The sequence below is a fragment of the Brucella sp. genome (assembly GCF_032066345.1).
In the GTDB taxonomy this organism is placed as follows: domain Bacteria; phylum Pseudomonadota; class Alphaproteobacteria; order Rhizobiales; family Rhizobiaceae; genus Brucella; species Brucella pseudogrignonensis.
In genome coordinates this window covers 17,154-132,496 of record NZ_DAMBKZ010000005.1, presented here as the reverse complement: position 1 = coordinate 132,496, position 115,343 = coordinate 17,154, and the positions used below count along the sequence as shown (strand labels likewise).

Genomic DNA, 115,343 nt, shown 5'->3' with positions numbered 1-115,343 from the left:
TGGTCTTTCTTCCAAGAATCACTACATTCGGTGCAAATGTCCGATTTCCCCGACGATATGCCGTTTTTCGGCGATGACGTACCGGCTGACCGCGCGCCTGCGGCAGGCTCAATTGCCGCACGCGCCATGGCAGCGCGCAACCAACAACGTGGCGAACCCGATTATCTACAAGGGCTGAACCCAGAACAGCGCCAGGCCGTTCTGACCACAGAAGGTCCGGTTCTGGTTCTCGCGGGTGCAGGCACGGGTAAGACTCGCGTTCTCACCACACGTATTGCGCATATTCTAACAACCGGCCGCGCCTATCCAAGCCAGATTCTCGCCGTGACCTTTACCAACAAGGCCGCGCGCGAAATGAAGGAACGTATCGGCCATCTGGTTGGCGGTGCGGTTGAAGGTATGCCCTGGCTTGGCACGTTCCACTCCATCGGGGTGAAATTGCTGCGTAAACACGCTGAGCTGGTAAACCTCACTTCTGACTTCACCATTCTGGATACGGATGATGTGATCCGGCTGATCAAGCAGCTTATTCAGGCCGAAGGTCTGGATGACAAGCGCTGGCCTGCCCGTACTTTCGCCAACATGATTGATGGCTGGAAGAACAAAGCCTTTGGTCCTGCCGATATCCCCGAAGGAGATGCACGTTCGTTTGGCAACGGCAAAGGCCGTGAACTTTATCACGCCTATCAGGAACGCTTGCGCACGCTGAACGCCTGTGACTTTGGCGATCTGCTGCTGCATCCGATTCGCATTTTTCGCAATCATCCGGATATCCTGCGCGAGTATCACGCCAAGTTCCGATACATTCTGGTGGACGAGTATCAGGACACCAACACCGCGCAATATATGTGGCTACGTCTTCTGGCTCAGAGGCCTAAATCAAAATCAACAGCGCCCGTCGCCACAGAAAACACGCCGATACAGCCCGCTAGGGCGTCCGAGCCAATGCGAGGCCCCCGCGGAGCCGGTGAGCATAGCGAACTCGGCGTGAGCGAAAACAAAGTCAATCTCTGTTGCGTGGGCGACGACGATCAGTCGATTTATGGCTGGCGCGGCGCAGAAGTGGATAACATCCTCCGCTTTGAGAAGGATTTTCCGGGCGCAGTCGTCATCAAGCTTGAGCGCAACTATCGCTCGACGGCGCATATTCTCGGTACTGCAGCGCATCTGATTGCACATAATGAAGGTCGTCTCGGCAAAACGCTTTTCACTGAAGCGCCAAACCCTGATGATCCAAAAGTCAAAATCCACGCCGCATGGGATTCAGAAGAAGAAGCCCGTGCAGTTGGAGAAGCGATTGAACAGGCGCAGCGTCAGGGCCATCTGCTCAACAATATGGCGATCCTCGTGCGTGCATCCTTCCAGATGCGTGAGTTCGAAGATCGCTTCGTGACGCTCGGCCTCAATTACCGGGTCATCGGTGGTCCGCGCTTCTATGAACGCCTCGAAATTCGGGATGCCATGGCCTATATGCGCGTTGTTGCGCAACCGGCCGACGATCTGGCACTTGAGCGCATCATCAACACGCCGAAGCGTGGGCTTGGTGAAGCGGCCATTCGTCAGGTTCATGATTATGCCCGCGCACGCGATATTTCGATGTTTGCTGCGGCCTGCGATCTGGTTGAAACCGAAGAGCTGAAGCCAAAGCCGCGTTCGGCACTGCGTGAAGTGGTCGATAATTTCCGTCGCTGGCAGTCACTTCTCGACAATACCCCACACACAGAACTCGCCGAAACCATTCTCGACGAGTCTGGCTACACAGCCATGTGGCAGAATGACAAATCGGCAGAGGCGCCAGGCCGTCTAGAAAACCTCAAGGAACTTATCCGTTCCATGGAGGAATATGAGAGCCTGCGCGGCTTCCTTGAGCATGTTGCGCTCGTCATGGATGCCGAGAAGAACGAGGATATGGATGCCGTCAACATCATGACGCTCCATTCCGCAAAGGGTCTCGAATTTGAAACCGTCTTCCTGCCCGGCTGGGAAGAAGGCCTGTTTCCACATCAGCGTGCGCTCGATGAAGGCGGACGCTCTGGTCTGGAAGAAGAACGTCGCCTCGCCTATGTCGGCGTGACGCGCGCCAAAAAGAACCTGCATATCTGGTTCGTTTCCAATCGCCGCATTCATGGCATGTGGCAATCGACCATTCCGTCTCGCTTTCTGGAAGAACTTCCTGAAACGCATGTCGAAGTAGCGGAAATGGAAGGCAATTACGGCGGTTACGGCAATAGCGGCTATGGACAATCGCGCTTCGACAAGGCTGATCCTTTCCAGAACTCCTATTCGACGCCCGGCTGGCAGCGCGCGCAGCAGAACCGCTCGGATGCTACTCGCAACAATTGGGGTTCACGCTCCGGTGCCAATGTCGAACGCATTGGCTATGGCGAAACGGATTCAGGCTTTGGTGCTGGTCGTGGTTCCATTAAGGGGCGCACGATTGACGGTGAACTGGTTGCAAAATCGGTTGCTGACAAACCATCAGACTTCTTCGTCGGCGACCGCGTGTTCCATATCAAGTTTGGCAATGGAACAATCGCGACGATTGATGGAAACAAGCTGACCATCGACTTCGATAAAGCCGGACAAAAACGCGTTCTCGACAGCTTCGTCCAGCGTGCATAGATCATGAAAACTAAATAAGCCGGAAATTATTCCGGCTTTCCTTTCTCCCACGTCACATCGCCTTTAAAGAGTGGAACGGTCGACAGCGATGTCTTGGCTGAACCATCCTGAACCTGTGTCACATGAGCGAGATAGAGCAGCGTATTGTTCTTCTGGTCATAGATGCGCGTGATGACCAACTTCTTCCAGATCAGGCTTGTGCGTTCTGAGAAGACCCGCTCTCCGCCTTTGCCAAGCTTGATGTCTCCAATGGTAATCGGACCAGACTGCTCACAGGAAATCGAAGCGTTGGACGGGTTTTCGAACCAGTTGCCTTTTTGCAACCGGTCAATCATGCCACGAGAAAACGACGCCAGATAACAGGTAACGCCCTGCACCTTCGGGTCCTGCACAGCATCAACCACAATATCATTGCCCAGCCAGTCCACACCGACCTGACCGACTTCCTCAGCCGATACGGCAGCCGATGCGCCGATCAGCAACATTGGGGCAACAAGCAATCCAGCGAGCTTATTCAATTTGGACATTGGAAATCTCCAGTAACTGTGATGGAAAAATGGAGAAGCAAATCGGGCTTTGCAAGATTGGGATGCTTAAACACCCCATTTTTCCAGAAAGGCTTCGATTTCAAGCACCTGAATGTCGGGAACAGCTTCATAAAGCTTTTCCACTGGCCAGTCCCACCAGTTGAGTGCGAGCAGTCTTTCAATGATTTTGTCGTCAAAGCGCTTGCGAATGATCCGTGCCGGAACGCCGCCCACGACATGATAAGGCGCTACGTCTTTCGTCACCACCGCATTGGCACCGATCACCGCGCCATGGCCGATGGTCACGCCGGGTGTAATCACCGCACCATGGCCGATCCACACATCATTGCCAATGGTGACACGCTTTGCCTGACGTCGCGCGCGGAACTCGCCGTCCACACCTAAATAACGGAAATATTCATTGGGCCGGTAGCTCACCTTATGGGTCGTCAACCGTTCCATCGGATGCTCAAGCGCGTTTATGCGCACATTAGCAGCAATAGAGCAGAATTTTCCGATCTCAGCATAAATGCCTTCGCCATTACGCTCAAAATAGGTGAAGTCGCCCACCGTGACTTCACGCAGGATTACGCGCTCACCAATGTCGACATACCGGCCCAGCTTGCTGGATTTGAGCTGCGCGGTCGAATGGATCCGCGGTTCGCTATTCTGGAAACGAAGGTCTTCACCCTGCGTCATTTCAAAACTTTCTGAAATCTTTGCACTCTGCTAGACTGACATTGCAGTTCCAACATCGCCTGCGGCAGTTAGTCAGCGCTTGCATATAAGCGCTTTCCTGTCGCAGATCGATGTAAATTCAGAATAGCGTGCTTATGTGCGATAAATACAAAACAAAATTCAAGGCTGACTGGACATGAAAAAATTCCTGCCCATCTTCATCTTCGCTTTCATCATCGTGATTGTCGGTGCTGCTGGCTTTAATCTGATCCGTGACCGCAATTCAGCTGACCAGCCATTCGGCGGTTCGTTCAATCTGGTGTCGATGGATGGGAAACCATTTACCGAGAAAGACCTGCGCGAAACACCTTCCCTTGTCTTCTTCGGCTTCACCCATTGTCCTGATGTTTGCCCGACCACGCTTTATGAACTGGACGGTTATCTGAAACAGCTCGGCCCTGAAGCTGCTGATATTAAAGCTTATTTCATTTCTGTTGATCCTGAGCGCGATACGCAGGACATCATGAAAACCTATGTCAGCAACGTATCCGACCGCATTATTGGTGTCACCGGCACACCTGAAAGTGTAGCTGACGTGGTAAAGTCCTATCACATTTATGCCAAGAAAGTTCCAACTGAAGACGGCGAGTACACAGTCGACCACACGGCTTCTGTTTTCCTTCTCGATAAGGGCGGTCGCTTCCGCGGAACAATCGCCTACCAGGAGAACCCAGATACTGCTCTGGAAAAGTTGAAGAATCTGGCCAAAGGTCGCGCAAACGGGTAAACAAAGCTTCCAATTCGATTTGAGAGCTTTTTATCCATGCCCCAATCACGACTCTTCTTTTCGGCTGACAAGACGGAAGCCGAACGAATCTATGACATCATCGAACAAGCATTCGAGGATGAAGCCTTCCCGATTGCGATTACCGAAATCGATGAAGACCGTCAGATTTTCGAAGTTTCCGTCTATACCGAAGATGGAGCCGAGGAACTTGCAGCGCGCATAGACGCGCTGGTGGGTGCAGGCAAGTTTGAAACAGAGGAACTGCCAGATATTGACTGGGTCACGCACTCGCTTTCAGTCCTGAAGCCAGTTCGAGCCGGACGTTTCTTCGTGCATGGCTCGCATGATAGCGACAAGCTTCAAGCTGACGACATTCCGATTTTGATCGATGCGGGCCTTGCTTTCGGCACCGGTCATCATGGCACCACATCAGGTTGCCTTGAAATGATCGAAGAAGTGGTTGAGCGCGAACATCCAACCAACGCGCTCGATCTCGGCACCGGCTCCGCAGTTCTGGCAATCGCCATTGCCAAGCTTGCACCGATTCCAGTCCTAGCCACCGATATCGACCCGATTGCTGTCACTGTTGCCGCTGAAAATACCGTTCTCAACGGCGTGAGTGAGCATGTCATCACAGCGACTGCCGAAGGCTTTGACCATCCTATCTTCCGTTCCTATACGCCGTTTGATCTGATCGTCGCCAATATTCTCGCCAATCCGCTGATGGAGCTCGCACCTGCGCTCAAATCGCATCTGGCTCCAAGCGGCTCAATCATCCTGTCCGGTATTCTCGACAGCCAGCATGATATGGTACTTGCTGCCTATCAGGCGCAGGGTTTGACGCATATCAAAACGCTGCACCGCGAAGGCTGGGTCACGATTCATCTGAAATAACGCGGTTTTCCTTATTTATTGCGAGTTACGCTCATGGCTTTTCAGACTTTTGATGTAACCACCGATCCGGCCAATGGCGCGCCTCGTGTAGCTTTGCTGCGAGAGAAGCTTGCCGAACAGGGGCTGGACGGCTTTCTCGTTCCGCGTGCCGATGAGCATCAGGGTGAATATGTGCCGCCCCGTGCCCAGCGCCTCGGCTGGCTCACAGGCTTTACGGGATCGGCTGGCGCAGCCCTTATCCTAAAGAAGCAGGCCTATATTTTCATCGATGGCCGTTATGAATTGCAGGTCCGCAATCAAACCGATGGCAACGTGTTTTCTTATGAAAGCCTTGTTACCAATCCGCCTGCGAGCTGGCTTGCAGAAAACGGCAAGGGCCTGACGATTGGCTTCGATCCATGGCTGCACACGATTTCAGAAGCCAACGCATTGCGAGAAGCTCTGGAAAATCAGGGCGGCAAGCTGGTGCCGGTTGCACATAATCTTGTTGATCTCGTATGGGACGATCAGCCAGAAGCACCTCTTGCGCCGGTCACTATTCAGCCTGCCCGTTTCTCGGGCCACGAGGCTGAAGACAAGATCAAGGAAATGCAAAAGGCAGTGGCAGTAGCGGGCGCAAGCGCAACCGTTCTGACCGACCCTTCATCGGTTGCCTGGGTGTTTAACATTCGCGGCAAAGACGTCTCAAATACGCCGCTGCCATTGAGCTTTGCAATCATTCCCGCTGAAGGTGAACCGGAACTCTTCATTGACGAGCGTAAGCTTGCCATTGAACCACGCGCCTATCTCACACAGCTTTCCAAACTGTGTGAACCAACCAAACTTGAAGGCCATTTGAGCGCTCGCGCAGCAAAAGGTGAAGCCATTCTGCTCGATCCGGCACTCGCTGCCGAAAAGCTTCGTCTTGCGGTGGAAGCTGCTGGTGGTCACGTCATTCATGGCAAAGACCCCGCCCGCCTGCCCCGCGCCATCAAAAACAAGGCAGAGCTTGACGGCTCACGCGCAGCACATGAACGTGACGGCGTGGCTATGGTCAATTTCCTGTCCTGGCTCGACGTTCAAAAGCCCGGAACGGTAGATGAAATCTCAGCTGCGCAAAAATTGGAAGAGAGCCGTGACAAGGCTGGTCGCGATTTCCAGATGCCGCTCGAAGACATCTCGTTTGATTCAATTTCCGGCGCAGGTCCGGATGGTGCGATCATCCACTACCGCGTGAACACCGATACAAACCGCAAACTCAACGACGGCGAGCTTTACCTGATTGATTCCGGCGCTCAATATCGCGATGGCACGACGGATATCACGCGTACGGTTGCTGTCGGTACAATTACGCCAGAAACAATCCGCTCTTTCACGCTCGTTCTGAAAGGCATGATTGCCATCACCACCGCACGCTTCCCAAAAGGCACACGCGGACAGGACATCGATGTGCTGGCACGCATCGCGTTGTGGAAACAAGGTTTCGACTATGCGCATGGCACCGGCCATGGCGTCGGCAGCTATCTTTCGGTCCATGAAGGCCCGCAGAGCATTTCCAAGAAAGGCGTGCAGGAGCTTTTGCCCGGCATGATTCTTTCCAACGAACCGGGCTATTACAAGCCAGGCGCTTACGGCATCCGCATTGAAAACCTGATCATCGTCAGGGAAGCGGAAGTGCCAGCAGGCGGCGAGTTGCCGATGATGAGCTTTGAAACGCTTACCTTCTGCCCGATCGACCGGCGCCTGATCGATAAATCACTTCTCACGCAGGAAGAGCTTGATTGGCTCAATGCCTATCATGACCGAGTGCGTGATAAGCTTATCGGCCATCTTGATGGCACACAGGCTGAATGGCTCACAACAGCCACCACGCCACTCTGAAATCAGGCCGGAAAGAAATGGCGCAGCGCGATTAACAGTGCTGCGCCCGCAAAAAACATCGTCATCATGCCCACGCGCAGCGAGAGCAGCACGCAGAAGACGAGCACAAGCAGTTCGCGCCAGCCGTGATCCGAAGCAGGTGCAGCAACAATTGCGGTAAGAACAGCCGCAGGCACAGCGTTTAGCGCTGCTTCAACACGATAATGCACGCGCTCAAATCGCGACAAAATAAGATGTCCGCCGACACGGGTGAGATAAGTGCAAACAGCGCCCGCTATGATGATCCAGATCGTTGTGGTCATGTGCTTATGCCTCTCCTGTTTGCGGCTTGGCTAGGATGGCTGCAAGCACAACGCCACCTATGGCACCCAGCGTCACATGCCACGGCGAGCCGACCAGCTTATAGGCAACGACTGCGCAGATCGCGCTTACGATCACCACCGGCCACCAATGCTCGCGATGGCGAAAGCTCATCACCATGCCAAGAAAATAGATCGGCAGCAGGAAGTCGATACCAAGCGCATAGGGATCGGAAATCAGGTTGCCGAACAGCGCTCCGATAAGCGTCTCGAGGAGCCAGCAGATATAGATTGTGAGACCCACACCCATATACCAGGCAAAGCTGATTTTCCGGCCGGCCTCAGCACGAATTTCAACTTCCGCATATTGTGGATCAACGAGCAGAAAAAAGGAGGCAGCCTTCTGCATGAAGGTGAAATGGCGGATGCGTCGGCCAACGGTCGCCGAATAAAGCACATGGCGGAAATTGACTGCGAAAATCGACAGAACAATCATCCATGGCGCGATGTTCTGGCCGAAAAGATCAAGCCCGACCATCTGGCTCGCTCCTGCATAGAGCATTGCACTCATAAAGACGGCTTCACTGATCGACAGGCCGTTATCGAGTGCCACAGCACCAAATAGCAGCCCGAACGGCGCGCCAGCCGCAACAATGGGAACGCCGCGTTTGACGCCCGCCCAGAAATCGTTCCGCGCTGAAACCGGTGCTGGTCGAAAACCCTGATCCACGAAAATCACTCCTCAGTCAGGGAGTGCTTAAGAAATTTTGGGCCAAGTTGAAATCAGTTTTCGATAAAAATCATACTATTAGAAAGCACGCGCAGCATTTCAGCATCACCTATCATAATGTGTGATGCATCAATGCATTATTCTGATGTTTGAGGAACAGTGCCTTCGATCTTCTTGATCCAATCGATCAACGGGCGCGCCTGTTCAGTAAACTTCACCAGCCGATCTGCGAGGTCGGCGCGGGTTATGGTCTCTGGATCAATTTCCAGACGAACAGCAAAATGGCGATTGCGAATGGCTTCCAGAAGGTCGGCATCGGTTACGGTTTCAAAACCACGCGGCGTGCGCTTCAAACGATCATTATCGCTGATCTTCAAACCACTTTTCTTGAGCTTTGCCACAACGGCACGATACTCATCCGGCTTTTCAACAATCGATTCGCGTATGGCCTGCAGAAGCTCTTTCCTTGGTCCCCACCAAGCCACACCTGCATAGCAATCACGCACACCCGGCAAACCAATACAGACATAAAAGCAACCACTTTCGTCCCATTTGGTGCCGGAGTTGGACAAAAGCGCGGACAGATGCCGGTTATAAGGCGCTTTGTCGTGCGAAAACCGCGTGTCGCGCTTGATGCGGAACTGCGACTTCACTCGATCACCCTTGAAAGGCAATCCGGCTTTCTCAAAGCGCGCAGTCAGCTCTTCAACCAGATCACCAAGCGGTTCTTTCAAGTGCTCTTCAAACAAGTCCTTGTTTTCAACAAACCACTCGCGGTTCTGATGAAAATCAAGTGCCTTCAGGAACGGAATAGCCTTGTCGCCAAAACCTTTGAACGAAGCCATCAGCCTTCCCCAACAAGTGCAAGCCACGCATCTTCGTCGATCACTTCGATGCCGAGTTCCGATGCTTTCGCAAGCTTTGACCCTGCCCCCGGACCAGCCACCACAAGGTCAGTTTTCTTGGAAACAGAACCCGCAGTCTTGGCACCATGACGCTCGGCCATAGCCTTGGCTTCATCGCGCGACATGCGTTCGAGACTTCCCGTGAACACCACCGTCTTGCCTTCAACTGGCGACCCAGTTGCCACGCGTGCAACTTCATCGAGCGGTGTCACCTCATCAAGCAGTTCTTTCAGAACTTCCTGATTATGCGGTTCGGCATAAAAATCGACCACAGCTTCGGCAACAATCCCGCCAATGCCTTCAACCGCAATCAGATCCTGCCAGGCTTCGTTGCCCTTGTCGCTACGGTCGCCCTCTTTTGGTGGGATAGCCGTTGTTGCTGCTTCGGCAAACTTGTCGTAGGTGAGATAAGCCTTGGCAAATCGCTTGGCGTTCACTTCACCAACATGGCGGATACCAAGACCGAACAGGAAGCGATGCAAAGCAATCTCGCGCCGGTCATTGATTGCGTCATAGAGCTTCTTCACGGAAGTCGCACCAAAGCCCTCGATATTCTCGAGCTTCTTGAGCGGCGAATTCGCCTGTCTCTTCTGCAACGTGAAAATATCCGCAGGTGATTTGATTTTCAGGTTTTCATCTTCCGCATGGAAGAAAAACTCGACCTGCTTTTCGCCGAGACCTTCAATGTCGAACGCGTTGCGCGATACGAAATGACGGATGCGCTCGACCGCCTGTGCGGCACAGGTCAAACCACCTGTGCAACGATAGACCGCCTCGCCTTCTTCGCGCACGGCATGACTGCCACAAACCGGGCATTCATGCGGGAAATGGAACGGCGCAGCATCAGCAGGGCGCTTTTCCAACACCACATCTACAATCTGCGGAATGACATCGCCTGCACGCTGCACGATCACTGTATCGCCAATACGAATGTCGTGATCGTCCTCACGGATACGTTCGCCCTTGAGGCCGATGCCCTTGATGTAATCTTCATTGTGCAGCGTGGCATTGGTGACAACCACGCCGCCAACAGTAATCGGCTCAAGGCGTGCAACCGGTGTTAGCGCGCCCGTACGCCCAACCTGAATGTCTATGCCGCGCAGGATAGTCGTTGCCTGCTCTGCCGGGAACTTGTGTGCGATAGCCCAGCGCGGGCTACGCGAGCGGAATCCAAGCCGTGTTTGCAGATCCAGCCGATCCACTTTGTAGACAACGCCGTCAATATCGTAATCGAGCTTGGCGCGCTCAAGCCCAATCGCCCGATAATGCGCAATAAGCTCATCTGCGCTCTTCAATCGTTTCGTCAGCGGGTTGACCGGGAAGCCCCATTCGCGGAACACCTCGACCATGCCATGCTGTGTATCAGACGGCATTTCAGACATCTCACCCCAGGCATAGGCAAAGAACCTGAGCTTGCGGCTGGCCGTCACTTTCGCATCAAGCTGTCTCAGCGAGCCTGCTGCGGTGTTGCGCGGGTTGACATATGTTTGCTTGCCTTCTGCCGCCATCTGCTCGTTGAGCGCGAGGAAGTCGCTCTTGGCCATATAGACCTCGCCACGCACTTCGACGACCGCTGGAACACCTGCTGGAAGCGTATTTGGAATCTCACTGATGGTTCGGATATTGGCGGTTACATTTTCGCCGGTCGTGCCATCACCACGCGTAGCGGCACTAACGAGAACGCCGTTTTCATAACGGATCGACATCGATAGCCCGTCGATCTTCGGTTCAGCTGTGAAAGCAATGGAATTATCCGGCAATTGCCCGAGAAAGCGATATACGCCGCCGACGAAATCCTGCACGTCTTCATCCGAAAATGCGTTGTCGAGCGAAAGCATCGGGCGGGCATGAACAATTTGAGTGAATGCAGGTAAAGGTGCGCCACCGACACTCTTCTCAAGATCACTAATAAAATTCTTATAAGCCTTATTTTTTTTAAGTATCTCTACATAAAGACGCTTAATATCATCAAATGCGGAATCCGAAATAATGGGTTTATCATAGACATGATACATGTCGTCCGCATGTTTTACGAAATCTCTAAAAGCATTTAAATTCTTATTATTAAAATCATTCTTAGTGGAAAGAAATTTATTAAGTTCATCCACTTTCTTCCGAGGAGGAAGGTTGCTTATCCTATGATGGAACCCATACAATTCTTCAATTTCAGCTTTCCCGCCTTCTTTATAAAACGTATACAAAGCTTCCGAGAGTGAGCTTTTATGAAGGGTAGGGACTAGCAGAAGATAATCATCTGCAATATCATTAATTTTCTTATTTATATCAGACATCTTTATCTTTCCCCAGCGAGCTGGCGGGAACTCGCATTGAAGATTATCGCTCACTGAACGACATAAGGCATTAACGATTAAAATTTCGCTTTTTTAATGAATAATCCTGACGGAACGTGTCAGGAGACAAACGCACTGTTCTCAGCCAGCAAACGCTCAGCTGCTGCACGCGCTTCATCGGTGATGCTGGCACCGGCCAACATACGCGCAATTTCTTCCTGCCGCTCATCGACACCAATCGAACGGATCGACGTAGACATGCGGTCTTCATTGGTTGCAGACTTCGCAATAAGAAAATGAGTGGATGCGCGTGCTGCAACCTGCGGCGCATGGGTCACAGAAAGTACCTGTACGCGAGATGAGAGACGCGCCAGACGCTGACCAATGGCATCAGCAACCGCACCGCCAACACCTGTATCAATCTCGTCGAAAACAAGCGTCGGCGCCGAACCGCGGTCGGCAAGCGCCACTTTGAGTGCCAGCAGGAAACGCGAAAGCTCGCCACCAGAAGCAACCTTCATCATTGGGCCAGCACGCGTGCCCGGATTGGTGCGAACCCAATATTCGACCGTATCAATACCTTCAGCAGCGCGCGCGTTGGTATCCGTCGTCATTTCAACGATAAACTCGGCGCGCTCCAGCTTCAGTGCTGGCAGCTCCGCCATAACCGCAGCCTTCAGATGCTCGGCAGTGTCCCTACGGCGCTCTGACAAGGCCTTTGCAGCAGCATCGTAAGCTGTACGCGTTTCGGTTGCCTGCGCTTCCAGCCGGATAAGCTTTTCTGCACCGGCATCCAGATCGGCAAGATCGGCGTCCATTTTGTCACGCAGTGCAGGCAAGCCTTCAACTGCAACAGAATATTTGCGGGCAGCAGCTCTAAGCGCGAACAGCCGCTCTTCAACCTGTTCCAGCACACGCGGATCAAAATCGATCTCTCGCATGGCGTGGTCGATGCCATCCTGCGCCAGTGCCAAACTATTGAGTGCTTCGTCAATCGCCTTGCAGACAGGCTCGAGCAGATGCGGCGCTTCCGGAATTTTACGCTCCAGACGACGCACGAGGCTTGCAAGTGTCGGCACTGGTGAACCATTGCCCGACAGAAGCTCACCTGCTTCGTTCACGTCACCCGCAATCTTCTCCGACTTCATCATGACAGCGCGGCGTTCAGCGAGCTCGTCTTCCTCGCCCGACTGCGGATCAAGCTTGGTTAGTTCTTCCACCGAAGAGCGCAGATAATCGCCTTCACGCTCAGCCTGTTCAACCCGTGCCCGATGCTTCGACAATGCACTTTCAGCATCACGCCACGCTTTATAGCGCTCGCGAACAGTCGTGGCCTCAGCATCGAGACCGCCAAATGCATCCAGCAATGTACGATGAAGGTCTGTATCGATCAGCGCGCGGTCGTCATGCTGACCATGGATTTCGACCAGCCGTTTCCCCAGTTCGCGCAGCAGCGCAACGCTTGCCGCCTGATCATTGATGAACACGCGCGTGCGCCCGTCACCCATCTGGAGACGGCGCAGGATGACGTCACCGTCATCGTCAAAACCATTTTCGCTTAGGAATTTACGGGCAGGGTGTCCACCCGGCACATCAAAAACTGCAGTCACCTGCCCCTGATCCGCCCCATGGCGAACCAGTGAAGCGTCGCCGCGCGCACCAAGCGCCAGAGACAACGAATCAAGCAGGATGGATTTACCGGCACCGGTCTCGCCCGTAAGCACGGACAAGCCGGTCTTGAACTCGATGTCGAGCCGTTCAATCAGGACAATATCGCGGATCGACAGGTGCGACAGCATGCGGGTATCGGCTTAAGCGCCGCCACCCGTGATCATTGCCGAAGCCTTGGCCAGCCACGAACCGCCATTTTCACGCGGCTCAAGACCACCGCTCTGCAAGAGCTTGTAGCTATCCTTGTACCAGCGGCTGTCCGGGAAGTTCTTACCGAGCACCGAAGCTGCCATCTGAGCTTCGGAAGTCAGACCAAGCGCATAATAGGCTTCGACCAGACGGGCAAGTGCTTCTTCAACCTGGCGGGTGTTTGAATATTCTTCAACCACACCACGGAAGCGCTTGATCGCAGCCAGATATTCCTTGCGCTCAAGATAATAACGACCGACCTGCATTTCCTTGCCAGCGAGCTGATCGCGGGCGACGCGGATCTTGGTCTTGGCGTCGTCGGTATATTCTGAATCCGGGAAGCGATCGACCACTTCCTGCATCGCAGCGATTGCACGGCGGCTGGCCGCCTGATCGCGGGTCACGTCAGGAATCTGGCGGAAGTAGCTCAGACCGATGATGTAATAGGCATAAGCCGATTCAGGCGATGTCGGATAAAGCGTGTTATAACGCTTTGCCATGCTGACCGCTTCTTCGTAATTGCCTTGACGGTAATTCGTGAAAGCAGCCATGACGAGCGACTTGCGTGCCCATTCGGTGTAAGGGTGCTGACGGTCAACCGCTGCAAACTTCTTGGCAGCTTCACCGAGGCGGCCTGCATCAAGATTCGCGAGGCCTTCGTTGTAAAGCTTGTCCGCCGGATCGATCGTCTCAACATATTTGGTCAGATCGATATCGTCGTTTTTGCTGGCACATCCCGCAAGCGGAACAAAAACGGCAAGAGCGCTGGCAATCAACGCGGTTTTCGTCTTCACCGGGAATTTCGAACTCGTCATGCGGTCTCCGGCCATTTGGCAACGTCTTTTCTGTCTGGAGTAAAATGAACCCTGTAGTTCACTCTTTCCCCATTCTTCCCAATACATCAGCATCAGCACTTAGGTAAACATAGCCGAGGCTGTTTTGGCCGTCCATAAACCACATGCTGGCGAAATCGGCAATCGTCTAGCTGATCAATCGTCCGAATTTGGCACGCATAAGGCATCAATGGCTCGGCCTGAAGCTATATCTATGCAAACCAATGGCTTTTTCCTCACCAAATGCGGAGGCTTGGCTCTCAGTCCACAATGAATACGCCGACTCATGCGAAGAAGACCCGGCGATCACGGCCCAATTATGGCCATAAACACCGGACTTCCAATAGAAAGTTCAAAGCGCCCAGGGCGCCGAGATATTTGGACGGACTGTAACAAAGTCCAAATTGTCTGCATTCCGGCGCACGCCACTTGCTTCGACGATGTCGTAATTCGACTTATCAGCCAAAAGCGCCTTCACCGTTTCAGCATTCAGCCGGTGGCCACCGCGATAGGAACGGAAACAACCGATGAAAGGCAGCCCGGCCAGAGCTATATCGCCAACAGCGTCAAGCGTCTTGTGACGCACGAATTCATCCTTGAAGCGCAGACCGCCGGGATTGATCACCGAATTATCGTCACCGATGACAAGCGAATTGTCGAGTGATGAACCGAGCGCCAAACCCGCGGCCCACAGGCGTTCAACGTCTTTCATGAAGCCGAAAGTTCGCGCAGTTGATAGTTCTTTGCGGAAAGTATCCTCGGACATATCGGAGCCAAACTTCTGCCGACCGATGAGCGGGCACTCGAAGTCGATTTCCACTTCAAAGCGCGTACCCGAATAAGGCTGAAACTCGCCCCAGGAACCACCCGCTTCTACACGCACTGTCTTCAAAATACGGATGAAACGGCGCTTCGACTCCTGAACAACGATTCCAGCATCATCAAATACATCAATAAAGCGCGCAGATGTCCCGTCGAGAATAGGAACTTCCGGTCCTTCCACTTCGACAACCAAGTTGTCTATAGCCAATGCGGAAATCGCCGCCATCAAATGCTCGACCGTGTTGATACGCGAATCCTGCGGACCGAGCGCGGTACAAAGGTCTGTTGCACCAATCTGCGAAACATGGGCACGAATATCGGCGTTGGTACTGAGGTCTGAGCGCTTGAATACAATTCCCGTATCCGCATCGGCTGGCAGAAACGTCACCGAGGCTGCAGCGCCACCGTGGACGCCGACGCCGGAAAGAGTAACCGCACGCCCGATTGTTTTTTGGTAAGCGCTCAAAATCAGTCCAATCTATCGTATGGGGCAAGATGCAGCTGCATCCCGCAAGAGATTTGCCAAGCATATAATGCCCGCAACTGACAATCGCCAGTTTCCATCGTATTCTTCTATAATAAGACAGTTATGTCGAAAATAGTGATGAGCGGCAGCTGTTCAAAATCACGCTTTCTTACAAACCATAACGACAATTATCAAAGCAAAATGCCGTGGAGCGTAAACTCCACGGCATCTGTATTTTCAATGTCGTATCAGATGATTAGTTCGACTGACGGCGCAGGAATGCCGGAATTTCGAGCTGATCTTCTTCCGAAGCAGCGCGCGGCTGCGGACGGCCCTGATCATCAAGCTGGCCACGACGTGGAGCATAGATCGAGCTGTCCTGCTGCATTGGGCGACGCTGTTCTGGCTGACGCATGGCAGGTTCACGATGCGCTGGTTCCAGACGAGCAGCTGGCTGCTCTTCTTCACGGCGCGTCAGACCACGGGTCAGGCGAGAAAGCAGACCCATTGGACCACGTTCTTCCTGAGCAGGCTGCTGAGGCGCTGCACGACGTGCATTGATTTCAGCCTGTGCAACAGGTGGGAAATCCGAAACAGCTGGCATACGCGGAGCAGGACGTGGCTGAGGAGCTGGTTCTGCATGCATCTGCTGTGGCTGCTGGTAAGCCTGTGGCTGCATGGCCTGAGCGGTTGCCTGATTGTTGATCATCTGCGGCTGTGGAGCGGCTGGACGTGCAACTGGTGCGCGTTCAAAGCTATCAGCGGCAGGAGCCTGGAAAATGCGGCTCTGTGGACGAAATTCAGGAGCAGCCGAAGCTGCTGGAGCAGCGGTTGCTGCAGCGATTTCGTTTTCGATCGACTGGGCAACTGGAGCAGGCTGTTCGACCTGACGTGGCTGTTCAACAACCGGAGGACGCAGAGCGCCATGCGGAGCCATCGGCTTGGTCTGTGCAGCAGGCTTTACCGGCTGGCGAAATTCCAGCGGCGCAGGCGCCGCGTCTCCGATCTGCTTGTCGATGCCGGTCGCAACAACGGATACACGGATGACGCCTTCGAGGCCTTCGTCGAAGGTAGCACCGAGGATGATGTTGGCTTCCGGATCAACTTCTTCACGGATACGAGTTGCAGCTTCATCGACTTCGAACAGGGTCATATCGCGACCACCGGTGATCGAAATCAGGAGACCCTTGGCACCGCGCATCGAGGTTTCGTCGAGGAGCGGATTAGCAATCGCAGCTTCAGCAGCAGCCATTGCACGGCCTTCACCCGAAGCTTCGCCAGTGCCCATCATGGCCTTGCCCATTTCGCGCATAACCGAGCGAACGTCAGCAAAGTCGAGGTTGATGAGGCCTTCCTTGACCATCAGATCGGTGATGCAGGCAACACCCGAATAAAGCACCTGGTCAGCCATTGCGAATGCATCGGCGAAGGTGGTCTTGTCGTTGGCAATGCGGAAGAGGTTCTGGTTTGGAATGACGATAAGCGTATCGACGTTCTTCTGCAGTTCTTCTATGCCAAGCTCAGCCGTCTTCATGCGGCGAGCACCTTCGAAGTGGAAAGGCTTGGTTACGACGCCAACGGTGAGGATACCGCGTTCGCGTGCAGCGCGTGCCACAACAGGAGCAGCACCAGTACCGGTACCACCGCCCATGCCGGCAGTGACGAAGCACATATGCGTGCCATTGAGGTGATCGACGATTTCGTCGATGCATTCTTCAGCTGCTGCGCGGCCAACTTCTGGCTGCGAGCCAGCGCCGAGACCTTCGGTGACAGCAGCACCAAGCTGGATCATGCGTTCAGACTTCGACATGGTCAGAGCCTGAGCGTCAGTGTTTGCAACGACAAAATCCACGCCGCGCAGACCGGCATTGATCATATTGTTTACCGCATTGCCGCCGCCGCCGCCGACACCGAATACGGTGATGCGAGGCTTCAGCTCGGTGATGTCCGGCTTTTGCAGATTAATGGTCATGGTTCTCGTTCCTCTTAAGCCTCTCACCGCTTCGCCGCCGCGGTGCTAATTGGTTATTACGCTGATGGTTACGCCCACATCACGCAATCAAATCACTCAATGTGTACTCAAAAACTCTCTCTCAGCCACTGGCTGACACGTTGAATTCGCCCGCCCGTACCAGTCATAAGACCGGAGGAGGCTGCCTTCACGGACCGTTCTTCAATACCTGCCACCTGAGGGTAGATCAGAAGACCAACGGTCGCGGAGAAAGCCGCACCCTTAGCCGCCTCAGGCAGTCCTGCTATTCCTAGAGGACGCCCGATTCGCACATTTCTTGCAAGAATCCGTCTGGCAGCTTCTGGCATTCCCGGCAGCTGGCTTGCGCCACCCGTCAGAACAACGCGCTTGCCAACGATATGTCCGAGGCCCGACTGGTTCAGCCTGTCGCGAACCAGTTCCAATGTCTCTTCCACGCGTGCACGGATGATCCGCGTCAATACTGAGCGCGGATATTGATTGGGTACATCACGCTCGTCATCGCCAATTGGCGGAACCGAGATCAGATCACGATCGTCAGCTGCACTTGGCAGCGCCGAACCGTACATGACCTTCAGACGCTCAGCATCTTCCATACGGGTGGAGAAGCCGCGCGCCACATCCATCGTGACATGTGTTCCACCGATAGCAACAGCATCAGCGTGAATGAACTTGCCTTCGGAGAAGACAGAAATCGTTGTCGTGCCGCCGCCCATATCGATGCAGGCCGCACCCATTTCGGCTTCATCACCAACGAGAGCTGCGAGACCGCTCGCATAAGGGGTCGCGACGATTGCTTCGACCGACAGATGACAACGATTGATGCAAAGCTCGAGATTGCGCAGTGGAGCCGCATCAGCTGTCAGCACATGCATATCAACGCCGAGACTGTCGCCCAGCATACCAAGCGGATCGCGGATACCGCGCTCACCGTCAAGCGTGTAGCCAACCGGCAGCGAGTGAACGAGGTGACGTTCAGCAGCAAGCGCCTGCTTGGCGCCTGCAGCCAGTACGCGGCGAATATCTGTCTGCTCAACTTCATGACCGCCGAGGTTGACGCTCGCGGTAAAGGTTTCGCTCTTGAGGCGACCAGCAGAAATATTAACAATCAGGCTGTCGACAGTCAGGCCAGCCATGCGCTCTGCAGCATCAACCGCAAGACGGATGGACTGTTCAGCCGCATCGAGATCAATGATGACGCCAGACTTCACACCACGCGAACGCTGATGGCCAATGCCCAGCACTTCCATGCGGTGCGTGCGACCTGGCAGCAAGACGCCGCTTTCATGAGGACGCAGACGTGCGATCACGCAGGAGACCTTGCTTGAACCGACGTCCAGAACTGTGAGCAGGCGCACCTTGCGCCCTGCAGTTCCAACCTGTGATGAACCTTTTCCGCCCAGAATACTCATACGCGCTTCCCCGTGCGGGCTAATTCTTTTTTACGATCAGCCAAGAACTTCTGGCGCTGCTCCATGCCGCTTGCCGTCAGCTGGACCGTGACGCGATCATCAAGACGCATATCGACCGCAGCAATATCGCGGGACAGAAGATGCTTTTCGCTATCCAGACGCTCGACTTCGGCGAGAGCCTTCATAGGCTCATCTTCCGGCAGCATAATACGAACGCCATTCTCCAGCAGAATGTCCCAGCGGCGGTCAGCAACGCGGATATAGGCACGAACCTTGCCAGCAAGCGCCGGATAGGCCGCAACCTCGTCCACGAAGCCCTTAACGCGCTTTTCAGCACCCTCACCCACAACAAGCGGGAGAGCATTGTAACGGCCCGGACGGAATGGGACGATGGTGTCGCCTGCAGAATCAATCAAAGAGAGCTCCTGGCCATTCTGCCAGACGGCAAATGCCTTGCGCTCTTCCAGAGAAACCAGCAGCGTACCAGGATAAACCTTACGCACTTCAGCACTTTCAACCCAAGGCAGCTTGGCGATAGCCTGACGCGCACCTTCAGCACTCATGCCGACCAGTGACGTCTCGCCGTCCAGCTCAAGCTGACCGAGAATATCGATATCTGACGTTTCGTTGTTGCCAACGACCTTCACGTCTTCAATCGCAAAACCAAAAGTGGAAGCGGTTGCCTTGATCATATTTTCGGAATGACCACCGAGCACCATGCCGTAGATGCCGGTTGCACCGAGAAATCCGAGCATACCAATCGTGCCAGCATAGCGCGGAACATTGATATTGCCCTGAAACATACGGACAGCAAAGCGGAAAGGCTTCCGCAGAAGGCGCGGCAGAACAAAGGCTGCACCCGATGCATCCCGCATCGTGCCCGAACGCCTATATTCCTGAGATCTGCCGTTCAACGCAAACAAGACGCGTCCTCCACCATCCAACTCAACAATTCACCAAAAGAGATACCTGCCGCCTTCGCGATATCAGGTACGAGCGAGGTAGGAGTCATTCCCGGCTGGGTGTTAACTTCCAGCCAAATAACTTCGCCTTCTTCGGAAAAACGATCGTCGAAACGGAAGTCTGATCTGCTTACGCCCCGACACCCGATTGCCCGATGCGCCGTAAGGGCCATTGTTTGTATTTTTTGGTAAATATTTGGTAAAATTTTTGCCGGACACACGTGAGTTGATGCGCCTGCAACATATTTTGAATCATAATCGTAGAACTGATGCCCCACCGGAATGATCTCGCAGACGTCCATCGCGCGATCACCCATCACGGCGCAGGTCAATTCGCGGCCAGCGATGTATTTTTCGACCAGAACCTCGGCACCATAATTCCATTCAGCAGAGCTGATGATTTGCGGCGGGTGAGTCTGATCTTCTTTGACGATTACAACACCGAAGCTCGAACCTTCACGGACCGGCTTGACGACGTAAGGCGGCTTCATCGGATGCTCAGAGCCGATTTCGAAACGGTTGAGCAGAAGCGACGGCGCAACAGCTACACCAGCCGCAGCCGCGACCTTCTTGGCGCGATCCTTGTCCATGGCAAGCGCTGAAGCCAGCACGCCGGAATGCGTGTATGGGATCTGGAGATATTCGAGCACACCTTGAATGGCGCCATCTTCGCCGAACGGGCCGTGCAGCGCATTGAACGCCACATCAGGCTTCAGCTCAGCTAGAACGCTCGCGACATTGCGATCAACATCAATGCGCGTCACGCGATAGCCGCACTCTTCAAGGGTTTGCGCACAGGCAGTTCCGGACGAGAGACTAACTGGACGCTCCGATGAGAAGCCACCCATCAAAACGGCAACATGCTTTCCAGCCTTCTGTCCAGCCATGTCAGTCATCCCCTCTGCGCATCCCCTGCGCTCGAATCAAAAATAGAATCTGGATAGTCCGGCGACACAAGCCGCAGACACCCAAGTCAGGAAAACCCTGACGAATCAAATCACTGTACGGTTAACCATAAAGAATCAGAGAGTTGATTCCGTGGCAAGCCCCTATCAAAAGGGGAGCAACTTACGGAGCGCTCAACAAGCGCAAAAAAGCCCGGAATTTCAGTAGGAAATCCGGGCTTCTTAAAATTAGACTTTTTGCAAGAATTCTTTCACTTCTTCCCCTTCGCGGAACAAGCCAAGCCGCTTGATCTCCCAATGAAGGCGAATACCTGAATTCTCATAAACTTTAGCGCGAACAGTTTCGCCGAGCGTTTCAAGGTCATGGCCGGTCGCATTTCCGGTATTGATCATGAAATTGCAGTGCATCTCAGACATCTGCGCGCCACCAACACGCAGGCCGCGACAGCCCGCCTTGTCGATTTCTTTCCACGCAGATGTGCCTTCAGGATTCTTGAAGGTTGAGCCGCCGGTTTTTTCGCGCACAGGCTGAACAGTTTCACGGTGATTCTGCACCTCGTCCATGGCTTTCTGAATTTCTTCACGGTCGCCCGGAGTACCTTCGAACAGAGCCGAGGTAAAAATCAGATCAGGCGACGCTGAGGAATGCCGATATGCATAACCCATATCCGCATTGGACAGGACATGCAGTTCACCCTTGCGATCAAGCGCACGCACTTCCACAACACGCTCACGCGTCTCAACGCCGTTGGCACCGGCATTCATGCGCAGAGCGCCGCCAATGCCCCCGGGAATGCCGTGGTAGAAATGAAAGCCACTCAGACCCGCTTCAAGTGCTGCCGCTGCCACACGCTTATCCGGCGTCGCAGTCCCTGCCCTGAGCTGGGTTTCCGAAACACGTTCGACTTCGCCGAAACCCTTGGCCGATAGCCTGACAACAAAACCTGGAATGCCACCGTCACGCACCAGAAGATTGGAGCCGATACCTACAACCAGAAGCGGAATCTCTTCCGGCACAGCTTTCAGAAATTCCGACAGATCTTCTTCGTCAGCAGGCTGAAACAAAACCTGCGCAGGACCACCGGCACGGAACCACGTAATCTTGTCCATGCCGGTATCCGGCATCATCCGGCCGCGAAGACCGGAAAGCCTGCCATCAAGCTTCTTAAGAAGCGTTTCGCCGCTTTCCATTACTTTGCACCCTGTTCAGCCAATTCTTTCGGCAATGCATAAGCCCACTGCGTAATGTTGCCTGCACCGAGACAAACCACGAAATCACCAGGCTCTGCGATAGAAGCCACCAACGGCGCCAATGCTTCAGGACCGCTTGCATAACGTGCATCGCGATGACCAGCAGTCTTGATGCGCGACACGAGCGTTTCCGAGTTCACACCTTCAATCGGGTCTTCGCCAGCTGTGTAAACCGGTGTTACGATAACCGTGTCGGCATCATTAAAGCACGCTGCAAACTCATCAAACAGGCTGTGAAGGCGTGTATAGCGGTGCGGCTGAACAATGCCGATTACTCGACCTTTGGTTGCTTCGCGTGCTGCTTTCAGAACAGCTCGAATTTCAACCGGATGGTGGCCGTAGTCATCGAAAATTTCGACACCATTCCAGGAGCCGGTATGGGTGAAGCGACGCTTGACCCCACCGAACGCACCCAAACCACGACGGATATCGTCGGCTGTTATGCCAAGTTCATTTGCGACTGCAATCGCTGCCGTTGCGTTTGAAACATTGTGCATACCCGGCATCGGCAAGCGGAGATCCTTGATCTCAACCGTATCGCCCTTGCGTGAGCGGATCAGCACGTCAAACAGGCTCGTTGCGCCATCCATGCGATGATTAACAAAGCGGACATCCGCCTGCGGGTTCTGACCATAGGTGATGATGCGACGATCTTCGATGCGGCTTACCAGAGCCTGCACTTCAGGGTGGTCAAGACACATGACGCCAAAGCCATAGAACGGCACGTTCTCGACAAACTGCGCAAAAGCTGCACGTACATTGTCGAAATTGCCGTAGTGATCCAGATGTTCAGGATCGATGTTGGTAACAACCGCAATATCGGCTGGCAGTTTCAGGAAGGTGCCATCGCTTTCATCGGCTTCAACAACCATCCAGTCACCATCACCCATACGAGCATTGGTGCCATAGGCATTGATAATGCCGCCATTGATAACGGTGGGATCGAGATGACCTGCATCGAGCAAAGCTGCAACCATCGATGTGGTCGTGGTTTTGCCATGTGTGCCGCCGATAGCAACCGCACGACGGAAGCGCATCAGCTCGGCCAGCATTTCAGCGCGGCGAACAATCGGCAGAAGCTTTTCGCGGGCAGCAGCCAATTCCGGATTGGTTTTCTTGATGGCAGTCGAAACGACGATGACTTCCGCGTCGCCAAGGTTCTCGGCCTTATGACCGACAAAGACCTCAATGCCCTTCTCGCGTAGACGCTGCACATTGGCGCTGTCCGACTGATCAGAACCCTGAACCTTATAGCCAAGATTGTGCAGCACTTCCGCGATACCGCTCATGCCAATGCCGCCGATCCCGATAAAATGGACAAGCCCGATGTTGAGCGGCATTTTCATGGCCGAGTTCCTTCTTTCAATTCCTGAACTGATTTTCCTGCTGCAATAGCCTCTGCAAGATCGGCAAGCAACTGCGCGGCATCAGGCTTCCCAACGCTTTTCGCAGCTTTTGCCTGTTGCTCAAGCCTTTCTGGCTCATTAATCGCTGCACTAATGATGCTGGCCAGCCGTTCCGGCGTAAGTTCAGCCTGCCGAACCACATCACAACCGCCTGCCGCAGCAAGAGCCGCCGCATTCGCCGCCTGATCATGATCAAGCGCATGTGGAAACGGCACCAGCATGGCCGGACGGCCAATCGCCGCAATTTCTGAAACGGTAGAAGCTCCCGAACGCGAAATCACAAAATGCGCGTCGGCAATACGGGCTGGCATATCGTTGAAGAACGGCGCGACATCAGCCGGAACGCGCAGATTCTGATATGCAGCACGGACAGCGGCCTCATCCTCTTTACGCGCCTGCTGTGTAATCAGCAGCCTTGCGCGTTCGTTCTCAGGCAAAAGCGCAATCGCTTCTGGGATCGCATTTGAGAAAAACTGTGCGCCCTGACTGCCACCAAATACCAGAAGGCGAAAACGCTGACCCTCTTTGGCCGGCCTATAAGGCGTGTTGGCAGCAGCAAGCACTGGCGGGCGAACCGGATTGCCGGTCGCAACAATCTTGTCAGCGAACGCACCGCTTGTTTCTGGCAGGAACCCGCCAGCAATCGCTTTCACGCGTCCGGCCAGCCCCTTATTGGCACGGCCCATGACAGCGTTCTGCTCATGCACCATTGTCGGGATACCCATATTGCTCGCAGCATAAAGCGGCGGCAATGTTGGGTAGCCACCAAAACCAGCGACGAGCTTGGGCTTCAAGCGACGAAACAGTTTGCGGCTGTCGAGATTACCCTGCCAGAGTGACCACAATGTGCGTGCCAGCGCAATCGGATTGCGCCCTGCAATAGTGGCTGAGCGGATCACATGCACACGGTCTTCTGCAAAGGCACCGGCAAAACGCTGCGCGCGTGCATCTGTTGCCAGATGCACATCCCAGCCGCGAGACTTCAATTCGTGCGCCAGTGCTTCAGCTGGAAACAGATGGCCGCCTGTTCCCCCGGCGGCCAATACGATTACGCCTTTTCCCATAGTCCCCTCACAAAGCCGGAATGCGCTCGCCCATGCTGACCGTATGCGTCATGCGCGCTTCCGGACGACGGCGTGTTAAAGCCAGCAAGATGCCCATGGTGATCGCAATAGCAACAAGCGAAGAGCCGCCATAGGAGATAAACGGCAGGGTCATGCCCTTGGCAGGCATCAGATGCAGATTAACCGCCATATTGATGATCGACTGGAAGCCGAACAGAATCACGATGCCGGAAACTGCGAGACGTGTGAAAGCATCGCGCTCACGCAGCGCAATCGAAAGTCCGCGGATCACGATAAACGCGAACAGCGCCATGATTATCATGCACAGAATGATGCCGTATTCTTCTGCGGCAACCGAGAAAATAAAGTCGGTGTGGCTATCCGGGATGATACGCTTGACGGTGCCTTCACCCGGTCCCTGCCCGAACCAGCCGCCACGCAGAATGGCTTCGCGCCCTGCATCCACCTGGAATGTATCACCTTCACCGGTCATGAAGCGGTTAACACGGCCCGCAACGTGATCGAGCGTCATGTATGCACCAAACGCACCGACAACCGCGATCCCGCCAAGGACCAGAATCCAGAACATCGGCAGACCGGCGAGGAAGAACATCGCGCCCCATGTGCCGGTGGTGAGCATTGTCTGACCAAAGTCAGGCTGCAGCATCAACAGACCAGCAGTCACAAAGAACAGCATCATCGCCAGAAAATAGCCCGGCATCTCGCCGCCGCGTTCGCGCTCGGAGAAAAGCCATGCACAGATGACCACAAAAGCGGGCTTCATGAACTCGGAAGGCTGAATGGAAATGCCTGCAAGACTGACCCAGCGGCGCGCACCCTTGATCTCGATACCGACGAAAAGTGCTGCTGCCATCAGAAACAGCGAGGCGCAGAGCAGGATCAGCGCAAAACGCCTGATCTGGCGTGGCGACAGGAACGAGACACCGATCATCACGGCAACAGCCGGAATCATGAAGAAGGTCTGTCGTTCCACGAAATGGAAGCTATCAAGGCCAATGCGCTGCGCAACGGCAGGGCTTGCAGCAAAGGACAACAGCACACCAAGCCCCATCAGGGCCAGACATGCAGCCAGAAAGTAACGGTCGATTGTCCACCACCAATTGGCGACAGCACCACGGTCAACACGACTTACCATCAGCTTTCCCCTCTCATTGGCTCAATACCCGGGAGCGCAAGCACGGCGTTGCGGAATGCATCGCCGCGTTTCTCAAAATTCTGGAACTGGTCAAAGCTCGCACAAGCTGGCGAAAGCAGAACCACTGGTTCTGCTGCTGCATCATTACCTGCATCGCGTGCAGCGTGTTCAACTGCAACAGCCAGCGTGTCGGAAATCTCAAATGTCACCGCATCGCCCAGCGTCGCAGCAAACTGCGCCGCAGCTTCACCAATCAGATAGGCTTTGGTAATGCGCGGGAAGAATTCCGATAAAGCGCTGATACCACCAGCCTTGGGCACGCCGCCAGCGATCCAGTAAATGTGGTTCGCAAAAGACGACAGCGCAGGCGCGGTAGCTTCGGCATTGGTTGCCTTGGAATCATTGACGAACAGAACCTTGCCGCGATGACCAACCTGTTCCATGCGATGCGCAAGACCTGGGAAGCTTTTCAAACCTGCACGAATTTCTTCAATCGAAAGGCCGACCGACAAACAGGCCACGATTGCAGCCAACGCGTTCTGCGCATTGTGCGCGCCGCGCAGCGAACCAATTCCGTCCAGTGAAGCGAGTTCTTCAACCTTGCCGCCCAATGTCGAATAGAGCTTTGCACCTTCAGCAAATGCACCGTTCTCAAGGCGCTTATCTTTGGAAAGACGTGCGACTTTTACGCCCTTGCTTTCAAGACGATCCGCAATGCTCCCGCAATATTCATCGTCCACACCAACGATTGCCACACCGCTTTTCTCAACAAGCCGCTGCTTAATGGCAGCATAGTTTTCCATGGAGCCATGGCGGTCGAGATGATCAGGCGTAAGATTGAGAAGAATACCAGCAGTAGGATTGAGCGACGGTGCCAGATCAATCTGGTAGGACGAGCACTCGACCACATAGAAACGATCCGGTGTGGGCGCTTCCAATGTGAGGATCGCCGTTCCGATATTGCCGCCGAGCTGCATGTCGCGGCCCGAAGCCTTGATGATATGCGCAATCAGCGCGGTCGTGGTGGATTTGCCGTTCGTGCCGGTGATGGCGATAAACGGACAATCCGGCGCAATATGATTGCGTTCACGCACGAAAAGCTCAACGTCACCGATAATCTCGACACCGGCAGCATGAGCGAGATCAACTGTCCAGTGTGGCTTGGGATGGGTCAGCGGTACGCCGGGCGAAAGCACAAAGGCAGCGAACTGCGACCAGTCCGCCTGCCTCAAATCGCCAGTCGCTATACCCGCGCTCTGTGCGCGGGCAACACTGTCGGGATTATCATCCCAGGCAATGATCTTCGCTCCACCCGCCACAATGGCCTTGGCGGTAGCGATGCCCGACCCACCCAGTCCGAAGAGGGCTACAGTCTTATCTTTAAGGGCGGTGATCGGGATCATTCTGCTTGCCTGTTATCTGAGCTTCAATGTGGAAAGGCCGATCATGGCGAGGATAATTGCCACGATCCAGAAACGGATCACGACCTGGCTCTCTGTCCAGCCCTTCTTTTCAAAATGATGATGAATTGGTGCCATCAGGAAGACGCGCTTGCCGGTGAGTTTGAACGAACCAACCTGAATGATGACCGAGAGTGCTTCAACCACAAACAAACCACCGATGATGGCAAGAACGATTTCGTGCTTGGTTGCAACCGCAACCGTGCCGAGCATCCCGCCGAGCGCCAGCGAACCCGTGTCACCCATGAAGATTGCAGCAGGCGGTGCATTGAACCAGAGGAAGCCAAGACCTGCGCCGATAACAGCGCCCAGTACAACGGCCAGTTCACCAGTGCCTGGAACAAAATGAATTTGCAGGTAATCGGCAAAGATCGCATTACCCGAAAGGTAGGCGATGAAGCCGAAAGAGGCCGCAGCAACCATCACAGGCACAATCGCAAGACCATCAAGACCGTCAGTAAGGTTTACCGCATTGCCGGCGCCAACCATGACGAAGGCTGCCAATGGAATGAAGAACCAGCCGAGGTTCAGAACAAACTGCTTTACGAACGGGAACGTCAGCGATGAGGAGAACGGCTCCTGTCCTGCCCGCATGATGATGAAGGCTGCAATGGCTGCAATCAGAAACTCGATGCCCAGACGCGATTTACCGGAAAAGCCTTTGTCCGACTGTTTAGTGACCTTGAGATAGTCGTCGTAAAAGCCGATTGCACCAAAACCAACTGTGACCATCAGCACGACCCAGACATAGACGCTGGCGAGATTGGCCCAGAAGAAGCAGGAGACCAGAATACCGGTCATAATCATCAGGCCGCCCATGGTGGGCGTACCAGCTTTCTTGAAGTGGGTCTGAGGGCCATCAGCACGGATCGGCTGACCTTTTCCCTGTCGCGCACGCAGCGAATTGATGATCGCAGGGCCGAACAAGAACACGATCAACGCCGAGGTAATCATCGCCCCGCCAGTGCGGAACGTGATGTAGCGGAACACGTTAAACGGTGTCACATGCTCGGCGAAGATTGAAAGAAGCATCAACATGCTGAGAAAAATCCCTCAAAAACTGCTACTCGGCAGGCACCACTGGCGGAAACTGATTGGTAAGCGCCTTGACGATCTTGGAAAAGCCAATCCCCTTGGATGACTTCACCATGACAACATCGCCGGGACGCACAGCCTTCGTCACCAGCGGCAACAATTCATCGGTGCTCTGCCTGTATTCGACGCTAATTTCAACCGGCAAGGCATTTTTGAGCACCGACATTTCGCGTCCGCCGATATAAAGCACGTTCACTTCCGCATCGACGATGGGGCGTGCAAGATCGGCATGAAGCTTTCCAGACTGACGGCCAAGCTCCAGCATATCGCCCAGAATTGCGATGCGACGACCACGCGCGCCTTCAGGCGGTGTTGCATGAAGCAGCGACAGCGATGCACGCATCGAGGTCGGGTTTGCATTGTAGCTTTCATCGATCAGCGTGAAGGAACCGCCATCCGGATGCTCCAGAACATGACGCGCGCCGCGTCCGCCTTCAGCAGTCAAAGTTGCCATCGCAATGGCAACCTTTGCCATATCTGCACCAACGAGATGGGCCGCGCCAAGTACAGCAAGCATATTCTGCACGATATGGCGTCCCGGCATGCCGACTTTTACAACAGCTTCTTCGTTACCGATCTTCACCGTCATGCATGAGCAGGTCGGATGCATCTTCACTTCACGCAGGCGATATTCAGAACGCGCATTTTCGCCGAAGGTGACGATATGCTCGACGCCTGCCTTTTCGGCAAGCTCTTCAAGCTGCTTGAAACGCTTGTCGTCGCGATTGAGAAGCGCATAACCACCCGGCACAACGCCTTCAAAAATCTCGGCTTTTGCAACTGCGATTTCTTCGAGATTTGAAAAGTGACCAAGATGTGCCGGTGCGATCAATGTGATGAGCGCCACATGCGGGCGAACCATCTTAACCAGCGGTCGGATTTCGTCGTGGTGGTTCATGCCAATTTCAAACACACCATAATCGGTATCGGCTGGCATACGGGCGAGCGTCAGCGGCACGCCCCAATGATTGTTAAAAGACGCGACCGACGCATGGACCTTGCCTGAATCGGCCAGCACATGACGCAGCGCTTCCTTGGTCGTCGTTTTACCGACAGAACCGGTAACAGCAATGATCTGGGCTTTGGAGCGATCACGCGAGGCAATACCGAGCTTGATCAAGGCTTCAAGCACGTCTTCAACCACGATCATCGGAACCTTGAGATTACCGAGAGCCGGAAGACGGGATTCGTTGACGACCAGAAGACCAGCACCAGCTGCCATGGCAGCCGTTGCAAAATCATGTCCATCGAACAATTCGCCTTTGATTGCAAAGAAAGCTTCGCCCTCTTTCAGCGTACGGCTATCGATAGAAATACCGGTGATACCCGCAGGCAATGTACCGAAAGGCCGGCCTTCCATGGCCTCCACCATATCGGCAGATGTCCAAAGCCAGTCACTCATCCCTTATGCTCCTCAAGGCGTGCTGCCAGTGCAGCCGCCACTTCCGTATGATCCGAGAACGGCAGCGTGATGTCGCCGACGATCTGGCCTTCTTCGTGTCCCTTACCCGCAACCACCAGTGTGTCACCGGGCATCATCATGGAAACTGCAGTGAAAATTGCCTCGCGACGGTCGCCGATTTCGGTGGCACCCGGGGCTGCAGCCATGATTTCCGAACGGATCTGCGCAGGAACCTCCGAACGTGGATTGTCGTCGGTGACAATGGCAACATCGGCCAGACGTGCAGCAATTTCACCCATGATCGGGCGCTTGCCCTTGTCACGGTCGCCGCCACAGCCAAACACCACGATCACGCGTCCGGTTGTAAATGGGCGCACGGAAGTAAGAACGTTTTCAAGTGCTTCCGGCTTATGTGCGTAGTCCACATAGGCCGGAGCGCCCTCTTCCGTGGCTCCAACCAGATCAAGACGGCCCGGCGCACCCTTGAGGCGCTCAAGCGCACGCATGGCAGCCGCAGCCGGAACACCCGTAACCATCGCAAGACCTGCCGACACAAGCGCATTGGCAACCTGAAAGTCACCGGCCAGCGGCAGTTCGATTTCAAAAATTTCGTCAGCAATGCGCACTTCAATGTGCTGGCGGAAACGTTCATGCTCAACGCGTTTGATGGTGATGAAATCACCTTTGCGACCAACAGTCTTCACATCGCAACCAGCGGCTTTTGCAGCTTCAATCGCCTGTGGCGAGAACTGGTCATCCGCAAAAATGATTGCAGGTGCACCTTTTGGAAGCAGCGTATCGAACAGGCGCATCTTGGCGTGCAGATATTCTTCGATCGTCGCATGATAATCCATGTGATCGCGACCGAGATTGGTGAACGCGCCAGCAGCAAGCTTCACACCATCGAGACGACGCTGATCAAGACCATGGGACGAGGCTTCCATCGCGGCATGGGTCACACCTTCATCGGCAAGCTCTGCGAGCACGCGATGCAGTTCAACCGGATCAGGTGTTGTCAGCGAATTATAATCACTGCGGGTTGGCGAGAAAACGCCTGTCGTTCCGATATTGGCCGCAGGAAAACCGGCATAAGCCCAAATCTGTCGGGTAAACGAAGCAACAGAAGTCTTGCCGCTGGTGCCCGTCACGGCAACCATGACTTCAGGCTGCTTGCCATAAAATTGAGCGCTCGCAACGGCCAGTGCATGACGTGGATCTTCAACATGCAGAACAGGCACACCGAGGTTTTCAATGGCTGCATTCTTGCCAGCGATAACGGCAACAGCACCACGCTTGACGGCATCGACTGCATAGGCGGAGCCATCCGCTTTTACACCTTTGAGAGCCGCAAAAAGGAAGCCGCGCTCGACTTTACGAGAATCTGAGGTGACACCAACAATGTCCACTTCGCCCGCAGCGCCGGAGGCCAGTTCCTTAAAGAGTGTAATTTCCTTCAGCTTCATGGTCATACCAAATCCAGGTTCAGTGGTGCAGTTTCCGCTTCCCGCTACAACTACACAAATCAGTCGTTTATCGAATCAGCAGAAGCGATCTCTGATGCTGCTGGCGCAAATTCCTGTTTAAAATCGGGCTTAACCCCCAAAAATGAGGCTGAGCGCCTAATAATATCGGCAACCATTGGCGCAGCATTAAGACCAGCGGTCGCGCTGTACTTGCCTTCTTCCGGCTTAGGCTCGTCAATAATAGTCAGAACGACATAGGTAGGATCGTCCATCGGGAAGGATGCGAGGAAGGCATTGAAGCGCACATCCTTCGAATAGCGGCCATGCACGACCTTTTCAGCCGTACCCGTCTTGCCGCCGACACGATAGCCCTGAACCGTTGCACGTTTACCCGAACCACCTGGCGCAGTTGAGTTCAGGCGATAAAGATAACGCATGTCCGCTGACACCTGCGGGTGAATAACCTGCTGCGCCACCTGATCGGCCTGGGCCTGCGTGCGTGTAAGGAATGTCGGCTCAATCAGCTTGCCACCATTCATCAAAGCCGCTGCACCAACAGCCGTCTGCAGCGGTGTGGTCATCATGCCGTGTCCGAACGAAATGGTCATCGAGTGAACCTTCTTCCAGACGCGCGGCTCGACCGGGCGCGCCACTTCAGGCAGCTCAGTCTGCATACGGTCAAGAAGACCCATTTTCTTCAGGAACGCACGATGACCTTCAATGCCGACAACGTTGGCTTCATGACCTGAACCAATGTTGGATGAGAAGATAAAGACTTCAGGCAGCGTCAAAACGCGGCCTTTGCCGTGGAAGTCGCGGATTGTCTGACGACCAATAACCAGCGGACGCGACGCATCGATCCTCGAATTGAGATTAAACTTGCCCGAATCTAGCGCCATTGCTGTGGTGAAGCTCTTGATCGTCGAGCCCATTTCGTAGGTACCCGCCGACATGCGGTTCAAGCGATCCTTATCGAGCGCGTTAACCGGATTATTCGGATCAAAATCCGGCACCGAAGCCATAGCAATGACTTCGCCGGTCTTCACGTTGAGAACCACGGCACCCGCAGCAATCGCGCGATAACGTTCCATCGCCTTGACGAGAACGTCGCGCATGATGTGCTGCACGCGGATATCGATCGAGAGCTTGATCGGCTCAAGCGATTGCCCGGTTGCCATACCGACAGCGCGAAGATCGCTCAGTCCCTGACTGTCGATATATTTTTCCATACCCGCAATGCCCTGATTGTCGACATTAACGAGACCAAGAATATGCGAAGCCGTTGGACCACCCGGATAAAAGCGACGCTTTTCCGTACGGAAGCCGATACCGGGCACACCCAGGGCCATAATCTGGCTCTGCTGGCGTGGCGTCAGACCACGCTTCACCCAGACGAAGCCTGCTCCACTTTTCAGACGGCGATAGGTCGCTTCCCAGTCGAGATCGGGAATAACGGTTGAGAGAAGTTCGATTGTTTCATCCGGATCGACGATCTTGCGTGGCTCGGCAAACAGCGAAGCGGTCTTGATATCAGTCGCAAGGATTTCACCATTGCGATCCAGAATGTCCGGGCGCGATGCGAGCTGATGTACGGCAGGGCCGCCAGAGTCATCACCCTCGCCGCCAATCACACCGAAATAGACCAGCTTACCGCCGATCACGCCATAAATGCCGACGAAGCAGGCAATGGCCATCCAGAGACGATTACGTGCGCGATTGCCGTGCTTTTTACGCGAGCCGACAAAAGCCATATTGCCGGCCAGCTTTTCATTGCCAGCCGGCTCAAAGCCGTCATTGGTGTTCTGTTTGTTCTTCTTGGAAAATCCGAGCTTCAGCCGCATGATTAGTGCCTCGCTCCATTCTTCTTGATGCTGCCAGTGGTTGTCGCGTCTGGCTCCAGAACGCCACTTGCCACCAGTTCATCGCTACCTGAAATAAGTTTCTGAATATCATCCAGCTGACGCTCTGGAATGTCTTCCACGCCCATAGCAAGCTGCTCTGCTTCAATTGGCTGGAGCTTCAGCTCTTCCGCGTAAACGCCAACGAGGCTCTGCAGACGACCTGGCTGCGTCATCAATGCCCAATCCGCACGCAACAGCGTAATCGTATCCTTCTCGGAATCGATCTGACGCTTGAGCTGGGCAATAACAGCGATCTGCCTTTCCGCATCATATTTGATTGTATAGGTGATCGTTGCTGCCACCAGCATCGCCGCTATCATGATGAGTTCAAAAGTACGCAGCACTCGTTCAACTCCGGGCCAGTTCATACGTTTCAGGCAGCTTTGGCAGCCCGAAAAGTGAAAGATCATCTTCTAGAGGCGGATTTTCAGTCCTCAGTCCCGCACGCAGTTTTGCAGAGCGAGCACGAGGATTACGCTCTTCTTCTTCGGCGCTCGGTCCAACAGCCCCTTTTACCGCAGCGGTAAAGCTGGGAAGGCGCACATGGGTTTCCGGCAAATGCCGCGATCCAGCGCTACCACCGGCACGATCAGCAAAGTAGCGCTTGACCATACGATCTTCGAGCGAATGGAAGGTCACGACAACAAGGCGACCACCGGGCTTCAGAATACGTTCGGCTGCAAGCAATGCTCGCGCCAGTTCACCAAGCTCATCATTCACATAGATGCGCAAAGCCTGAAACACGCGCGTTGCAGGATGACTAGGCACTTTTGGATTACGGCCGACCAGCGATTCAATCGCATTGGCAAGATCAAGTGTGCGTGTGAAAGGCTGTGTTTCGCGACGCTTTTCAATCATGCGCGCGATGCGACCTGCATGACGCTCTTCGCCGAGAAAATTAAAGATGCGTGCGAGATCGCCCATCTTCAGGCGGTTCACCACATCGGCAGCGCTTGGACCGTTGCGTGACATGCGCATGTCGAGCGGCCCATCCTTCTGGAAGGAAAAGCCACGCTCGGCTTCATCGATCTGCATCGACGAGACACCGATATCGAGCACAACGCCATCCACCTTCGCGCCTTCTCCCTCAACTGTCTCAACAGCTTCATCCAGCGCCGAAAACCGGCTTTCTACCAGATTGAGCCTGCCTTCGAACTGCTTTTCCATGACACGACCGGCTGCAATGGCAGTCGGGTCGCGATCAATAGCGATAACGCTTGCGCCCTGCTCCAGAATACGTCGGGTATAACCGCCCGCACCGAATGTGCCATCGACGATTACTTTGCCGGTTTCGGGTTTCAGGGCATCGATCACTTCGGAAATAAGCACCGGAACGTGACGGACCTGAGCCCCTTCGGCTTGAGATTGGTCTCCGCCGAGGCTAGCCATCATCCCGATCCTTTCCCGGGATCAAGTCCCGCTATCCTGTGTTTTCTGTATGGATTCCGGCCAATTGTAGACGAGCTTCGATTTGGCGGATTCGTTCAAACAGTTATCGGATATTAAGCTTAATGAACCGTTATCCTTTGCAACGCCCATACAGAAAACCAGGGCTTATACAAAAGTTTTTCTGGCATCATTTCAGCTTGTCCAAAGACCGAAAACTGCGCGCCCAACCGGAAGTCAATTCGTCCAATAACCCGATCCATCGATCACATAGATATGAAAAAAGCCCCCATTTGCTGCCGTTGACGGCAAGCCATGCTGGCGTTATTAATTGCAAATAATTCGCAATTGCATTTTGAAAGCTTAACGCATGGCATTTAAGATGGCTCCTCGGGGAAGCACGCCCCCCGCTCCGCAAGACGTTACATTTGAAGGTTGGCGTCGTGATCGGGGCGAAGCCTCGATGTCCGATGTACACCGGTCTATTAGGGTAAACCGATCCGGTTCAAAACTTCGCCGCGCAATGGCTTTCTTTGGCCCCGGTTATCTTGTCGCCGTAGGCTATATGGACCCCGGCAACTGGGCCACCTCGCTCGCAGGTGGCTCCCGCTTCGGCTATATGCTGCTGTCGGTCGTGTTGATTTCAAATCTCATGGCAGTACTTCTGCAAGCACTATGCACCCGGCTTGCGGTTGCAACCGGTCGCGATCTCGCTCAAGCCTGCCGCGATGCCTATCCACGCTTTCTCGCCTGGCCTTTGTGGTTTTTGGCAGAACTTGCCATCTGCGCCACCGATCTTGCCGAGGTTATCGGCACGGCAATCGGTCTCAATCTGCTTTTCGGCATTCCGCTGGAAATCGGCGTCATCATTACCGCCGCAGACGTGCTTCTTGTTCTCTATCTCCAAAACAAGGGCTTTCGTCGGGTCGAAGCGCTCATCATCACGCTGCTCGGCGTCATTGCGCTCTGCTTCCTGATCCAGATTTTGATGGCAGAACCCAAGTGGGGCGAAGTGATCCGCGGCTTTGCGCCAACCACAGAAATCATCCGCAATCCGGATATGCTCTATATAGCATTGGGCATTATTGGTGCGACCGTGATGCCGCATAATCTCTATCTGCATTCCGGCATCATTCAGACACGCGATTACGGGCATACTTTGCCGGAAAAGCGCGAAGCAATACGCTTTGCAACACTCGACTCGACGATTGCCCTTACCTTCGCACTGCTGGTCAATGCATCGATCCTGATTTTGGCCGCAGCAAGCTTCAATGCGACAGGCAATACCACCGTCGAAGATCTCGACAAAGCCCATGCCTTGCTCAACCCGTTGCTTGGTTCCGCTCTAGCGCCAACACTGTTTGCAATTGCGCTGCTATGCTGCGGGCTTAACTCGACCATCACGGCGACCATGGCTGGTCAGATCGTGATGGAAGGCTTTATCGATATCAAACTGAAGCCCTGGTTGCGTCGCGCAATCACCCGCTTCGTCGCTATCGTGCCAGCAGCTATAGTAACGATCCTGTACGGCTCGCAGGGAACGACGGAACTTCTGATCCTGTCGCAGGTGGTGCTCAGTCTTCAGCTGCCCTTTGCCATCATCCCGCTCGTAATGTTCACAGCAGAAAAGAAAAAGATGGGCGCTCTGGTGGCGCCGCGCTGGGTAACAATCCTTGCGGCAGTTACCGCTGCCATCATTGTCGTGTTGAACATGAAACTCATCTACGACTTCTTCACAGGCGTACCGATTTGAGACGGGACAGCGGCTTTCCAATCCGGAAAGCCGCTGTTTTTTACTTAACCGCTGAATTGCCACCATCAGCATAAAGCGCTGAACCGGAAACAAAGCTTGCCATTGGCCCTGCAAGAAAGAGTGCCGCCTGTGCAATTTCTTCCGGCTGCGCAATCCGTTTCATTGCATGGAGGCCCGCCGCCCACTCTTTCTGCGCGTCACTGCCTGCCATCGGCGTATCGACACCGCCCGGCAAAAGCGCATTGGCTCTGATGCCCTGCGCGCCATAATCTGCAGTGATGCCCTTCACCAATCCCATTAACCCAGCCTTTGCGGCACCATAGAGCGACATTCCAGGAATGCCGACACTGGTGCCAACAAAGGTCGATGTAAAAATGATCGAACCGCCGCCGGACTTGAGCATGAATGGTATCTGCGATTTCGCGCCGAGAAATGCCGATGTCAGATTTCCGACAATCACCTTGTTCCAATCATCAAGGCTTGCTTCTGTCATCGGTCCGATGGGGCCGACCGTGCCAGCATTGTTAAAAGCAATATCAAGACGACCGAACTCATTTTGCGCAACGGCTATGAGTTTCTCATGTGTTTCAGCTCGTGAGGCGTCGCCAGCCACATAATGTGCTTCGCCGCCAAGCTTTTTGATAGCTTGCGCTACTGGCACCAACCCCGCCTCATTGCGGGCATTTAGAACGATAGCTGCACCTTGCGCAGCAAACAGCATTGCCGTAGCGCGCCCTATTCCCGACGACGCACCGATAATGATTGCGACCTTATCTTTTAAGCTCGACATGGAAACCTCCTTGATTGGGAAGTTCCGCAATAGATGTGCAACAAAAACACAACTATCCGTTTCCTGCGATCAAACAGAAATGGTGAAGGATAAAGTGTCAGTCGGTCTGTAAGCCGGGTTCTGTATGGCCGGACTTGCGTCCAACGTGGCAGCCATTCATCTGGGACGGATGTCGCCACCCGCCTCTTGCAACCCACCCGGACGGCTGATCCGGAAACTGATTGCCGGTTCTTGCGAACCGGCGCGCCGTCCCTATTCGGTTTTGCTCCCAATGGGGTTTACCGTGCCGCCTGTGTTGCCACCGGCGCGGTGGGCTCTTACCCCACCCTTTCACCCTTACCCCGTCATCCCTGCCGCTTGACCAAGCGGTACGGAAGACGGGGCGGTCTACTCTCTGTGGCACTGTCCCTGGGGTCGCCCCCGCCGGGCGTTACCCGGCATCGTGTTTCCATGGAGCCCGGACTTTCCTCACCTGCCGCCTTTCGGCATATGACAAGCGCGGCTGCCCGACCGACTGACGGGCGCGTATATAGCACGATCATGCCAAGTGGGAACCGGGTTTCGAAAAAATCTATGCACAACAGAAAAGCCGGCAGCGAAACCGCTACCGGCTTTTCGTTTACATCATCGGTTTGGAACTCTACGCAACCGACAACATAAATTCAGAGCCTATCCCGAAAAGGGCTAAACGACTTTCAGGATAGGCGTGTCAGAACAAACATTAGAGGCCAGCCATGTAGGCCTTAACCGAGCTGCAATATTTTGCAGAGGTTGGGTTCATGCGCTTTGCGCCATGACCGGCATTGTACTTGAGGATCGTGCCGCAGGTGCTGCCGCCGCCGAGCTTCTGTGCCATTGCAAGATACTTCATGCCAAACTGGATGTTGGTCGAAGGCTCATAGAGGCCCTTTGCAGAACCGGTATAACCGAGGCCACGAGCCGTCGAGAGCTTGATCTGCATCAGGCCGATTTCACCAGCCTTGCCGCGAACATTTGGCTGGAAATTGCTTTCGTGACGAACAACCGCATGGGCGAGCGACGAAGGCACACCGTAGGTCGCTGCATAGCGATTGATAATCTGGGAGTAGCCGGTACCGCTCTTCACGGACTTTGACGTCTCACCGCGAGACTTGGACCGCTTCGCGCTCTTTGCCGTTGGTGCGGCACGCTTTGTGATGACCGAAGCCTTCTTTGCGGTTTGCTTGCGTTCTGTCTGGGCTGAGCGTGATGACTGTTCAGACTTGTTGGTTTCAGCAGCCTTGTTCTGGGCGCGAGCCTTCAGAAGATCTGCCAGATTGGTTGGTTCGTTGACTGGCGCACTCATTGCAGAATTAAGGCCAAAAGAACTCATGGCGCCAATCAGGGCGCATACAACAACAAATTTTACTTTCATAACCTACCGTCTTGGATCGTTTTTTATGGGGCTTCGCTGGTCTTGGGGGCAGCAGAGCCGTTTGAATTATGATCCCGCATGACTGGCCAAAACCCGCCCGTCGCCGCTGGGAATGCCAGATCATTTGCTGGGGAAATGCAGCCGAAGATTGGTTGGGGAAGTAAATTAGTCTTACAGGTTGTAATAAAGACTGTCACATTTCGTGATACGCGCCATGGTGGAAAAATACCATCGCCAAAAGGTGTAATCGTTCTAATTTAATGAAATTACTACAGAAATATGAAACATGAAACGCTAACGCGTGGGCATGAAATCCCATGCTCATGCGGTAACATTTTGTAGTGAAAAAATAAGCCTGTAGAGGGTATCTATAGTAGATACGTCCGCTACACCGTCCACATTTTGTGTCCGAAAATGCCGCTGAAACGCCTTAATTACGGTCTCGGTGGCCTCATCGAACACACCATTGATCTCGATTTTATATCCGTAAAGCGCCAACATGGACTGCAAAGCTTCGACCGGCTGCCCTTGCTCGCCACGCGCGAGAAAGCGTCCGCCCCGGACAGCAGTGGGTTCGATCAGATGACCAATCCCTGCGGCATGAAGCTTCTTCCACGGGAAGTTGTGCCCCGGATCTGTTTTACGCTCTGGTGCGATGTCCGAATGCGCGAGTACGTTTTCGGGACGGATTTCATATCGGCTACATATGCTGCGGCAAAGCTCGATAACTGCTTCAATCTGACGGTCCGCAAAGGGCGGATAATTTTCAAGATTGCCCGGATTGACGATTTCGATCCCGATTGATGCCGAATTGATATCGGTCTCGCCCTTCCAGAAGCTCTTTCCTGCGTGCCATGCGCGCGCCTTTTCAGACACCATCTGCACTACGCGGCCATCTTCATGAACCAGATAATGTGCCGACACTTCCATCTCAGGCGACTTGAGAATATCAACCGCCTCCTGAGCCGTCGCGAGGCCGGTATAATGCAGGATCAGATAGGTCGGTGTCTTGCCGTCCTTGCGAATGCCGAAATTCGGCGACGCATCAATCGAGGCCGCTGGATAATCGGGCTTACCCAAAACAAGTGTCGCCAAAAGTTCTGCTTCTGATACGTCTGCGCTGCTCATGCGGCTTCCAATTGTTTTTCTACGCTTGCCCAGGCTGCATTGATGGCAGCAAGGCGTGTATTTGCGATCTTTATAAATTCCAGCGGAAGACCTTCCGCAACAAGCCGGTCAGGATGGTGCTCTTTCACCAAAGAGCGATAGCGCTTGCGCGCATCCTCAAACGACACACCGCGAACAAGCCCGAGGATGGCATAAGGATCGCCCTCTCCGCGATTGACATGGCGGAGCGCGATGCGCTCGAAGCCTTCCTCGTCATAACCGAAAATCTCAGCAACGCTCGCAAGGAACGCCATTTCCTTGTCATGCACATAGCCGTCAGCGGTCGCGATATGAAAAAGACCGTCGAGAATATCTTCAAGCAGATGACAATTATCGTCGCCTTCGCGGCAAAGACCTGCCAACTGACGCGCGTAGCTTTCATAGCCCGCCACATCCTGCTGAGCGAGATTATAGAGACGAACCACATGGGCGTGCTCTTCTGGCGGCACTGAAAAAATGCTCTGGAACGCCCGAAACTCATCCTGCGTCACCACACCATCCGCTTTTGCCATTTTTGCAGACAGCGCGATCATGGCAATGGAGAATGCAACGCGACGGCGCGTATCTGCATCGCCCTCAAAAACCGTGCGCACGGCTTCGATAACGCTGGAAATAGCGTTCAGCGTTACAGAGGTGACGAACTCACCGATGCGGACCCAGATCGACATGAATCGTTTCTATATAATTCCGTAAAGGCTGGAAACAACAACCCGTTGCAATCGACGAAAAAACAATAATTTAGAAAAATATAGCTGCCTGTGAAGACGATTATTGCGCGGCCTGACGAGCCTCAAACGACTGCTGTGCAGCACTCGCCGCCGCTTCGCCTGCGGCCTGTGCCTGCTCAACGCTCTGCCCCACAGCCTTGGCTGCAGCTTCGGCATTGGTGCGCGCACGCTCAATCGCTGCAGCCTTTTGTTCGGGAGTTATAACGCCAGCATTATCCTGCAAAGCCTTCATTAAATCTGGTCCAGCCTGTGTATCACTGGATGGGGCTGGAGCAGATGTGTTTTGCTCTGGCTGAGCTGGAGCAGCAGCCTGCTCGTCCTCTCCTTTGCCGCAAGCAGCAAGGGCAACCAGAACAACAGCGGAAATCAAAAACAGAAAATGACGGCTCATAACAAAAGCCATAACCGAAGAAAGCCTGCGTTTGAACATGGAAAACGCAGTCATACTGTCTTTATTGACGACTACGGCAGAGTTATCCATCAACTTTGCTCCTTTCGGGGAAAATGGCGGCCTGCAAAACAGACCGCCATTCAGCCGCGAACTGATCGCGGTTCACATAAACCAACTGCAATTTAATTTGCAGGAGGTGTACCCGTGCCCGGTGTCGATGGTGCCGGTGCTGGGCTCGACGGAGTCGTTGTCGTATCGTTATTTGCCGGCGCTGATGGCGCAGGGGTGGACGGCGCACTATTCGTATCTTTCGAATTGTCGCTGCAGGCAGCAAGTCCGAGGAACGATACGGCAGCTACCGCACTTACCAGAAACTTTTTCATAATGGCTCTCCTTCCCTAAAAATCAGCGCTGCGGGGATTTAGCCAACGCTGCTTTGGTTTTCCGTGTCTGATCGGTTCATCCGATCAATCACCTACGAAGACAGTCGCCACATCGCTCTTTAGTCCCCGGCGATGCTTTACGACGATGCCAACGTCACAACAAAAAACGGCGAGCATGCGGAAAGGTTCTCTCAAATAGTCTTACTGCTCGTAACAAAACGCCATAATAACAAAGTTTTAACCATGATTTTCCCGTAAAACTGCCGTCACGCCCCTGTCACTGGCAGATGTTTAACTTGCGCAAACAAGGTCGGATTCGCCTTTAAAACTTCGCGCATCTTGCCCGAACCAATTCAGAATTCGGGATGCGCTTAATAAACGGGGAGCATGGCATGACAGGACAAGACGCCAACGGAACGATCCTTCAACGCGCCGTCACACAAAATCATGCGCTCTCACGACAGGGCTTTTCAGAGCGTCTTTTTGCCTGGTTGTTTAAGGGGCTGGTGTATCCACAAATCTGGGAGGACCCGGAAGTCGACATGGTGGCACTCGCCATTCAGCCCGGCCATCGTATCGTGACCATCGCGTCTGGCGGCTGCAATGCGCTTTCCTATCTGACCGCAGATCCGGCTCGCGTCGAGGCCGTCGATCTTAACCGTGCGCATGTGGCGTTCAATCGCCTGAAGCTTGCAGCACTCAAGCACCTGCCCGATTATGCCACCTTTTATCGCTTCTATGGCAAGGCTGATGACAAGGCCAATCTCGCCGCCTACCAGCGCTTTATCCGCCCGTATCTTGATCAAGAAAGCCGCGCCTACTGGGAAAAACGCAAACTAAGTGGCCGCCAGCGCATTTCGATCTTCTCGCGTGATCTGTATCGTCACGGTCTTCTGGGTGTATTCATCGGCATGGGGCACCGCGTTGCCCGCCTTTATGGCATTGACCCGCGTGACATTCTCAAGGCACGCACAATGGAAGAGCAGCGGACTTTCTTCGATACAGCACTCGCACCCTTGTTTGAAAAACGCATGGTACGCTGGGCCACCGCTCGTAAATCATCGTTGTTTGGCCTTGGCATTCCGCCGCAGCAATATGATGCGCTGGCAACCGCCGGCAATGGCGACATGGCTTTCGTCCTTCGTGCACGCCTTGAAAAACTCGCCTGCGCCTTTCCGCTGACTGAAAATTATTTCGCCTGGCAGGCCTTCGGACGTGGCTATAGCGGCAATGAGGAAACCGGCCCCCTGCCGCCCTATCTCTCCCGTGCCAATTTTGAAACCGTGCGCTCCCGCGTGGACCGCATGACGGTTCAGAACGCCAACTACACCGAGTTCCTTGCACAGAAGCCAGCCTCATCCGTGGATCGCTATATTCTGCTCGACGCACAGGACTGGATGAACGACGGCCAGCTCAACGCGCTCTGGAGCGAAATCACACGCACAGCAGCGCCCGGTGCCCGCGTCATTTTCCGCACGGCAGCAGAACCAAGCCTGCTTCCGGGCCGTGTTGATCCGTCAATCCTGGCCCATTGGGATTACCGCGAAGATGAATCGCGCGCGCTACATGATCGCGACCGCTCTTCTATATATGGCGGCTTTCACCTCTACACATTAAAGGACGCTTGATATGGGCGTTAATCCATTGGGCAGTCGCGGACGGGCTCAGGGCATCGATCATGCCAGTCTGATGGACCGGGTTTATAAGCGGCAACGGCATTTTTACGATGCAACGCGCAAATATTATCTCCTTGGCCGCGATGCAATGATCGCTGGCCTCAATGTTCCGTCCAATGGCCATGTACTCGAAATCGGTTGCGGCACAGGCCGCAATCTCGTCAAGACCGCCCAAACCTACCCGGACGCAAAACTGTTTGGCATCGATATTTCAGCAGAGATGCTGGAAACGGCCCACAGCGCGGCTGAACGGGCTGGGATTGCCGAACGCACCAGCCTCGAACGCGCCGACGCCACGCATTTCAACCCCGAAGCGCTTTTTGGTCAGAGCAATTTCGACCGTATCTTCATTTCCTATGCCGTTTCGATGATCCCGCAATGGCAACCTGTGATCCGGGAAAGCATTCGCCACCTCAAACCGGGCGGCGAACTTCACATAGTCGACTTTGGAGATCAGCAAGGTCTGCCCTACTGGTTTAAGAAAGCACTTTTCACCTGGCTTCGCTGGTTCCATGTGACGCCTCGTAGTGATCTCTTCACTGTCGCAGACCACATGGCCTTAGAACAAGGCGCCACATCAAAACACAAAGTGCTCTATCGCGGCTTTGCATGGATCGCGACCATCCGCGCCGAATAAGCCGCAACTGGTGCGACACAATCTATTTCCCGCAAAGTTTTGCCCGCTGACTGATGACGTCAGCATCGGGATCGCGTAACCCTTGTTAAGATTGATTCGCGACACCGGGACCACTGTATGAACCGTATGGCCAACCGCAGCATTCTAGCCCTTGGCATGTTACTTCTGGCCGGCTGCACCACAGTCGACTACGACTTCGCCGACGTTAAAAAGTCAGGCAATTCGATGCAGCAGATGGCGCGCCCGACAGGAGCCGTCAATGCACCGCGGTTCGGTGATCGAAAACCGTTTGAATGGACGGGCCGCACACCATGGCATTATCCAATCCATGGTACGGATGTTTCAAAATATCAGGTCGATGTTGATTGGAGTGCCGTACGCCGCAGCGGCATTTCGTTTGCCTTCATCAAGGCAACAGAAGGTGGCGACCGTTTCGATGACCGTTTCACCGAACATTGGAACGGCGCGAAGCAGGCTGGCATTCCGCGCAGCGCTTATCATTTCTATTACTTCTGCCGCCCAGCCATCGAGCAGGCACGCTGGTACATTCAGAATGTTCCGCGCGATCCGAACGCACTGCCTCCTGTTCTCGATATGGAATGGAACGCAAGTTCGCCGAGCTGTAAGCTAAGGCCAAATGCGGTTGTGGTACGCAAGGAAATGAAGATTTTCCTTGATGCCGTCGAAAAGCACTATGGCAAACGACCGATCATCTACACAACGGTCGACTTCTTCGATGAAAATGACCTCAACCAGATGCGGGAATATCCGTTCTGGCTGCGATCCACGGCTGGTCACCCGACAGAGAAATACGGGCCGCATCCTTGGACCTTCTGGCAATATACGGGTACGGGAACCATTCCGGGCATCAAGGGTGACGCAGATATCAATGTGTTTGCCGGCAGTGCCAGTGCATGGAAAAAGTGGCTGGAAAGCAACAAGGTCCGTTAACTCGGCATCAAATGAGAACTCACGCTAAGTTTCGCTTCATTTCCATGACGTGATGAGGCAATAGCTTTTGAAAACAAATGGGGAAGTTCTTTCCCTTTTAATTGTGAGTTCTCTCGATGAAACTTATCGCTTCAGTGATGGCTGCCGCTTTACTGGCATCAACTGCAATTTCTCCCGCGCTCGCCTCTCCGGGCCCGGATGCCACAACCAATGCGGCCAATCTGCCTAAGCCGGAATGCGAGATCGATTACGGTCAGTGGATGGATAATCTGACCAAGGAAGCACGCGAAGCAGGCGTGGGTGAAAAGGGCATTGCCGAACTACACAAGGCTATGCTCGAGCAAAAAGTTCTCGACCGCGACCGCAAACAGACGGTCTTCAACCTGACCTTCACCGAATTCTCCAAGCGCTTGATTTCCGAAGCGCGCCTGAAGAACGGCCAGAGCAACCTCGTCAAATATGCCGATGTGTTCAAGAAGGTCGAAGACACTTATGGCGTGCCGGGTCCGGTTCTTGCAGCCTTCTGGGGTCTTGAAACCGATTACGGCGCCATTCAGGGTGATTTCGATACGCTGAACGCGCTTGTGACGCTTTCCTACGACTGCCGCCGCCCAGAGCTCTTCCGTCCTCAGTTGATCGCCCTTCTCAAGCTTTTCGATACCGGTGTTGTCGATGCGGCAACTACAGGCGCATGGGCTGGCGAAATCGGCATGATGCAGCTTCTCCCGAAGGATTATCTTGAGCGCGGCGTTGACGGCGACGGCGACGGCAAGGTCGATCTCAAGAACAGCGTGCCTGATGCGATGATGACGGCAGGCCGCATGATTTCCGAACTCGGCTGGAAACGCGGCGAGCCTTGGCTCGAAGAAGTACGCATCACCAAAGACCTGCCGTGGGAAGAATCCATCCGCACCAATCGCAAGCCGCATTCATGGTGGGCTGAACAGGGCGTCGTGGGCCTCAAGGGACCGCTCGGCCCTGATGATGGCGATGCATCGCTCCTACTGCCACTGGGCCGCAAGGGACCAGCGTTCCTGTCTTATGCAAACTTCGATGTTTTCGTGGAGTGGAACAAGTCGATTGTTTACGCGACCACGGCTGCTTATTTTGCCACCCGCCTTGCAGGTGCTCCAGCCTTCAATCCCGGCAACCCTGATCAGGGCTTGACGCAGGAACAGATGAAGGAACTGCAGAACAAGCTTCAGGCTCGTGGCTATGATATGGGCAAGATTGATGGTGTCTTCGGCGTATTGACCCGCGATGCAGTCCGCACCGAGCAGCTGCGTCTTGGAATGCCAGCTGATTCCTGGCCAACTCCAGAGCTGCTTGAAAAGCTCTGACTCTGAATAAATCCAAGGCGCGGATAACCCCGCGCCTTTTTAGTTCTAGAGTATTTCCAGCAAAAGCGGGAACCGCTCTATCGTTGCAAGTGATCCCGCCATGCTCTCGACTCTGATCGTCGTCCTGCCCGTATTCGCCCTGATTTTCTCAGGCTGGCTTGCGTTCAAGCTGAAAATATTGGGCCCACATGCAATTGCGGAACTCAATCGCTTTGTCGTCTATCTCGCACTGCCGGCCCTGCTGTTCGACATCATGGCCAACACCCATGGCAGCGAACTTTGGCAACCGGGCTTCATCGCCGTGTTTCTGCTCAGCAGCGCCATCGCCTTTGCCCTGCCCTTCATTATCCGCCTGCGCGGCAAGCAACCGCTCGCAGACAGCGCCATCGATGGCCTTAATGCAGCCTATCCCAATACGGGCTATATGGGCATTCCGCTTTCGATGATTGCATTTGGTTCAGGCGTACTCGCTGCAACCACGATCACCATCATTATCACCGTTTGTGTGACCTTCGCTTTTGCGATTGTTCTGATCGAGATCGGCCTGCAGACCGAGAAGAAGCCGCTGCATCTAGTGTGGAAGGTTACGCGTTCGCTGATCCGCAATCCGCTGCTCGTTGCACCCTTCCTCGGAATGCTGGTGCCTGTAACTGGCTTTACCATTCCTGCACCTGCCGAAACCTTCCTGAAGATGTTGGGCGGCGCTGCCTCTCCTTGCGCGCTGGTTGCGCTTGGGCTTTTCCTTGCACAGCCCCGAAAGATTGAGCGGGAAAGCGTCAATGCCATCGCTTTTCTGGTCTCGGTCAAGCTCATTGTCATGCCGCTCGCAACATGGCTGCTTGCAGTCTATGTGTTTAAGCTGCCGCCGCATCTGGCACAAAGCGCGACCTTGCTCGCAGCACTGCCCGCTGGCACCGGACCCTTCATGCTGGCCGAACATTACCGTCGTGAGGCAGCAATTACTTCGAATGTAATTCTCTATTCGACAACGATTTCGGTCGTGACTCTGTCCGTTTTTCTGGCGTTTATCAGCTGAAACACCCCAAAAATTGTGTCAAAACCACCTTCAAAATTGGCGGTTTCGTGGCATTTTCATGAAATGTGAACAAAATTTTACAGTTAAAAATTTCAACGACTTAGGTGGTAAACAGAAGGTTTTTTCCACGATCACCGCATATTGCAGCAAGAAATCTTCTTTTGTTTGAGGCCTTTTGCGCTTAGATTCAGGTTCTCTACCAGCGCGCATTCGACTTTGTCGGATGCTTAGAAGGAGACAGACCAATGGGACTTACGCGATCTTTGAATGTCCTCATGATCTGTGCAGCATTTGCATTTGTTGCAGCGTTGATAGCAGGCGTTATTCCCTGATTGGGAACAGCCTAAGCCATTAGACGGCATCGGTTTTTGAGGATGAACCGATCCGTTTCACTTAAAAGAAAAGCCCGGTTTCAGACCGGGCTTTTTTCATTTCAGGCGACTTCCAACTGGGCTTCAGTTTTAGGCCGAATACCGATCATGTGGCAGATTGCGTATGGAAGGTCAGCTCGGTTCATCGTGTAGAAATGGAAGTCCTGCACGCCGCGTTCGATCAGATCCATGACCTGTTCGGCAGCAATGGCTGCTGCAACCAGCTGATGGGTCTGCGGGTCATTATCCAGCCCGTCAAAGCGCTCTGCCAGCCAAGCCGGGATATGCGTTGCTGACCGTGCGCAGAAATTGCGAACCTGCTTGAAATTATGGACCGGCAGAACACCTGGAACGATCGGGATATAGATACCCGCACGGCGCACACGCTCGACATAACGCTCATAGAGATCATTATCGAAGAAGAACTGCGTGATGGCGCGCGTTGCACCATTATCGACCTTGCGCTTGAGCATATCGATATCGGTCGCAAAATCCGGGCTTTCCGGATGCTTTTCAGGATAGGCCGAAACAGAAATGTCGAAGTCAGCAAGCTTGCGCAGACCACCGACGAGCTCAGCGCCATTCTGATAGCCACCCGGCGTCGGAACATATTTCTCGCCGATACCGGCAGCCGGATCACCACGCAGCGCTACGAAGCGATTGACGCCAAGCGCTGCGAACTCCTGCGCCACGCGATCAACTTCCTCACTGGTCGCATCAACACAGGTGAGATGCGCAGCAGGCTGGACATCTGTTTCTTTCAGAATACGTGCAACCGTGCGAATCGTGCGCTCACGCGTAGAACCACCCGCACCATAGGTCACGGAGACAAATTCCGGCTTTAGCGGCGCAAGCCGCGTTACCGTCTCCCACAGGCGCTGTTCCATTTCTTCCGACTTGGGCGGGAAGAATTCGAACGAAACCCGGGTGGTCTGGCCGATATCTGGTCGGCGGGAAAGACCATAGAAACCCATCAAACTGTCTCCGTCATGCTTTCATTGCGCGAAGCCGGATCAGCAATCAGCACACGCGGATCACGGGCAAGCCAGAGCTTTACCGTCAATCCGTCATCGCCATTGGCAACCTTCGGCCCCAATTCAGTCGTTGTGTCGGGCTCAAGCCCTGTTTCTTTCAACCAGCCGAGCATCTGTTCATCGCTGAAGCCAAGCCTCAAATGCGCGTGTTCTTCGCGCAGAAACTCAAGCTTATGCGGTGCAAAATCGACAATCAGCAGCCTGCCGCCGGGGCGCAGCGCACGCGTTGCCTCGCGAATAGCAGCCTGCGGATCATCAAGAAAATGCAGAACCTGATGGATGGTTACGAGATCGAAATTCTCACGTTCGACGGGCAGTGCATAAACATCGCCCTGTCGCACTTGCGCATTGCTCACCGTTGCAAGGTCAAGATTAGCACGCGCCACGGCAAGCATGTCGCGATTGATATCAATGCCAAGGCCGCGAGAATAAAGCGGTGAAAACAGTTCCAGCAATCGACCAGTGCCGGTGCCGACATCAAGCATCGCCTGAAATGGCTTATCACCCACAATGGTCTTGAGCGCCGCTTCCACGGCATTCTCAGACACATGAAGCTTGCGAATTTCATCCCAGCTTCCGGCATTCGCACTGAAATAGGCCGCAGCCTTTTCCTGACGATTGGATTTGACCTGTGAGAGCCGCTCCAGATCACGCTCAATCAGCGCATCCGTCGCATCGAGCCGGACGAGAAGATTGCGTGCAACCTCGCCGCAAAGCGCGTTATCGGAAAGCCGGAAATAGGCCCAGGCACCTTCCTGATAACGGTCGATCAGATCAGCTTCACCGAGCAGCTTGAGATGGCGCGACACGCGCGGCTGCGACTGGCCAAGAATTGTGGTCAGGTCAGACACCGTCAAATCGCCCTTGGAAAGAAGCGCAAGGATGCGTAAGCGGCTTGGCTCGGCCACCGCTTTTAAAACATCCACCATCTGATCAAGCTGCAAACGCAATCCGCAACCTCCACGCTCTAAAACATATAAAGATATGTTTATGTGAATTACGATAATGACGCAAGCAGTTTTCGCAAACCCATACACAGCAAAACTGTCACCCGGTTCGGGTAGCCGTTTGAGCAGAATGGTAGCTAGGTTATGATTATATCGAATCTTGCTGCAGGCAGGAAAGGAAGACCGCCATGGGTGCAAGCACTGTACGACAGAAGGCAATTGCAAAATCGCTCACGCTTTTGCTTCCCGCGATTCCTTATTCAGATTCGGAGCCAATCCGAACCGCAGCACTTGCGCCTCATATGAAGACACTCCCGCCCTCAGTGGCCGTCTGGCTTGCAACGGTCGCGCATGTTCGCCACGCGCATACGGACTACGACACTCTGCGCGATGACGGATACGATAAGGATTCAGCGCGTTTCTTTGTGCTGGATGACATCAACAAAAAGCTAACCGAATGGCGCGCCACACGTCTCGTCACCGCTGATGATGATGAGAAGGTAGAAATGTAAACGCCGCCCGAAGGCGGCGTCTAACACGTTCAGGTATCAGTGGGTTCCATGACCCTGCAAATAACCGTGTTTGCGCGGATCAGGCATGACCAGACCGACGATGAACACGATCACCATCATGATGGTTACATACCAGAAGAACCCGCTTTCAAAGCCGGCCTTCTTGAACCATAGCGCCACATATTCGGCAGTACCGCCGAAGATTGCATTGGCAATGGCGTAGGAAAAACCTACACCCAAAGCACGCACTTCAGCCGGAAACAGTTCCGATTTCACGATGCCGCCAATCGACGTGTACATGCTCACAATTGCCGAAGCGATGGCGATATAGACAAATGCCATTGTCGGGCTTTGCACAGAGCCAAGCACTGTGAGCAAAGGAATAGTCGTCAACACCGATACGCCGCCAAAGGCGATCATCATCGGTTTGCGACCAACCTTGTCGGAGATATAGCCAAACAGCGGCTGCATGAGCATGAATGCAAACAGCGCGACCGTCATAACCTCGCTGGCCGTTTCCTTGTTCATACCGGCGGTATTGACCAGATATTTCTGCATATAGGTCGTGAACGTATAGAAGGTCAGCGAACCGCCAGCCGTGAAGCCCACAACGACCAGAAATGCCTTGCGGTGATGCTTCCAGATCGTCGCAAAACTACCCGCAGCCTTGCTGTTACGTGACTCTTCGGTTGAAGTCTCGTGCAGTGTACGGCGCAGATAAAGCGCGACGATTGCAGCCAGACCGCCAATAGCAAACGGGATACGCCAGCCCCATTCATGCAGCTGTTCTGGAGTCAGGAAGAACTGCAGAATGACCAGCACCAGAACAGCAAGAAGCTGACCGCCAATGAGCGTCACATACTGGAACGACGAGAAGAAACCGCGACGCCCGGCAAGAGCCACTTCACTCATGTAAGTGGCAGTGGTGCCATATTCTCCACCAACCGACAGGCCCTGCAACAGTCGCACCAGCAAAAGAAGAAGCGGTGCCCAAAGGCCGATGGACTCATAAGTCGGAAGGATAGCAATAGCAAAAGAACCAAGACACATCATGCTGACCGAAATCAGCATAGAAGTACGGCGACCGAGCTTGTCCGCGAGCCGACCAAACAGCCAACCGCCAATCGGGCGCATAAGAAAACCGGCTGCGAAAATCGCCGCCGCGTTCAGCAGCTGACTGGTCTGATCTTCAGCCGGGAAAAACTGTGATGCAAAGTAAAGTGCGCCGAAAGAATAGACATAGAAGTCGTACCATTCGACCAGATTGCCGGAGGCGCTCGCAACGATCGCATAAATCCGGCGGCGCGTATCGTGAGCGTCGTGTTTCTCTTCGATCTCACCATTGGCATCGCTGTGCATTTCTGCATTGCTCATTCTGAAACTCCCGATAGCAGCCGAAAACGGGGAAACGACTGCATGATCACTTGCCTTGCTTGGGAGAGAGCAAAACCAGTAATCGTTGATCTCTAAATCAATATATTCGGCAGGTCGGTCGGGCCTCAGATTTCAGTCTGCAAGTCTGCATGGTTCGACCAAAAGCCGCACAGTCTCTGAAGCTAACCTTGACGCAACATCTTTGAAAAACAGATGTCACCACTCCCAATCAAGCGATCCCAGCGGGCATCAAAAATTGTTTGGAATTACCTCCGATATCGCAAAATCATAGGAGCAATATCGTTTGTATGCAATCTATTATCATGCACTACTATTGGATTAGAAACTCTTCAGCAGGAGCATAAGCATTTGAACTTTAAATATTTTACCGGATAAGCGATTTGCAGACCCGGTAAAATCTTTGTGAAAGACGGTCTCCGCAACAGACGAGAGAAGACTCGCTAAAGCGTTTTGTTATTTTCTGGCAACGATGAAAATTCGTGGGAAGCGCAGCAGCACACGACCATCATTCAGCGTTGGATAGAATTCCAGAAGACGCGATTTGTATGCTTTCAAAAATTCGCGCTGCTCATCATCATCCAATGGATCAAGGAAGGGACGCAGACCGGTGGATTTCACCCACTCAATGATAGCGTCCACATCAGCCAGCTGATGATTGTAAACCACATGCCAGATATCAACACGGGAAGCATGATCAATCAGCGCATTGTAATAATCGGCGACAGGCGGCAGAGGCCCCCTTCCCTTATTGCCAATCTTCGCGGCGAAGGGTTCGGACCTGGCAACTTCACGCATCAATACGTGGGTTGGCTCTGCCATATTATCCGGCATTTGCACCGCGAGATAAGCGCCAGTCCGGAGCTGCGACAAAAGCCTTTGCATCTGCTCTTTATGATCAGGAATCCACTGAAAAACCGCATTGGAAAACAGCACATCCGTCTCAACGTCAGGCTCAAACTTCGTCAGATCACCCAGAGAAAAATCAACCTGTGGCAAGCGCTGTTTGGCTTTCTCGATCATATCCGGCGACGTGTCGAAACCCGAGACTTTTGCATTCGGCCAACGATTGGCGAGAAGCTCGGTGGAGTTTCCGGGACCGCAACCGATATCGACCACCTTGCGCGGACTATCGATCATAATCTGCGCTAGAAGATCAGCTGCCGGGCGGCTACGTTCATCTTCAAACTTCAGATATTGCTTTGCGGACCAGTCTTTCATTTTCCACTCCTCATTACACCCTCACAATTCGTGAGAGTTAAGCACATGCGGTCAAACAAAAAGGCCGGTGCGATGCACCGGCCTTTGATTTCTTAGCGCGTCAGCGGCTTGTAGGTTACCCGCTTCGGATTGACGCTTTCAGGTCCAAGACGGCGGACCTTGTCAGCTTCGTAATCCTCGAAGTTGCCTTCGAACCATTCAACATGGCTATCGCCTTCAAAAGCGAGGATGTGCGTTGCCAGACGATCGAGGAACATACGATCGTGGGAGATGATAACAGCGCAGCCAGCATACTTTTCAAGCGCATCTTCGAGCGCTGCCAGCGTTTCCGTATCAAGATCGTTGGTTGGTTCGTCGAGGAGCAGAACGTTGCCGCCTGCCTGAAGCATCTTGGCAAGGTGCACGCGGTTACGCTGACCACCGGACAGATTGCCAACCTTGGCCTGCTGATCGCCGCCCTTGAAGTTGAACGCACCGCAATAAGCGCGGGAGTTCATTTCAAACTTGCCAAGCTTGATAATGTCGTTGCCGCCAGAAATTTCTTCCCAGACATTCTTGTTTGGGTCGAGGTGATCGCGGCTCTGATCGACATAACCAAGATGAACCGTATCGCCGATGCGGATCGAACCGGAATCCGGCTTTTCCTGACCCGTAATCATCTTGAAGAGCGTCGACTTACCGGCACCGTTTGGACCGATAACACCAACGATACCGCCCGGAGGCAGCTTGAAGGTAAGGTTTTCAATCAGCATACGGTCGCCAAACGATTTGGTCAGACCTTCTGCTTCAATAACCACCTGACCAAGACGCTCACCAGCCGGGATCAGAATCTGGGCATCACCCGGACGCTGATTATTGGCAGCTTCGACCAGCTGGTCATAGGCCTTGATACGTGCCTTCGACTTGGACTGACGCGCTTTCGGGCTCGCAGCAATCCACTGGCGTTCACGCTCAAGTGCCTTCTGACGGGAATCGTCTTCACGACCTTCCTGAATCATGCGCTTGGACTTGGCTTCCAGATAGGCAGAGTAGTTGCCTTCATAAGGAATGCCGCGACCGCGATCGAGTTCGAGAATCCAGCCTGTGACATTGTCAAGGAAGTAGCGATCGTGCGTGATGAGCAGGACAGCGCCTTCATATTCACGCAGATGCTTTTCCAGCCAGGCGGTGGTTTCAGCGTCAAGGTGGTTGGTCGGTTCGTCGAGCAGCAGCAGATCAGGCTTCGAAAGAAGCAGCTTGCAAAGCGCCACACGACGACGTTCACCACCTGAAAGCTTGGTGACATCAGCATCAGCAGGCGGGCAGCGCAGAGCTTCCATCGCCATTTCAACCTGGCTGTCCAGATCCCAGAGGTTCTGGCTGTCGATAACGTCCTGAAGAGCCGCACCTTCGTCTGCGGTTTCATCAGAATAATTCATCATCAGCTCATTATAACGGTCGAGAATGGCTGTCTTGTCAGCCACACCTTCCATCACATTGCCGAGTACGGTCTTTTCAGGATCAAGATGCGGCTCCTGAGCAAGATAGCCACAAGTCGCACCTTCAGCGAGCCAGGCCTCGCCGGTATAATCCTTGTCCATACCGGCCATGATCTTGAGGATCGTCGACTTACCGGCGCCGTTTGGACCAAGAATACCGATCTTCGCATCTGGATAGAATGACAGGTGAAGGTTTTCGATAACCTTCTTAGCGCCGTAGGCCTTATTCAGCCCGGACATATGATAGATGAATTGGCGTGCCATAAAGCGCGTCGTCTCCACGAGTTAGAGAGCGTGTACGACTATTCGGTCGAACCGCAGATAAAATTCTGAAGGCTATGTAGGCGAAATAGAGCGCGGAAGCAAATATCATCGCGCAAAGTCCAAATGGAAATATGCCTTGATAAAATGAAACCGGGCGCGGATATTTCCGTCACCCGGTTTCCCCTCTGGCCACTATTCGAGAAAGTATCCTCCCTTTCACCGAATAGCCTGCTAGTTATGCCTTAACGACTGGAATTCGACACCCCTGAATTCTCTTCAAAACTCCGTCCATATCCCCTGATAAAGATAGATTTGCCTAAGATTTCGCGGTTTTCAAGCGGAATTTGCTCAAAAAATACAAATGCCTAAAATTAGTTCATTCAACCTTGGGATGCCTTTTTTAAAGACGCTACCAAAAGACAATTTGACTATTTGCGCAGCATAAATTCAGATGATCCCATGTTATTTGAAACCATCAATCGCTTGCCCCTCTCAGACGGAACCGAACTGCCATACCGTCAGTCGTTGTCCGCTGTGCAAGACGCCCCAAAGGCTATCGTGCATATCTGCCATGGGCTTGCCGAACATTCGGCTCGTTATGCGCGCTTCGCAAAGGCGCTTAATCACGCGGGCTACCACGTCTATGCACATGATCACCGTGGTCATGGTGCAAACATAGGTTCTCATGCACCAAGAGGAATGTTTGCACAAAAAGACGGCCATAGAGTGGCCATCGACGATATTCTCGCACTAAACCGCCATATTCATGTGGCCCATCCCGGCGTACCTGTGGTTTTATTCGGCCACTCGATGGGTGGACTTATCGCACTGAACTATGCGCTTGCACATTCAGATACCATCGATGCAGCTGCAGTCTGGAATGCCAATTTCAATGGCGGCATCGAAAACAGTGCTGCCATGGCACTTCTGAAGGCGGAGCGGATGTTCAAGGGCTCCGACGTTCCAAGCTCTATTCTGCCGAAGCTCACCTTCCGCGCATGGGGAGCATCCATTCCCGGCCATAAAACGCCTTTCGACTGGCTCTCGCGCGATCCGGCAGAGGTTGAAGCCTATGTGAATGATCCGCTCTGCGGCTTCGACGCGAGTGTTGCACTCTGGATCGACGTGTTCCGTATGATGAAAGCCGGCGCAACCGACAGCAATTTTGCGGGTATCCGCAAAGATTTGCCTTTCAATCTGGTTGGAGGCACTCAGGATCCTGCAACAGACAAGGCCAAAGCGACGCGTAAACTTGCGGACAGAATGCAGGGCATGGGCTTCAGCAAGGTCACTTGCACGATTTACCCCGGCACGCGCCACGAAAGCCTCAATGACATCAACCGGGATGAAGTGACGCAGAATTTTCTGGATTGGCTTGCAGAGGTACTTCCGTCTGGACATATGTCGGAGTAAAAGCGGCTGACAAACAACTATCCGGTCCAACTCACGATTTCTTGAAACACTTGGTTTGCCCGGCAATCAATGTTATGGAGCCCGCCTTGCGCGCTACAGGGCACCTGTACTGAGATATTAAGCACACGATTTTACGGCAAATGCGCAAGGAATGAAGGAAGCTCCGCTTGGCAACACCAACGATTTCTGTGGTCATCCCCTGCCGCAATGAGGCCGACAATCTCGCTTTTCTGCTCGACGAAGTCGATAGCGCCATGCTGGGTCGCGCGTATGAAGTGATTGTCGTTGACGATGGCTCGACAGATTCCACCAGCGATGTGCTGGCTGGTCGCATCCATGCAGGCAAGCCGCTGCGCCATATCCGCCACGACCGTTCATCCGGACAGAGCGCTGCATTGCGCTCCGGTGTTTTCGCAGCTCGTGGTCAGATTGTTGTGACGATGGACGGCGACGGACAGAATAATCCAGCCTATCTGCCAGCACTTGCAGACGCTTTGATCAATGCAGGCCCGGCTTTTGGTATCGCCGCCGGTCAGCGTCTCAAGCGCACCGACACCAAACTCAAGCAGCTTTCCTCACGCTTTGCCAACAATCTGCGCGGCGCGATCCTGAAGGACAAGACGCGCGATTCCGGTTGCGGCCTCAAAGCACTGCACACTGAACTTTTCCGCCAGTTGCCATTTTTTGACGGCTGGCATCGTTATCTGCCAGCGCTGGCCCTGCGTGAAGGCTTTGATGTCGTCCACATCGATGTCACCGACCGCGAACGCCGCCATGGCAAATCCAACTACGGCATTCTCGACCGTGGCCTGCGCGGCATTCTCGACCTTTATGGCGTATGGTGGCTGCGCAAGCGTCGCAAGGTTGTGCCGCGCGTGACGGAGATTACCCATGACTGATATTTTCAACAGCCTCGCTCAATGGCTGCACGATGTGTTCGTCGCACAATGGGACGGCTGGATCATTCTTGGCTTTATTGCACAGGCCTGTTTCACCATGCGCTTCGTCGTGCAGTGGCTGGCATCTGAGAAGGCCAAGAAAAGTGTTATGCCGGTAGCATTCTGGTTCTTTTCGCTGTTTGGCGGCGCGTTGCTGCTGATTTATGCGATCCAGCGCAAGGACCCGGTCTTCATCGCGGGCCAGGCTCTGGGCCTTATCGTTTATGTCCGCAATCTCTGGCTGATTGCCAACGAGAAGAAGCGCGTGGCAGCGGCTGACTAGTTCGCTGTTCACAGCTCAAAATCAAAACGCCGATCTGATGAGTTCAGATCGGCGTTTTTGTTTTAGCTACTGGATTTTTAGAGTCCGCCCCACTGAGCGATAATCAAGTCCGGTTCCGGCCACATCATCGGCTTTATAGACATTGCGAAGATCAATCAGCACATTGCCTTCCATCGCATTGGCGACACGCTTCAGATCCAGTGCGCGATAGGCATTCCATTCGGTGAGCAGCGCCACAACGCCTGCGCCTTTTGCGGCCTCATAGGCGGAGCTGCACCAGGTCACATCCGGCAACACTGCCTTTGCAGCATCCATCGCTTCCGGATCGTGCGCACGAACAGAGAGGCCAGCCTTCTGGATAGCCGCAATGATATCGAGCGACGGCGATTCACGAATATCGTCCGTGTTCGGTTTGAAGGCGACACCAAGCACAGCAACCGTATTCGCGCCGCTTTCGCGAGCCGCTGTAACGATGCGCTCTGCCATTGCTTGCTTGCGCGCCTCGTTGACCGAAATCACTTCCTCGATCAGCGACTGCGGCGCATCGTATTTCTTGCCGGTTGCAGCAAAGGCGCGTGTGTCCTTCGGGAAGCAGGAACCGCCAAAGCCCGGGCCAGCATGGAGGAATTTCGAACCGATGCGGTTATCCATACCGATGGCGCGCGCGACTTCCTGCACATTACCGCCGGTCTTTTCGCAAAGATCGGCTACCTGATTGATGAAAGTTACCTTCATCGCAAGAAAAGCGTTGGCCGCATATTTGATGATTTCCGCGTTCTCCAGCGACGTGACCACCATCGGCGTTTCACGCAGATAAAGCGGACGATAAAGCCGCTGCATCGCAGCCTTACCACGCTCATCATCAACACCGACGACAACGCGATCAGGGCGCATGAAATCTTCAATCGCAGAGCCTTCACGCAGGAATTCAGGATTTGAAACCATCGAAAAGGCAACGCCCGGACGCGCTTGCGCGATACGATCACGAATGCGCGCATTGGTGCCAACAACAACGGTCGATTTGATGACGACCACCGCCCCCGGCTTCATGGCAGCAGCAATTTCATCGGCTGCTGCCTCAATATGTTGCAGATCGGCCTCGCCATCGCCACGCCGCGACGGCGTGCCAACGGCGATCAGGATGACATCGGCATCGGCAACGCTGCTCGCCAGATCAGTGCTGAACTCGAGCCGCCCGTCACGAATATTCCGGCCCATAAGCTCATCAAGTCCCGGCTCGAATATCGTAACCTTACCCGCTTCAAGCCGTTCGATGATCGACGGATTCTTGTCGACACAGGTGACGTGAAAGCCAAATTCGGCAAAACACACGCCCGAAACCAGACCCACATAGCCCGTCCCGATCATCGCCAGCTTCATAAGTTTAGACCTTTTTGTTCATCGCAAGCCTGCTGAATCAGTTGAGATTTCGGTTATGGCCTGTCGAAAATGTTGGTTTTCGAGACCCGGAGCGCAGCGTACTTTGGGGTACGTGAGCACCGGAAGCTCAAAAACCGACATTTGCAGACGGCCAGAGCCGGAATATCGCTAGGTTCAGAGCCACTTATCATAATCTGATACCAGCAGATGTACTGGCTGTTCGTTTTCTTCAATATTGGAAAAACGTCCGATCGGCTCACGGAAAATATTATCCGTCAGATCGTCGTTCACTGTCGATACTTCACCGATCAGCACATCGGCGCCCTCACCCCAAAAAGCGTGCCAGTTGCCCGGCAGAAGCGTAACGCTTTCACCCGGCCTCAGCTTCAGATGAGCACCGGCCTTTTGCGTCACAAGGCGGCCATCGGTTGCAACCGTTACATCGGTTTCTTCATCGACGCTGCCATCGGCGCGCGAATTGAAGAGTTCCAGTACCAACGTGCCACCACCGCGATTAATGATGTCTTCTGCTTTCACCACATGACGATGCATCGGCGAAAGCTGATTCTTGCGCGAGATCATGATCTTTTCGGCATAAAGCATACCGCCACCGCGCTTGAGGTCTTCGGCATTGCCGTTGCGCGTGGTGAAGAGGAACAGACCAAGATCCGCAAACTTGCCCTGACCGTAATCCGTAATGTCCCAGCCAAGACGACCATCGAGAATGGCCTTTGCATCGCTCGAAGTGCGCGTTTTCAGCTCTTCTGGCGACCAATAAGCAAAAGGAGGCATGACGTAGCCAAAGGAACGAATGAAGGCGTCGCTCTCGCGGATAATCTCATTGATTTCTGAACGTTTCATGGCCTCTGAACCTCCCATGGAATGAAACCGAATATATTTCGCAGTTTGGTAACTGCCTTTTTAGCCTCTTGGCAATCCCACAAGAGAGAGTCTCACACAATTGCGAAGTCCGGCATCATTCTCAGCGCGTCATTTTGGAGCATATCCCGAAAAGTATGAAGCGGTTTTCGGACAAGATACGCGTCGAAACAACGAGTTAGAGCACCGATCAGCTGGACGCGGATCGAAGCACGCTCTGGCGTGTCGTCTTTACGCGAAAATCATGTCGCATCCCAATGCGCGTTTAGAACATTTCGATGATTGAATCATGACAACGGGAGCCAGTCTGAACATCCGCAGATGAACAGACAAGCCATTGAGATAACGGGAAAAGCCGTGCTTCCGGAGGATTAAGGGAACACCGGATCGGGCCAAGGTCGCTGAGAGAACAGCAAAAGGCCAATCCAACGACAGAACACAGAGGGTTCGAGGCTATGGACGTTCGCAACGAAATGCTGGGGCTTTTGACCGGGCGCGACCCAAATTTCAGCCTGGAGCAGAAATTTTATACTGATCCGGATTTCTACAAGCTTGATCTGGAAAACATCTTCTATCGCGACTGGCTGTTTGTCGGCCACGATTGCGAGCTGCCAAAAACCGGCTCTTACATGACCGTTCAGGTCGGCGCATACCCTGTCGTCATCGTGCGAGATGCTCAGGGTGGCATCCGCGCGTTCCACAATTCCTGCCGCCATCGCGGCTCACGTATCTGCTCCGCCGAAAAAGGCACCGCAGCGAAGCTCGTCTGCCCTTACCACCAGTGGACCTACGAACTCGATGGCCGCCTGCTGTTTGCTCGTCAGGTTGGCCCGGATTTCAAGCCTGCCGAATATGGTTTGAAGCAGGTTCACTGCGAAAACGTCGCGGGCTATATCTATGTCTGCCTTGCAGACGAAGCGCCGGACTTCAATGGCTTCCGCAATCTCGTTGAGCCTTATCTCGCACCGCACAATATCAAGGATGCAAAGGTCGCCTTTGAAAGCTCGATCATCGAGAAAGGCAACTGGAAGCTCGTATGGGAAAACAACCGCGAGTGCTATCACTGCGCAGCCAACCATCCTGAGCTTTGCCGCACCTATCCTGAAGCACCAAGCGCTACTGGCGTTCAGGGTGTGATGGAAGACCCGGAAATCAACCAGCTCTGGAAGAACTGCGCCTCCATCGGCCTTCCTGCTGAGTTTAACATGTCGGAAGACGGCCGCTATCGCATCACCCGAATCCCGCTTCTGCGCGATGCCGTGAGCTACACCATGTCGGGCAAACCAGCCGTCAAGAAGCCTTTGAGCGATCAGGTAGCGGGTAACACTAATATCGGCGCGATGCTGCTCTTCAACTATCCATCGACCTGGAACCACCTGATGGTCGATCATGCCATCTCGTTCCGCGTGCTGCCAATCAGCGCCGAGGAAACCATGGTGACGACAAAGTGGCTGGTTCACAAGGATGCGGTTGAAGGCGTTGATTACGACCTTGATGAGCTAACCCATGTATGGATCCAGACCAATGATCAGGATCGCCAGATCGTGGAAGAAAATGCCGTGGGCATTCGCTCACCCGCTTACCAGCCCGGCCCTTATTCGGTCGAGCATGAAGGTGGCGTGATGCAGTTCCTCGAATGGTACACCAACACTGTCACACCTCGCCTGAAGGGTGAAACGGCAAAGCTTAGCCGCGTCGCATAAACTGTAATACGTATTGAAGAAGTGAGAAGGCCATGCAGCCTCTGAAATATCTGGACGAGATGCTGCCGTGGAACGACAGGTTGCAGATGCTGCAATGCATCTCGGCCATCGAAGAAGCGCCAGACGTTATGACCTTCTCCTTCAAAACGCTGGAGGACAACTGGTTCCGCTATACGCCGGGCCAGTTCGTCACTCTTGAACTGCCGATTGAACGGGCCGATGGATTAGGGCCGGTGCTGCGAACCTACACGCTGTCATCGACCCCTTCGCGGCCCTATCATATCTCAGTCACCGTCAAAGCGCAGAAAGATAGCATCGGCACGCGCTGGATGCTCGACCATCTGCGCCCGCCGATGACCATCAAAGCCTATGGCCCAAATGGCGACTTTTCGCTCGCCAATCATCCGAGTGAAAAATATCTCTTCATTTCGGCTGGCTCCGGCATCACACCAATGGTTTCGATGACGCGCTGGCTGTTTGATTGCGCACCGGCAACCGATGTTGCCTTCATCAATTGCGCGCGCTCCCCGGATGACATCATCTTCCGCAAAGAGCTTGAATTGCTCTCTGGCCGCATGGAAGCCATGCGCCTTGCATTCATCGTCGAGCAGTCATCCGCCCGCCATGTCTGGCCCGGCCTGCATGGGCGTATCGACCGTGCCCGGCTCGAACTGCTGGCGCCGGATTTTCTGCATCGCAAAGTTTTCTGCTGCGGTCCTGAGCCGTTCATGAATGGCGTGCGTGGCCTTTTGGAGCAATCCGGCTTCAACATGGCCAACTATCATCAGGAAAGCTTCCAGCCTGCGACCGAAATCTCTGCCGTGCCAGTGCCTTCTGCTCTGGCGGTGGATACACCGGCGGCTCCGGTAAAGCCCGCTGTCGCACCAGCCAGCGTCGTCTTCAGCCTGTCCGGCGTTGAAGTCGAATGCACCGAGAATGACACAATCCTGCTGGCAGCGCGCAATGGCGGGCTCAAAATTCCGAGCGCCTGCGAGTTCGGCATCTGTGGCACCTGCAAGGTCAAATGCGTCGGCGGTGAAACCGAAATGAACCACAATGGCGGCATTCGTGACGACGAGATCGCGGAAGGCTACATACTTGCCTGTTGCAGCCGTCCGCGTGGTCGTGTCGAAATTGATGCCTGACTAGGCTTTTTTCAAAAACTCAGTACGCAGCACGAGGCCTTTGACCTGTTTTGTGCTGCAATCAACCTCGTCTGGATTTCCGGTCAGACGAATGCCCTTGACCAGCGTACCACGCTTGAGCGTGGTTGATGTTCCTTTGACCTTCAAATCCTTAATAAGCGTAACGGAATCGCCGTCGTTCAGCTGCGTTCCGTTGCTGTCGCGCGTGATTTCATCGGTCATAACTACCCCCTGTTCACGTAAAGAAAGTAGGTAGGTAGCACCAAAGACAATGTAATACCAGAACGCGGATATTTGCTGGCAAGCACCCTTGCCGCTGATTATAATCGCATCAAAGCAGTCAGGAGCATTTTATGATCGGTCATGCCCTTCTCGTCGTTGATGTGCAAAATGATTTCTGCCCGGGTGGTGCACTGGCTGTCGATAAGGGCGATGAAATTCTGCCCGCTATCAACCGGCTGATCGATGAGAGCGAACATGTCATTCTGACACAGGACTGGCACCCTGCGGGTCACTCAAGCTTTGCCACAAGCCATTCTGGTAAGAAGCCATTCGACACCATCGATATGCCTTATGGCCCACAAACATTATGGCCCGATCACTGTGTGCAAGGCACGCATGGAGCCGATTTTCATCCGGACTTGCATTGGACGCGCGCGCAGCTCGTTATTCGCAAAGGCTTCCGCATTGGCGTAGACAGCTATTCCTCTTTTTATGAAAACGACCGGCAGACGCCGACCGGCCTGTCGGGCTACTTGCGTGATCGCAACATTGGCTCTCTGACAATCGCCGGACTGGCAACCGATTTCTGCGTTGCCTATTCCGCGCTCGACGCCGTGTCACATGGCTTTCATGTGCGCGTTCGGCTCGACGCATGTCGCGGCATCGACATAGGCGGATCAATGGACACCATGCTCGATCAAATGCAAAAGGCGGGCGTTGAACTCATCAACGAACCCGCCCTTGCATCTCATTTCATCTGATTATTTTTCGATCTCGCCATCTGGCAGGACGACATAAATCAGCACGGCAATGATGGTGATGAAGAAGCGGAAGGCGGATTCGATACCGTTCCAGGTTGAAGACATCCACATACCGAACCATTCGCCGCCAATCGACATGAAGCCTACCTGCCAGACGAGGAAGCCAACAGACAGGCCAGCAATTGCCCATTTCTTTGAGTGATTGAAGCTCTTTGCATCACCACTCAGGCGACCGAACATGGCAAACGCGCCAATCCAGCAAAGAATTGCCGTCAATGTCTCTGCCGCGATAATCAGAATGTATCCGGCATTATGTAGGAAATTGCTGTCGATCGCGCGATATTTGATGGTTGCATCCGGAAAGATCGTATCCATCAGAAGCACATGCTGGACGAAAGCAAAATTGCTTCCGTAGTCTGTGATATTGCCGAACGAAACGAGTGTTGCGAAGAAAGCGATTGCCGCGACGAAGGCGGTTTTGCTCAAACGAGTAACGACCATGGAAGACCCCTCTCCAAAAAAGTCGTAGCCGCTGGCTTATAGGCTTGCGGCATATGCTGATATGCTCCGGCCTATCAGCGCCGGGAGCTCACCAAAGCTCGCTAACTCTGCTGATTCCGTCAAGCCTCAAGAAAAAAGGAGGCTTTCGCCTCCCTTTCTCGTTTCGCTTGTAAGCCGTTTATCAATGCAGTGCCGCTTCGTCGGCCTCATTCTGCCATTCCGGGTTTTTCTTGTTGTAGCGAATGGATGACAGCAGCGAGAGACCGATCAGCACTGCGCCGATCAGACCAGTGATAACTTCCGGAATGTGGACCAGCGTCTGCACATACATGATCACGGCCAGCACCATAATCGCGTAAAAAGCGCCGTGCTCAAGATAGCGATACTGGCCGAGCGTCTTACGCTCCACCAGCATAATGGTGAGCGAACGCACATAGAACGCACCGATGCCAAGACCAATTGCAATCACAAACAGATTGGTGGTGAGCGCAAAGGCACCGATCACACCATCAAAAGAGAAGCTGGCATCCAGCACTTCAAGATAGATGAAAGCGCCAAGACCGCCGCGATGAACCATGTCCACCTGTTCCTGCGAAGCGTCGAGCACTTCGCCCAGGCCCTCAACTGCAAGGAAGGTCAGCAGACCGAACAACGCTGCGACTAGAAATGTGTGCGAATGCTCGGCATCAAGCTGATAGGAGAAGAAGAGAATGAGTGCGACGGCAACGCCGATTTCAACACCCTGAACCGACGCGAACTTCGACATGCGGCTCTCGATGATCTTGACCCAATGCACATCTTTCTCGACGTCGAAAAAGTATTTCATGCCAACCATCAGCAGGAATGTGCCGCCAAAGGCAGCGATGCCCGTGTGGGACTCGGCAATGACCCGCGCATATTCATTAGGCTGCCAAATGGCGAGTTTCAGTGCGGAAATCGGGTCTGTCCACATGGCAACCGCAACGATTGCCAGCGGGAAGATGATCCGCATACCGAAAACGGCGATGATAATACCCCAGGTCAGGAACCGATGCTGCCACTTGGGCGTCATGTCACGCAGAATGCGTGCATTCACAATGGCATTGTCGAATGAAAGGGAAATTTCGAGAACACTCAGCACCGCACAGATGATGAAGACGGAGACCATGCCCCCAACGGTGCCGGTTGTCGAATAGCCAAGCCAGAGAGCGCAGAGAAGTCCAATGACCGTGAAAATCGCAGGCCAAATGAAATATTTATAAGTGGTCATCGGAAACCATCTGATTTTTATGTTTATGAGGCAGGCCGAACTATCGATCTGGCAAGGAGCCAGACAAACGGCATCCTCCTGCGGGAGTTCTTCTTTATGTAAGAAGCGACACCGCGGCGGACAAGAAAAACAATGGCGAAATTGTGTTCACGAAAAAACGCAAGCTTCAAGATTGCGTGATCGTTAACGGTCGCACTTCATTGCTAGCAAAAAGCCGCATGGTTTTCGTGGTTATTTGTCATAGACTTATCGACATCAGAGGCAGAAACCATGTCATCCGGATAGGAAGTTTACTATGATAACAGGGCCGCAATGCCGTGCAGCACGCGCACTCGTAGAATTCTCTCGCGAGCGACTGGCACAACTATCGGGTATCGACACCGGAACCATTGAACAGTTCGAACGGAAGCTCGGAACGCCTTCCGATAAACAAATACAGGCGCTGCAAGATACGCTGGAGAAGGTGGGCGCTCAGTTTATCTGGGAGAACGGTGGTGGACTTGGCGTGCGTCTGAAATTTAGCCGCTCCGAAGCAAAACGAATTGCCAATCTCGAAAACGAGGGCGGAGTGGTCGGTTACGACGACGTACCATAATTATAGCATTTCCAGCAAAAGTGCGAAGCGGTTTTGCGTCGGATAATGCGTAAAAACAAATAGTTACAGCGGTTCCAACGATTCTTTCTTAACTGGAACCGCTGTAAAAGGGCGACCCGATCGGCCGCCCTTATTTTCGGAGTTCTTACCAGATTACTTTTTCTCAATGAGTGAAGCTGGCTCAAGCTTAGGATGCATCTTGATCGTCTGCATATCCTTGGCATCGAGGTCCAGATCTTTGAACGAAACACCGCGAAGAACCGGATCATCGTAAGTCTTGATGTAATAGACCTGGTTCTTCAAATCGCCGATTGTGCTCCACTGTGTATATTCAGCAGGCGTATTCGGCTCTTCGATCCAGCCTTTTGGAATGTCGAAGTTATTGACGATATGCTCAGCAAGTCGCACGCTTTCGACGCCACTGGCAACCGGTTTGGCTGACAGGACATAAGCGCTAGCACGGACGAAACGCGATGGTGGTGTCGTATCGCCCGGAATACCCAACATGCCTGAGCCCTCGCCAAGCGGAGTGATTTCAGCCCCGAGGATTTTCACTGGCTTCGCATTATTCGGCGACAATTTGACGTAATTCCGGAGATTGGTCATGTGCCAATCGAACGAAGGTGAATTCGTCATCACGCCAAGTGGATTGTCATAAACCTTCAGCTTGCCATCAACTGGCTCGATGACAATGGATGCGCCGGTGGCATCGTGAAGGGTGTAGTGCAGCGGCGGAGCGATGCCCATATTCTTCTGGATAACTGTAACGACTGAAATATTGCTCAGCGCTTCTTTCACTTCTGCAACAGTTGCAAAATTCGTCAAAGCCCAGGTCAGAACATCCCAAGGTGCAAGGCTGTCTTCAGCTTTGGCATCTGCAGGATCGGTGTATTTTGCAAAATCAGGGAAATAAAGAACGCCGCCGGTCAGGCCTTTTTCGTTCATACCATCCGCGAGTGCAGTGACGCCGAAAGCGTTCATGCCCACCGCCGCATATTTGGCTTTCCACGACTTGGCTTCCTTGCCATCTGCCGGTGTTGCTGAAATTTCAAAGTTGCGCGGCAGTACGATCAAATCGGAATCGATTGGGAAAGCGAATTCCATTGTGCGTCCGTAAACGACGCTACCGTCTGTTGTCGGCAATACAAAGCTCGTGCAGGCTTGTGCTACCTGCGGGACGATGAGTGCCGAAGCAAGTGTTGCAACCGCTGCACCACGAGCCAACATTCGGTAAGAGGACTTCCAGATAGACCAATTCTTTTGCATGATAAACCTCATCACAAAATTAGATGCCTGGATTGATAAAATGCAGCCACTTGGGAGCTCGGCCACATTCGGAAGCCAGAAACATTCATTAATCCAATTGCATCGGAATAGAACGGTTGCCTCAGAGCAAAGTCAACAGACAAAACCTCTGTATTACATTCATTTTCTCGTTTATTTCTTGTCATGATTAACATAATTATGGATTACGCCTTTAATGGCCCTGTCTTTTATATGTTTCTAAATTAGGTTCCGAGAGGATAATGCCGTGAACAGAAACAATTCGCGCACCGATAGTAATAATTTACTGAATACTACTTTTAGAAATATTATATTAGCTAGCTCTTTTATATTAACGGCTGCTGGGGCCACCCATGCTGCCGATATCGTCGCTGCTCCTCCTGTTCAGACCGATATTCAGGATCAACAGCGCTGGCGTGTGATTTTCAGCCCCTATGTCTGGGGTGCATCGTTGAACGGTAAAGCGGGCTTACTTGGGCTGAACACGAATGTTGACGTGCCGTTCAAAGACATTCTCGATAATCTCGATATGAGCTTCATGGGCAATGTCGAAGTGACGAATGGTACATTTGGCGCCTATTTTGATGGCCAATATACCAAGACCAGTCAGGGCGCGGATGTTCTCAATGAACAGCTCGACATGGACATCACATCGACGACCCTCTCAGGGGGCGTCTATTATCGCCTCTATGAACAGCAGCTCGAGGGCACCACACTTTTCGGCAGACAGCGCGTCTTCGCAATCGAGCCGACTGTGGGCGTTCGCTGGACCGAACTGAAAGCGAAGGTCAATATCGGACCATTCAGCGCATCTCGTAAAGCAGATTGGACTGATCCATTCATCGGGACGCGTGTCTTCTACGACATCAATGATCGCTGGAACATCTTCGCAGAAGCGGATATTGGCGGCTTTGGAGCAGGAACCAAGCTGAGTGCGAATGGTCAGATCTATCTCGGCTATCGCACACTGGTATTTGATGTTCCCACCACCTGGCGCGTCGGCTACCGTGCGCTCTACCAGGATTATCGCGACAATGATGGCGTCGAGAAGTTCAAATATGACGTAACTCAGCACGGTCCAGTCATCGGCCTCTCGGTCCAGTTCTGATACCCATTCAGCAGTTCTGCGATTGGTGGAGTCGTAACTCAAAGCCGCTGGGGTTTCCCGGCGGCTTTTGCTTGTCCATGGAATTGGACAGCCAAATAACCAGGATCGAGCGCAAGCCTTTGTTTAGCAAGAAATAATGGAAAGCCATTTCATACTTGCAAGATTTTCTAATATGGCCTCAACTACCTGAGCAGGTTATAGATTTTGGGGAACAGGGCGCGGGATGACATCAATATTCGAACTATCCGTGTATCTTTCGTTCGTAACGTTCGCGATACTCGGTGTTGCCGTCTATTTTGTGGGCCGCTTGGCACTCCACATTCTGTCTCGCCATGCCAATCACGATATTTTATCAATCCCGATCGGTGCTTTCATCAGCACTATTGCTACGGCTTGGGCGCTCTCGCTTGGGTTTGTGGCCGCGGATATCTGGACCGCGAACTCGAAAGCTGATCAGGCTACAAGCGAAGAGCGTTCATCAATCTCGCGACTGATCGGAGCTGCAAGCCCCGACATTCTCAACGCGCCTGTGCTCGTGAATTCGTTGTCCGAATATCGCTCTGCAGTCATTAAGGACGAATGGCAGGGGAACAGTAACATTTACCCCGTTCATTCCGTTGAGGTTGCACTGCAAAATATTCGGCGTGAGATCGTACACCTCGCCAAAACTGACATTCCTGCACCGATCATATCGCAGCTCGTCCGCGATTTTGATGAGCTGCAGGATGCGCGCAATGCACGGCTTTCTGTCGGCTCAACTTCGGTTGACATGTATAAGTGGTATCTACTGTTCTCACTAACGGTCCTGACGATAATTACAATTGCCGCAACACATGCGGACAGAGTAACGGCAGGGATCAAAGCTATGGTAATTTATTCGATCACGGCTGCATTTTGTCTATGGATTCTCGCCATTCATGCCAATCCTTATCAGGGGATAGAGCGTCTTGAACCATCGCTCTTGTTTACAAACCAGAAACAAACCTGATCCGCAGCTTTGAAAGCGAAATAGGAACTCGTTATGAAACCGCTTGCCGTAGCAATCACTGCACTGACGCTCTTTGTAGCTGCGCCAAAGGCCGAGGCTCAGACTTTCAGTGTTTGTCATGGCTATGAATGCTATTATCGAACCAAGGTGACTTTATCTGCCCAGGATCTGCGCCGAGTTCAAAGCCTCATGCGCCAGGGAGCGCAATCGCCCGCCGCCGAACGTAAAGCGTTGCGGTCAGCAATTGCCTTGTTTGAGCAACGCAGCACGGCTTTCATCGGCGTGCGCGACAAACCACGAATGCAATTTGGCAAAGCGCGCATTAAAGGCCAGATGGATTGTATCGATGAATCGACCAACACTGATAATTTTATCCGATATCTGGATGCGCGAGGCTGGCTAAAACATCATTCGCCAGCACGCAAAACAACACGCGGCAGCTTTATTGACGGCCGCTATCCGCACTGGACCGCCGTAATCCAAGCGAAGGATGGCGAGCGCTGGGCCGTTGATTCCTGGTATGAAGTAGGCGGCGGTCCGCCCGACATTATGCTGCTTGCCGAATGGAAACGCCGTGGTTATGGCGGTGAGAGATAAATATCGATCAGGTGTTGCACTGGATTGCCGTGATAGGCGTCACGAATGCAGCGCATAAAGTTGAGAAATGCGTCGACCGTTTCAACAAGGGGGTTACCAATGGCTATTCTGAGAAAGTCCTTTGCCGCTGCATGCACCAGCGCTCTCGTCGCCGTCAGTATGTTTGTCGCACCTGTCGTCGAAGCCTGCACACGCGTAGTCTATCTCGGAGCGAACGATCAGGTAATCACTGCCCGCTCCATGGACTGGAAAGTTGATGTCGGCACCAATCTCTGGATTTTCCCGCGCGGAATGGATCGTTCAGGTGAAGCCGGACCAAACTCCGTCAAGTGGAAGTCCAAATATGGAAGCGTCATTTCCTCCGGCTACGACATTTCCACAACCGACGGCATGAACGAAGCCGGTCTTGTGGCCAATGTGTTATGGCTGGTTGAATCTGAATATCCGAAATATGACGGAACGGGTCCCGGCCTGTCCATCGCGGCCTGGGCGCAATATGTGCTCGACAATTTCGCGACCGTCGATGAAGCCGTTAAAGCGCTCAGTGCCAACCCATTCACAATCGTCACTGACAAGGTTCCCGGTGAAAGCAGGCTAGCAACGCTGCATCTCTCCATGTCAGACGCATCAGGCGACAGCGCCATCATCGAATATATCGACGGCAAACAGGTCATTCATCACAGCCGTCAATATCAGGTAATGACCAATTCGCCGACCTTTGATGAACAGCTGGCACTTCACTCCTATTGGACACAGATCGGCGGAACAGTGATGCTGCCGGGCACCAATCGGGCTTCGGATCGCTTCACACGCGCGGCCTTCTACATCAATGCTATCCCGAAGTCAGAAGAACCGGTCGAAGCACTGGCGAGCGTTTTCAGCGTCATTCGCAACACATCAGTACCTTTCGGCATCACCACACCTGATCAACCGAACATCTCATCGACACGCTGGCGCACGGTCGCTGATCACAAACGTAAGCTCTACTTCTTTGAATCTGCACTTACGCCCAACCTCTTCTGGGTCGATCTGAACACAATCGATTTTTCAGCAGATAAAGGGAAGGTTCAGAAACTCGATCTGGGACCAGATCAGCGCAACATCTTTTCCGGCGTCGTAAACAAAGATTTCAAGGATTCCGAACCGTTCAAGTTCCTCGGTCTTTGAGTTCAACGAAACTGCAATCCGGCCAAGAGAGTTTGAAAAACGGCCCAATAATCTGAACCAAACAGCCTTTGACGCGTTGTTTAATCACAACTAACCAGAACGGAGGAAATCCAATGGACTGGAATCGCGTAGAAGGTAATTGGAAACAGGCTAAGGGTAAGGTCAAGGAACAGTGGGGTAAGCTTACTGACGATGATCTTGACCAGATCAATGGTCGCCGCGAACAGTTGGAAGGCAAGATTCAGGAGCGCTACGGTATCGCTAAGGACCGTGTTAAGTCCGAAATTGATGACTGGTACAAGCACCAGCAGTGGCTGTCATAGTCCGCCCAAGCTCTAACGAAATGAAGCCCTGCCCTTTGGCGGGGCTTCATTTTTGCTTGCTTAGCAGCGATCAACGCGCTGAAGCGATGCCGACAGTCCCATAAGCGAGAATGTGTAGCGTGTCTGCGTGCCACGAACCGAAGTGGCCTGCACGTTAACCGAGCGGCCAGACCGCATTGCGCTAATGATGCGCGCCTCATCGCCTTCGTTCTGTGCCCAAGCCCGATTCCCCTCAGTGAAAAATGGGAACTGCGCACCGTCCACCATCACCCTCACCGTGCTATCGGCTTTAAGCTGATAACCCATAACGAGCTGGGGGCTGTAACCGCCTCCAGACTTGGAAATAATGATAAAATTATCGCCATGCCTGACGCCTGCCGGAAGGAAACTCGACGGCACAGTCAAAGCATAGCATTTGTTTCCGGGCAGCTGCGTGTTCTGATAAACGCCCCAATCCCGAAACTCACCAACATGACTTGTTTTAGCCGAAGCCGCGAAAGAACTCGCCACCAACCCTGCAAGCGCCAACGCAACAGTGGTTGTTTTTTTAGTCATTGCCTGAAACCTCCATAATATCGCCAATCACGCAGCATAAAAAATTGTTTCATTGCGTTACTATTTCCTTAACAGACCCCTAAAAAATTGTTGAACAGGTAAAATCGTCGCGGCCACGCGTAATTCGCGCATGAGAAAGCCCGCCTGGCGATTAAACCGGGCGGGCTACAACCGTATGAGCTTATGAAATCAACCAGATTAAATTCGGATTGAAATTCAATTCACTGCTTAGAACACGTTTCGCTCTGACTAAAACGCACCAGCGCTCTAAAAGCGGAACTGAAGACCGAGAGAGTAGCCAACCTGATTTCCGTCGTCATGACCAAAGCGCGCATTGATTTCACTGAAGACGCCTACCTGTTCAGTTACAGCGAGCTGAGCACCAAGCTGCGCACGTCCAAAGTCTTTATCAACATTGCCCAAATCGGCGATACGTACACCGCCATCCGAAAGGCTTGTCAGCTGGATGCTGTCAGGACGACCATCTGCAAACTCATGCACCCACTTCACGCTGGAATAGGGACGGAGAACCATGCCGTTACCGAGCGCAATTGTGCCATGCAAACGCCAGCCGATACTGGCCTCGAATGAATCAAACGTTTGTTTGTCATAGCTCATGCCGGTGCGGAAATCGCTGTCTTCGTCAAAGCCGTTGATGCGATACCGCATATAATCAAGACCTGCGACCGGGCCGCTTTTTACACCGCCCAATGTGAAGTCATGACCGCCCTCAACCCGAGCACCCCAAGACAAGGCTGACGTATCTGACGAAAGTCGCTGATCGAGTAGCACTGGGCCGTCAATCGCCTGTAGGAATATCGAGCGTTTATTATCGAAGCTGCTACGCCCGATATTCAAATCACCCGCAAGCCAATTAGAGGCGCTGTCCTGAAACAACGCATAAAGGCCAGCCTGCCAGTTGTCGCTCTCGATGGAACCCTCGTGGTTGAGCTTATCGCGACTGCGTTGAAATCCGATACTGCCGCCGAAGGTCCAGGAATCGTTGTAACGATAATCACCGAGAAGATTGATGCCCAAACGCGTTGCATCGGATACGCCAGGTAGATCGAAGCCGCTACCGGGATAGATATCGCCTTCAATACTCGCTTCGCCTTTAAACGTCCCGACAGCACGGTCGCTTTCAAGCAAACTAAGCCAGCGGCGGTTATGAAGGTTGACCAGAGCATCATGCTGACGGCCAAGCTGATCCGACATCTGCCTGATCATCGCGCCGCCTGAAGCTGTCGAAGCAAGAAGGTCGGCGTTGGTCAGCTCCAGCACAAGGCGGGTCAACAGTCGTGAATAATCGCGTAGGCGCTGTTCGACACGTTCTTCGCCAAAGGCGTCCGTTAAGACCTGTTCATTATCGCGCACCGGATTATGCCAGGTGCTGCCTCCCGGGATCGCGGGATTATCGGTCTGTGTATAGCCATCAAGATCGCCAAGTTCCCAATTGGTTGATTCCATGTAGAGGACCGGAATGCCAAGACCAAGAAAACTATCACCGTCACTACAGCAGCCTGTACCGGCCGGATATGCCGGGTCCAATCCAGGATTGGTGAAGAGCGAGATATTCAGCTCATCCGCAATTCTGAAAATCTGCTCACGATAAGACGCCAGAGCCGGATTAGCGACGCTGTTGCGGCCAGCATGCGCATACATTTTATCGCCGGTGATCAGACTGTCAATATTGATCATGCCGAGCATGTTGGCGCGTTCTTCAGCGCTTAACGAAGCGACGTAGGCACGCGATCCGCGCAAACCTTCTTCTTCCGCGCCAAATCCAACCACTTCCAACCCGTTTTCAAGCTGGATACCGGCCATATTGCGCGCGATTTCGGTCAGAACGCCAGCGCCCGACGCATTGTCATCCAGACCCTGCAAGGTAGGCCGACCGAAGAACGTGTCGTAATGCGCGCCCACCACGAGATATTTTCCGGTCGTACCAGCTGCCGAAGCGATTACGTTCTTCGACGCACGGCTCGTGCCGCTAGCTGTCCAATTAAAGTTCTGGATTGATGTTTCATACCCCACGCCAAGCCGCGACTGCATCCAGCTGGTTGCAGCTTCAAAATTAGCAGTTCCGCGATATCGGCCCGGATAATCATTTATCAGTTTATCGACTGTTTGATTGGCATACTGACCGTAATCATAAGCAGCAGCATCGCTGCTCATTGATACGCCAGCGATCCCAACGGCTACAGCAAGAGCACCAGCAGCGCTGGTAAATGCTGAAGCGCGCTTCAGTTTCTTACAATCAGACGCAATAATTCCCGTGGCCTGACCCTCGCCAGACCACCGTCCCATTTTATAACCCACTGTGATTCCCACCTGTTTTTATAGTTCACACAGGAATTTCTAATTAATGAAATACAATGCGTCACGCCGTTATTGCATCTAATCAACACTTAAACTGCGACGTTGTTGATTATGACTACCGTGGTAGAAAACTATTTCAAAACAGCTCACAAGGTTCCTCCGCTTGAGTAAGCGAAACCCATTGAAAGTCGAGAATAAGTTTTGTGGAGAAAATGGTGGGCCCGGAGGGACTCGAACCCCCAACCAAGCGGTTATGAGCCGCCGGCTCTGACCAATTGAGCTACAGGCCCACGCAACACTGCACCTACCCTAAAGAAAGATACGACACAAGCTGTCAATTACACGAGTTGCCCTAATGCGCACATATTCGATTGTCATTCATGCAACTCAAGACACGATTCATCTGAATTGAACCGCCAGGTTGCAAATCAACTGCGTTTCAGGCCAGATATTGTGGCGTTTTGCTTTAGAGGGAACTTAAATACACTCAATGACAAAGCAGAAATGGCTTCTCAAGGAGTCTGCTTTGCACAAGCTGCCTCAACTTTCTCTACAGGAGATTTTATGAACAACCGCGCTACTACCCTTCTTGCCACTTCATTTTCGGCAATCATGCTTGCAGGTGCATTTTCACTGCCAGCTGCAGCGCAGGAGAATCACATGACGAAGCAGCCAGCACGCATTGCAGTGACCGGCGAAGGCAAGATGAACTCTGCCCCGGACATGGCAATTCTGAACCTCACTGTATTGCGCGATGCTGAAACGGCGCGCGAAGCAATGACGGCCAATAATGAAGCAATGGCCAAGGTGCTGGAAGCAATGAAAAAGGCCGGCGTCGAGGAGCGTGATCTCCAGACCAGTGGCATCAATATTCAGCCGCGTTATGTCTATCCGGACGACAAGAATGGCCTGAAAGAACCAAAAATCAGCGGTTATAGCGTATCCAACAGCCTGAGCGTGCGTGTGCGTGATCTCGCCAAGGTTGGCAATGTTCTCGATGAATCAGTAACGCTTGGCGTCAATCAGGGCGGCGATCTTACCTTCGTGAACGATAATCCAGCTTCCACGATCAACGAAGCCCGCAAGCGTGCCGTTGCTGATGCGATTGCCAAGGCAAAGACCCTTGCCGATGCAGCAGGCGTTGGCCTTGGTCGGGTCGTTGAAATCAACGAACAGAGCCGTCCGCCTATGCCGATGCCAATCGCGCGTCAGGCCAAGATGATGGCAGCCGCTGCCCCTGAGGATTCAGTTCCAGTCGCAGCCGGTGAAAACAGCTATAATGTTTCGGTCAACGTCGTTTTCGAGATCAAGGAATAACGACAAAGAAGGGGCGTTCACGCGCCCCTTTTACTCTAACAGTCTAAGACAACAGAAAAAGCCAGCCTGAACTTCAGGCTGGCTTTTTGTTTAGTCACTAGGTCCGATTAACGGATGATTGGGCAACCGCGTACATTGGCGAATACAACGCCGGTCGGGCGACCATGGCGGAAGCCGCGCACCTGAACCGATTTTCCGCGATAAGCAACGCGTGCGTTACGAATACCCATGCGGTGTGCCTTCATCTTGGCGCCTTCAACCGAGCAGGCCGGACCGCGATAGGCAGGACGTCCATGATGACGATTACCACGATAATCGATGTTGATCACAGGCGAATGCGCTGCGGTGCTGACCGCAGGCACGGATGCAGGCGATGCAGCATTTGCCGAAGCACCAGCGGTGAAGACGGCGGCGAAACCGATTGCAGCAGTGACAACGAATGACTTGAGCGACATTGCGGACATCTTAAAACCCTTTCGAACTTTTATCAGGTGATCTTCACCCGAGACATCCGATAAGTAGGCCATCGAACATGAACGGAAAGCCAAGTTCACGTTCATATAGCGTTCAGTTTGGTAAACACCGCCAAGGGCCGATACAACGTATCCTCATAAAAATAATATAAAACAATCACTTAAGTTGAAAGTAGCGCCAAACCAAAATCGCCAAAGACCGAACATTAAACTTACTTAATGCACCCTAATAAGACGATTAATCCAATGGCACCATGTGCTGGATGTATTCTTCTTCATCCTTGAGTTCATGATCAAAAGCCGTCACCTTGCCGCGAACGGAGACGCCGGCTTCGTAGATCGTATCTGGCGAACCTGATACCAGTGGGTGCCACCAATAGAGATCAGCACCTTCTGCAACCAAGCGATAAGCACAGGTAGCCGGAAGCCAATTGACTTCATGAACGATCTCAGGCGTCAGGAACACACAATCCGGCACCGTTTTGCGACGGTTCGGATAGTCGCTGCACTTGCAGCTCTCTGCGTCCAGAAGTGTACAGGCAACAGTCGTCCAGTAGACTTCCTCAGTGTCGTCATCCAGCAATTTATGCAGGCAGCACTGACCGCATCCATCGCACAGGCTTTCCCATTCCTGTCGGTTGAGCTGCTCTAGAGATTTGGTTTGCCAGAAGGGTTTCTTATCCATGACGCTGCATATAGTGCAATTAGATACTTTTGGGCATGGGCAAATCGCCGCCCTTCCCTATTGAATGCTGAGCATTCTTGCGTTAGACAACCTTCGTCATCCTTATGACCGTAAGCGTCTTACGTTAGGCAACGCATCAATTTAGCTGGGAACGGCTATACGCTTTGATGTTTCGTTGCGCGTTCCCCGCATAATATTCAGGAATACATATGTCTCAGTTTAACGGGTCACGCCGCAGAAAACTGCCAGCGCGTTATGCATCTATTGTGATGCCATTCATTCTTTCGATCATGATGACGTTCGTCGTCTCGCTGATCGCAACGGCGAAAAGCCTTGGCTTTGCCCACCCCGATCTGGCCTATAGCTGGATGACTTCGTGGGCTCTGTCCTGGGCAATCGCCTTCCCGGTCCTGCTTGCCATCCTGCCAGTGGTTCGAAAAATGGTCGGCTTCGTCTGCCATCCGCATTAGAGCGCCGTGCGTCCATTCGGACGCACAAAGGTCGCCATTTTGCGTAGAATAAAACGAAAAAATAACTAGGGTATACAAAAAAGCCGCGCAGTGTTCATGCGCGGCTTTTTCAATTTATTGTAGTTCGCTTAGCGGAAGATAGCTTCGCCCTGCTCATCCACGATCTGACGACCCTTATTAAGCGAAATGCTGGCGGCATCTTCAATGCCAGGGCAGCGATCAGCGCGCACAAAGCGATGTTCTTTCAGCTCACCATTGATCGTCTTCGAGATAACACCGCAAACCTGATACTGGCCGCCTTCGCTGTAAGGCGTCGCGATGATCAGAAAGTCTTTGTGTTCAAGACGCCCGGCTTCTTTTGGTGCTGCTGGGGTTTCTTCAACTGAGCCACCGCCAAAAAGACGCTTCAGAAAAGACATAACGCTCCCTCTTTATAAAAATCGCCCGAAACCGTATCCGGCATCGGGCGAGGAGTTATTAGCTGTCGAGGAACGAACGCAGCTTGCGCGAGCGGCTCGGGTGCTTGAGCTTGCGCAGTGCCTTCGCTTCAATCTGACGGATACGTTCGCGCGTTACCGAGAACTGCTGACCGACTTCTTCAAGCGTATGGTCAGTGTTCATGCCGATACCGAAACGCATACGCAGCACGCGTTCCTCACGCGGTGTAAGCGATGCCAGAACGCGGGTCGTCGTATCGCGAAGGTTTGCCTGAATGGCCGCATCAATTGGCAGCAGCGCATTCTTGTCTTCGATGAAATCACCCAGGTGTGAATCTTCTTCATCACCAACTGGCGTTTCAAGCGAAATTGGTTCCTTGGCGATTTTCAGAACCTTGCGCACTTTTTCAAGCGGCATGGCCAGCTTTTCAGCCAATTCTTCCGGCGTTGGTTCACGACCGATTTCATGCAGCATCTGGCGCGAGGTACGAACGATCTTGTTGATCGTTTCGATCATATGCACCGGAATACGGATGGTGCGGGCCTGATCGGCAATCGAGCGGGTGATCGCCTGACGGATCCACCAGGTCGCATAGGTCGAGAACTTGTAACCACGGCGATATTCGAACTTATCGACCGCCTTCATCAGACCGATATTGCCTTCCTGAATAAGATCAAGGAACTGAAGGCCACGATTGGTGTACTTCTTGGCAATAGAGATAACGAGACGAAGGTTGGCTTCCACCATTTCCTTCTTGGCGATGGTTGCTTCGCGTTCACCCTTCTGAACCTGATTGACGATGCGGCGGAATTCGCCGATCGAAATCGCGGTTTCGGTAGCCAACATCTGAATTTCCGAACGCAGACGATCAATCGTGCGTTCTTCCTTCGTGGCGAAGTCTTTCCAGCCGCGAGCAGCCAGAGTGCCGACGCGCTCAACCCACTTTGGATCAAGTTCGTGACCCTGATATTCCTTCAGGAACTCTTCACGACGCACGCCAAACGATTCAGCCAGACGCAGCAGCTTGCCTTCGTTCTGAACGAGACGCTTGTTGATGTCGTAAAGCTGTTCAACCAGCTGCTCGATACGGTTCTGGTTCAGCGAAAGCGACTTAACCGCCTTGATCAGCTGATCCTTCAGTTCCTTGTAACGACGTTCCTGGCTGGAAGACAGATCAGCGGCAGCAGCCAGACGGCTTTCAACCTGCTGGTCCTGCAGCTTACGCAACTTGCGATAGGTATCTGCGATCAGATCGAGTGTTTCCATGACCTGTGGGCGCAGTTCGGCTTCCATAGCCGCCAGCGACAGGTTGGCTTCATCCTCGTCTTCTTCTTCCTCTTCCGCAGGCATGTCACCGCCGACATTGGTAATGTCGTCGTCATCACGCGAACGGCGCGGACCCTTGTCATCACGCGGCTTTTCTTCTTCCACGCGCTCGACAATCGGAGCCTGCTTGGCTTCCGGTCCGGCATAAGTGGTTTCAAGGTCGATGATTTCACGCAGCAGAATGTTGGATTCATTCAGCTGTTCACGCCAGATGATAATCGCCTGGAATGTCAGCGGGCTTTCGCAAAGCCCTGCAATCATCGTTTCACGACCGGCTTCAATGCGCTTTGCGATGGCGATTTCGCCTTCGCGTGACAGAAGCTCGACGGAACCCATTTCGCGCAGATACATGCGCACCGGATCGTCCGTACGATCAGTCGGCTCTTTCTTGGTAGTGGTGGCAGCAACAGCAGTTCCGGTCGATTCGACCAGATCGCCACCTTCTTCATTGTCGTCGTCGCTGTTGTCGTCGCGATCGTTTTCCTGTTCGTCGTCTTCAACGACGTTGATGCCCATGTCCGAAAGCATGGCCATCGTGTCTTCGATCTGCTCGGATGTCACTTCCTCGGAAGGCAGCACGGCATTCAGCTCGTCCATAGTGACGTAGCCGCGCTTCTTCGCGAGCTTGATCATCTTCTTGACAGCATCGTCAGAAAGGTCGAGAAGCGGCCCGTCGGTCGCACCTTCGCGCTCGACTTCGGCTTCTTCGTTTTCCTTAACCTTCGTTGCCATATTGCTCGTCTCCAGGCGACACCGGTCGCTTCTAAGATATATAGAGTGGTCAAACGGTTTTGCGAGAGCGCCGTTTAACTGTTGATTCTGCGAATAGCTGATTTCACGTTAATGCCGGATTAACCCTGCCGGTATTAACGGACCCTGTCGTCTCCAAATTCTTGTGGGTAGATCCGGGATCAATGGTCGCCTTCAAGGCCCTGCCCGGTCTGTTACTATCGCCCATCAAGGCTGATTTCAGGAGTCCACTTAGGGAACGTTTATCAATATCAGTTCTTTAATCCTTGCTCGAACTGTCGTGATTCCGTCATTTGTGCCGCACGTCAAGAGCGACTCACCTGATTCGGGTCCAAAAAGCGAATCATTTATTGTCGCGGCGCGTTCTCGGCCCTTTTCAACGCCGCAAATTCCCGCAAACCCGCCATTTCCGGCAGTTTGAAGTCTTTCGCCGTTTCCAGGTGATTCGGGGCCTGTGACATTAAACTGTTACGCGTTTACCTGATTGCAGGCAGCATGACTGAAATCACGAACTTCCCGGTGCGCGTCCCGATGAAAGTCCAAACCCGTCAATGAGGGCTTCGGTTGCTTCTGCCTGAGCAATCTGTTTCTGAATATCAATAAGTCGGGCGAAAATTTCACCCGTTTCATCACTATCAAGCGATGCTTCGACAGCGCGCAACTCCCTATGTAGGGTGCGCGCCCGCTGATGCAAGTGAAGCGCTTGTTTTAAGGCTTCGCGAACATCATCCTCGGCCGCCTGCGCCGTGGCAGTCCACTCGCGCGTGCGCCTGACAACAGCTTCAAGCGTCTCGATCAATTCGACATGCCCGGCCGCAACCAGCGCCTTGCGCATCGCATATCCATCTTCGACATGATTGGAGGCCAGCACATCCAGCATTGCCAGATGCAATACCTTCAAAGCATCGTGCTCAAGATCCAGTGCGGCCATCGTCTCAAAATCTTCTTCGATCAGACGCGGATGGTTAAGCAGCATCAAAACGATTGCCGTTTCGCGCAGCGACGCGTTGCGGCCTTTGACCATGTTGGAGCGTGTCAGACTGTCAGAAAACGACAGACGACCGCCAAAGGCAGCACCGCCGCGACCCTGCTGAGGGCCTCGCGCCTTATCTTTGCCACGATTAAACGTATTTCCGCCATTATTTTGCCGTCTCTGCCCAAAAAATGCCTGAGCTCTGTCACGCATTTCCTGGCTATAATGGCGCCGAATGTCCTCATTTGCGATGCGGCTGGTGATTTCGCGCAAACGCGCTTCAAGTTCCGCACGCCGCTCCGGCGTGTCGTAAACGCCGCTGGCAGTCTCACGCGTCCAGACCATATCGACCAGCGGCTTAGCATCACGCAAAACGGAATAAAACGCGGACGGACCTTCTGCCTTAACCAGATCGTCCGGGTCCTGCCCTTCGGGAAGCATCGCGAAACGCAACGATTTACCCGGCTGCAACGTAGGCAATGCCAGATCAGCCGCACGATAGGCTGCACGAACACCTGCGCCATCGCCGTCAAAGCAGAGGATAGGTTCAGGACTGATGCGCCAGAGCAATTCAAGCTGCTCTTCTGTCAGTGCAGTTCCGAGCGGCGCCACGGCCTGCTCAATGCCCGCCTGTGCCAGCGCAATCACATCCATATAGCCTTCAACAGCGATGATCGGCTTTGCCGGTTCGCCGCCCTGTGGCTGACACGCCTTGCGCGCACGGAGGCCATTATAAAGAATGCGGCCCTTATGAAACAGCTCGGTTTCCGGTGAATTGAGGTATTTTGCAGGGGCGTCAGCCGAAAGCGCACGACCACCAAAAGCGACAATGCGTCCGCGCAAATCCTCAATCGGGAACATGATACGATCACGGAAACGATCATAGGAAACCGCAATGCCTTCACCATGGACAACGAGGCCGCAGGCTTCGATCTGATCTTTCGCGATACCTTTTCCCGCCAGGAACTCTTTCAGCGCATTGCGCGATTCCGGCGCATAACCAATGCGAAAAGTCTGCTGTGTTGCGCTAGAAAGTCCGCGATCGCGCAGATAAGCACGCGCCTTTGCGCCTGCAGCAACCTGCAGCTGGCTTTCAAAAAACTGCGCTGCAAGTTCCATCACATCATAAAGCGATGCGCGCTGCGCTTCGCGCTTTTCCATTTCCGGATCGCGCGCGGGCATCGGCACGCCAGCCATGTCAGCGACGCGCTCCACCGCTTCAGGAAAGCTTGCGCCTTCCAGCTCGGTCAGAAATTTGAAGTGATCGCCGGTTACTCCGCAACCAAAACAGTGGTAACGTCCCTTACGGTCTTCGCAGTGGAAGCTTGGCGTTTTTTCGCCATGGAACGGGCAACAGCCCCAGAAATCACCCTTCGGCGGATTGCTCTTTTTCCGATCAAACGAAACGCGCGTTCCGATCAGCGTCGAGATCGGCACGCGATCTCGGATCTCATCGAGAAAGGAAGGCGGAAAACGCATTACGATTGTCTCTTTCAGCTCAGCAGGCAATTTGTTCTTCAGCATATATAGGCGCGCGCGAACACGCAGTCCATGACACAGAAGCGGCCCTCCCCGCTAATCACAGTCCGCAGTACATAGGGACTGCGTCGCCCGATATGTCATAAAACTGTCACATATCTTTCACATTGAAGCGACGCCGCTTGATTTAGAGGGATTTCAGGCTCATATTCCCTCATTAATATAATTAGCCGGAACATATTTTTTCTCTTTTTGTTGTTTAGACTTAATTGAAAAATTTGATCCCCCAATCTCCAACCCGAAAGGAGTTCCAATGAACGGTTCTCTTGTCCTTTTGCATCTTGCTGGTGCTGTTGCTCTCCTTCTTTGGGCGACCCGCATGGTGCGAACGGGTGTGGAGCGCGCCTATGGTGATCGGCTACGCCGTCGTCTGCGCAATCAGATGCAGAACCCGCTGCTGGCGATAGCCTTCGGCCTCGTCATGGCAATTGCCCTGCAAAGTTCCACCGCAGTCACACTTTTGGTCGGCTCTTTTGTCGGATCAGGCATTGTGAGCGGCGTTGCGGGCTTGATGGCTGTGCGCGGCGGCGAACTTGGATCGGCGCTTGTCGTCAAGATCCTGAGCTATGATCTGACCTTGCTTGTACCGCTCTGCCTTGTTTCGGGCACCGCCATTTTCATGACCACCGAGCGACGGGACTGGCGCCAGATTGGCCGCATCCTCGTCGGCATCGGCCTGCTCATCATGTCTCTGGAAATGACAGGACAGGCCACCGAGCCGCTGCGTCAGAGCGAGCTTCTGCCAATTATCGTAGATTATCTCTCCAGCGATCCGGTGACGACCTATCTTCTGGCCGCACTGATGACCTGGCTGTTCCATTCAAGCATTGCAGGCGTCATCCTGCTAACCACATTCGCGTCCCGGGGACTAATCACGCCCGAGCTTGCAGTTATCATGGTGCTGGGTGTCAATCTCGGCTCGTCCATTATCGCCCCAATTCTGACCCGCAACGCGCCACCCGAAACTCGCGTCGTCCCGCTCGGCAATTTGCTGATGCGCGGTGCAGGTTCGATGATCATGCTGGTGCTGTTTGAAAGCTTCAAGCCTTCGCTCGGCTTCCTCGGCGGCGACCCTGTCTCGCAGGTGGTCAACGCACATATCCTGTTCAATGTCATCATCATGCTTGCGGGCATTCCATTGTCTGGCCTGGTTCTGCGAGCAACAGAAGCATTGGTGCATCTCAACTCGGACAAGAATGCCCCCGTTCAGCCAATCGAGGTCGAAGAATACAGCGCACTCGACAATGCCGTACTCGACCGCCCTTCGCAGGCGCTTGCCAATGCAACGCGCGAAGTTGTGGGCGTCTGCGACACGATCGAAGTAATGCTGCGCCGCATTATCGACCTTTACGAGAAGCCGGATCAGGCCCGTATTAATGAACTCGCAGCACTCGATGACCGGGTCGACAAAAAACATGCGGCGATCAAGCTTTATCTCACCAGGCTTGCAAGCAAGGATCTTGATGAGTTTGAAGCGCTCCGTATGCAGGAGCTGATGGGTGCCTGCGTCAAGCTCGAACAGGTAGGCGACATCATCGTCCGCAACATGCTTGCGCATGTGCAAAAGAAGATGGACCACAATCTCGAATTCACCGAAGAAGGCTGGAAGGAGCTGAGCCACTTCCATGCCATGGTGCTGGCCAACGCGCATATGGCTTTCAACGTGATTGTTTCGCGTGATGGTCGCACGGCGCGCCTGCTGGTGCAGGAGAAGGACAATCTGCGCGATCTCGAAAAGCAGACGAGTATGCGTCACTTCTCTCGCCTTCGCGAAGGCTCAACACGCAGTATCGAAACTAGCACCATCCATCTCGACACCATTCGCGATCTCAAGCAGATCAATTCATTGCTGGCATCGATGGCATATCCGGTTCTCGAAGAACAAGGACTGCTCAGTGCAACCCGCTTGAAGACAGCGAAGCAAAGCTAACAAAAAGCCCCGCAAAAGCGGGGCTTTTTTATTCACAACAAAGGCGCTTCTATTGAAGCAGTGTCTTCACCAGAGCGCTGGCTTTGGTGAAGTCCATCTGGCCTGCATAGCGTTCTTTCAATGCGGCCATGACCTTGCCCATATCGCGAAGGCCCTGCGCACCGATATCTGCAATAACCGTTTCACAAGCCGTCTTGATCTCATCATCGCTCATCTGCGTTGGCAGGAAATCATTGAGGATCGCAATTTCCTGACGTTCGCCTTCAGCGAGCTCAATACGATTTCCTTCTTCATAGATGCGCGCGGATTCTTCGCGCTGCTTGACCATCTTTCCGAGAATGCCAAGCAGTTCCTCGTCGCCAACCGGATCTTTGCCAGCGCCGCGATTAGCAATGTCACGGTCCTTAACCGCAGCCATAATCAGACGCAGTGTCGACAAGCGCAGCTTATCCTGTGCCTTCATTGCATTGGTAAGTGCCTGAGAAATCTCCTGGCGAAGCATAACGTCTCTCCTGACGGTTAGGTAAGAAATATAGCTATACAGCAATGCTGCATATCCGCCGAGCTGTCGAAACCATCATCCCACAAGTAAAAACTCGGCAATTATCGCCGATATTCCCGGAAACAATAGATCAAGACGATTGACCCCGCGCCCAACTTTCTCTATTGCTCGAGGCTTAGCAGGACATCGGCATGTGCTCACGGCGGAAGGTTTTTAACCCCGCTGCTTTTTGGCGCGTATATGGCTCTAAAAGTTCCAGTTTTCAAGCAGCCTCTCAACTGGCTGGCTGAAAACAGGCGCATGTCGCATACTGATAAACTCGAAACGTGCGCCAGACGGCAGCCGCGAAACCACACAGGAGTGCACCTATGACCGAAACCACATCGAAAACCGCACCCTGGACGACGACCAAGCGAACCGCCATTCTGGTTCTGGCAGACGGAACCGTTATCGAAGGTCAGGGCCTTGGCGCAACCGGCGCGATTGAAGCAGAAGTGGTCTTCAACACCGCCCTCACCGGTTATGAAGAAATCCTGACCGATCCGTCCTATGCCGGACAGATCGTGACCTTCACCTTCCCGCATATCGGCAATGTCGGTGCGAATGCTGAAGACATCGAAGACCTGACGCCAGCCAACCGCCACGGCGCAGTCGGCGCGATCTTCAAGGCAGACATCACAACGCCTTCGAACTTCCGTTCATCGGAAGACCTCAACACCTGGCTCAAAAACCGCGGCGTCATCGCGCTCGCCGGCATCGATACCCGCGCCCTAACATCGCTGATCCGTGAGCGCGGCGCGCAGAATGCCGTCATCGCACATGATCCTGAAGGTAAGTTCGACATCGACGCTCTCAAGGCCCGCGCTGCTAACTGGAGCGGTCTGGAAAATCTCGATCTGGCAAAGGATGTCACCATCGGCCAGAGCCTGACCTGGGACCAGACCCCCTGGACGCTGGGCGAAGGCTATAGCGAACAGGCCGACAACCAGTATCATGTCGTAGCACTCGACTTCGGCGTGAAGCGTAACATTCTGCGTCTGCTTTCCGGCCTCGGCGCGAAGGTCACGGTTCTGCCTGCAACCGCTACTGCAGAAGATGTACTGGCCTATAATCCAGACGGCATCTTCCTTTCGAACGGTCCTGGCGATCCGGCTGCCACCGGTGAATATGCTGTGCCAACGATCCAGAAGCTGGTTGATAGCGAACTGCCTGTTTTCGGCATCTGCCTTGGACACCAGATGCTGGCACTGGCACTCGGCGCTAAAACCGAGAAGATGCATCAGGGCCATCACGGCGCAAACCATCCGGTCAAGGATTACACCACCGGTAAGGTTGAGATTGTTTCGATGAACCACGGCTTCGCGGTCGATTCCGACAGCCTGCCAGACCATGTAGAAGAAACGCATGTATCGCTGTTCGACGGCACCAATTGCGGCCTGCGCGTCATCGGCAAGCCGGTGTTCTCCGTACAGCATCATCCGGAAGCTTCTCCCGGCCCGCAGGATAGCCACTATCTCTTCCGTCGCTTCATCAATCTGATCCGCGAAAAGAAGGGCGAAGCTCTTCTGCCAGAACGCGAAGAGGCTGCGTGAATCAACGCTCTAGATTTGTTGTTTAAGACTCTGTTAAGAAAAGAAAAAGCCGGGATTTGATCCCGGCTTTTTTCGTTGTTTATATCGGCTTTAGCGATCAGACATCGCCGCTGAAAGTATCGCAAGATTCGATCTTGCCGCTCTGGAAACCGCGTTGGAACCACTTGGCGCGCTGTGCAGACGTTCCGTGATTGAAGCTTTCAGGAACGACATAGCCCTGACTACGCTTTTGCAGCGTATCGTCACCAATCTGGTGCGCGGCGTTGATCGCTTCTTCAAGATCGCCAGCTTCCAGAATGCCCTTCTGGTTTGTGTAATATCCCCAGACACCAGCAAAACAATCGGCCTGCAATTCGACACGAACAGACATCTGGTTGGCCTGAGCCTGACTCATCTGCTGACGCATCTGGTTGAAGCGCGGCAGGATGCCGAGCAGGTTTTGAACATGGTGGCCGACCTCATGCGCAATAACATAGGCATTGGCGAAATCACCCGATGCACCGAACTTAGTGGCCAGTTCATTGAAGAAAGTCAGATCGATATAAAGCTTACGATCACCGGGGCAGTAGAATGGCCCCGAAGCCGCCGAAGCCATACCGCAGGCTGAACGAACACCATCCGAAAACAGAACCATCGTCGGCGGTGTGTATGTCTGCCCGCGCGACTGGAAAATTCCGCTCCATGTATCTTCAGTTTCAGCGAGAATGGTGCGAGCAAATTGTGTCGCCTCGTCATTGGCGACCTTGCCGCCCTCGGCAGGCGTGCGACCACTGCTCTGCTGCGTCTGCGTGGACTGGATACTGCCATCCCCAAACAGGAATGGCAGTGGATCAATGCCAATTGCACGCAACACGAAGAACATCACAACGAGAATGAGAATACCGGAAATGCCGCCGCCGCGAACAATGCGAAAGCCCGGTCCGCCGCCTATGCCGCCACCACGACCAAAGCCGCCGCCGAGGCCGCCACTTTGTTGTCCACGCACATCCTCAACATTATCGCTTTGTCTACGGCCTTGCCAACGCATGGACCAACTCCCCTTCACCGTGCCAGCCGTTAAGAAGGCAGCACCAATCTGTTGCAAGCAATTGTCGCACAAACAGTTGGCGCGGCAACAGAAAAAGTAAATGAGCGAGGATCACAAACAAACACGTATCTGCAACAAACGCACCAATGAGTGGTTGCAATCTCGACGCTTGTTTGTGATTTTCCGTAAATGCCCGCATTTTCTTTTAAATAAGGGCATTTGTGGGGTTCCGCTTTGGGTCATCATTGCCTATAAGGCCAGCTTAGCCCACAGAATTTCTCTCTGCCAACCCGCCGGTAAACCGTGCGGGCTTTTCTGGCAGGCTAAGAACAAGGAAAACGCCCCCATGCCGAAACGTACAGATATCAAATCGATCCTGATTATCGGCGCGGGCCCCATTGTTATCGGCCAGGCTTGCGAGTTCGATTATTCCGGCACGCAGGCCTGTAAAGCGTTGAAAGAGGAAGGCTACCGCATCATCCTCGTCAACTCCAATCCAGCCACGATCATGACCGATCCTGACCTGGCGGACGCGACCTATATCGAACCAATTACGCCTGAAGTCGTCGCCAAGATCATTGCCAAGGAACGTCCTGACGCACTGCTGCCAACCATGGGCGGCCAGACCGCGCTGAACACTGCTTTGTCGCTCCGCCGCATGGGCGTTCTTGAGCGCTACAATGTTGAGATGATCGGCGCACATGCAGAAGCCATCGACAAGGCAGAAGACCGCGCCCTTTTCCGCGAAGCAATGGAAAAGATCGGTCTCGACACGCCAGAATCGCGACTGGCCAATGCGACCGAAATTAAGGACGAAGACCGCAAGCGTCACGAAGCCAAGCGCGCTGAAGTGAAGTCGCAGTATTCTGGCGATGATCTCGATAAGGCGCTCGACAAGCTGGAAACCGAATGGCAGCTGGGCGAAGTTGAGCGCAAGCAGCGCTACATGAGCCACGCGCTTGCAAAGGCTGCGCAGGCACTCGACGTGGTTGGCCTGCCTGCCATTATCCGCCCAAGCTTCACGCTCGGCGGCACCGGCGGCGGCATCGCTTACAACCGTCAGGAATTTTTTGAGATCATCGAACGTGGTCTGGATGCATCGCCAACGACTGAAGTTCTGATCGAAGAGTCGGTTCTGGGTTGGAAAGAATATGAAATGGAAGTCGTCCGCGACAAGGCGGATAACTGCATCATCATCTGCTCGATCGAAAACCTCGATCCTATGGGCGTCCATACCGGCGACTCGATCACCGTTGCGCCAGCCCTGACGCTGACCGACAAAGAATACCAGATCATGCGTAACGCCTCGATTGCGGTGCTGCGCGAGATCGGCGTTGAAACTGGTGGCTCCAACGTGCAGTTCGCGATCAACCCGGCCAATGGCCGCATGATCGTGATTGAAATGAACCCGCGCGTGTCGCGTTCTTCGGCTCTCGCTTCCAAGGCAACCGGCTTCCCAATTGCCAAGGTTGCAGCCAAGCTTGCTGTCGGCTACACGCTGGATGAACTCGACAACGACATCACCGGCGGTGCAACGCCAGCGTCGTTCGAACCATCGATCGACTATGTCGTCACCAAGATCCCGCGCTTTGCATTCGAAAAGTTCCCGGGCTCTTCGCCAATCCTGACCACCGCAATGAAGTCAGTCGGTGAAGTCATGGCCATTGGCCGTACTTTCCAGGAAAGCTTGCAGAAGGCGCTTCGCGGCCTCGAAACCGGCCTGACGGGCCTTGATGAAATCGCCATTCCAAATATTGAAGAAGGCGATGAGAAGAACGCGATCCGCGCCGCCATCGGCACGCCTACGCCAGACCGTCTGCGCATGGTCGCTCAGGCAATGCGCCTTGGTTTGACGACCGAGCAGGTTCACGATGCGTCCAAGATCGATCCTTGGTTCCTCGAACAAATCGAAGCCATTGTGAAGACCGAAGAGCGTGTTCGCGAACACGGTCTGCCACAGGATACAGAAAACCTGCGTATGCTGAAGGCCATGGGCTTCTCCGATGCGCGCCTCGCCAGCCTGACGGGCAAGGACGCAGAGGATGTGGCAAAGCTGCGCGGTGCACTTGATGTGCATCCGGTTTACAAGCGCATCGATACCTGCGCTGCAGAATTCGCTTCGCCAACCGCCTACATGTACTCGACCTATGAAACGCCATTCGTCGGTCAGCCTCGCTCCGAGGCACAGGTTTCGGATCGCAAGAAGGTCGTCATTCTCGGCGGTGGTCCAAACCGCATCGGTCAGGGCATCGAATTCGATTATTGCTGCTGTCACGCCGCTTTCGCACTCGGCGATGCCGATTACGAAGCCATCATGATCAACTGCAACCCGGAAACAGTTTCGACCGATTACGACACGTCCGACCGCCTCTACTTCGAACCGCTTACAGCTGAAGATGTGTTGGAAATCCTGCGCGTAGAGCAGGAAAAAGGCACATTGCATGGCGTGATCGTACAGTTTGGTGGCCAGACCCCGCTCAAGCTTGCAAATGCACTGGAAAAGGCTGGCATTCCGATCCTCGGCACTTCGCCTGACGCGATTGATCTTGCGGAAGACCGCGACCGCTTCCAGAAGCTGCTCATCAAGCTCGGCCTCAACCAGCCAAAGAACGGCATCGCCTATTCGGTTGAACAGGCACGCCTGATCGCAGCAGATCTTGGTTTCCCGCTGGTTGTTCGTCCGTCCTATGTTCTGGGTGGCCGCGCCATGCAGATCATCCATGATGAACGCAGCCTGCAGGCCTATCTGCTCGATACCGTTCCGGAACTGGTCCCTGAAGACATCAAAGCCAAGTATCCAAACGACAAGACTGGTCAGATCAACACGCTGCTCGGCAAGAACCCGCTCCTGTTTGATACCTATCTTACACAGGCCATCGAAGTGGACGTCGACTGCCTTTGCGACGGCAAGACCAGCTTCGTTTCCGGCATCATGGAGCATATCGAAGAAGCCGGTATTCACTCGGGCGACAGCGCCTGCTCGCTGCCAGTTCACTCGCTCTCGGCTGAAACCGTTGCAGAGCTGGAACGTCAGACCGAAGCTCTTGCGAAGGCACTTAATGTTGGCGGCCTGATGAACGTCCAGTTCGCGATCAAGGACGGCGAAATCTTCATTCTTGAAGTGAACCCCCGCGCTTCGCGTACGGTTCCGTTCGTTGCCAAGACCATCGGCACGCCGATTGCCAAGGTTGCGGCCCGCATCATGGCTGGCGAAAGCCTTGAAGAAGCGCTCGGCGCGTATGGCGGCAAGCCGCAGGCTCCTTCACGCCCGCACATCGCGGTCAAGGAAGCCGTGTTCCCATTTGCACGCTTCCCGGGCGTCGATACGCTGCTCGGACCTGAAATGCGTTCGACCGGTGAAGTCATGGGCCTCGACTACGACTACGCACTGGCCTTCGCCAAGGCGCAGCTCGGCGCAGGCGTTGAACTGCCGCGCGAAGGAACGGTCTTCGTCTCAGTTCGCGATGAAGACAAGGAACGCGTACTGGGTGCAGTCCGCAAGCTTGCAAGCATCGGCTTCAAGGTAATGGCAACCGGCGGAACACAGCAGTTCCTCGTCGCCAACGGCGTGGAGGCAACAAAGATCAACAAGGTCATCGAAGGCCGTCCGCACGTTGAAGACGCGATCCGCAATCGTCAGATCCATCTGGTCTTTAACACGACTGACAGCGCAAGCGCTGTTTCGGACAGCAAGTCGATCCGCCGCGCAACACTGATGCAGAAGCTGCCTTACTACACCACCATGGCTGGTGCTGAAGCCGCGGCAGAAGCTATAGCTGCACTTAAGGCCGGTTCGATGGAAGTCCGTCCGCTGCAGGATTACTTCCGCGATTAATCAAACTGAGAGACACGAAAAAGGCCGCAGATGAAAATCTGCGGCCTTTTTCTTTGGTAGCAACCACCAATATGACGAACTCGGCAATGCTTTATCTATTTGTTTTGGCGCGCATCTTGCTCCGGAAACCGCTTCGCACTTTTCGAGATAAGCTCTAGGGTCTGAGGGGAATTAGGTTTCGGGCGTGGCGTGCGACGGATTTTGGTCCTGAACAGGAGAAAAGACCGCCGTAGCTAATTCCCCACAGACCCTAGACCGTTGCTTCTGTTTGATGCGGCAGGCGAAGTGGATCAGCCTGCAAGTCCATCTCAAGATGGAGTTGGCGTGTGAACAAGCCATTATGCCCAAGGCCTTTGCCGATATGAATGACGGATGCATCTTTTAATGGGCCGGTCAGGATTGCATAGGCGCGTTTGCGCGCTTCTTCATCCATACCGTCCAATGTGCCATCAATCACGATCCAGCTTGGATTTTGCAGAACAAGTCGCGCGAGTGCCAGGCTTTGCTGCTCGTCATCAGTGAGCGTCCTATCCCAACGCAACGTACGATCAATCTGTGGCTCCAGACGCTCCAGCCCCGCGAATTTCAGCACTTCCGCGACCTGATTTTTAGAGAAATCGGCAGCATTCAGTGGATATACAACGGCGTCATGCAGGTTGCCGGGTGGGATATAAGGCGCATGAGGGATAAACACCACGCGATCACCAGCGGGCAGACCGATGCGTCCGCTTCCCCACGGCCACAAACCACCAAGAGCACGGAAAAACCGGCTGCGCTCGGTCTCCGTTGCCCCTGTCACAAACAGACGTTCGCCGGGGTTGATCGCTACTTGCTTCTCAACAAGATTGAGGCACCCATCAGGCACCGCAATCGACAAACCGTCGATGGTCAAACGCTCGTCTTCGTTCGTTTCGAGCGTGATCTGGCGATCAATATGGCCGATATCATCCATTCGCAAGATAGCCTGACGGAAGCTTGCAACGCGCAAAAGCGTTGCACGCCAGTCGGCAATAGCGCCGAAATTATCGACGAACCAGCGTAGGGAATTATGTACCTGCGTGAAGGCACCCACAGCCATCATAAGGCCACCGAAGGTCAGCCCACCGGAAAAATAGACCGGTGCAGCGACAAGAATCGGCGCAATAATCGTGAACCAGCCATAGCCAGCAGTTACCCATGTGAGGTTCGTTGTCGCAATGACGATCCTCTTGATCGCGCTCAAAACGGCATCGAGATCGCGATCCAGCCTGCGGCGTTCATCAGCTTCACCGCGTGCGAGTGTTACGGCATCGATATGCTCGTTAACCCGCATCAGCGAGAAGCGGAAATCAGCCTCGCGCGCATAGCGGTTGGCATTGTGATTGACGAGGCTGCGACCGACAAACCACGAAAGCAGCGACGCAGAACCCGCATAAAAAACAGCGGCCCAGACCATGTAGCCGGGAATAGAAAAACTATAACCCCATACATGGAAGACAAAGCCGCTTGAAAGCGACCATAAGACGCCGACGAAACTCACCAGAATGACTGTCGACTGCAGCAGATTGATGCCGAGATCGCTCGTCGTTTCGGCCAGATGGCGCGCATCTTCCTGCAAGCGCTGATCGGGATTGATGCCAATTTCGCCAGCCTTTGCCAGTCGAAACGCCCTCCCCGGCTGCAACCACTGACCAACCAGATCACGCGCCAACCCATCGCGCAGCTTCAGCTTGAACATCTGGTTCAGCCAGGTCTGTGAGACGTTAAGGATGAGAACTGAGCCGGCAATGGCAAAGAAAATTAATAGCTGATGGAAAAACGCACTCAAATTGCGGTCCGATAGCGCATTATAGAACGGCACATTCCAGCGGTTGATTGCCACCTGCCCGATAGCGATGAGAACGATCAGCACAAAGATACCCGTTCCCAAGGCGATCAGCTGATTGCGAACGGGAGACACCCAGAACGCGCTCATCATCATGCGAACTTGCGAGAGAAGATCGCTGCCGTCCTGCTTGCTCTTATCCGGATGACGACGAGGCGGGCGAGTAGCCCTATGCGGCTTATCCTGCTTTGATTTGGACACCACGTCTTTCCTCATCGGGCTTGTGTTTGGCAGATGCAAAACTTTGCTAGTGGCTTGAATTTGACGTTTGAATTCCGGCTGACACTTATGTTGTTTCAAACGTCAAATTCGAAAAATCCACTAGATAGAAATACTTACTAGTGGTCCTTTTAAATTCCAACATTTGCTCAGCACATGAAACGAGGGAAGCAAATGTTGGAATCAGACCACTAGTAAATATAGGCGTAAATACCAAAGGTCATGGGATTGTTCTTAAACAATTCCGGCCTCACTCTGTAGCAACATTTTGGAACTTTTGTGTGAGAACCCGACCGCTCACTTTATCGGATGCTTGCACCTGCTTATCCAGCTGGCAGCATTATAAAATGCATCCCCGTTTGAGGAATAAAACCATCTCTTTTCATCTCTTCCAGGTGCATTTGGCAGACGTTAGCGATCACATCTGGATCGGAATATGAAAAAGCATTTCAAAAATAGGCCTTTAGAGATATCAAAGCCTGTCTTGTATTGGTCAAATTTGTCGCATATAGTCGGGCAATCGATTTTTCGGTCAAGTGACTTTGCGACCCGCCCGGCCTGCCGTGCTTCCTGACGATCTCCTGTCCATAAATTCGATCCACAGGGACGTGTGCGAAGCATACGGACTACACGACTACTAATGTTACAAAGGAATTTCCCATGGCTACGGGAACTGTTAAGTGGTTCAACACGACCAAGGGCTTCGGCTTCATTCAGCCTGATCAGGGCGGCACGGACGTATTCGTTCACATTTCCGCTGTTCAGCGCGCTGGTCTGGCCACGCTCGATGAAGGCCAGAAGGTTACGTACGAAATCGTACAGGACCGCCGTTCGGGCCGTTCGTCTGCCGACAACCTCGTCGCAGCATAATTTTTGCCGCAAGGCAGAGGAAAGGCGGGACTTGTCCCGCCTTTTTTATTTGTCCGATTTCTTATTCGATAATATTCAGACTTTTATCAGCGCACTCGCTCCCAGCATAAGAGCTGCGACCAACGCTGCTACGGTGCGAACATGGTTCCAAAGAGTCCAGTCGCGCACATAAGCGATCCAGACATCCGCTGATGCAGCAGCATTTGCATCCATGACGGCAAGCTGATCATTGAGCGGCACATTCAGAATCATGGTTACGCCAATGGTGCCGATCAGATAGATGCCAGCACCGATCATCGTCCACTTCGACAGGCTGCCAAAACCCATCAGCCCGAGCGCAATTATCGCCAGACAGAGCAATGCTGTTCCAAAAAAGACAGCAAAAAATGTGCCATTAATCACTGTTATGTTGATCGACTGCATTGCCGGTATGCCGGCATTTGCCGGAATGCGTGCGAGAGCAGCCATCACAAAGCTTGAGAACGCATAGAAAATACCGCCTGTAATCGCACTACCCCATGCCGTCAGCAGCACAAGCAGTTGAAAACTCATCGTCATGATCCTTCCTCCCAAGCGCCTTCTTCAGCGGCCTTGCGGGCAAAATCTGCAAAGCGGCGCGGCTTTCGACCCAAAGCTTCCTCAACGCCATGAGCCACTTTGGCGTTACGACCATCAAAAAGCTCAGTGAAAAGATAGCGTAGAAGCGCAATGACATCTTCAGGCAGCGCCTGTTCGCGCAACGCCACTTCATAATCAGCAAACGAAACAGAATAGAACGACAGCTCCCTCCCCGTAGCGCCTGCGAGCTCGCTCACTGCATCGTTAAAACTCAGCAGTTCCGGGCCTGTTAGCTCATAGAGGCGATTGCGGTGGCTCGATTGCGTCAGGGCTGCAACCGCTACATCAGCAATATCGTCGGCATCGATGAACGGCTCTTTTGTCTGTCCGACCGGCAACGTCAGCGAACCCGATAAAAGCTCATCCCGCATGTAGTTTTCACTGAAGTTCTGCATGAACCAGCTTGCGCGCAGCACGGTCCAGTCAAGGCCGGAGGTTTGAAGCACCTGCTCGGCAGCTTCGGCCTCCTCCTCACCTCGTCCGGAAAGAAGAACGACATGTTTCACACCCGCCGTCTTCGCGACCATCAGAAATGCGCGGATTGCATCTACCGCACCCGGCAAAGCCAGATCCGGCTGATATGTGACATAGGCCTGTGTGACACCTTCAAGCGCCGCAGCCCAACCGGATTGACTATTCCAGTCAAAGGCAATTTCCGTGCTTCGCGATACGGCACGAACAGACAGGCCCTTCTCCCGCAATTTCTCCGCAACGCGCCTGCCGGTTTTGCCGGTCGCACCGATCACCAGATAAAGATCATTCGAGCCCGTATTCATTTTCCATCTCCCAAAATATGAGCATCCCTCATATTTGCAATATGTGAGCAATCCTCATATTCTGTCAAGAGCGGATAATGTGAGTCGGTCATGAAGCAGAATTCGGGTACGGAAACAGAAGCAATCGGTGCGGCAATCCTGCGGCGCACACCCAGTCAGAGCCGGGCACAGGAAAAAATCCGCCGCATAACGGAATGCGCGACCGCGCTGATCGCCACAAAGGGCAGCGACAGTCTGAAGATGAGCGAAATTGCCCAGCAGGCCGGCATTTCGATCGGTGCGCTCTATCAGTATTTTCCTGATAAAAGCGCCTTGATCCGGTATCTGTTTGAAAGCTGTAACGCGCAATCGCGTCAGTGCATCGAAGATGGACTTGCCGCAGCAAATTCAAGCGACGAATTGATTGCTGCATTTAATGCCTTGATTGACGAGTATCTGGCTTTGATGCGGCTGGAACCGGCAATGCGCGATATATGGTCGGCCACGCAGACCGATAAATCCCTGTCGAAGCTCGAGATTGCCGAAAGCCGCCAGAATGGCAAACTGCTAGCGGATACAATCCGTCGGATCGCACCCGATAAAGACACCGCCCAGCTGGACGAAACCGCTTTTCTGCTGATGCATTTTGGCGAATCCACCATGCGCATCGCCGTCGAGGTTGCGGAGGATGAATGTGATGCGCTGATTAAGGCTTATAAAGTCATGGCCACGCGTAGCTTGCGCGACCTCATGGGCCATTAAAGCATTTCCAGCAAAACTGCGAAGCGGTGTTGCGTGGGGATAATGCGTAAAACAAAAAGATGGAGCGGTTCCAACGATTTAATATTAACTGGAACCGCTCTGAACATTAAGGCAGCCAGTCCATCGAAACATGCCCTTCATCGGCTGCTACGCGCTTAAGCCACGCATTGACTGCCGGATAGCGATCCATGTTGAAGCCGCCCCGATGCGCCTCATGCGTATAAGCATAAAGAGCAATATCAGCCACCGTCAGGCTGTCACCTGCCAGGAAAGGTGTCTTCTTCAATTGCTCTTCCATAACGCCGAGCGCTTTGTCGCCACCCGCAAGCGTCGATGCCAGACGTTCAGGCGTCGCATCACGGGCGCGCTCCGGATAGACCATCAAGGCACGGCGCACAGCGACATAAGGCTCATGGCTATATTGTTCGAAGAATAGCCACTGATACACCAACGCCCGCTCATAAGCGTCTTTCGGCAGATAGGGCGTCCCCTCAGCCAGATGGAGAAGCATGGCATTCGATTCGGCAAGAAAGCGACCATCTTCCAGTTCAAGGAGCGGAACCTTACCATTCGGGTTTTTCGCCAGATATTCAGGTGCTCGCGTCGAACCGTCGAGGGATGAAACGGTGACGTGCTTGAAAGGCTTACCGAGTTTTGCAAGCAAAAGCCGTGGCTTATAGCAATTTCCGGAATCTGGCTGTGAATAGATCGTGAGCATTTGCTTCTCCTGTACCGGTATAACATGTCCGTCAGACTGAAAGCTGTCCAATCAGTTTCATTGAACGAATATGTGCGGATCTCTGATGGATCAGAACTTTTCAGCAACACAATCGCGCGAGAAACCGGAATTTCTTGCGAAAATGCAAAGCTTTTGTTGCGATTCGTGCGCCGATGCGACATAGAAAGTCCGCAAAACCGGACCGTGCCCGGTGCCGGTTATCTGATCCTGCCATCTATGGAGATCTATCATGGCATTTCTCGCCGACGCCCTTTCTCGTGTAAAGCCATCTGCAACCATCGCGGTCAGCCAGAAAGCACGTGAACTGAAAGCCAAGGGCAAGGACGTGATTGGTCTCGGAGCGGGCGAACCCGATTTCGACACACCAGACAATATCAAGAAGGCTGCCATCGACGCGATCAATCGCGGCGAAACCAAGTACACGCCAGTTGCTGGTATTCCTGAGCTGCGTCAGGCCATCGTTGCTAAGTTCAAGCGCGAAAATGGCCTCGACTATAAGCCGGAACAGGTCATCGTCGGAACCGGCGGCAAGCAGATCCTGTTTAACGCTTTCATGGCGACCCTGAACCCAGGTGATGAAGTGATCGTGCCTGCCCCATACTGGGTAAGCTACCCGGAAATGGTTGCGATCAACGGCGGCACGCCAGTTTTCGTCAACACGAAGATCGAAGACAACTTCAAGCTGACAGCAAGCGATCTTGAAAAGGCGATCACGCCAAAGACCAAGTGGCTGATCTTCAACTCGCCATCGAACCCAACCGGCTCGGCATACACTGAAGCAGAACTGAAGGCTCTGACCGACGTTCTCGTCCGTCATCCGCAGGTATGGATCCTCACCGACGACATGTATGAACATCTCGTCTATGGCGATTTCGTCTTCACGACGCCTGCACAGGTTGAACCTTCGCTCTATGATCGTACGCTCACCATGAACGGCGTATCGAAGGCCTATGCAATGACCGGCTGGCGTATTGGTTATGCCGCAGGCCCGCTGCAGCTCATCAAGGCTATGGACATGGTGCAGGGTCAGCAGACCTCCGGCGCTTGCTCCATCGCTCAATGGGCCGCTGTTGAAGCGCTCAACGGCACGCAGGACTTCATTCCGGAAAACAAGAAGATCTTCCAGGCTCGCCGCGATCTGGTCGTATCGATGCTCAATCAGGCAACCGGCATTCATTGCCCAACGCCAGAAGGTGCATTCTACGTTTACCCATCCTGTGCAGGCCTGATCGGCAAGAAGACTGAAGCTGGCAAAGTCATCGAAACCGACGAAGACTTCGTAACTGAGCTGCTCGAAGCAGAAGGCGTTGCAGTCGTTCATGGTTCGGCTTTCGGCCTTGGACCAAACTTCCGCATTTCTTATGCGACATCCGACGAACTGCTTGAAGAAGCCTGCTCACGCATTCAGCGCTTCTGCGCAAGCCTGCGTTAAAAGCTACAAATACAAATGACGAAGGGGCCGAAAGGCCCCTTTTTCGTATCTTCACCTCAAGAGAAAAACCAAGATCTGGCGAAAAGCCAAAAAAAAAGCCAGACAAATGTCTGGCTTTGAGTTTTGAAGGTGCCTTCAAGGCGAACCTCCAGAGGGGAACACTCAGCGCGCGCAAATGGGAGGAGGAAACGCAGCGCTGAGATGACTTATATATGCCTTGTGCTAATTGTTTTTGCAATGCAACTTTAGCGCAATACAGCTATGCGTTTTTTGCATGGCTAGAAAATCAATAAAAAGTCAATATATTCATAGAGTTAGAGATTAACCACTTATCCGACTTTCTTAACTGGCTATTATAGAGCCGCCCAAACAGAAGGCATAGCCGAACAATCACTGCCTCTAAAAATAGCAAATCACTTCCGTAGATCGAAAGCATCCGCCGCTGTCATGAAACTATCATGGCACTGAATCTGACTTGTCACAGAAGAGGCATAGAAGCCCTCGCAAGGCCGCAGCCATCCTTTTTGAATGCCGAAACGGCACATGCTGCAGCGCACCCCTTATCCAACAAGGAGCGCCATCTTGCGTATCGTCCAGATTACCGACACCCACCTCAGCCCAACCAAGTCGCACTTCAACAGCAATTGGGCACCCCTTGTTGCGTGGATTGAAGAACAAAAGCCGGATCTCATCATTCACACCGGCGACCTGACGGTTGACGGTGCAGACATGGAAGCGGATCTCGCTTTCTGCCGCGAACGTATCGCCGAACTTTCCGCCCCTGTGCTGAGCCTTCCCGGCAATCACGACATCGGCCACCTGCCCGGCAGCCATCAACCTGTCAACATGCAGCGCCTGACGCGTTGGCGTGATCATTTCGGTCCAGACTACTGGGCTAAAGATCTCGGCGACTGGCGCATCATTGGGCTTAACAGCCTGATTATCGGTGCTGACTCCGCTGAGGAAGAAGAACAGTTCCAATGGCTTGAGGCAGAGCTGAATAACAGCGATGGCAAGCCTGTTGCTATTTTTGCGCATAAGCCGGTTTTCGTCGATCAGCCAGATGAAGGGGACACGGGTTACTGGGGTATTCGTCCCGCTCCACGTCAGCGCCTCTACGATCTGTTTGCTGCCAATAATGTAAAGCTTCATGCAAGCGGCCATCTTCACCGCGCATGGGCTGGGGAAGCTTATGGTACAAGCTATATCTGGGCACCGGCAGCAGCATTCATAGTGGGCGCCATGGAACGTGACCTGCCCGGTGAGCGTATTCTGGGAGCAGCTATCCACGACCTCGGCGAAACAGTAGAAAGTGAAATCGTCCGTATTGAAGAGCTTACACCTTACGTCATTGATGATGTGGTGCATGAAGTCTATCCGCATCACACGGGCGATGGTGAGGCGGAAAAGCTTGCTGAGGAGGCTACTCAGTGAGCACGCTTGTCCTTCGCGATATCAGCAAGTCTTACGGCAACAATCAGATCCTTGACGGTATTTCCATTGAGGCCGCAGAAGGCGAGTTTATTGCACTCGTGGGTCCGTCAGGTTGTGGCAAGAGCACGTTGCTGCGCATTCTAGCAGGCCTTGATCACGCCGATGAAGGCAGCATTGCCATTGCCGGACGCGATATCACAGGCGCCCATCCTGCTGACCGCAACATGGCGATGGTCTTTCAATCCTATGCACTTTATCCGCATTTAACGGCAGCGCAGAACATCGCGGTTCCTCTTGCCATGCGCGATATGACCACTCTGGAACGCTTTCCACTGGTCGGCGTACTCGTTCCGGGGCAACGCAAGAAGCGAGCAGCCATCCAAAAGCAGGTCAAAGCGACAGCAACCAGCCTTAAAATCGATCATCTGCTTGATCGCAAGCCGGGCCAAATGTCGGGTGGCCAGCGCCAGCGTGTTGCGCTTGCCCGTGCTCTTGTCCGTCAGCCCGGCGCGTTTCTAATGGATGAGCCGCTGTCCAACCTCGACGCCAATCTGCGTGTTCACACCCGCGCGGAAATCGTGGAGCTACATCGCCGCGCCGGTGTGCCGACGATCTATGTAACGCACGATCAGGCTGAAGCCCTGAGCATGGCCGACCGTGTGGCCGTCATGATGGGCGGTAAGTTACTGCAGATTGATACGCCAACTGCGATCTATAATGATCCAAAACATATTGAAGTCGCTCAGTTTATCGGCACACCGCGCATCAATATCCTTGACGCTCTGGTGAGCGACAATGGCATCGTCCATTTTGCTGGCCGCGCGATACTGCAAGGCATCGCGGCACATTCTGGCACGCAAATCCGCGTCGGCATCAGGCCCGAACATTTCCGCATCGTTCCACACGACAGAACCGGTATCACTGCCACGGTTTCGCGGATTGAGTTCCTGGGCTCGGAAGTGTTGATCTATGTAAAAGCTCCCGGCGCGTCACAGGATCTGACAGTCAAGCTTGATCCCGCGAACGCAAAACATATTGCAGCGGGTTTAGCCGTTGGCCTACATTTTGATGCAGACAACGCCTATCTTTTTGGCGACGACGGTCTGCGTCTGCGTCAACCCGCCGGAAATGCAATACAACTTGCCCCGCGGGAAAAGGCGCCAGCTCATGTCTGACGCCGCTCTTCCTCACACGGGTTTAACTAACGCTCGCACGGCTGCAGAAAAGGCACGCCGACGTGAAGAACGCCTTGCCTGGAAACTTGCAGCACCGGCCATTCTCCTCACAGCACTTTTGATCCTGTTACCGACAGCAGCTGTGATCTTCTGGAGCCTCACCAATTTCGAGTTGGGCTATGACGGCTTTGAATTTATCGGCCTTGATAACTACCGCGAGTTATTCACCGACCGCACGTTTTTGATCTCACTCAAAAACACGGCAGTTTACACAGCTATCGTAGCTCCGGCTTCCGTTTTTCTGGGCCTTGGCGTGGCGCTTCTTATTGAAAGCGAAGTTCGCGGCAAATCATTTTTCCGCACGGTTTACTTCCTTCCTGTGGCTTCGCTTCTCGTCGCCATGGCAACCGTCTGGCAATATCTGCTGCATCCAACGCTTGGTCCGGTAAACGCAATGCTTGGGATGATCGGCATTACCGGTCCCAACTGGCTAGGCTCCAGCGATACCGTGCTCTTTAGCCTTGCACTCATTGGCGTCTGGCAAAGCGTCGGTTTCAACATGGTTTTGTTTCTTGCTGGCCTGACCGCGATACCACGCGAACTTTATTCGGCTGCGGAAGTTGATGGCGTGAAAAGCAGCTGGGAACGGTTTCGTCTGGTCACTTGGCCTCTGCTCGGCCCCACCACGCTGTTTGTAACGACAATCAGCATTATCAATGCAGTGAAAGTCTTTGAGACAGTCAAAACACTGACCGAAGGCGGTCCAAATAAAGCATCCGAAGTGCTGCTCTGGACCATTTATCAGGAAGGCTTTGTCTATCTGCGCGTGGGCTATGCCTCTGCGATGACCGTGATTTTCCTCGCTGTGCTGATCGTTCTGATGATGCTGCAGTTCCGCGTGCTGGACCGTCGTACCCATTATTGAGGAACCAGAAATGACTTTTGCCCGTTCCTTCCGTCTCGGCTTGCTTTCATTGGGTGCGCTTATTTTTCTGGCACCCTATATTTTCATGCTATCGACGGCCGCCAAATCGCAACAGGATATCTTTTCCTCTTCACTTTCGCTCATTCCGCAAAACTGGGCTCTTTGGGATAACCTCACCAAAGCTTTGACGCGCGTTCCGATGGGACTTCTGCTGTTTAACGGTGTCGTCGTCTGTGGGCTGGTTCTCGTCGTACAGGTGGTGATTGCCATACCGTGTGCTTATGCAATGGCAAAGCTGCAGTTTCGCGGTCAGCGCACGATGATGATGCTGGTCATGCTTGGCCTTCTTGTTCCGATCCATGCAACGGCTCTCCCGTTCTATGTCGGCTTTAATCAGCTTGGCGTTCTCAATAGCTACTTCGCACTGAGCGCGCCGTTCTTCATTTCGGTCTTCGGCATTTTCCTGTTTCTACAGTTTTTCCGTGCTCTTCCGGATGACCTCATCAGCGCTGCTCGCCTTGATGGAATGTCCGAAGCAGGCATCGTCATGCGCGTCATTGTTCCAAATGCGTGGCCTGCCATCACCGCTTTCTCGATCTTTTCGGTGGTCGCACACTGGAACGATCTGTTTTGGCCGCTCATCGTCGTCAATGGCATGGAACGGGCCACACCACCGCTCGGCCTCCTCTATTTCCGCGCAGCCGAAGCTGGCGATGACTATGGCGCACTGATGGCGGCAACGCTCATCATCACCCTGCCGCTTCTCCTCGCGTTTCTCGCAGCCCAACGCCGCTTCATCGAAGGCATTACTTTAACCGGCCTCAAAGGCTGAAATCCTCCCCGCCCTCCCTTATCCTCCCAAGGAGTTAAACCATGAAACGCCTTTCCAGCGCTCTTGCCGCTCTGGCTGTTGCAACCGGCCTCGTCTCTCCGGCTTTCGCAGAAACCACGCTTAACGTGCATTATCCGATGCCCGGCTTCTTCAAAGATGTCATGGCCGACATCTCGAAGAAGTTCATGGAAGAAAATCCAGATATCAAGATCAACTTCGTAAGCCCCTCAGCGACTTATGAAGAAGGCATCCAGACAATCATGCGTCAGGCTGGCACGTCGGAACTCCCAGACATCACCTTCACTGGCTTGAACCGTCTGCGCGTACTGGCTGAACGCAATATCGGCGTCGATATGAAGCCGCTCGTTGATAAGGAAGCAGACCTGGAAGCTCAGGGCTTTACCGATCACCTGCTAAGCCTTGCTCGCGTTGGTGATCGTCAGGTCGGCCTTGCTTTCGCAACGTCAAACCCGATCATGTATTACAATGCCGATCTGGTTAAGGCTGCGGGCGGCAACCCAGATACACCGCCAACCACCTGGGACGAGGTGATCGAGCTCGGCGGCAAAATCAAGGCACTCGGCAACGGCAATGAAGGCATCGACTTCCGCTGGCAGGGTGACGACTGGATGTTCTCAGCGCTGCTTTTCGGCGCGGGCGGCACCATGCTCACTGAAGACGAAAAGAAGGTTGCCTTTAATGGACCGGAAGGCCTTGAAGCCTTCAAACTCGTTGATCGCTTGGTGAAAGAAGGCGGCATGCCAGTTCTGACCAAGGCTGCGGGTGAACAGGCTTTTGCTGCTGGTAAGGTAGGCTTCGCATTCCAGACCACTGGCGCACTGCGCAACACGATCAAGAATGTTGGCGATAAGTTCGATATGCGCACCGCCAAGATTCCACTGCTTAACCCTGAAAAGGGTCGCTTGCCGACGGGTGGTAATGCAGTTGTCATCCTGACCGAAGACCAGGCAAAGCTTGATGCAGCCTGGAAATTTGCCAAATTTGCTGCAGGCCCATACGGCGCATCGGTCGTTGTACCAGGTACCGGCTATGTGCCGAACAATGAACTGGCTGCGAAGTCGGATGAATATCTCGGCAAATTCTATGAAGAAAATCCGCTCTTCAAAGCTGGTCTGAGCCAGATGTCGATCATGATCCCTTGGTATGCATTCCCTGGCTCGAACGGCGTCAAGGTAACACAGACCATTGTCGACAACCTCTCGCGTGTTGTTGAGCAGTCGGCTACGCCTGAAGATGCTCTTGCCGATGCATCGAAAGAAGTTCAGCGTCTGCTGCCACGCAAATAGCTTCACAAAACAAAAAGGCCGCGCTGGATTGTCCAGCGCGGCCTTTTCTTGTCAAAAACGAAGATCAGAAGGTCCAGTTTCTTGCCTTCGAGAACAGGAAATCACGGAAAGCATGAAGCTTGGCTGAATTCTTCAGCGCTTCCGGATAACAGAAGAACGTGTCGAAGGATGGGATTTCCTCAAGCTCAGGCAAAAGCTGAACGAGACCGGATTCCTTGTCCGCCATATAGTCAGGCAACACCGCAATTCCGACACCACGCTGGACCGCACGACGAATGGAAAGCAGATTATTCACCTGCAAAACCGGAATGCGTGAGCTGCCATCGGACCGACCAGCGATCTCGAGCCAGTTCAATCCTGTCAGATAGCTTGGAGCAGGTTCACCGAATGTCACAACCCGATGCTGGTCGATCTCGTCTATGGAATTCAGCTTCCCATATTTCGAGACATAACCCGCAGAGGCATAAACATGCATATGCACGGTGAACAGGCGGCGCTGGATGAGGTCAGGCTGCTGGGGCTGGCGCAAGCGGATTGCGCAATCCGCATGACGCATGGTCAGATCCAGTTCCTCATTATCGAGGATCAGCTGCAGCTGAATATCCGGGTAAAGCTCGACAAACTCCTGAATGCGCTCGATCAGCCAGCCCGAGCCAAGACCAACCGTCGTGGTCACACGCAGGCGACCCGTCGGCTTTTCCTTGCTTTCGGCAAGTTTGGAGCGGACATTTTCGAGCTTCATCAGCACGTCATGCGCCGTGCGATAGAGCGTTTCACCCTGTTCCGTCAGAATAAGCCCACGCGCATGACGATGAAACAGCGGAACGCCGACATCCTGCTCAAGCGCGCTGACCTGACGCGAAATAGCCGATTGCGACAGATGCAATGTCTGCGCGGCATGGGTAAAGGACCCCGCTTCCGCGGCAGCATGGAATATGCGCAGTTTATCCCAGTCGAGCGGTGCGACCACCTTCTCCCCCTCTCGTTACTCCGCAGCTTCGTGCAGCGGTTCCTGTGCAGCCAACCAGCGCTCTGCTTCCAGAGCAGCCATGCAACCCATACCTGCTGCCGTTACAGCCTGCCGGTAAATATCGTCCGTAACGTCACCGGCGGCAAAAATGCCTGGAACGTCTGTGGCCGTTGAATCAGGTGCAGTCCAAAGATAGCCGTTTGGCTTCTGCTTGAGTTTGCCCTCGAACAAAGAAACGGCAGGTGCGTGGCCAATGGCGATGAAAACGCCATGTACGTCGTGAACAGCCGTTTCGCCCGTGACAACATTCTTGAGGCGCACGCCGGTCACTGTCGCGCCCATTGGTGGCTTGGCCTCGGTGCCGACGATTTCGTCGATGACGCTGTTCCAGACGACTTTAACATTGTCGCGGTTCAGCAGGCGATCCTGCATGATCTTTTCTGCGCGGAAGCCTTCGCGGCGATGAACAACGGTCACACTCTTCGCAATATGCGAAAGGTAAAGCGCTTCCTCGACAGCGGTATTGCCGCCGCCGACAACCACGACATCTTTGCCGCGATAGAAGAAACCGTCACAGGTCGCACAAGCTGAAACGCCGCCACCCATGAAAGTCTGTTCGCTCTCGAGCCCCAGCCACTTAGCCTGCGCACCGGTCGCAATGATCAGCGCATCACAGGTATAAACCGTGCCAGAATCGCCAATCAGGCGGAATGGACGCGATTTCGTATCGACCTCTGTGATGATGTCATAAAGAATTTCAGCGCCGACATTCTGAGCCTGCGTCGCCATCTGATCCATCATCCATGGACCCTGAACAGGTTCGGCATAGCCCGGATAGTTTTCCACATCGGTGGTGATCATCAGCTGACCACCCTGCTGCAAACCGGTAATGATGATCGGCTTGAGCATGGCGCGCGCTGCATAAATGGCTGCTGTATATCCTGCCGGACCTGAGCCGATGACAATGACGGGCGCGTGACGCTGTGACATGGGTAGTTCTCCGGTCCCAAAAATCGATTTAAATCGCGGACTTCAAGCTTACTAGAATCGCCTTCGCGCTCAGCTCTGCCAATGCCCTGATATTATGGCCAAGGTAGGTCTGCAAACTGGCCATTGCAAGGTTCGACCAGCATTTGAAGCCCGTTAGCCACAGCTTGTGACCTTTCGGCATGGCTATACGTCACACCACATTGCAGCTGGCAATTTCCCGCGTTAAACACACAGGATATGAAGCAGCTTCTAAAAAACGCTGGAGCCGACCGCCATCTATAAGACAGTCGCCAATATCTGTGCGCGTTTCGGCCTTGTTATGGCTGTTGCAATGCTGCTGCCTGCAGCCATCGATCTGCGCGACGGCAGCGATGACTGGCTGATTTTCGTGCGCTCTGCTGCAGCAACCGGAGCGCTATCCGCGCTGATCCTGTTTGCCACGCAAAACCAGAACACGCGCTTCACACCACGTCTTGGTTTTTTGCTGACTGCCTGCCTGTGGCTCACTGCAAGTTTTCTTGGCTCTATCCCGCTTTATTTTTCGCATCTGCCAATCAGCTACGCGACGGCATTCTTTGAGGCCATGTCGGGTGTGACGTCTACAGGAGCTACAGCACTCACAGGCCTTGATGACATGCAGCGCGGTATTCTGCTGTGGCGCTCTCTGCTTTGCTGGATCGGGGGCGTTGGCTTCATCGGCTTGGCCCTCTTAATGCTGCCGTCGTTGCGAGCTGGTGGTCTGGCGCTGTTCCATATGGAAAACTCGGACAAGTCGGAAAAAATTCTGCCGCGCATGAACCAGATCGCGCTTGGCATTATTTTGGCTTATCTCACCCTGACAGCCGCCTGCATGATCGCTTATTTCGCTGTCGGGATGAGCATCTTCGATGCAATCAATCATGGTTTGGCGACGGTTGCGACGGCCGGTTTTTCGACCCATGATAATTCATTCGGCTTTTATGAAGGCAACCGAATGTTGCTGGTTGTTTCGACAGTTTTCATGGTGCTGTCGGCCCTGCCCTTCGTTTTATACATCAAGGCATTTATGCCACGTCGTACAGAACTGCTGAAAGATCCACAGGTGAAACTCTTCTTCACCATCGTAATCGGTTTCAGCTTCGTTCTCGCTGTCGTACTGCGCCTTGGTTCTAACGTTCCATTTGGCGATGCGCTGATTTCAGCTTCGTTCCACTTTGTCTCGGTCATCACAACCACCGGCTTTACAACCGAAGATTACTCACTGTGGGGACCGCCCGCGATAGGCATCTTTTTCCTCGCGTCCTTTCTGGGCGGCTGCGCAGGCTCGACGTCCGGCGGCATCAAGATGAACCGTCTCATCATCCTGTGGAGCTTGACACAAGCCAATCTGGCACGCCTCGTCATGCCCCACGCTGTCATCAAAATCCGGTACGGTTCATCAGAAGTGTCTGGCGAGATCGCCCAGAACGTATTGCTCTATCTGTTTCTCTATATCGCATCGCTCATTATCGGCGCCGTTTTACTCGCCTCACTTGGCCTCGACTTCGTATCGGCCTTCACTGGCGCACTGACCGCATTATCCAATGTTGGCCCCGGATTCGGCGATACAATTGGTCCTGTGGGCAATTTTTCGACGATCCATGACCCCGCACTTTGGGTGCTCTCGTTCCTCATGTTGGTCGGCCGCCTCGAGCTCATAACCATATTTATCCTGTTCACACGTACTTTCTGGATGCGCTAACAACGCTTTAGGCGGTTTACATCCTGTCGTTTCTTTTGGTATGAGCAGGATTAGATTGCGCTATACCAGCGCTGAGTGTTTTATAATTACAACCGACTGAAATATCCTTGCGCGCGGAGTTTTGCATGCCTATCAAGGCTGATCTGGACGATATCGATTGGAAAATCCTTCGGGAGCTCCAGAATGACGGGCGCATCACCAATGTCGAACTCGCTGAACGGGTCGGAATCTCGGCCCCTCCTTGCTTGCGTCGTGTACGCAAACTCGAGGAAAGCGGCGTTATTCGTGGCTATCGCGCAATCCTGAATGGTAATGCGCTCGGCCAGGATCTGGTAGCTTTCTGCTCGGTTGGCTTGCACCGTCAGGCTGATGCCGATCTCAAGGCATTTGCGGAGAAAACGAAGCAGTGGCCTCTGGTACGCCGCGCATGGATGGTCTCTGGCGAATCCGACTTCCTGCTTCATTGCGTTGCACGCGACCTCAACACCTTCCAGACTTTCGTCATTGAAGAGCTGACCGCGGCCCCAAATGTGGATTCAGTACGCACAGCGCTGACAATTCGTCCGGTCAAAGACGAGCCTCTGATGATTCTCTGATGAGATAAATATTCCATATGAGAGCGACTGCGTTCCGGCGCAGTCGCTCTTTTTATTTGGAATTAAGTTCAGCTGTTAAAGACACGCTCATAAACGGCGCTGATAGCGTCCGCTTCTTTTTCGAGCGGAAATGCTTCATGCACATGGGCAAGCGCATTTTCACCATGGCGCTGCGCCATAGCCGGATCGGCAAGATATGGCTCAATCGCATCGCGAAGCGCATCGCCATCACCCGCTGCAACAAAGCTGCCTGTGCCATCCACGATCATTTCGGCATAAGCGCCGGCATCACTTGCAACGACCGCAGTTTTTGAAGCCATTGCTTCCAGCGGGGTCAGGCCAAAACCTTCGTTACGCGATGGCGCAACATAAAGCGTCAACCGGCGGTACCAGACACGGATATCCGGCACTTCACCTAAGATAAGAATACGATCCTGAAGACCTGCAGCAGCAATACGCGCTTTCAGATCATCCTCGAACGACTGATGTTCGGGCGTCGTACGGCCGGTGATAATTGCCGTCCATTCCGGATATTTGGGTAAAAGTGCGATCATGGCGTCGACAAAAAGGTCGGTGCCTTTGGAATGACGCACACGCCCAAAACAGCCAACGGCATATTTGCCCGGCAACCCTGACGCGCTAAATGCATCAGCCAAATCAACGGGCGGATGAAAACGCTCAAGATCGACACCATGCATAATCACGTCATGCGGCACTTGAAGAAAACTGCCCGACCGGCCACTGGTCGCAATCACCGCATTCATGCGACGGATCAGCCATTTGGTGAAAGGCTTGTGGTCACGCTGCGCAGCTGAGGTGAATACCAGTCGAAGCTTCATACGCAGAATATCGTGCATGAAAATACCCGCCAGCATTTCGATATTGCGGCGTGCATGCCAGATACGAAAACGGCGTTTGGCAGGCTTCTTCCAGAATGAGAAAAGTGCTGACCAGCCCAGATGCGGCAGGCTGTCAGGAAGTCCCGGTCCCATTGTTGCAATGCCCAATCCCTTTGCGCGTTGCAAAGGGATGAGCTGTACGATAGTCGAAGTCACACCCGAAAGGCGGCGCTTGAAGTTCGGCGCTACGACTTCCACCTGTTCAACGGGAACGGACACGTTCCGACTCAAGCGAACTTGAAGCCGAGAATTTCGTAGGAGCGCGAACCGCCGGGTGCATTGACCTCAATGGTATCGCCTTCACCCTTGCCGATCAGCGCACGCGCGATCGGGGAAGAAATCGAAATACGACCTTCCTTCACATTGGCTTCCTGATCGCCAACGATCTGATAGATTTTTTCTTCTTCGGTATCTTCATCAATAAGCGTGACAGTGGCGCCAAACTTGATCTTGTCGCCGGTCAGCTTCGTAACGTCGATAACTTCTGCGCGGCCAACGAGGTCTTCCAATTCGTTGATTCGACCTTCATTGAGGCTCTGCGCTTCTTTTGCTGCATGATATTCGGCATTTTCAGACAGATCGCCATGTGCACGCGCTTCAGCAATTGCCTCAATGATCCGCGGGCGTTCATTTTGCTGACGCGTGCGGAGTTCTTCCTTGAGGTTTTCGAAACCGCGAGGGGTCATTGGGAACTTTTCCATACCCAGTCCAGTCCTTTCCATCGCCCGCCGCACGTCCCTCCAGGATGAGCGCGACGGCAGTTTGGTTGCCCGCCTGATCTTGAGCCGTGTTTGGCACAAGACACCCGCCCGGGAGGTGGATTCACCCGCCGGTACACAAAAAGAAAACGGTCACCGAAGCACACGCTTCGGAACCGTTCAAAGTGATGTTGCTTAAACTATAGCATTTTCGTCGATCATTTCACGAAGAAAAATTTAAGCCTGTTAATTGTATCCAAAACCGCAGCTATTTTGCGGATACAGGCCAGCTCGCTGGCCACTTTTCGGGGCCGCCCGCATAATTGCCGTCGCAATCACCTTTCGAGCGTTCTTCAACGAGCACAAAGCGAACCTTGCCCTCCCCGTCGTCAGTCGCTTTCCAGACGTCATAGATGCCGCAATCACCCAATCCCCTGCCCTTGAAGAACGCTGTGATCGTTTTATTCGACTGCGACCAATCAATATTCCAGGCCTGATCCGTTGTGCTTGGTCCAGCATCTGAAATGGTCGGCAGTGAAATTGGAACGGTCTGATTCTCGCTCTGGCTATAGAACACGTAAGACTGATTATACGCCCCAGGAGAACCACAGGGCATTCCGATCAGATTAAGTCCATCCGCAATCTTTGCATTAAAACCGCCACCGGAGCTGAACGAATCCCCGTTCGATGTTCCGCAAACGCCATCCTCATCAGTGAAGTCTTTGCGGACTTGTTCGGGAATCTGCTGAACATCCTTGATCAAGGTCACATCAGGCGCAGGCGGGGCTGACTTGGCACCTTTGGCTTGAAGTGCATCAACCGTTCCTGCACGCGATTGCTGTTCGTCAATATAGATCAAGCCTCCCACAAAACCGGAAAGCGAATAGTTCGAAACCTTGCCTGCGAATTTAAGCTGCAGCTTCTGACCATTCCTCATCGCTTCAATCAATTTGGCGACCGCGTCCGCATCTCCATAGTTGAGTTGTTCATCCTGCAACTTCATGACTGACGCATCGACACTCAAAGCGGGCTTGCCATCAATCGATAGCTCCAGCTTACCCGACACTTTCGATGGGTCGATATAAGAGAGTTGAAGTTCAGGCTTTGCGCCCACAGCACGACCGCGATAAATGCCCAATCCCGGCGCACCGTCACTGGCAACTGGCGTCAGAGACAATGTGCAATTCTGCGCGAAATCACACAGGACGGATGTATCGCGGATCAACTTGTAGGCGGCGTAAGAGACGCCAAGACTGCTCAATATCGACGTAAAAACCGTCCCGGCCAGCAAGATAGCTTTACTGCTCTTTTTCAATGAAAGCATAAACAACTCCCCGCGTATAAATATTTGCTTTCTTATGTGCAGCAGTGTCGCAGTGAAACTACTACCTTGCCGATTATCCCGAATATTCTCTATAGCATATCCTGCCCCGGGAAGATGATCCAAATGAAAGAGGGCAGTTCTCTTTAGAGCACCCTCTGCGCTTCAAGAAGCCAAGAGCCGCTTAAAGAATTATTTGGTGGGATGAGGCATCAATGACGCGCGTTCAGGCAAATTTACTTCTCCTTTTGGCGGGCGTCATTTGGGGTATGGGCTTCGTCGCGCAGTCTACCGCAATGGCAAGCATAGGCCCCTTTTTGTTTATCGGTGTCCGTTCAGCCATTGCCGCCCTGACCGTACTACCATGGTCAATCGCCGAAAGCAGACGCTCACCGCACAAGCTCAAAGGCTCGAACTATCTTTACTTCATGATCGTTGGAGCAACGCTTTTTATCGGCCTTGTGCTGCAGCAGATCGGACTGATCACCACCTCCGTCACCAATGCCGGGTTCCTGACAGGTCTTTATGTCGTGATGGTACCGGTGCTCGGCGTGATTATTTTCCGCAGCTGGCCGCATCCTGTTGTCTGGCCAAGCGCTATCGCCTGCCTCACAGGCATATTCCTGTTATCAGGCGGGGAACTAAGCGCTCTCAAGCAAGGCGACTGGCTTGTCATTGCCGGTGCTGTTTTCTGGGCTATGCAGGTTTTGTTGATTAGCCGTGCCAATCGAGCAGGCCGCCCGATCACGCTGAGCTGCGTTCAGTTTGCGACCGCCGCAGTCGCAGGCTTGCTGATCGCCGCAGCAATTGAAGACATTAACTGGAACGTCATCGCACTCACCTGGAAAGAACTGCTGTTCACAGGCGTCTTTTCATCCGGCATTGCCTTCACGCTGCAAGCCATCGGCCAACGCTACACCACCTCGGCGCAGGCTGCGATTTTCCTGTCGTCCGAAGCGATCTTTGCAGCAATGTTTGGCGCAATTTTCCTTGGCGACCGGCTGACTTTCATCGGCTTCATCGGCTGTGGTTTGCTGTTTACAGCGATGCTTGCTGTCGAACTGGTTCCGATGTTCTGGAAACGTAAAGCGGAACCAATCCCGGCAGCTGCTGAATAATTACCCTCGGAAAATAAGGGCCGCTCCGCCTGCGATCAGCGCAAAACCAAGCACATGATTCCAGGTGAAGGCTTCTTTGAGATAGAAGACCGAGAACAGGCTGAATATCACCAGCGTGATCACTTCCTGCATCGTCTTCAGCTGCGCGGCTGAATAAACTTCGTGCCCGATGCGATTTGCCGGCACAGCCAGACAATATTCAATCAGAGCAATACCCCAACTGATGAAAATGACAGTGACCAGAGGGGTACTGGTGAACTTGAGATGCCCGTACCAGGCAAAAGTCATGAAAACATTGGAGCCGATCAGAAGCAGGATCGGCAGAACACTTGGCGACATCAGTGCTGACATGGAAAGAACTTTGGGGACCGGGAGGACACTGTCGCGGCTTGGCCCGAAACCGCTTTTAAGCGTTAGCACAAAGCCATGAAGATTTCGTCGGACTTATGACCATCAATTGGGCGATAAATCACCTTATTTGCGCCGCAGCTCTTAACAGGCTCACTGACTGTTCGTTTACGCTTATCAGCTAATATGAACGGAAGCCCGGTTCCAAAATGAAAGGCAGGGGCATGAGTTTTGCGTTGTCCACTCGCTTTCACCATTACCTGTTACCGGCATCTCTTGCGCTGTTCACACTTGTTGCAGGCTGCTCCGGAGAACGGCCGCCGCGACCGCAGGCAGATATTGGCAACACCGATGTCATGGTCCCGCCTGCCCCTGTTGCTTCGGTGAACACACCGCAGGAACAACGTGTCGTGGGGTTGGCGGAGGAAATCGAAAACAACGCCAATGAAATGACGACACAGAGCCAGCCGCATTACACTGGCGATTACGGTTTTGCGACACCTGTACAAAACCCCGTCAGCACTGCAGAAAACATCTATACGATGTCCAATTCGGAAGCCGCTTGCCGAACCCGGCTAAAGCGCCTCGGTGTTGTCTTCACTGAAAAATCACCCATCAATCAAAGCGGCAGCTGTCGTATCGATAACCCTATTGAAGTGAGCGGCTTCAACAGCGGTGCCATCGCTTTCAAACCTGCCGCGACTTTGAATTGTCAGGTGACAGAAGCCTTTGCGCGCTGGATCAAGGGCGACTTGCAGCCATCTGCACGCCTTCGTTATCTGTCCGGTATCAACACCATTCACAATGCCGGTGGCTATTCCTGCCGCACAATGAACCATCGCCGCGGCGCCAAGATGTCGGAGCATTCTCGCGGCAATGCGATCGATGTCACCAAGATCGTTCTGAACAACGGCAAGAGCATCACGGTGCGCAAGCCCGGCTTCTTTGCTTTCCGCGAAAAAGGCTTGCTCAACAGCGTGCGCTCGGACGCCTGCTCCTATTTCACAACCGTTCTTGGGCCTGGCTATAACCGCGAACATGCCGACCATTTTCACTTCGATCTGATGCAGCGACGCAGCGGCCACCGTGCCTGCAAGTAATAAAAAAGCCCGGATCACCCGGGCTTTTTCGATTCTATTTCATCAGCTTAGCGAAACAGGCTGAATCAGTTCCCGAACTTGCTTACTCAGCCGGAACTGGTGTCGGCTGGCCACTCTTGTCGAGCGCCACCATGACGAATTCGCCATGTGTAACCAGATCCATTTCGTCAGCTAGATAGCGCTGAGCCCATGCTTCAACGCGCAGTGTAATCGAGGTGCGACCAACGCGCGTAATCTCGGTATAAACACAAAGGACGTCGCCAATCTTGACCGGCTTGGCGAAAGACATTTCACGCACCGCAGCTGTTACAACGCGACCCTTGGCGCGTTCTGCCGCACGAATGCCGCTGGCCGTATCCATCTGCGCCATAACCCAACCGCCGAAAATATCACCAGCCGAATTGGTATCTTTAGGCATAGCCTGCGTGCGTACAGTCAACATGCCCTTTGGCGCATTAATATCGTTCATCAGTAGGTCCTTCGATCACCAGAGGCGCATCCCAAACCGCATGAAGCGGTTTCGTAAAAGATGCACGTCAAAACAGAAAACTAGAGTCATCGCTGAGTATGCTGCAAGCCTCTCCGAAGGGAAAGTGCGACATGCGCACCGCAGCCATGCAAATCAGGCACGAAACACCTATAAAAATTAAACTCTTAATTATTAATCATACCGTAAATATTCATATTGGCTTTAAAGTAATAATAACAATTATCTGCTATGTATAAATTCATGTAATACATATCAGGGGCTAAAATGAAGATTATTATTACATCATCTATTGCTACATTAGCAGTTTTATTTGCAACGAATGCTGAAGCATATAGTGGCCTTGCAACCGCGAATATAAATCTTCGCACTGGCCCCGGCACACAATACCCATCAATGGGTAGAATTCCGAATGGTGTCCTTCTCAACGTTGCAGGCTGCACCAGCGGATATGGTTGGTGTCGCGTCAACTATGCCGGCCTCGACGGCTGGGCTTCTTCAAATTACATCGCGGTACAAACGGGCGGTGGTGGATACACGACCAACGACAATTTCGGCTCGACTGCCGCAGCCGTCGGCATTCCCCTGATTGCCGGGCTGGTGATCGGCTCGGCAATAAACAACAATCGATGGGACGATGGTCCAAATTGGGGACCAGGATGGGGTCCACGCCCATACCGTTCCGGCTGGGGCCCCGGCCCTTATCGTCCGGGCCCAGGTTGGCGCGGACCCGGCCAGTGGGGTGAACCACGTCCACATTGGGGTGATCGTCCCGGCTGGCGAGACCACCCCGGCTTTCACCCAAATGTCTACGGCCCCGGTGATCGCTGGCGTCCACGCGGGCCACGGTGATTGCCGCCTCCTGACAGCCTGATGTCAGGAGCCATATAGAATTGCGACGCGGCGCACCGGATTTGTTCCATATTTGATCCGGGCGCCCTTTTCATTTGTGCCGTGAAATTCCATATTGGGAACATGGCCTCCTCAAAAGACAAATACACTCAGGATTCGCATGATGAAACTCGCGGCTTTGGCGAAGCGCCTCAGTCCGGTTTCTCAGGTGCGCCGCTTTCAGGCTCAATTTCCGACTGGGCGAAAGAGATAGGGGATGAGGCTGAAAAACCTCAACCTAAAGCCAAATCACCCAAAGCAGCGAAGACACCTAAAAAGGTGCCTGAACGCAGCAAAGAAGCGACGCGCAGCGCGCGCGGTACATCGATGGGCGGCGCGGCCTCCGCTAAGGAACGCGCAGCCGCTGGTCTTAATCCTGTGGCTGGTCTTGATATAAGCCTCGAAGACGCCACGGCTCTTAATCCTTCAGGCGCCACGGCCACCGTCAAAGCGCTGTCTGACCTGATTGAATCCGGCAATCCGCTGTTCAAGAATGGCGAGCTTTGGACACCACACCGCCCTGCCCGTCCGGCCAAATCCGAAGGCGGCATTGCGATTGAGATGGAGTCGAGCTTCGAGCCATCGGGCGATCAGCCGACAGCGATCCGAGACCTGATCAGTGGTTTGAACGACGAAGATCGGACACAGGTTTTGCTCGGCGTCACCGGCTCCGGTAAAACCTTCACCATGGCGAAAGTCATTCAGGAAACGCAGCGTCCGGCGCTTATTCTTGCGCCGAACAAGACGCTTGCAGCGCAGCTTTACGGTGAGTTCAAAAACTTCTTCCCGAACAATGCCGTGGAATATTTCGTTTCCTATTACGATTACTATCAGCCCGAAGCCTATGTGGCGCGGTCGGACACCTATATCGAAAAAGAATCGACCGTAAACGAACAGATCGACCGGATGCGCCACGCAGCAACGCGTGCGCTGATCGAGCGTGATGACGTCATCATCGTGGCATCGGTTTCGTGCATTTACGGTATCGGTTCGGTCGAAACCTATACGGCCATGACGTTTGAGATGAAAATTGGCGACCGGCTCGACCAGCGCCAGCTTCTCGCCGATCTCGTGGCACAGCAATATAAGCGGCAGGACATCAACTTCGTCCGCGG

The 115,343-nt window shown here is 53.5% G+C and carries 101 protein-coding genes, 1 tRNA gene, 1 other RNA gene and 3 pseudogenes; 43 read left to right on the top strand and 63 right to left on the bottom strand.

Annotated elements, in window-relative coordinates:
- Positions 1-36 precede the first annotated feature (36 nt).
- Positions 37-2,622: an ATP-dependent helicase gene (locus RT142_RS08570; protein WP_112805706.1), complete on the top strand. Its 2,586-nt coding sequence runs from the start codon at positions 37-39 to the stop codon at positions 2,620-2,622.
- 26 nt (positions 2,623-2,648) lie between these two features.
- On the opposite strand, the gene RT142_RS08565 is transcribed toward RT142_RS08570, so the two are convergent.
- Positions 2,649-3,149, bottom strand: a complete 501-nt coding sequence (locus RT142_RS08565; protein ID WP_113160019.1) for a CreA family protein — start codon at positions 3,147-3,149, stop codon at positions 2,649-2,651.
- A 66-nt stretch (positions 3,150-3,215) separates the two neighbouring features.
- Positions 3,216-3,848 carry a DapH/DapD/GlmU-related protein gene (locus tag RT142_RS08560; protein WP_313028324.1) on the bottom strand — a complete coding sequence of 211 codons (633 nt, stop codon included), beginning with the start codon at positions 3,846-3,848 and terminating at the stop codon, positions 3,216-3,218.
- Positions 3,849-4,023: 175 nt separating this feature from the next.
- On the opposite strand from RT142_RS08560, the gene RT142_RS08555 reads away from it, so the two are divergent.
- Genes RT142_RS08555 through RT142_RS08545 form a run of 3 tightly spaced genes read left to right on the top strand, consistent with a single transcriptional unit; the run spans position 4,024 to position 7,368 of the window.
- A complete protein-coding gene (locus RT142_RS08555) occupies positions 4,024-4,614 on the top strand; it encodes an SCO family protein (RefSeq protein WP_064320817.1) in 591 nt (196 codons plus the stop codon).
- A gap of 36 nt (positions 4,615-4,650) precedes the next feature.
- Positions 4,651-5,508 carry a 50S ribosomal protein L11 methyltransferase gene (locus tag RT142_RS08550; RefSeq protein ID WP_007875745.1) on the top strand — a complete coding sequence of 286 codons (858 nt, stop codon included), beginning with the start codon at positions 4,651-4,653 and terminating at the stop codon, positions 5,506-5,508.
- Positions 5,509-5,541: 33 nt separating this feature from the next.
- Positions 5,542-7,368, top strand: a complete 1,827-nt coding sequence (locus RT142_RS08545; RefSeq protein ID WP_313028321.1) for an aminopeptidase P family protein — start codon at positions 5,542-5,544, stop codon at positions 7,366-7,368.
- Between the two features lie 2 nt (positions 7,369-7,370).
- Here the strand turns inward: RT142_RS08545 and RT142_RS08540 are convergent, their stop codons facing one another.
- The 22 genes from RT142_RS08540 to rsmH form a co-directional block, all read right to left on the bottom strand.
- On the bottom strand, positions 7,371-7,670 hold the full coding sequence (locus RT142_RS08540; RefSeq protein WP_313028319.1) for an AzlD family protein: 300 nt from the start codon (positions 7,668-7,670) through the stop codon (positions 7,371-7,373).
- 4 nt (positions 7,671-7,674) lie between these two features.
- Positions 7,675-8,397 (bottom strand): AzlC family ABC transporter permease, encoded by a 723-nt coding sequence (locus RT142_RS08535; RefSeq protein WP_079212585.1) that lies wholly within the window; start codon positions 8,395-8,397, stop codon positions 7,675-7,677.
- A gap of 137 nt (positions 8,398-8,534) precedes the next feature.
- Complete coding sequence (locus RT142_RS08530) at positions 8,535-9,242, bottom strand: TIGR02453 family protein (RefSeq protein ID WP_313028318.1); 708 nt, start codon at positions 9,240-9,242, stop codon at positions 8,535-8,537.
- Positions 9,242-11,593 (bottom strand): NAD-dependent DNA ligase LigA, encoded by a 2,352-nt coding sequence (ligA, locus tag RT142_RS08525; RefSeq protein WP_313028316.1) that lies wholly within the window; start codon positions 11,591-11,593, stop codon positions 9,242-9,244. Before ligA ends, RT142_RS08530 begins: the two co-directional genes overlap by 1 nt.
- Before the next feature lie 119 nt (positions 11,594-11,712).
- Positions 11,713-13,392 carry a DNA repair protein RecN gene (recN, locus tag RT142_RS08520; protein WP_313028315.1) on the bottom strand — a complete coding sequence of 560 codons (1,680 nt, stop codon included), beginning with the start codon at positions 13,390-13,392 and terminating at the stop codon, positions 11,713-11,715.
- A gap of 12 nt (positions 13,393-13,404) precedes the next feature.
- The gene (locus RT142_RS08515; protein ID WP_007875771.1) at positions 13,405-14,268 is read right to left on the bottom strand and encodes an outer membrane protein assembly factor BamD; all 864 of its coding nucleotides are present in this window, start codon (positions 14,266-14,268) and stop codon (positions 13,405-13,407) included.
- Positions 14,269-14,638: 370 nt separating this feature from the next.
- Positions 14,639-15,574, bottom strand: coding sequence for a UDP-3-O-acyl-N-acetylglucosamine deacetylase (gene lpxC, locus RT142_RS08510; protein WP_313028313.1), 936 nt, complete (start codon positions 15,572-15,574; stop codon positions 14,639-14,641).
- A gap of 256 nt (positions 15,575-15,830) precedes the next feature.
- On the bottom strand, positions 15,831-17,546 hold the full coding sequence (gene ftsZ, locus RT142_RS08505) for a cell division protein FtsZ (protein WP_007875784.1): 1,716 nt from the start codon (positions 17,544-17,546) through the stop codon (positions 15,831-15,833).
- A gap of 107 nt (positions 17,547-17,653) precedes the next feature.
- Entirely contained in the window at positions 17,654-18,976 is a 1,323-nt protein-coding gene (gene ftsA / locus RT142_RS08500; RefSeq protein ID WP_007875786.1) for a cell division protein FtsA, read from the bottom strand.
- Positions 18,973-19,899: a cell division protein FtsQ/DivIB gene (locus RT142_RS08495; protein ID WP_039859930.1), complete on the bottom strand. Its 927-nt coding sequence runs from the start codon at positions 19,897-19,899 to the stop codon at positions 18,973-18,975. The genes ftsA and RT142_RS08495 overlap by 4 nt, the downstream gene beginning before the upstream one ends.
- A complete protein-coding gene (locus RT142_RS08490) occupies positions 19,887-20,825 on the bottom strand; it encodes a D-alanine--D-alanine ligase (protein WP_094543195.1) in 939 nt (312 codons plus the stop codon). The genes RT142_RS08495 and RT142_RS08490 overlap by 13 nt, the downstream gene beginning before the upstream one ends.
- Before the next feature lie 246 nt (positions 20,826-21,071).
- Positions 21,072-22,034: a UDP-N-acetylmuramate dehydrogenase gene (gene murB / locus RT142_RS08485; protein WP_313028310.1), complete on the bottom strand. Its 963-nt coding sequence runs from the start codon at positions 22,032-22,034 to the stop codon at positions 21,072-21,074.
- Complete coding sequence (murC, locus tag RT142_RS08480) at positions 22,034-23,440, bottom strand: UDP-N-acetylmuramate--L-alanine ligase (protein ID WP_064320826.1); 1,407 nt, start codon at positions 23,438-23,440, stop codon at positions 22,034-22,036. The genes murB and murC overlap by 1 nt, the downstream gene beginning before the upstream one ends.
- Positions 23,437-24,564 (bottom strand): undecaprenyldiphospho-muramoylpentapeptide beta-N-acetylglucosaminyltransferase, encoded by a 1,128-nt coding sequence (gene murG / locus RT142_RS08475; RefSeq protein WP_313028308.1) that lies wholly within the window; start codon positions 24,562-24,564, stop codon positions 23,437-23,439. The genes murC and murG overlap by 4 nt, the downstream gene beginning before the upstream one ends.
- 7 nt (positions 24,565-24,571) lie before the next feature.
- The gene (gene ftsW, locus RT142_RS08470; RefSeq protein ID WP_313028306.1) at positions 24,572-25,720 is read right to left on the bottom strand and encodes a putative lipid II flippase FtsW; all 1,149 of its coding nucleotides are present in this window, start codon (positions 25,718-25,720) and stop codon (positions 24,572-24,574) included.
- Complete coding sequence (murD, locus tag RT142_RS08465; RefSeq protein WP_313028304.1) at positions 25,720-27,123, bottom strand: UDP-N-acetylmuramoyl-L-alanine--D-glutamate ligase; 1,404 nt, start codon at positions 27,121-27,123, stop codon at positions 25,720-25,722. Before murD ends, ftsW begins: the two co-directional genes overlap by 1 nt.
- Before the next feature lie 12 nt (positions 27,124-27,135).
- Positions 27,136-28,218 carry a phospho-N-acetylmuramoyl-pentapeptide-transferase gene (gene mraY / locus RT142_RS08460; RefSeq protein WP_007875799.1) on the bottom strand — a complete coding sequence of 361 codons (1,083 nt, stop codon included), beginning with the start codon at positions 28,216-28,218 and terminating at the stop codon, positions 27,136-27,138.
- A gap of 25 nt (positions 28,219-28,243) precedes the next feature.
- Positions 28,244-29,677, bottom strand: a complete 1,434-nt coding sequence (locus tag RT142_RS08455; RefSeq protein WP_313028302.1) for a UDP-N-acetylmuramoylalanyl-D-glutamyl-2,6-diaminopimelate--D-alanyl-D-alanine ligase — start codon at positions 29,675-29,677, stop codon at positions 28,244-28,246.
- The gene (locus RT142_RS08450; RefSeq protein ID WP_064320829.1) at positions 29,674-31,146 is read right to left on the bottom strand and encodes a UDP-N-acetylmuramoyl-L-alanyl-D-glutamate--2,6-diaminopimelate ligase; all 1,473 of its coding nucleotides are present in this window, start codon (positions 31,144-31,146) and stop codon (positions 29,674-29,676) included. The genes RT142_RS08455 and RT142_RS08450 overlap by 4 nt, the downstream gene beginning before the upstream one ends.
- 53 nt (positions 31,147-31,199) lie before the next feature.
- On the bottom strand, positions 31,200-32,981 hold the full coding sequence (locus tag RT142_RS08445) for a peptidoglycan D,D-transpeptidase FtsI family protein (protein WP_064320830.1): 1,782 nt from the start codon (positions 32,979-32,981) through the stop codon (positions 31,200-31,202).
- Between the two features lie 2 nt (positions 32,982-32,983).
- Entirely contained in the window at positions 32,984-33,385 is a 402-nt protein-coding gene (locus RT142_RS08440) for a hypothetical protein (RefSeq protein ID WP_313028301.1), read from the bottom strand.
- A 4-nt stretch (positions 33,386-33,389) separates the two neighbouring features.
- A complete protein-coding gene (gene rsmH, locus RT142_RS08435) occupies positions 33,390-34,433 on the bottom strand; it encodes a 16S rRNA (cytosine(1402)-N(4))-methyltransferase RsmH (RefSeq protein ID WP_313028299.1) in 1,044 nt (347 codons plus the stop codon).
- 457 nt (positions 34,434-34,890) lie between these two features.
- On the opposite strand from rsmH, the gene RT142_RS08430 reads away from it, so the two are divergent.
- The gene (locus RT142_RS08430; RefSeq protein ID WP_409558574.1) at positions 34,891-36,180 is read left to right on the top strand and encodes an Nramp family divalent metal transporter; all 1,290 of its coding nucleotides are present in this window, start codon (positions 34,891-34,893) and stop codon (positions 36,178-36,180) included.
- Positions 36,181-36,220: 40 nt separating this feature from the next.
- Here the strand turns inward: RT142_RS08430 and RT142_RS08425 are convergent, their stop codons facing one another.
- From RT142_RS08425 to RT142_RS08395, 7 genes and pseudogenes are all read right to left on the bottom strand, one after another.
- Positions 36,221-36,970 (bottom strand): SDR family oxidoreductase, encoded by a 750-nt coding sequence (locus tag RT142_RS08425; protein WP_313028298.1) that lies wholly within the window; start codon positions 36,968-36,970, stop codon positions 36,221-36,223.
- Between the two features lie 93 nt (positions 36,971-37,063).
- Positions 37,064-37,488: RNase P RNA component class A (rnpB, locus tag RT142_RS08420), an RNA gene on the bottom strand.
- Positions 37,489-37,691: 203 nt separating this feature from the next.
- Positions 37,692-38,363, bottom strand: a complete 672-nt coding sequence (locus RT142_RS08415; protein ID WP_007875824.1) for a lytic transglycosylase domain-containing protein — start codon at positions 38,361-38,363, stop codon at positions 37,692-37,694.
- A 321-nt stretch (positions 38,364-38,684) separates the two neighbouring features.
- Positions 38,685-39,491, bottom strand: a complete 807-nt coding sequence (locus tag RT142_RS08410) for an N-acetylmuramoyl-L-alanine amidase (protein ID WP_112805675.1) — start codon at positions 39,489-39,491, stop codon at positions 38,685-38,687.
- Positions 39,488-40,198 (bottom strand): J domain-containing protein, encoded by a 711-nt coding sequence (locus RT142_RS08405; RefSeq protein WP_007875826.1) that lies wholly within the window; start codon positions 40,196-40,198, stop codon positions 39,488-39,490. The genes RT142_RS08410 and RT142_RS08405 overlap by 4 nt, the downstream gene beginning before the upstream one ends.
- 100 nt (positions 40,199-40,298) lie before the next feature.
- Positions 40,299-40,699 (bottom strand): annotated as a pseudogene (locus RT142_RS08400) (hypothetical protein).
- Positions 40,700-40,831: 132 nt separating this feature from the next.
- Entirely contained in the window at positions 40,832-41,032 is a 201-nt protein-coding gene (locus tag RT142_RS08395; RefSeq protein WP_112805673.1) for a hypothetical protein, read from the bottom strand.
- 392 nt (positions 41,033-41,424) lie between these two features.
- Here RT142_RS08395 and RT142_RS08390 point away from each other — a divergent pair, with 392 nt between their 5' ends.
- The 5 genes from RT142_RS08390 (at position 41,425) to RT142_RS08370 (ending at position 46,672) form a co-directional block, all read left to right on the top strand.
- On the top strand, positions 41,425-42,660 hold the full coding sequence (locus tag RT142_RS08390) for a DUF3419 family protein (RefSeq protein ID WP_313028297.1): 1,236 nt from the start codon (positions 41,425-41,427) through the stop codon (positions 42,658-42,660).
- A gap of 1 nt (position 42,661) precedes the next feature.
- Positions 42,662-43,345: a class I SAM-dependent methyltransferase gene (locus tag RT142_RS08385; RefSeq protein ID WP_112805669.1), complete on the top strand. Its 684-nt coding sequence runs from the start codon at positions 42,662-42,664 to the stop codon at positions 43,343-43,345.
- A 117-nt stretch (positions 43,346-43,462) separates the two neighbouring features.
- Positions 43,463-44,296 (top strand): GH25 family lysozyme, encoded by an 834-nt coding sequence (locus RT142_RS08380; protein WP_079212090.1) that lies wholly within the window; start codon positions 43,463-43,465, stop codon positions 44,294-44,296.
- A 116-nt stretch (positions 44,297-44,412) separates the two neighbouring features.
- The gene (locus tag RT142_RS08375) at positions 44,413-45,636 is read left to right on the top strand and encodes a lytic murein transglycosylase (protein ID WP_313028294.1); all 1,224 of its coding nucleotides are present in this window, start codon (positions 44,413-44,415) and stop codon (positions 45,634-45,636) included.
- Positions 45,637-45,736: 100 nt separating this feature from the next.
- On the top strand, positions 45,737-46,672 hold the full coding sequence (locus RT142_RS08370; RefSeq protein WP_194779856.1) for an AEC family transporter: 936 nt from the start codon (positions 45,737-45,739) through the stop codon (positions 46,670-46,672).
- A gap of 433 nt (positions 46,673-47,105) precedes the next feature.
- Here RT142_RS08370 and metF read toward each other — a convergent pair whose 3' ends face one another.
- Together metF and RT142_RS08360 are read right to left on the bottom strand one after the other, a co-directional pair.
- A complete protein-coding gene (gene metF / locus RT142_RS08365; RefSeq protein WP_007875844.1) occupies positions 47,106-48,017 on the bottom strand; it encodes a methylenetetrahydrofolate reductase [NAD(P)H] in 912 nt (303 codons plus the stop codon).
- Entirely contained in the window at positions 48,017-49,006 is a 990-nt protein-coding gene (locus RT142_RS08360; RefSeq protein WP_113485429.1) for an ArsR/SmtB family transcription factor, read from the bottom strand. Before RT142_RS08360 ends, metF begins: the two co-directional genes overlap by 1 nt.
- Before the next feature lie 206 nt (positions 49,007-49,212).
- Here RT142_RS08360 and RT142_RS08355 point away from each other — a divergent pair, with 206 nt between their 5' ends.
- Positions 49,213-49,536, top strand: a complete 324-nt coding sequence (locus RT142_RS08355; protein WP_313028292.1) for a DUF2293 domain-containing protein — start codon at positions 49,213-49,215, stop codon at positions 49,534-49,536.
- Positions 49,537-49,572: 36 nt separating this feature from the next.
- Here the strand turns inward: RT142_RS08355 and RT142_RS08350 are convergent, their stop codons facing one another.
- The 3 genes from RT142_RS08350 to ettA all read right to left on the bottom strand — a co-directional run bounded on the left by RT142_RS08350 (position 49,573) and on the right by ettA (position 53,891).
- A complete protein-coding gene (locus tag RT142_RS08350; RefSeq protein WP_112805659.1) occupies positions 49,573-50,910 on the bottom strand; it encodes an MFS family transporter in 1,338 nt (445 codons plus the stop codon).
- Positions 50,911-51,384: 474 nt separating this feature from the next.
- Positions 51,385-52,149: a trans-aconitate 2-methyltransferase gene (gene tam, locus RT142_RS08345; RefSeq protein ID WP_112805657.1), complete on the bottom strand. Its 765-nt coding sequence runs from the start codon at positions 52,147-52,149 to the stop codon at positions 51,385-51,387.
- A gap of 92 nt (positions 52,150-52,241) precedes the next feature.
- A complete protein-coding gene (gene ettA, locus RT142_RS08340) occupies positions 52,242-53,891 on the bottom strand; it encodes an energy-dependent translational throttle protein EttA (RefSeq protein WP_007875859.1) in 1,650 nt (549 codons plus the stop codon).
- A gap of 459 nt (positions 53,892-54,350) precedes the next feature.
- On the opposite strand from ettA, the gene RT142_RS08335 reads away from it, so the two are divergent.
- From RT142_RS08335 to RT142_RS08325, 3 genes are all read left to right on the top strand, one after another.
- The gene (locus tag RT142_RS08335) at positions 54,351-55,304 is read left to right on the top strand and encodes an alpha/beta hydrolase (protein ID WP_112805655.1); all 954 of its coding nucleotides are present in this window, start codon (positions 54,351-54,353) and stop codon (positions 55,302-55,304) included.
- Positions 55,305-55,471: 167 nt separating this feature from the next.
- The gene (locus RT142_RS08330; RefSeq protein ID WP_007875863.1) at positions 55,472-56,203 is read left to right on the top strand and encodes a glycosyltransferase family 2 protein; all 732 of its coding nucleotides are present in this window, start codon (positions 55,472-55,474) and stop codon (positions 56,201-56,203) included.
- Positions 56,196-56,525, top strand: a complete 330-nt coding sequence (locus tag RT142_RS08325) for a lipid-A-disaccharide synthase N-terminal domain-containing protein (RefSeq protein WP_007875866.1) — start codon at positions 56,196-56,198, stop codon at positions 56,523-56,525. Before RT142_RS08330 ends, RT142_RS08325 begins: the two co-directional genes overlap by 8 nt.
- Positions 56,526-56,591: 66 nt before the next feature.
- On the opposite strand, the gene RT142_RS08320 is transcribed toward RT142_RS08325, so the two are convergent.
- Both RT142_RS08320 and RT142_RS08315 read right to left on the bottom strand, forming a co-directional pair.
- Entirely contained in the window at positions 56,592-57,905 is a 1,314-nt protein-coding gene (locus RT142_RS08320; protein ID WP_313028288.1) for a UDP-glucose/GDP-mannose dehydrogenase family protein, read from the bottom strand.
- Between the two features lie 174 nt (positions 57,906-58,079).
- Positions 58,080-58,766 (bottom strand): D-lyxose/D-mannose family sugar isomerase, encoded by a 687-nt coding sequence (locus RT142_RS08315; protein WP_007875870.1) that lies wholly within the window; start codon positions 58,764-58,766, stop codon positions 58,080-58,082.
- Between the two features lie 473 nt (positions 58,767-59,239).
- Here RT142_RS08315 and RT142_RS08310 point away from each other — a divergent pair, with 473 nt between their 5' ends.
- Positions 59,240-60,487: an aromatic ring-hydroxylating oxygenase subunit alpha gene (locus tag RT142_RS08310; protein WP_007875872.1), complete on the top strand. Its 1,248-nt coding sequence runs from the start codon at positions 59,240-59,242 to the stop codon at positions 60,485-60,487.
- A 32-nt stretch (positions 60,488-60,519) separates the two neighbouring features.
- Positions 60,520-61,632, top strand: a complete 1,113-nt coding sequence (locus RT142_RS08305) for a hybrid-cluster NAD(P)-dependent oxidoreductase (RefSeq protein WP_007875874.1) — start codon at positions 60,520-60,522, stop codon at positions 61,630-61,632.
- Here the strand turns inward: RT142_RS08305 and RT142_RS08300 are convergent, their stop codons facing one another.
- Positions 61,633-61,854, bottom strand: a complete 222-nt coding sequence (locus RT142_RS08300) for an alkylphosphonate utilization protein (protein ID WP_007875876.1) — start codon at positions 61,852-61,854, stop codon at positions 61,633-61,635.
- A gap of 131 nt (positions 61,855-61,985) precedes the next feature.
- Between RT142_RS08300 and pncA the strand changes: the two genes are divergently transcribed.
- On the top strand, positions 61,986-62,615 hold the full coding sequence (gene pncA / locus RT142_RS08295) for a bifunctional nicotinamidase/pyrazinamidase (protein ID WP_313028285.1): 630 nt from the start codon (positions 61,986-61,988) through the stop codon (positions 62,613-62,615).
- On the opposite strand, the gene RT142_RS08290 is transcribed toward pncA, so the two are convergent.
- Positions 62,616-63,116 (bottom strand): DUF2165 family protein, encoded by a 501-nt coding sequence (locus RT142_RS08290; protein ID WP_007875879.1) that lies wholly within the window; start codon positions 63,114-63,116, stop codon positions 62,616-62,618.
- A gap of 181 nt (positions 63,117-63,297) precedes the next feature.
- Positions 63,298-64,365 carry a DUF475 domain-containing protein gene (locus RT142_RS08285; protein ID WP_007875881.1) on the bottom strand — a complete coding sequence of 356 codons (1,068 nt, stop codon included), beginning with the start codon at positions 64,363-64,365 and terminating at the stop codon, positions 63,298-63,300.
- Between the two features lie 295 nt (positions 64,366-64,660).
- Here RT142_RS08285 and RT142_RS08280 point away from each other — a divergent pair, with 295 nt between their 5' ends.
- A complete protein-coding gene (locus RT142_RS08280; RefSeq protein ID WP_007875887.1) occupies positions 64,661-64,960 on the top strand; it encodes a helix-turn-helix transcriptional regulator in 300 nt (99 codons plus the stop codon).
- A 153-nt stretch (positions 64,961-65,113) separates the two neighbouring features.
- Here RT142_RS08280 and RT142_RS08275 read toward each other — a convergent pair whose 3' ends face one another.
- Positions 65,114-66,226 (bottom strand): linear amide C-N hydrolase, encoded by a 1,113-nt coding sequence (locus RT142_RS08275; protein ID WP_215776609.1) that lies wholly within the window; start codon positions 66,224-66,226, stop codon positions 65,114-65,116.
- A gap of 325 nt (positions 66,227-66,551) precedes the next feature.
- Between RT142_RS08275 and RT142_RS08270 the strand changes: the two genes are divergently transcribed.
- From RT142_RS08270 to RT142_RS08250, 5 genes are all read left to right on the top strand, one after another.
- Positions 66,552-67,352 carry a hypothetical protein gene (locus RT142_RS08270; RefSeq protein WP_064322430.1) on the top strand — a complete coding sequence of 267 codons (801 nt, stop codon included), beginning with the start codon at positions 66,552-66,554 and terminating at the stop codon, positions 67,350-67,352.
- A gap of 223 nt (positions 67,353-67,575) precedes the next feature.
- Positions 67,576-68,340 (top strand): hypothetical protein, encoded by a 765-nt coding sequence (locus RT142_RS08265; RefSeq protein ID WP_007875892.1) that lies wholly within the window; start codon positions 67,576-67,578, stop codon positions 68,338-68,340.
- 33 nt (positions 68,341-68,373) lie between these two features.
- Positions 68,374-68,937, top strand: coding sequence for a hypothetical protein (locus RT142_RS08260; protein WP_200635049.1), 564 nt, complete (start codon positions 68,374-68,376; stop codon positions 68,935-68,937).
- A gap of 99 nt (positions 68,938-69,036) precedes the next feature.
- Positions 69,037-70,104 (top strand): linear amide C-N hydrolase, encoded by a 1,068-nt coding sequence (locus tag RT142_RS08255; RefSeq protein WP_313028281.1) that lies wholly within the window; start codon positions 69,037-69,039, stop codon positions 70,102-70,104.
- Between the two features lie 113 nt (positions 70,105-70,217).
- Positions 70,218-70,427 (top strand): CsbD family protein, encoded by a 210-nt coding sequence (locus tag RT142_RS08250; RefSeq protein WP_231195800.1) that lies wholly within the window; start codon positions 70,218-70,220, stop codon positions 70,425-70,427.
- A gap of 60 nt (positions 70,428-70,487) precedes the next feature.
- Here RT142_RS08250 and RT142_RS08245 read toward each other — a convergent pair whose 3' ends face one another.
- From RT142_RS08245 to RT142_RS08235, 3 genes are all read right to left on the bottom strand, one after another.
- Positions 70,488-70,982: an invasion associated locus B family protein gene (locus tag RT142_RS08245; protein ID WP_039859959.1), complete on the bottom strand. Its 495-nt coding sequence runs from the start codon at positions 70,980-70,982 to the stop codon at positions 70,488-70,490.
- 267 nt (positions 70,983-71,249) lie between these two features.
- Positions 71,250-73,301 carry an autotransporter domain-containing protein gene (locus RT142_RS08240; RefSeq protein WP_313028279.1) on the bottom strand — a complete coding sequence of 684 codons (2,052 nt, stop codon included), beginning with the start codon at positions 73,299-73,301 and terminating at the stop codon, positions 71,250-71,252.
- 213 nt (positions 73,302-73,514) lie between these two features.
- Positions 73,515-73,591, bottom strand: a tRNA-Ile gene (locus RT142_RS08235).
- A 274-nt stretch (positions 73,592-73,865) separates the two neighbouring features.
- Here RT142_RS08235 and RT142_RS08230 point away from each other — a divergent pair.
- Positions 73,866-74,618 (top strand): SIMPL domain-containing protein, encoded by a 753-nt coding sequence (locus RT142_RS08230; RefSeq protein WP_007875904.1) that lies wholly within the window; start codon positions 73,866-73,868, stop codon positions 74,616-74,618.
- Positions 74,619-74,725: 107 nt separating this feature from the next.
- Here RT142_RS08230 and RT142_RS08225 read toward each other — a convergent pair whose 3' ends face one another.
- The gene (locus RT142_RS08225) at positions 74,726-75,082 is read right to left on the bottom strand and encodes a hypothetical protein (RefSeq protein ID WP_007875905.1); all 357 of its coding nucleotides are present in this window, start codon (positions 75,080-75,082) and stop codon (positions 74,726-74,728) included.
- 247 nt (positions 75,083-75,329) lie between these two features.
- Positions 75,330-75,776, bottom strand: coding sequence for a YcgN family cysteine cluster protein (locus RT142_RS08220; protein WP_007875906.1), 447 nt, complete (start codon positions 75,774-75,776; stop codon positions 75,330-75,332).
- A 209-nt stretch (positions 75,777-75,985) separates the two neighbouring features.
- Here RT142_RS08220 and RT142_RS08215 point away from each other — a divergent pair, with 209 nt between their 5' ends.
- Positions 75,986-76,246 (top strand): DUF2798 domain-containing protein, encoded by a 261-nt coding sequence (locus RT142_RS08215; RefSeq protein WP_079212104.1) that lies wholly within the window; start codon positions 75,986-75,988, stop codon positions 76,244-76,246.
- A gap of 128 nt (positions 76,247-76,374) precedes the next feature.
- On the opposite strand, the gene RT142_RS08210 is transcribed toward RT142_RS08215, so the two are convergent.
- From RT142_RS08210 to dnaG, 3 genes are all read right to left on the bottom strand, one after another.
- Positions 76,375-76,665, bottom strand: coding sequence for an HlyU family transcriptional regulator (locus RT142_RS08210; protein WP_007875910.1), 291 nt, complete (start codon positions 76,663-76,665; stop codon positions 76,375-76,377).
- A gap of 58 nt (positions 76,666-76,723) precedes the next feature.
- The gene (gene rpoD, locus RT142_RS08205) at positions 76,724-78,742 is read right to left on the bottom strand and encodes an RNA polymerase sigma factor RpoD (protein WP_007875911.1); all 2,019 of its coding nucleotides are present in this window, start codon (positions 78,740-78,742) and stop codon (positions 76,724-76,726) included.
- A gap of 523 nt (positions 78,743-79,265) precedes the next feature.
- Positions 79,266-81,212: a DNA primase gene (dnaG, locus tag RT142_RS08200; RefSeq protein WP_313028276.1), complete on the bottom strand. Its 1,947-nt coding sequence runs from the start codon at positions 81,210-81,212 to the stop codon at positions 79,266-79,268.
- 313 nt (positions 81,213-81,525) lie between these two features.
- Here dnaG and RT142_RS08195 point away from each other — a divergent pair, with 313 nt between their 5' ends.
- Positions 81,526-83,202, top strand: a complete 1,677-nt coding sequence (locus RT142_RS08195; RefSeq protein ID WP_007875915.1) for a Na/Pi cotransporter family protein — start codon at positions 81,526-81,528, stop codon at positions 83,200-83,202.
- Positions 83,203-83,251: 49 nt separating this feature from the next.
- Here the strand turns inward: RT142_RS08195 and RT142_RS08190 are convergent, their stop codons facing one another.
- Positions 83,252-83,704 carry a GatB/YqeY domain-containing protein gene (locus tag RT142_RS08190; protein ID WP_007875918.1) on the bottom strand — a complete coding sequence of 151 codons (453 nt, stop codon included), beginning with the start codon at positions 83,702-83,704 and terminating at the stop codon, positions 83,252-83,254.
- A 368-nt stretch (positions 83,705-84,072) separates the two neighbouring features.
- Here RT142_RS08190 and carA point away from each other — a divergent pair, with 368 nt between their 5' ends.
- The gene (gene carA, locus RT142_RS08185) at positions 84,073-85,296 is read left to right on the top strand and encodes a glutamine-hydrolyzing carbamoyl-phosphate synthase small subunit (protein ID WP_079212106.1); all 1,224 of its coding nucleotides are present in this window, start codon (positions 84,073-84,075) and stop codon (positions 85,294-85,296) included.
- 97 nt (positions 85,297-85,393) lie between these two features.
- On the opposite strand, the gene RT142_RS08180 is transcribed toward carA, so the two are convergent.
- Positions 85,394-86,323 (bottom strand): neutral zinc metallopeptidase, encoded by a 930-nt coding sequence (locus tag RT142_RS08180; protein ID WP_313028273.1) that lies wholly within the window; start codon positions 86,321-86,323, stop codon positions 85,394-85,396.
- A 346-nt stretch (positions 86,324-86,669) separates the two neighbouring features.
- Between RT142_RS08180 and carB the strand changes: the two genes are divergently transcribed.
- Positions 86,670-90,158 (top strand): carbamoyl-phosphate synthase large subunit, encoded by a 3,489-nt coding sequence (carB, locus tag RT142_RS08175; RefSeq protein ID WP_064320847.1) that lies wholly within the window; start codon positions 86,670-86,672, stop codon positions 90,156-90,158.
- Between the two features lie 250 nt (positions 90,159-90,408).
- On the opposite strand, the gene RT142_RS08170 is transcribed toward carB, so the two are convergent.
- Positions 90,409-92,226 (bottom strand): ABC transporter ATP-binding protein/permease, encoded by a 1,818-nt coding sequence (locus RT142_RS08170; RefSeq protein WP_083898634.1) that lies wholly within the window; start codon positions 92,224-92,226, stop codon positions 90,409-90,411.
- A 675-nt stretch (positions 92,227-92,901) separates the two neighbouring features.
- Here RT142_RS08170 and RT142_RS08165 point away from each other — a divergent pair.
- Entirely contained in the window at positions 92,902-93,111 is a 210-nt protein-coding gene (locus RT142_RS08165; protein WP_007875924.1) for a cold-shock protein, read from the top strand.
- 75 nt (positions 93,112-93,186) lie between these two features.
- On the opposite strand, the gene RT142_RS08160 is transcribed toward RT142_RS08165, so the two are convergent.
- A complete protein-coding gene (locus tag RT142_RS08160; protein WP_313028270.1) occupies positions 93,187-93,669 on the bottom strand; it encodes a DUF1772 domain-containing protein in 483 nt (160 codons plus the stop codon).
- Positions 93,666-94,505: an NAD(P)H-binding protein gene (locus RT142_RS08155; RefSeq protein WP_313028269.1), complete on the bottom strand. Its 840-nt coding sequence runs from the start codon at positions 94,503-94,505 to the stop codon at positions 93,666-93,668. The genes RT142_RS08160 and RT142_RS08155 overlap by 4 nt, the downstream gene beginning before the upstream one ends.
- 90 nt (positions 94,506-94,595) lie before the next feature.
- Here RT142_RS08155 and RT142_RS08150 point away from each other — a divergent pair, with 90 nt between their 5' ends.
- Entirely contained in the window at positions 94,596-95,246 is a 651-nt protein-coding gene (locus RT142_RS08150) for a TetR/AcrR family transcriptional regulator (RefSeq protein WP_313028267.1), read from the top strand.
- Between the two features lie 106 nt (positions 95,247-95,352).
- Here RT142_RS08150 and RT142_RS08145 read toward each other — a convergent pair whose 3' ends face one another.
- Complete coding sequence (locus RT142_RS08145; RefSeq protein WP_313028266.1) at positions 95,353-95,964, bottom strand: glutathione S-transferase family protein; 612 nt, start codon at positions 95,962-95,964, stop codon at positions 95,353-95,355.
- Between the two features lie 250 nt (positions 95,965-96,214).
- Between RT142_RS08145 and RT142_RS08140 the strand changes: the two genes are divergently transcribed.
- The 7 genes and pseudogenes from RT142_RS08140 (at position 96,215) to RT142_RS08110 (ending at position 103,090) form a co-directional block, all read left to right on the top strand.
- On the top strand, positions 96,215-97,417 hold the full coding sequence (locus RT142_RS08140) for a pyridoxal phosphate-dependent aminotransferase (protein WP_007875930.1): 1,203 nt from the start codon (positions 96,215-96,217) through the stop codon (positions 97,415-97,417).
- A gap of 15 nt (positions 97,418-97,432) precedes the next feature.
- Positions 97,433-97,622, top strand: a pseudogene (locus tag RT142_RS08135) (hypothetical protein).
- A 377-nt stretch (positions 97,623-97,999) separates the two neighbouring features.
- Positions 98,000-98,851, top strand: coding sequence for a metallophosphoesterase (locus RT142_RS08130; protein ID WP_313028265.1), 852 nt, complete (start codon positions 98,000-98,002; stop codon positions 98,849-98,851).
- On the top strand, positions 98,848-100,026 hold the full coding sequence (locus RT142_RS08125) for an ABC transporter ATP-binding protein (RefSeq protein ID WP_007875940.1): 1,179 nt from the start codon (positions 98,848-98,850) through the stop codon (positions 100,024-100,026). The genes RT142_RS08130 and RT142_RS08125 overlap by 4 nt, the downstream gene beginning before the upstream one ends.
- Positions 100,019-100,951, top strand: coding sequence for a carbohydrate ABC transporter permease (locus RT142_RS08120; protein WP_064320852.1), 933 nt, complete (start codon positions 100,019-100,021; stop codon positions 100,949-100,951). The genes RT142_RS08125 and RT142_RS08120 overlap by 8 nt, the downstream gene beginning before the upstream one ends.
- A 10-nt stretch (positions 100,952-100,961) precedes the next feature.
- Positions 100,962-101,783: a carbohydrate ABC transporter permease gene (locus tag RT142_RS08115; RefSeq protein ID WP_007875942.1), complete on the top strand. Its 822-nt coding sequence runs from the start codon at positions 100,962-100,964 to the stop codon at positions 101,781-101,783.
- Positions 101,784-101,824: 41 nt separating this feature from the next.
- Positions 101,825-103,090 carry an ABC transporter substrate-binding protein gene (locus tag RT142_RS08110; protein WP_113485350.1) on the top strand — a complete coding sequence of 422 codons (1,266 nt, stop codon included), beginning with the start codon at positions 101,825-101,827 and terminating at the stop codon, positions 103,088-103,090.
- Positions 103,091-103,154: 64 nt separating this feature from the next.
- Here the strand turns inward: RT142_RS08110 and RT142_RS08105 are convergent, their stop codons facing one another.
- Both RT142_RS08105 and trxB read right to left on the bottom strand, forming a co-directional pair.
- Entirely contained in the window at positions 103,155-104,060 is a 906-nt protein-coding gene (locus tag RT142_RS08105) for a LysR family transcriptional regulator (RefSeq protein ID WP_007875944.1), read from the bottom strand.
- A 15-nt stretch (positions 104,061-104,075) separates the two neighbouring features.
- Positions 104,076-105,050, bottom strand: a complete 975-nt coding sequence (trxB, locus tag RT142_RS08100; RefSeq protein WP_007875945.1) for a thioredoxin-disulfide reductase — start codon at positions 105,048-105,050, stop codon at positions 104,076-104,078.
- 319 nt (positions 105,051-105,369) lie between these two features.
- Between trxB and RT142_RS08095 the strand changes: the two genes are divergently transcribed.
- Together RT142_RS08095 and RT142_RS08090 are read left to right on the top strand one after the other, a co-directional pair.
- On the top strand, positions 105,370-106,770 hold the full coding sequence (locus tag RT142_RS08095) for a TrkH family potassium uptake protein (RefSeq protein WP_007875946.1): 1,401 nt from the start codon (positions 105,370-105,372) through the stop codon (positions 106,768-106,770).
- 125 nt (positions 106,771-106,895) lie between these two features.
- The gene (locus RT142_RS08090; protein WP_007875947.1) at positions 106,896-107,366 is read left to right on the top strand and encodes an Lrp/AsnC family transcriptional regulator; all 471 of its coding nucleotides are present in this window, start codon (positions 106,896-106,898) and stop codon (positions 107,364-107,366) included.
- A 68-nt stretch (positions 107,367-107,434) separates the two neighbouring features.
- On the opposite strand, the gene RT142_RS08085 is transcribed toward RT142_RS08090, so the two are convergent.
- From RT142_RS08085 to RT142_RS08075, 3 genes are all read right to left on the bottom strand, one after another.
- Positions 107,435-108,484, bottom strand: a complete 1,050-nt coding sequence (locus tag RT142_RS08085) for a glycosyltransferase family 4 protein (RefSeq protein ID WP_409558573.1) — start codon at positions 108,482-108,484, stop codon at positions 107,435-107,437.
- An 8-nt stretch (positions 108,485-108,492) separates the two neighbouring features.
- Entirely contained in the window at positions 108,493-108,966 is a 474-nt protein-coding gene (gene greA, locus RT142_RS08080) for a transcription elongation factor GreA (protein WP_007875950.1), read from the bottom strand.
- A 265-nt stretch (positions 108,967-109,231) separates the two neighbouring features.
- Complete coding sequence (locus RT142_RS08075; protein WP_113160051.1) at positions 109,232-110,287, bottom strand: DUF1176 domain-containing protein; 1,056 nt, start codon at positions 110,285-110,287, stop codon at positions 109,232-109,234.
- 212 nt (positions 110,288-110,499) lie between these two features.
- Between RT142_RS08075 and RT142_RS08070 the strand changes: the two genes are divergently transcribed.
- Positions 110,500-111,402 (top strand): DMT family transporter, encoded by a 903-nt coding sequence (locus tag RT142_RS08070; protein ID WP_113160052.1) that lies wholly within the window; start codon positions 110,500-110,502, stop codon positions 111,400-111,402.
- On the opposite strand, the gene RT142_RS08065 is transcribed toward RT142_RS08070, so the two are convergent.
- Positions 111,403-111,753: a DMT family protein gene (locus RT142_RS08065; protein WP_064320859.1), complete on the bottom strand. Its 351-nt coding sequence runs from the start codon at positions 111,751-111,753 to the stop codon at positions 111,403-111,405.
- 221 nt (positions 111,754-111,974) lie between these two features.
- On the opposite strand from RT142_RS08065, the gene RT142_RS08060 reads away from it, so the two are divergent.
- Entirely contained in the window at positions 111,975-112,850 is an 876-nt protein-coding gene (locus RT142_RS08060; RefSeq protein ID WP_313028260.1) for an extensin family protein, read from the top strand.
- Positions 112,851-112,932: 82 nt separating this feature from the next.
- On the opposite strand, the gene RT142_RS08055 is transcribed toward RT142_RS08060, so the two are convergent.
- Entirely contained in the window at positions 112,933-113,319 is a 387-nt protein-coding gene (locus RT142_RS08055) for an acyl-CoA thioesterase (RefSeq protein ID WP_007875958.1), read from the bottom strand.
- Positions 113,320-113,604: 285 nt separating this feature from the next.
- On the opposite strand from RT142_RS08055, the gene RT142_RS08050 reads away from it, so the two are divergent.
- Entirely contained in the window at positions 113,605-114,189 is a 585-nt protein-coding gene (locus RT142_RS08050) for an SH3 domain-containing protein (RefSeq protein WP_007875959.1), read from the top strand.
- 123 nt (positions 114,190-114,312) lie between these two features.
- Positions 114,313-115,343, top strand: a pseudogene (locus RT142_RS08045) (DEAD/DEAH box helicase family protein); the annotation flags it as partial.

Bases quoted from the DNA above. Each gene is read 5' to 3' on its own strand.
- RT142_RS08570 (WP_112805706.1), top strand. From the start codon at position 37: ATGTCCGATTTCCCCGACGATATGCCGTTTTTCGGCGATGACGTACCG.
- RT142_RS08565 (WP_113160019.1), bottom strand. From the start codon at position 3,149: ATGTCCAAATTGAATAAGCTCGCTGGATTGCTTGTTGCCCCAATGTTG.
- RT142_RS08560 (WP_313028324.1), bottom strand. From the start codon at position 3,848: ATGACGCAGGGTGAAGACCTTCGTTTCCAGAATAGCGAACCGCGGATC.
- RT142_RS08555 (WP_064320817.1), top strand. From the start codon at position 4,024: ATGAAAAAATTCCTGCCCATCTTCATCTTCGCTTTCATCATCGTGATT.
- RT142_RS08550 (WP_007875745.1), top strand. From the start codon at position 4,651: ATGCCCCAATCACGACTCTTCTTTTCGGCTGACAAGACGGAAGCCGAA.
- RT142_RS08545 (WP_313028321.1), top strand. From the start codon at position 5,542: ATGGCTTTTCAGACTTTTGATGTAACCACCGATCCGGCCAATGGCGCG.
- RT142_RS08540 (WP_313028319.1), bottom strand. From the start codon at position 7,670: ATGACCACAACGATCTGGATCATCATAGCGGGCGCTGTTTGCACTTAT.
- RT142_RS08530 (WP_313028318.1), bottom strand. From the start codon at position 9,242: ATGGCTTCGTTCAAAGGTTTTGGCGACAAGGCTATTCCGTTCCTGAAG.
- ligA (WP_313028316.1), bottom strand. From the start codon at position 11,593: ATGTCTGATATAAATAAGAAAATTAATGATATTGCAGATGATTATCTT.
- recN (WP_313028315.1), bottom strand. From the start codon at position 13,392: ATGCTGTCGCACCTGTCGATCCGCGATATTGTCCTGATTGAACGGCTC.
- RT142_RS08515 (WP_007875771.1), bottom strand. From the start codon at position 14,268: ATGACGAGTTCGAAATTCCCGGTGAAGACGAAAACCGCGTTGATTGCC.
- ftsZ (WP_007875784.1), bottom strand. From the start codon at position 17,546: ATGACCATTAATCTGCAAAAGCCGGACATCACCGAGCTGAAGCCTCGC.
- ftsA (WP_007875786.1), bottom strand. From the start codon at position 18,976: ATGAGTATTCTGGGCGGAAAAGGTTCATCACAGGTTGGAACTGCAGGG.
- RT142_RS08490 (WP_094543195.1), bottom strand. From the start codon at position 20,825: ATGGCTGGACAGAAGGCTGGAAAGCATGTTGCCGTTTTGATGGGTGGC.
- murB (WP_313028310.1), bottom strand. From the start codon at position 22,034: ATGGAAAGCGGCGAAACGCTTCTTAAGAAGCTTGATGGCAGGCTTTCC.
- murC (WP_064320826.1), bottom strand. From the start codon at position 23,440: ATGAAAATGCCGCTCAACATCGGGCTTGTCCATTTTATCGGGATCGGC.
- murG (WP_313028308.1), bottom strand. From the start codon at position 24,564: ATGGGAAAAGGCGTAATCGTATTGGCCGCCGGGGGAACAGGCGGCCAT.
- ftsW (WP_313028306.1), bottom strand. From the start codon at position 25,720: ATGGTAAGTCGTGTTGACCGTGGTGCTGTCGCCAATTGGTGGTGGACA.
- murD (WP_313028304.1), bottom strand. From the start codon at position 27,123: ATGATCCCGATCACCGCCCTTAAAGATAAGACTGTAGCCCTCTTCGGA.
- mraY (WP_007875799.1), bottom strand. From the start codon at position 28,218: ATGTTGATGCTTCTTTCAATCTTCGCCGAGCATGTGACACCGTTTAAC.
- RT142_RS08455 (WP_313028302.1), bottom strand. From the start codon at position 29,677: ATGAGTGACTGGCTTTGGACATCTGCCGATATGGTGGAGGCCATGGAA.
- RT142_RS08450 (WP_064320829.1), bottom strand. From the start codon at position 31,146: ATGACCATGAAGCTGAAGGAAATTACACTCTTTAAGGAACTGGCCTCC.
- RT142_RS08445 (WP_064320830.1), bottom strand. From the start codon at position 32,981: ATGCGGCTGAAGCTCGGATTTTCCAAGAAGAACAAACAGAACACCAAT.
- rsmH (WP_313028299.1), bottom strand. From the start codon at position 34,433: ATGATGGCTAGCCTCGGCGGAGACCAATCTCAAGCCGAAGGGGCTCAG.
- RT142_RS08430 (WP_409558574.1), top strand. From the start codon at position 34,891: ATGTCCGATGTACACCGGTCTATTAGGGTAAACCGATCCGGTTCAAAA.
- RT142_RS08425 (WP_313028298.1), bottom strand. From the start codon at position 36,970: ATGTCGAGCTTAAAAGATAAGGTCGCAATCATTATCGGTGCGTCGTCG.
- RT142_RS08415 (WP_007875824.1), bottom strand. From the start codon at position 38,363: ATGAAAGTAAAATTTGTTGTTGTATGCGCCCTGATTGGCGCCATGAGT.
- RT142_RS08410 (WP_112805675.1), bottom strand. From the start codon at position 39,491: ATGAGCAGCGCAGACGTATCAGAAGCAGAACTTTTGGCGACACTTGTT.
- RT142_RS08405 (WP_007875826.1), bottom strand. From the start codon at position 40,198: ATGTCGATCTGGGTCCGCATCGGTGAGTTCGTCACCTCTGTAACGCTG.
- RT142_RS08395 (WP_112805673.1), bottom strand. From the start codon at position 41,032: ATGAAAAAGTTTCTGGTAAGTGCGGTAGCTGCCGTATCGTTCCTCGGA.
- RT142_RS08390 (WP_313028297.1), top strand. From the start codon at position 41,425: ATGACAGGACAAGACGCCAACGGAACGATCCTTCAACGCGCCGTCACA.
- RT142_RS08385 (WP_112805669.1), top strand. From the start codon at position 42,662: ATGGGCGTTAATCCATTGGGCAGTCGCGGACGGGCTCAGGGCATCGAT.
- RT142_RS08380 (WP_079212090.1), top strand. From the start codon at position 43,463: ATGAACCGTATGGCCAACCGCAGCATTCTAGCCCTTGGCATGTTACTT.
- RT142_RS08375 (WP_313028294.1), top strand. From the start codon at position 44,413: ATGAAACTTATCGCTTCAGTGATGGCTGCCGCTTTACTGGCATCAACT.
- RT142_RS08370 (WP_194779856.1), top strand. From the start codon at position 45,737: ATGCTCTCGACTCTGATCGTCGTCCTGCCCGTATTCGCCCTGATTTTC.
- metF (WP_007875844.1), bottom strand. From the start codon at position 48,017: ATGGGTTTCTATGGTCTTTCCCGCCGACCAGATATCGGCCAGACCACC.
- RT142_RS08360 (WP_113485429.1), bottom strand. From the start codon at position 49,006: ATGGTGGATGTTTTAAAAGCGGTGGCCGAGCCAAGCCGCTTACGCATC.
- RT142_RS08355 (WP_313028292.1), top strand. From the start codon at position 49,213: ATGGGTGCAAGCACTGTACGACAGAAGGCAATTGCAAAATCGCTCACG.
- RT142_RS08350 (WP_112805659.1), bottom strand. From the start codon at position 50,910: ATGAGCAATGCAGAAATGCACAGCGATGCCAATGGTGAGATCGAAGAG.
- tam (WP_112805657.1), bottom strand. From the start codon at position 52,149: ATGAAAGACTGGTCCGCAAAGCAATATCTGAAGTTTGAAGATGAACGT.
- ettA (WP_007875859.1), bottom strand. From the start codon at position 53,891: ATGGCACGCCAATTCATCTATCATATGTCCGGGCTGAATAAGGCCTAC.
- RT142_RS08335 (WP_112805655.1), top strand. From the start codon at position 54,351: ATGTTATTTGAAACCATCAATCGCTTGCCCCTCTCAGACGGAACCGAA.
- RT142_RS08325 (WP_007875866.1), top strand. From the start codon at position 56,196: ATGACTGATATTTTCAACAGCCTCGCTCAATGGCTGCACGATGTGTTC.
- RT142_RS08320 (WP_313028288.1), bottom strand. From the start codon at position 57,905: ATGAAGCTGGCGATGATCGGGACGGGCTATGTGGGTCTGGTTTCGGGC.
- RT142_RS08315 (WP_007875870.1), bottom strand. From the start codon at position 58,766: ATGAAACGTTCAGAAATCAATGAGATTATCCGCGAGAGCGACGCCTTC.
- RT142_RS08310 (WP_007875872.1), top strand. From the start codon at position 59,240: ATGGACGTTCGCAACGAAATGCTGGGGCTTTTGACCGGGCGCGACCCA.
- RT142_RS08305 (WP_007875874.1), top strand. From the start codon at position 60,520: ATGCAGCCTCTGAAATATCTGGACGAGATGCTGCCGTGGAACGACAGG.
- RT142_RS08300 (WP_007875876.1), bottom strand. From the start codon at position 61,854: ATGACCGATGAAATCACGCGCGACAGCAACGGAACGCAGCTGAACGAC.
- pncA (WP_313028285.1), top strand. From the start codon at position 61,986: ATGATCGGTCATGCCCTTCTCGTCGTTGATGTGCAAAATGATTTCTGC.
- RT142_RS08290 (WP_007875879.1), bottom strand. From the start codon at position 63,116: ATGGTCGTTACTCGTTTGAGCAAAACCGCCTTCGTCGCGGCAATCGCT.
- RT142_RS08285 (WP_007875881.1), bottom strand. From the start codon at position 64,365: ATGACCACTTATAAATATTTCATTTGGCCTGCGATTTTCACGGTCATT.
- RT142_RS08280 (WP_007875887.1), top strand. From the start codon at position 64,661: ATGATAACAGGGCCGCAATGCCGTGCAGCACGCGCACTCGTAGAATTC.
- RT142_RS08275 (WP_215776609.1), bottom strand. From the start codon at position 66,226: ATGCAAAAGAATTGGTCTATCTGGAAGTCCTCTTACCGAATGTTGGCT.
- RT142_RS08265 (WP_007875892.1), top strand. From the start codon at position 67,576: ATGACATCAATATTCGAACTATCCGTGTATCTTTCGTTCGTAACGTTC.
- RT142_RS08260 (WP_200635049.1), top strand. From the start codon at position 68,374: ATGAAACCGCTTGCCGTAGCAATCACTGCACTGACGCTCTTTGTAGCT.
- RT142_RS08255 (WP_313028281.1), top strand. From the start codon at position 69,037: ATGGCTATTCTGAGAAAGTCCTTTGCCGCTGCATGCACCAGCGCTCTC.
- RT142_RS08250 (WP_231195800.1), top strand. From the start codon at position 70,218: ATGGACTGGAATCGCGTAGAAGGTAATTGGAAACAGGCTAAGGGTAAG.
- RT142_RS08245 (WP_039859959.1), bottom strand. From the start codon at position 70,982: ATGACTAAAAAAACAACCACTGTTGCGTTGGCGCTTGCAGGGTTGGTG.
- RT142_RS08230 (WP_007875904.1), top strand. From the start codon at position 73,866: ATGAACAACCGCGCTACTACCCTTCTTGCCACTTCATTTTCGGCAATC.
- RT142_RS08225 (WP_007875905.1), bottom strand. From the start codon at position 75,082: ATGTCCGCAATGTCGCTCAAGTCATTCGTTGTCACTGCTGCAATCGGT.
- RT142_RS08220 (WP_007875906.1), bottom strand. From the start codon at position 75,776: ATGGATAAGAAACCCTTCTGGCAAACCAAATCTCTAGAGCAGCTCAAC.
- RT142_RS08215 (WP_079212104.1), top strand. From the start codon at position 75,986: ATGTCTCAGTTTAACGGGTCACGCCGCAGAAAACTGCCAGCGCGTTAT.
- RT142_RS08210 (WP_007875910.1), bottom strand. From the start codon at position 76,665: ATGTCTTTTCTGAAGCGTCTTTTTGGCGGTGGCTCAGTTGAAGAAACC.
- rpoD (WP_007875911.1), bottom strand. From the start codon at position 78,742: ATGGCAACGAAGGTTAAGGAAAACGAAGAAGCCGAAGTCGAGCGCGAA.
- dnaG (WP_313028276.1), bottom strand. From the start codon at position 81,212: ATGCGTTTTCCGCCTTCCTTTCTCGATGAGATCCGAGATCGCGTGCCG.
- RT142_RS08195 (WP_007875915.1), top strand. From the start codon at position 81,526: ATGAACGGTTCTCTTGTCCTTTTGCATCTTGCTGGTGCTGTTGCTCTC.
- RT142_RS08190 (WP_007875918.1), bottom strand. From the start codon at position 83,704: ATGCTTCGCCAGGAGATTTCTCAGGCACTTACCAATGCAATGAAGGCA.
- carA (WP_079212106.1), top strand. From the start codon at position 84,073: ATGACCGAAACCACATCGAAAACCGCACCCTGGACGACGACCAAGCGA.
- RT142_RS08180 (WP_313028273.1), bottom strand. From the start codon at position 86,323: ATGCGTTGGCAAGGCCGTAGACAAAGCGATAATGTTGAGGATGTGCGT.
- carB (WP_064320847.1), top strand. From the start codon at position 86,670: ATGCCGAAACGTACAGATATCAAATCGATCCTGATTATCGGCGCGGGC.
- RT142_RS08165 (WP_007875924.1), top strand. From the start codon at position 92,902: ATGGCTACGGGAACTGTTAAGTGGTTCAACACGACCAAGGGCTTCGGC.
- RT142_RS08160 (WP_313028270.1), bottom strand. From the start codon at position 93,669: ATGACGATGAGTTTTCAACTGCTTGTGCTGCTGACGGCATGGGGTAGT.
- RT142_RS08155 (WP_313028269.1), bottom strand. From the start codon at position 94,505: ATGAATACGGGCTCGAATGATCTTTATCTGGTGATCGGTGCGACCGGC.
- RT142_RS08150 (WP_313028267.1), top strand. From the start codon at position 94,596: ATGAAGCAGAATTCGGGTACGGAAACAGAAGCAATCGGTGCGGCAATC.
- RT142_RS08145 (WP_313028266.1), bottom strand. From the start codon at position 95,964: ATGCTCACGATCTATTCACAGCCAGATTCCGGAAATTGCTATAAGCCA.
- RT142_RS08140 (WP_007875930.1), top strand. From the start codon at position 96,215: ATGGCATTTCTCGCCGACGCCCTTTCTCGTGTAAAGCCATCTGCAACC.
- RT142_RS08120 (WP_064320852.1), top strand. From the start codon at position 100,019: ATGTCTGACGCCGCTCTTCCTCACACGGGTTTAACTAACGCTCGCACG.
- RT142_RS08115 (WP_007875942.1), top strand. From the start codon at position 100,962: ATGACTTTTGCCCGTTCCTTCCGTCTCGGCTTGCTTTCATTGGGTGCG.
- RT142_RS08110 (WP_113485350.1), top strand. From the start codon at position 101,825: ATGAAACGCCTTTCCAGCGCTCTTGCCGCTCTGGCTGTTGCAACCGGC.
- trxB (WP_007875945.1), bottom strand. From the start codon at position 105,050: ATGTCACAGCGTCACGCGCCCGTCATTGTCATCGGCTCAGGTCCGGCA.
- RT142_RS08095 (WP_007875946.1), top strand. From the start codon at position 105,370: ATGGCTGTTGCAATGCTGCTGCCTGCAGCCATCGATCTGCGCGACGGC.
- RT142_RS08090 (WP_007875947.1), top strand. From the start codon at position 106,896: ATGCCTATCAAGGCTGATCTGGACGATATCGATTGGAAAATCCTTCGG.
- greA (WP_007875950.1), bottom strand. From the start codon at position 108,966: ATGGAAAAGTTCCCAATGACCCCTCGCGGTTTCGAAAACCTCAAGGAA.
- RT142_RS08075 (WP_113160051.1), bottom strand. From the start codon at position 110,287: ATGCTTTCATTGAAAAAGAGCAGTAAAGCTATCTTGCTGGCCGGGACG.
- RT142_RS08070 (WP_113160052.1), top strand. From the start codon at position 110,500: ATGACGCGCGTTCAGGCAAATTTACTTCTCCTTTTGGCGGGCGTCATT.
- RT142_RS08065 (WP_064320859.1), bottom strand. From the start codon at position 111,753: ATGTCAGCACTGATGTCGCCAAGTGTTCTGCCGATCCTGCTTCTGATC.
- RT142_RS08060 (WP_313028260.1), top strand. From the start codon at position 111,975: ATGAGTTTTGCGTTGTCCACTCGCTTTCACCATTACCTGTTACCGGCA.
- RT142_RS08055 (WP_007875958.1), bottom strand. From the start codon at position 113,319: ATGAACGATATTAATGCGCCAAAGGGCATGTTGACTGTACGCACGCAG.
- RT142_RS08050 (WP_007875959.1), top strand. From the start codon at position 113,605: ATGAAGATTATTATTACATCATCTATTGCTACATTAGCAGTTTTATTT.